Here is a 112456-nt window from a genome sequence, read left to right as displayed (position 1 = left end):
CGTCTGTGGAACCTTCCGGCCCGGGATGCCCGCATCGGCATCCTGTCCTTCAAGTCGAAGATGCACGCTATCGGCGACGAGGTGCTGGACGGCGTGCTGGAGGCCGTGGCCAGGGCCGAACGTGACCTGGATGGCCTGGTGATCTGGCATGAAGCGCCTTTCGCCGTGGGCGCCAACCTGGCCCAGGTGGCCGAGGCCTGCAAGGCCGGTCAGTTCAACATGCTAGAAAAGACCGTGGCCAAGTTCCAGCAGGCCTCCATGGCCCTCAAGCACGCCATGGTGCCCACGGTGGCGGCGGTACAGGGCATGGCCTTGGGGGGTGGTTGTGAGTTCGTCATGCACGCCAGCCACCGGGTGCTGGCCCTGGAGAGTTACGTGGGCCTGGTGGAGGCCGGCGTGGGGCTGATCCCGGCCGGCGGTGGCTGCAAGGAGTTTGCCCTTCAGGCGGCCAGCCTGGCCAGCCGGGCGGCGGGGGGCGACGTCTTCCCCTTCATCCAGAACATGTTCCAGACCATCGCAATGGCCAACGTCTCCAAGAGCGCCCTGCAGGCGGTGGAGCTGGGCTTTGCCAAGGCGTCGGACGACATCGTCTTCAATGCCCGCGAGCTCCTCCACGTGGCCCTGCATCGGGCTCGCGCCATCGCGGAGTCGGGCTATCAGCCGCCCCTGGTCCAGCGCGCCGTGACGGTGGCCGGGCGCAACGGCATCGCCACCTGCGAGATGATGCTGATCAACATGAAGGAGGGCGGATTCATCTCCGCCTGGGACTACCGCGTGGCCAGGGCTGCCGCCACCGCCTTGTGCGGCGGCGAGGTGGAGACCAATTCCCGGGTGTCCGAGCAGTGGATCCTCGACGTGGAGCGTGCCCAGTTCGTCGACCTGCTGAAGGCCGAGAAGACCCAGCAGCGCATCGTGCACATGCTCGAAACCGGCAAGCCCCTGCGCAACTGAACGGAGACAGATCAAGATGAGCAAACAGATTCAAGAAGCCTACATCGTCGCCGCCACGCGCACCCCGGTGGCCAAGCGCAATGGCATGTTCCGCAACGTGCGCCCCGATGACATGCTGGCCCACGTGCTGCGGGCGGTGGTGGACAAGGTGCCGGGGCTGGACGCCACCGACATCGCCGACGTGGTGGTCGGCTGCGCCATGCCCGAGGCGGAGCAGGGCATGAACGTGGCGCGCATCGGCGTACTGCTGGCCGGCCTGCCCAACACTGTGCCCGGCATCACCATCAACCGCTTCTGCTCGTCCGGCCTGCAGGCCGTGGCCGATGCGGCTGCGCGCATCCGCTTGGGCGAGGCCGAGGTGATGATCGCCGCTGGTACCGAGAGCATGACCGTGATGCCCCAGATCATGGGCAACAAGATTTCCCTCAACCCGGCGATTTTCGAAAAGGATGAGAACCTGGGCATCGCCTTCGGCATGGGCCTGACTGCCGAGAAGGTGGCCCAGCAGTGGCAGGTGAGCCGCGAGGAGCAGGACGCCTTCGCGGTGCAGTCCAATCAGCGTGCGGCAGCGGCGATTGCCGCCGGTGCCTTCCGTGACGAGATCAGCCCCTACACCGTGCGCACCCATGTGCCCGGTGAGGGGGGCGCAGTGCGCATCAGCGAACGGATCTGCGATACCGACGAAGGCCCGCGGGGTGATGCCACCCTGCAGAGCCTGGGCAAGCTCAAGCCCGTGTTTGCAGCGCGGGGGTCGGTGACTGCCGGCAACAGCTCGCAGATGTCCGATGGCGCTGGCGCGGTGCTGCTGATGTCCGAGGCGGCGGTGAAGCGCTACGGCGTGACGCCGATCGCCCGCTTCTGTAGCTACTCCGTGGCCGGTGTGCCGCCGGAGATCATGGGCATCGGCCCGGTGGAGGCTATCCCCCGGGCGCTCAGGGCGGCCGGCATCGGCCAGGAAGCCCTGGACTGGATCGAGCTCAACGAGGCTTTTGCCGCCCAGGCCATCGCAGTGATGAAGCAACTGGACCTCGATCCGGCGAAGATCAACCCCCAGGGCGGTGCCATCGCCCTGGGGCATCCCCTGGGTGCCACCGGCGTGATCCGTGCGGCGACGTTGATGAGCGCCTTTCAACGCACTTCGGCGCGCTATGGAATGATCTCCATGTGCATCGGCACCGGAATGGGCGCTGCGGGCGTCTTCGAGCGTCTCTGAACGGTTTCGTGTTCGCTCCGGCCCACCATGTGCCTGTGCATATGGTGGGCTTTTTTGCGTTCGGGGTCTTCCCGCCGGCCGGCCTTCGGGGTGAAATGGCGGGCCTGCTTTAAGCGTTTGAACTCAAAGGAACCACCCCATGACTTCCCCTGTATTGCTCGACGTCACCGATGGCGTCGCGACCCTGACCCTCAACCGCCCGGCGGCCCTTAACGCCTTGTCGGTGGAGATGATGCAAGCCCTCGCGGAGGCAACGGCCCGGCTAGCCCACCGGGATGACTTGCGGGTGGTGGTGCTCGGTGGTGCAGGTGATCACTTCATGGCCGGGGGAGATCTGAAGGATTTTGCCGCCCACCTCCACCTGTCGCCCGAGAGTCGTCTGGCCACCTTCCGGGCCATGATCGAGCAGTACATCAACCAGAGTGTCGAGGCGTTGCAGGAGCTGCCGGTACCTGTGATTGCGCGGGTTCAGGGGGCCTGTGCCGGTTTCGGGCTGTCCCTGGTGTTGGGTTGTGACATGGCGGTTGCTGCCGACAGTGCCTACTTCACCACGGCCTACTCCAGCATCGCCCTGTCCGGTGATGGCGGGGTGTCGTGGCTGTTGCCTAGGGTGCTCGGACGACGCAAGGCCTTCGAACTGCTGTTGCTGGCCGATCGCTTCGATGCCGCCGAGGCCCTGCGTCTGGGGGTGGTGAATCGGGTGACGGGAGTCGCCGAACTCGACGCGGCGGTGGCTGATCTGGTGGGGCGCATTGTGCGCGGGCCGGGCAGCTGCTATGGCGAGATCAAGCACCTGCTCAATGCCTCACCCGAGCAGTCGCTGGGCGCCCAGTTGCAGTTGGAGGCCGCAGCCTTTGCCCGATGTGCCGCCCGGCCGGACTTCGACGAGGGGATCAACGCCTTCCTGGGGAAGCGCAAAGCCCGCTTCAACGGCTGAGCCGGTAGGCCAGAAGGCCCAGCCATTCATGGCTGGCATACCAGCCGGCATAGGCGCTGTTCATTCCAGGCAGGGAGGGGATGGCACCTTCATCGGCTTTGCGGTTCAGAAGGTGGGCCGTGGGGGCGGGTACAACACTGAAGCCCGCCGCCTCGAAAGCTTCGACCGAGCGCCGCATGTGGGCTGCGTGGGTGACCAGCACGATGCGCCGATGCCCGCTGGGCAGCATGAGCGCGGCGCAGTATTCAGCGTTTTCCCGGGTGTCGCGGGAGCGGGATTCGACCCACCGCACGCTGATACCGAAGTCCTCTTCCAGGCTCACCTTCATCAACTCACCCTCGGCCGTGCCACCCTTCGGGGCGCCGCCCGTCACCATCACCGGCAGCTTGCTCTGACGGGCCAGGCGGGCACCGTAGCGGATGCGTTCGAGGCTAAGGGCATTCACCGTTTCACCGTCGAACTCCGGTGCGTAGCTCCGTCTGCCACCCGCCAGAATCACGATGGCGTCAGCCTCGGCAAGGGCTTCAGCATTCACGGGAGGGGCGCTCTCAAGGTCCGCCAACAGCAGATTGACGGTCGTGGGGGTGCATAGGGCCAGCGCAGCAAGGAGGCCCAGTGACGCCAGGATGCGCCCGGCCCGCGGGCGGTGGATGCTCAGGACGAGGCCCGCAGCGATGAGGATCAGCGGCCCCAGGGGAGGCAGAATCAGGCTGGCGAGGATCTTTTTGAGTATGAACATGACGAAAAGGCGCGGCCTGGCGGGGTGCCGCATTGTCGGTGGAGTGGCGCACGGCTATTATCGCAGCGTCAATTGAACGCCAGCCACCAGGGGAATCATCATCGTCAGCAAAGGTTTGAGTCACGCCGCAGCAACACGGTTGCCAGGGAGCTTGCGCAGTGATTGAAATGGGCGTGCACGAGGGGGTGTGGGCACTGGTTGCCGTACTCGTCCTCTACCTTGCAGTGATCCTCTTCCGGCTGGCCAGCCCGCGGAAGCCTGTCGACCCCGCCAAGAAGCCCGGGGCGCCAAACACCCTGTTGGTCGATGCGCCAGTCGCAGCCGTGCCTGAGCCCGCGCCAGCGTCGACTCCCAGCCCGGAGGACGAGGCCGTGTCGCGGGATCTCCTCAACGAACTCGAAATCCAGCAACTGCGCCGCGACGTGGCACAACTGCGCACCGAGAGCGACTTCCTGCGGCGTGAGCTGGCAGCCACTCGTCGTGATGTAGACGAATTGCGCGATGCCCAGCAAGCGTCCCAACAGGCTGCGCGGGAGCCGGTGCACTACACCCGCCCGGTATCGCCCCAGCATTCTGAAGCCATGTTGCTGGCGGGCAGAGGGATAGAGGCGGCACGGATTGCCGAGCACTGCGGTATTTCCGTGGCGGAGGCTGAACTGGTCTGTGCCCTGGCGCGGGCGGAGGAGGGCCGATGAGCGACGACACCAGGACACCCGAGCCGGAAGCCGGTGGTGAGGACGAAGCTCGCCGCCAACTGTGGATCCGCGCAGGGGTGGCGGGAGGCCTGATTTCCCTGCTGCTGGGCGGGCTGGCCTTGTTCGATCACCTGTCGCGGCCACCCCCGCCTGACGAGGTGACCCTGCCCACCCGACCTATTGCCCCTGCCCAGATCATGCCGGATACCGGGCGCGATGCGCCGCCCGACGTGGTTCGGGCCGGTGGTGATGCAGCCATGCCGGGTGACGCGCAGTCGACCCTGGCTCCAGAGGGCTCGGCCCCGCCGAGCCTGCCCGATAGTGAGGCTGCGCCCTCCGCCGACAAATCGGATCGACTGGTTGAAGCTACCCGGCCACTGGCGCGGCCGACCACTGCTGCCTCGGTACATGGGGAGGCCGCAGCACCCAGGGCGGGTGCCCGCGAGGCGGCCCCGGCCAAGCCGGCTGCCACGGCACAGACGCTGCCGATGACACCGGTCGCGCCCATGCCTGTGCCGGCTCCGCGCCCCTCCGGCCAGGCGGGCGCAGGAGTGCCGGCTGCGCCAGTGGCGGCGCCCGGCGTGCCGTCAGTCCGTCCTCCCGCGCTTGCGCCGGTGCCGCAGTCGGCGTCCCAGCTTGCCGCAGTGGCTGCTCCGGCAGCTGCGCAGAAGCCTGCGGCGGCTCCCCCCCAGGCGCCGGTGCCCGCCGAGACGGGCCGGGGTTATGTACTGCAGTTCGGGTTCTTCTCCAACGTTGCTTCGGCCGAAGAGCTCAAGGCACGGCTGGCCCAGGCCGGCGTTCCGTCACAGATCGAAACCCGATTGATCGTCGGGCCCTTTGCCGATCGCAAGGACGCCCTTGCGGCCCAGGTGCGCCTGCGCGAGAAGGGGGTCGATGTGGGCGTGCTGTTGCCGCTGGGGCGTTGATCCCCAGCGCAGTCTGAACTTCAGGCCGTCATGATGACCAGGGCGTGGCCGGTGCGGCAACGCAGGGCCAGCAGCGTCTGCTGGCCGCCCGGTGCAGCCGCCCAGATGGCGGCCTGGTCTCCCAGGTTGCGGGCGATTTCGTAGCCACGCTGCTTCAGCAGGGCCGGGTCAAGATGCTCGGCAACCAGGCGCAGCGTTTCCGGTTGTTGGGGGTGAGCCAGGACGAGGCGGAAGATTCCCATGACGATCTCCAGTTGGATTCGGCTGGGCTCCCAATCTAGCCTTGAAGTGTGACGGTTGTTGGTGGTTTTGGACGGCTCAGGAGGCCACGTCAGCCTCCGGCGAAATGACGCACGGAAGACGGAATTCCTGCAGGATGCGAGTGGCTTCATCCACATTCACCGGCCGTGAGAACAGGAAGCCCTGCATCTCGTCACAGCCCAGGATTTCCAGAGCGTTCATCTGCTCATCGCGCTCCACGCCCTCTGCGGCAAGGCGGATGTCAAACCCCCGGGCGATGCCGGCAATCGCGCTGACGATGGGGTGGTCTTCGTTGCTCTTGATGTCCTTGACGAAGCTCCGGTCGATCTTGAGGCGGGTCACTCCGCAGCGCTGGAGGTAGGCAAGGGATGAGTAGCCCGTGCCAAAATCGTTGATGGCGATGCCGATGCCGAGCTCCCGCAGGCTCTGCATGCGCACGGACACCTTGTCGCTGTCTTCGAGGAGTAGCCGCTCCGTGATCTCCAGCTCCAGGCTGTGGGCAGGTAGACCATGGCGGGTGAGCACGCGGGATACCGTGCTGTTCAGGTCGGTGTGGTCGAAGTCCCGGGACGACAGATTGGTGGATAGGCGCAGATCCGGATAACGGTGACGCCAGGACGAGAGCTGGGCACAGGCCGTGTCGAGGACCCAGCGAGTGATTTCATGGATGATCCCGGCTTCCTCGGCCATCTGGATGAAGCGTGACGGAGCGACCATGCCGTGCACCGGATGGCGCCAGCGCACCAGGGCTTCCATGCCGGTGATGCTGCTGCGCGACAGGCTGACCAGAGGCTGGTAATGCACCTCCAGCTCGTTGCGGGAAAGGGCCAGGCGCAACTCCTTTTCGAGGGAAGTACGTGCGTGGTAGTTGGCATGCATGTCGGGGGAGAAAAAGCCGCAGGCATTGCCGCCGTTGCCCTTGACCTGGTGCATGGCCACGCTGGCATGCTGGATCAGGTCTTCCGCGCTGTCGCCGTCTTCCGGGTGCAGGGCCACGCCCATGCTGATGGTGGCGGTGAATTCGCCATCGCCGATGCGGAACGGCGTGCGGAAGGCGTGCAGGATCTTCTCGCCAATGGCCTGGGCGTCGCCCCGGGAGCCGATGTCGGGGAGCAGAATCAGGAATTCATCGCTCCCGTGCCGGGTCAGGGTATCGCCCTTGCGCAGGCTCTGGCGCAGGCGAAGGGCCACGGCCCGCAGCAGGGCGTCACCTTCGCCGATACTGTAGGTGTCGTTGACCAGCTTGAAGCGGTCCATGTCGATGAACAGCACAGCGATATGGGTCTTGCGTCGCTTGGCTTGGGCAATGGAGAGGTTCAGCCGATCTCTGAACAAGTCGCGGTTGGGGAGCTGGGTGAGAGGGTCGTGATAGGTCTGGTAGCCGCCCGCGTGCTCGTCAGCCCGATAGCCGGGCAGGCTACGAGCTGCCCCGTAGGTGCCGGCGTAATGGACGGGGGCGCGGGAGTCGCTGCGGTTGTAGATCCCCATGGCGTTGAGGACGATGGTGACTGGGCCATGCTCGCCACTCTCGGATTCGCCAAAGGGATTGCGGGTAAGGCGCAGGGCAAGGTTGCTGGTGGCCCGCGGGCCGGTACGGCGCTCGTTGAACGAAAAACGGGCGCGTTCCAGGTCTTCGGGGTAAACGATTTCGGAGAAGTGCTTGCCGAGGAGGGCGCTGCGGGGGTGGCCGAGCAGGGATTCGATGCGCTGGTTCAGGTAGCTGAAGCGGCCGTCGGCATCGAGGGTGTAGATCAGGTCGAGGGAGCTCTCGACCAGGTAACGGTGCATCTGCTCGGAGGATTCCAGGCGCTGGCGGATCTGCCGCTTGTTGCGTTCCTGCTGGCGTTTGGCGAGCACGGTGCCGACCGATCGGCGTAGCTGCTCGGCACTGTAAGGCTTGAGGAGAAAATCGGCAGCGCCCCGGCGCAGGGCACCCACGGCGGCATCCAAGGACTGCTCGGCGCTGATCATGATCACCGACTCGCGCCGGTCGTGGCTCAGTAGCCAGTCCATCACGGCCAGGCCCGAAGCGTCCGGCAGGCGGAAATCGAGCACGATCAGATCGTAGGCGGCAGTATTGAGGCGCGCCAGCGCCCCAGCTACCGACCCGCACTCTTCAATCAGCCGATCGTCACTTTGAAGGAGCGCGGTGATGGAGCGTGCCAGGGACGGTTCATCGTCGATGACCAGGATTCGGACAAGAGCCTCGGCTGATGAGTGCCGGTTCCCCTTCGGTGGGAAGGGCTGCCCTTTCCAGGGGATGAACATGATGACTCCCTGACGTGGGTCTATTATTTTCCCTGCAATCATGCACCAAATCGTGCTCAGGCCGCCAGCGGCATGAAGATCTGGAAGACAGTGCCGGAGCCCAGTTGACTGCGGCACAGGATGGTTCCGCCGTTGCTCGTCACTAGCTCGCGCACCACCGGCAGACCTACGCCACCACCGGGTTTGGTGCTGTTGCGGGCTCCGCCGGCGAACAGGTTCTGGACCCGTTCCGGCGACATGCCCGGGCCGTTGTCCACCACCCGCACCTCAAGGCACGGACTGCCGTTGGCGTTGATGCCGGCCACCGCCGATACGGTGAGCTTGCCGCCCTCGGGGATCGCTTCGGCGGCGTTCTTGAAGAGGTTGAGAAGCACCTGCTTGAGGGCGTCCGGCGGAATTGCGGCGGCCGGAAGGTTGGGCGAGGTGCGCAGCTCGAAGTGGATGCCACGGCGGGCGAAAAGGGCTTCGCCGTACAGGGCCCGCAGGTCGTGGAGGATCTCGGCGACACCGCTGTGGGCCGGGCCTGTGGGGAGGATGCCGGTGAAGTCGCTGGTCTTGCGGATCAGGGCGCCAACCCGGTCGAGCTCGTCGCTGAGGAGGTTGAGCTGCTCCTTGAGCGTTGCGTCTTCCACCTTCTCATCAATGATGCCCAGATAGGTCTTGATGACAGTCAGGGGGTTGCTGGCTTCGTGGGCGATGCGCCGGGCATGGTCCACGTAGCGGCGCCCGATGTTCTCTTCGATCTCGTGGCGCATGCGCTCTTCGGCATTGCGCTCGGAGATGCGCACCGTGGCTGCTTCGGTGAGGAGCTGGCGCAGGGTGTGTTCGATCTCCTCACCCGCGTCCTCGGCACTGGGGCATGGAAACACCGCCACGCCGGATTCGAAGCTATTGCTCCAGGGCACACACAGCAGGCCGTCGCTCTCCAGCCATCGGGCGAGCTGCCAGTCGGCGGCGCAGCGGCCGGGGGGGCGTGGCGCGGCCTGAAAGCGGGTTTCAACGTTGTCGCGATAAGCCTCGGCAATGACGCTGTTCTGGTCGTTGGCGGCAATGTGGATCTGGCTCAGGCCGGGGTGGGCCGGATTGGCTGCGCCAGTGAGCTCGTCGCTATCCACCGGTTTGACGAACAGTACCGGCGCGTCGAAGCCCAGCAACAGCCGGGCAGCGAGGCTGAAATCAGTCCAGGCTGAACCGCCCTTGCTGAAGCTGCTGCGGGTGAAGGCGCCAAGGGCCGCTCTGGCAATGCCTGCATCGATCATCTCCGGCCCGTTACGCTCCGTACCCGTAGTGCTCCAGGGGCGGGAGAGCATGGTGGTCTCAACCGGAATGCCGAGAGCGCTGGCCCGATCCTGGACGGTGCGTGTCGTGTCGGCCAGAAGGCTGACCAGGATCGCGCCATCCAGCTGGGTCAGGCTGCAGGCGTTGTCCAGGCTGAGGGGGGCTTGGTTGCCCCGGTAGGCGGCCAACTCTTCGGCGGCGGCAGCAACGCGTACCAGGGGATGGGCACTCACCAGGCTGTTCGCATCGGCTTGATGCAGTGCGATGGCGTCGGCAACGCCGGCCGGCAGACCGCAGCGGGCGGCGAGACTGGACGAGATCTCGGCATGGTCCTGGCCGTAGCGTTCCCACTCGCTGGCGGTCAGGGTGCGCTCGTCGGGGGCCTCGGCCAGCAATGTGAGGTAGTCGTCGGCGTATTCGCTCAGCCACAGCAGCCCGATGTCGTGGAGCAGGCCAACGGCGTAGGCCTCCTCCGGCGCCGCATAGCCGGTCTCCCGGGCAATGTGGGCAGCCAGCTCAGCCACGAACTGGCTGTGCAGGGAGTGGTGGCGATGTGAGCCGATATTTGTCCGGCGCTGGGGCTGCTGCACGATGTGCCTCAGGGCCCAGGCCTGGAGAAGTCCAGCGTCGGTGTTTTCGACCCTCTGCGTAAGGGCTTCCAGCAGGGACGCGGATTCACTCTTCTGCAGGGGGCGTGTCTGCAGCAGCTCGAAGACCAGGACCGGGTCGAGCATGATGATCCGCGCTGCATCCTTCGACGCCGGTACCCCGGCGGAGAGAACCCGAAGGAGGGCGGTGGCGGTCTCGCGCAGGCCGGGCAGACGCAAAGTGGGAACCGCAGCGGGAATTCGCAATTTGGAGATTCGGGTGGTTTGCATGAAAGAAGCACATTTTTCGCAGATTTTGTGCTTTCGATTCTAACCGTGCCCCCCCTGTGCCCAACTGTGACATAAGTTTGCCGAAATCGGGCTGCGGAGGCCCGAACGTGACTCAGTTCGCGACCTTACGCAGGGTTTTCAAGGGGGCGACAAGCCCCCAGGCGGGGGCTTGTGGGGGAGGGGAGGTGTCAGCTGAACTGCAGGCTGTCGGCGAACGCCAGCGCTTCGAGGTGGGCGCGGTTGACCTGTTCGCAGGAAATGTGGAGATCGTCGGCAAGGGCCGCAAGGTTCTTGTCGTCGAAGCTCTCTAGGGCCCGGGCCAGCTTGAGGAAGGGGGCGTACACGCCGTCCCCGGTGAGCAGGGCGTCGGCGATGGGGGCCGGGAGGTGCATCTCTTCGAGGGCGGATTGCAGGCTGGCACCGAGCAGCAGATGCAGCATGGAGAAGGCGCCGGTGATGAACAGGTTGTCCAGTTCACCTTTCTCGAAGAAGGCCGCACCGATTTTTTCCATGAAGCGTCCGCGGGCGATGGCGGTTTGCATCAGGGCCGGGGCAGCGGGATCGCGACTGGCCGATACCAGCAACACGGAGAGCCATTTGTTGAGCTTTTCGTAGCCGAGAATCGTCACTGCATGGCGGAAGGACTGGATCTCGCACATCAGCCCAAAACCAGCGGAATTGATATATCTGAGCAGTTTGTAAGAAAGTGCCACATCCTGCTTCAGAACGGTTTCGATTTCCTTTACTTCGGCATTTCGGCGCACCAGGTTCATCAGCCGCACGATCTGAGCGTGGGAGGGGGCGAGCTTGCCATTACTGGTGACACCCCGAAGGAAGAACCACCCGGAGGCGCCGTCATAGCCCTGGACGATGGCGTTGCGGAAATCGGGTACGTCCGTCAGCCCCCAGGCCAGGGCCAGGCCCGGCGGGTCTGCGGGCAGGTTCTGGCGCTTGGCGTCGATGATGACGAAGCGCCAGGGCACGTTGGCGGGCAGCACGGTATCGGGCTGGTACCAGGTCAGGTTGAGGCTGATGCCGGCTGCCTGGAGCTGGGGGATCAGCGACAGGGTGAGGGGGTGGGCGATGGACTGGACGGGTATCTCGACCATGGCGTTGGTCGGGGCGATCCAGTTGAGCAGGTCTGGTGTGGGAACCAGTTTGTAGAGGCTGACGAAGACCGGGTGGGTGGACGGCCATACGTCGGCCAGGCTGTCCAGGGCATCCACCGCTTGGGAAACCGAGGCCGCATGCACGATCAGCCGGTTGGCGGTGATCTTGTGCTGTTTGTTGATGACCGGCTCGCGGGTGATCAGGACGGAGTTGCTCATGGGCGCAGGGTTCCGGTGCGGAGCTCAGGCGGCTCCGGCGTCGTTCGAGAAGCTGAAGGCGTCGGCAAAGAAGGCCTCGGGAGGCAGCCCGCAGCGCCCGGTGAGGTCGGCCCGGGCCGCGTCGATCATGGCGGGAGATCCACAGGCGTACACTTCGTGACCGGACAGGTCGGGCAGATCGGCCATCAGGGCATGATGGGCAAAGCCGATGCGGCCTGTCCATGCGTCACTGGCAGGGGCTGCCGAGAGCACCGGGACAAAGCGGAAACCCGGCAGACGGGCTTCCCAGTCACGGGCGATGTCGAACTGGTAAAGGCCTGCCACATCGCGGCTGCCCCAGTAGAGGCTCATGGGGCGATTCAGGCCGGTGGCAATGGCGTTTTCGACAATGCTCTTGATAGGCGCAAAACCGGTACCGCCCGCCAGCAGCACGACCGGCCGGGTGGAATCTTCGCGTAGGCGGAAGCTGCCCAGGGGGCCTTCGAAGCGCAGGATGTCCTTCTCTTTGAGCTTCTCGAAGACGTGGGTGGTGAAGCGCCCGCCCGGAACCAGGCGGATGTGCAGTTCGATGTGATCGGCGCCGGTTGGGGCGTTGGCGATGGAGAAGCTGCGGCGTTTGCCGTCGGCGAGAAGGAAGTCGATGTACTGACCGGCCACAAACTGGAACTTCTCGCTGGCGGGGAGCTTGACTTCGAGAACGATCACGTCGGCGCCGATGCGCGTCAGCTTCTGCACGCGACAGGGCAGCTTTTTGACCGGGATGTCGCCGGCGCGGCTGACCTGGCGGACTTCGACGACCAGATCGGAGCGCGGCGAGGCACAGCACAGCAGGGCCATGCCGGCATCACGGTCAGCGGCGGTGAGGGTCGAGTCGGAATAACGGCCCTGGTCTACCTGTCCGGACACGATCCGGCTCTTGCAGACGCCGCAGGCGCCGTCGCGGCAGCTGTAAGGGAGGAGCAGGCCAGCGGCAAGGGCAGAGGCAAGAACGGTTTCTTCACTGCCTGCTTCAAAATGGAGGCCGCTGGGTTGGAGGGTGACCTGGAACGACATGGTGGATGGCCGTGAGATAATCGAAGGATGAAACGTCGAAAAATGAAGCAGGTGCTGGTTGTAGGCAGTGGCGACGTGGCCCGCCGGATTATTCCCTGGCTGGTAGCGCGTTTTCGTGTGATTGCAGTGACGAGGCGGGCCGAAGAGCGCGCCCCGCTGCGTGCACTGGGCGCTACGCCCCTTGTTGCCGACCTCGATTTACCCGATTCCCTGCACCGCCTCGCCGGCATTGCCGACTACGTGCTGCACTGTGCGCCACCGCCCGCTCAGGGCGTGGATGATCCGCGTACCCGGCGCCTGCTGGCAGCCTTGGCGCGTCGCGGGAGTCTACCACGACGGATAAGTTACATAAGTACCACCGGTGTGTATGGCGACTGCGGCGGGGCCTGGCTGGACGAGACCCGGCCGCTGCGCCCGGACTCGGCCCGGGCCGGGCGGCGGGTGGCGGCGGAAGCGCGTCTGCGCGGCTTCGGCAAGCGTACCGGCTGCTGCGTCAGCATCCTGCGGGCGCCCGGGATCTACGATTCGGACACCCGCCTGCCGAGGGCTCGGTTGCTCAAGGGCGACCCGGTTCTGGTGGCCGAAGATGACGTGTTCACCAATCACATCCATGCCGATGATCTGGCCTGCCTGTCGGCCCTGGCCCTGTTTCGTGGCCGGTCCAACCGGGCCTACAACGCCACTGACGACAGCATGATCCGCATGGGGGATTACTTCGACCTGGTGGCCGATGCGTGCGGTCTGCCCCGGCCGCCGCGCCTGCCGCGGGCCGAGCTGGCGGGTCGTCTGTCGCCGATGACCCTGTCCTTCATGTCCGAGTCGCGGCGCCTGATGAACGGCCGCATCAAGCGGGAACTCCGTTTCCGGCTGCGCTATCCGACCGTGGCTGACGCCCTTGCGTCGAAGCCGACCCCTGCTATCTGAAACCTGAATCGAGTCCGACACCATGCTTTACCTCAGTATCAAGGCCCTGCACATCATTTTTGTCACCAGCTGGTTTGCCGGGCTGTTCTATCTGCCGCGCCTGTTCGTCAATCACGCCATGGTCACCGACGCCGCGACCCTGGAGCGCCTGGCCCTGATGGAGCACAAGCTGTACCGCTTCATGACACCCCTGGGTATCCTGGCCGTTGCGCTGGGTATGTGGCTGTGGTTCGGCTTTGGTCTGAGTGGTGGCTGGCTGCATGCCAAGACCGCACTGGTGACCTTCCTGATCGTTTATCACCTGTATTGCGGCCGCCTGCTGCGTGCCTTTGCCGAGGGGCGCAATACCCGCAGCCATGTCTGGTACCGTTTCTTCAACGAGGTGCCGGTGCTGGTGTTGTTTGTGGTGGTCTTCCTTGTCGTGCTGAAGCCCTTCTGATTCTTTAATCCGGACGTCTGCCTTGAATTTCTTTTCTCCCTGTCCCCGCGGCCTTGAGCCCATCCTTGCCGACGAGCTGAAGGCCCTCGGTGTCATCGACCCCAGGATCGTGCCCGGCGGCGTTCATTTTGCTGGTGACTGGTCTCTGTGCTATCGGGTCAACCTGGAAAGCCGCATCGCTACCCGCGTGCTGTGGCAGATCACCATGGGCCGCTACCGCAGCGAGGAGGACATTTACCGTATCGCTTATGCGCCCACCTGGGCTCGCTGGTTTACGCCCGATCAGACCATCCGCGTGTTCGTGGTGGCCCACAAGTCGCCCCTGCGCAGTCTGGAGTTTGCCACCCTGCGTATCAAGGATGCGGTCTGTGACCACTTCCGCACCGTCGCCGGGCGGCGGCCGGATGTGGACACCCAGTCGCCTGACATGCGCATCCACGCCTTCCTGTCGGCCGATACGGTCACGCTGTATCTGGACACCTCGGGGGATGCGCTTTACAAGCGTGGCTTCAAGCAGGCGGCGGTGGAAGCCCCTCTCAAGGAGAATCTTGCAGCCGGCATCCTGCGCCTCACAGGCTGGAAGCCAGGCGAGGAGGCCCTGTGCGACCCCATGTGCGGCAGCGGCACCTTCCTTATCGAAGCGGCCCAGATGGCCCTCGACGTGGCGCCGGGCCTGGGCCGCCACTTTGCCTTCGAGCGCTTCAAACAGTACGAAAGGGAGGTCTGGCAGCCCATCCGGCAGGCCGCCGAAGCACGCCGTCGGGCACCCCGCAAGCTGGCCATCTATGGCTCCGACATCCTGGAAGCCCAGCAGCGCAAGACCATCGTGAACCTGCGCAGCGCCGGTCTGGAGGGATGTGTGGAGGTGGGGCGCGGGGATCTGCTGGATCTGCAGGCGCCTGCCGCGTCCGGCGTGCTGATTGCCAACCCTCCCTACGGCGTGCGTCTGTCGGATACGGCAGAACTGGAAGCCTTCTACCCGAAACTCGGCGACGCCCTTAAAGCCCACTGGGCGGGCTGGCGCTGCTACTTCTTCAGCGGAGACCCGGCTCTGCCCAAAGGCGTCCGCCTCAAGGCCAGCAAGCGCACTCCGCTGTTCAACGGCGCCATCGAATGCCGCCTGTTCGAATACCAGATGGTCGCCGGCTCAGCCCGCAAACCCAAGCCATCGGACAATGAAGATCTGAACGATTGAGGGTGTCTGGAAAGTCAGCGGCGAGCCCTTTAAACAGGGCAAGCCGAATGGGGGCAGGAAGCGTAGCGAGCGGTCCAAGGTTGCGATGAGGCGCGCAGCCGTACTTGAGTACGGCGAGCACCGCAGTCGCGAGATTGGACCGCGCAGTAGCTTCATGCCCCATTCACACGATGTCGAGGTTCTGGATGCCGGAAAGCACGTCCTTGTCGCCCCGGCGGCTCTTGAGCTTGATCTGCAGGCGCAGGTCGTTCATGGAGTCGGCGTTGCGCAGGGCATCCTCGTAGGTGATCATGCCCTTCTCGTAGAGGTCGAAAAGACTCTGGTCGAAGGTTTGCATGCCGAGGTCCACTGAGCGCTTCATGACCTCCTTGATGCCCGGGATCTCGCCCTTGAAGATCAGGTCGGAGATCAGTGGCGAGTTGAGCATCACCTCGACGGCCGGTACCCGCCCTTTGCGGTCGCACATGGGCAGCAGGCGCTGGGAGATGAGGGCGCGCAGGTTGAGGGAGAGGTCCATCAGCAGCTGGTGGCGGCGCTCTTCGGGGAAGAAGTTGACGATCCGGTCGATGGCCTGGTTGGCGCTGTTGGCGTGCAGCGTGGCCAGGCACAGGTGGCCGGTTTCGGCGAAGGCGATGGCATAGTCCATGGTCTCCCGGTCGCGGATCTCACCCATCAGAATCACGTCGGGTGCCTGACGCAGGGTGTTCTTGAGCGCGGGCTCCCAGGAGTCGGTGTCGATGCCGACCTCCCGCTGGGTCACGATGCAGTTCTTGTGGGCGTGCACGAACTCGATCGGGTCTTCGATGGTAATGATGTGCCCAAAGGATTTCTCGTTGCGGTAATCGACCATCGCCGCCAGCGAGGTGGTCTTGCCGGTGCCCGTGCCGCCGACGAAGATCACCAGCCCGCGCTTGGACATGGTGATGTCCTTGAGTACAGGGGGCAGGCCGAGGGAGTCGAAGGTGGGGATCTTCTGGGGGATGGTCCGCAGTACCAGCCCGACCTGGCCCTGCTGGATGAAGGCGTTGGCTCGGAAGCGCCCGATGCCCGGCGGTGAGATGGCGAAGTTGCACTCCTTGGTGGCTTCGAACTCCTGGGCCTGGCGGTCGCTCATGATCACCCGGGCCAGCTCTGAGGTATGGGTGTGGGTGAGCTGCTGGTTGGACTGGGGAATGATTTTGCCGTCGATCTTGATGGCCGGCGGAAAATTGGTGGTGATGAAGAGGTCCGAGCCGTTCTTCTGCACCATGAGGCGCAGGAGGTCGTGCATGAACTTGAGTGCCTGATCACGTTCCATGGTGGGTTCCTGTTGCCGGGGCGGGCCGGCTGTCTGGTGGAGCGGTGGGGCTTCCCGAGGCTCAGGCGGGGAAGCTGTCCTTGTTCTGGGCGCGCAGGCGGGCTTCCGAGCCCGACACGATGTTGCGCCGGACCATGTCTGCCAGGCACTGGTCGAGGGTCTGCATGCCGATGTTCTGGCCGGTCTGGATGGCGGAGTACATCTGCGCCACCTTGTTTTCCCGGATCAGGTTGCGGATGGCGGGGGTGCCGATCATGATCTCGTGGGCGGCCACGCGGCCGGTGCCGTCCTTGGTCTTGAGCAGGGTTTGCGAAATCACCGCCCGCAGGGACTCGGACATCATTGCCCGAACCATGTCCTTTTCGTTGGCGGGGAAAACGTCCACGATACGGTCGATGGTCTTGGCGGCCGACGAGGTGTGCAGGGTGCCGAATACCAGGTGGCCGGTTTCGGCGGCGGTTAGGGCCAGGCGGATGGTTTCCAGGTCGCGCATTTCGCCCACCAGCACCACGTCCGGATCTTCCCGCAGGGCGGAGCGCAGGGCGGCGTTGAAGGACTGGGTGTCGCGGGACACTTCGCGCTGGTTGATCAGGCAGCGCTTGGATTCATGGACGAATTCGATAGGGTCTTCGATGGTCAGGATGTGGCCGTACTCGTTTTCATTCACGTAGTCGACCATCGCCGCGAGGGTGGTGGATTTGCCTGAGCCGGTGGGGCCGGTGACCAGCACGATGCCTCGGGGCTGGTTGGCGATCTCCTTGAATATCTTCGGACAGTTGAGTTCTTCGAGGGTCATGACCTTGGAGGGAATGACCCGGAACACGGCGGCCGCACCGCGGTTCTGGTTGAAGGCGTTCACCCGGAAGCGCGCCAGGTTGGGGATCTCGAAGGAAAAGTCGGTCTCCAGATATTCTTCGTACTGCTTGCGCTGGGCGTCATTCATGATGTCGTACACCATGCCATGGACGTCCTTGTGGGCGAGGGCGGGCAGGTTGATCCGGCGCACGTCGCCATGGACCCGGATCATGGGTGGCAGGCCAGCTGAAACGTGCAGGTCGGACGCCTTGTTCTTGACTGTAAAGGCCAGCAGTTCGGTGATATCCATCGTGGGGACTCGCGGCAGGGCAGGGATTGTCGGGCGGGAAGTCGGGCTCGGAGCCGATGCTATACTCAAGAGCCCCGACTGCCCAGAAATTGAGCTTTGCAAGATTATAAATCAGGCATATCCGCCCGCCTGCAAAACATCGCCGAGCGCATTGCGCAGGCTGCCATCGCCTCCGGCCGTGATCCCTCCGAAGTACGCCTGCTGGCGGTCAGCAAGACCTGGCCGGCCGAAAGCGTGCAGGCGGCTGCAAGCGCAGGCCAGCGGGCCTTTGGCGAAAGCTATGTGCAGGAGGCCATCGACAAGCTCGATGTGCTGGCAGGCCTGAGCCTTGAGTGGCACTTCATCGGCCCGCTGCAGAGCAACAAGACCCGCCCGGTGGCGAATGCCTTTGCGTGGGTGCACTCTGTCGATCGCCTTCGTATCGCCCAGCGTCTGTCCGAGCAGCGGGACGTGCATCTGCCGCCCCTGCAGGTGTGCATCCAGGTCAACGTGAGTGGCGAGGCCAGCAAGAGCGGTGTCGCCCCCGATGCCCTGCCTGAGCTGGCCCGGGCGGTGGCTGCCCTCCCGCGCCTGCAACTGCGCGGGCTGATGACCATCCCCGAAGCAACATCGGATGTAGGCTTGCAGCGGGCACGTTTTGCCACCCTGCGGCAGCTGAAGGACGGCCTGGTCGCCTCCGGGCTGCTCCTCGATACCCTCTCCATGGGCATGTCGGACGATCTCGAGGCCGCGGTGGCCGAAGGCACGACGATAGTCCGGGTGGGCACTGCGATCTTCGGCGCGCGGGCCTGACCCAACAAATTCACTCAACACTGGAACGAACCGATGAAAATCACCTTCCTGGGCGGCGGCAACATGGCAGCAGCCCTGATCGGCGGCCTGCTCAAGCAAGGCTTCAAGGCTGACGAACTGCAGGCCATCGAGCTCAGTGCCGAGGGCCGCAACAAGCTGGCGAGCAACTTCGGTGTGCGTGCCGTGGAAAGCCTGGACGAGCAGGCGCTGGCCTGCGACGTGCTGGTGCTGGCGGTCAAGCCCCAGCAACTCCGGGGTGCCGTTGCCCCCATCGCTGGCCGGCTGACGCGCCAGGTGGTGGTGAGCATTGCCGCCGGCCTGCGCCTGGTGGACATCGGCCGCTGGCTGGGGGGCTACGGCAACCTGGTGCGGGCCATGCCCAATACGCCGGCTCTGATCGGTGCCGGCATCACCGGCCTGTTTGCCAGCGCTGGGGTGGACGAGGCCGGCCGAGCTGCCGCCGAGCGTGTGCTGGCTGCAGTTGGGAGTACGGTGTGGGTTGCCGATGAAGCGCAGATCGACGGCGTGACTGCCATATCCGGGAGCGGGCCTGCCTACGTTTTCCATTTCATCGAATCCCTCCAGGCGGCGGGCGAGTCCATTGGTTTTGACGCCAGCACCGCCCGCAAGCTGGCCATCGACACGGTGCTGGGCGCGGCCCGCCTGGCGGCCGGCAGTGAGGAGTCGCCCGGCGTGCTGCGGGAGCGTGTCACCTCCAAGGGGGGGACGACTGCGGCGGCATTGGCGTCGTTTGCAGCGGACGGTTTTCCGGCCGTGGTCGAGCGGGCCGTGCGTGCCGCAGAGGCCCGGGGGCGGGAGCTGGGCGAGCAGCTCGGCCGCGACTGACGGGGGACGGACATGCTCGGTAGCCTTTTGCTGACGATCGTCGATACCCTGGGTGGTTTGCTGTCGGGCGTGTTGCTGGCCCGCTTCGTGATGCAGTGGCAGCGGATTTCCTTCCGTAACCCCATCGGTCAGTTCGTGGTGGCTACCACCGACTGGCTGGTGTTGCCGCTGCGGCGCTTCATTCCCGGGTTGGGTGGGCTGGATCTGGCCAGCCTGCTGCCGGCCTGGGTGGTACAGGTGCTGGTGGTGTTTGTGGCGCTCGGTGTGAAGGGGGTGATCGGTATCGCCGATCCCCTGAGCATGCTGGTGGTGATGTGGGGGGGGGGCCTTCTCGAGACGGTCAAGGTGGCGCTCTATTTGCTGATGGGCGTGGTCCTGATGTCGGCAGTGCTGTCGTGGGTCAATCCCCATGCACTCATGGCCGGTCTCATCAATGCGCTGGCCGAGCCCTTCTTGCGCCCGTTCCGGCGGGTCATCCCGCTGGTGGGTGGTGTGGACCTGACGCCGATTGCCCTGTTGCTGGTGCTGCAGGTGCTTCTGAGCGCGCTGGCCATGGGCAAGTACATGCTGATCGGTCTGGCCTGAGTCGGCCATGGTTTGGTTGAGCCGGGCGGCGGATGGCAGCGTAATGCTCACGCTGCACATCCAGCCGGGTGCGAAGAAGACCGAAATCGTCGGCCTTCACGGCGAGGCCCTCAAGATCAGGCTCGCCGCACCGCCGGTGGACGGAAAGGCCAATGCGGCGCTCATCGCCTACCTGGCCAGGGTTTGCGGTGTTTCCAGGAGCGACGTCGCCTTGGTGAGTGGCGAGAGCGCGCGGGCCAAGCGCGTCCGCATCACCGGCGTGGCGGACGAGGTGCTGGCGGCGTTGCTCCCGGACGGTGGCTGAGGCGGGATCCTGCCGGGGAGACTGGTTCGGAAGGGGGGCTGAGGGGCGGCAAACGCTGTTCCGGATGTCGGGATATTTTACAAATCTGCGAATAAATAATGTTTCTAGCTTCGCTTCAGATTTGTTTCTTTACACAATTTTTTGATTTTTAACGAATTTTTAATTCATGGCCATGCCCTGGCCCGAGATTTGCTCTGTTTGTGTATAAGTGTTGCGGATTTAGTCCTGGCATCACTGGTGTCGTCGTCCAACTTCAGATGCATTTTTTCCAGGGAGTCATCATGGTTCGTCTCAACAAGATCGCCGCCGCTTGCGCGATTGCCCTTGCTGCCGGCAGCGCTTCTGCTAGCGTCTTCACCTCCACCACCCCGACCGGTTTTGACGCCACCTCCGTGGGTGCCAGCACCGTCGGCGGTATCGTCGTCGAGGCCGTGGGCACCAACGGTGCCCGCGTCATCAGCCAGCTGGCTGCGTCTTCCCTGTACGTGGGCTTCTACGACAGCGGTACGCCCGTTGGCTACCGCGGCAACCCCGGCACCATTGGTGTTCAGACCGGTTTCAGCTCCAGCGTGCTGTCCGCCCTGGGGGGTGGTTTCCAGTCCTTTTCGATCCGTTTCACTCTGTACGACGGTGACACCGGTATCGGCAACTTCGATGACGGTGACAACAACCTGCTGGTGAACGGCCTCAATTTTGGTGACTGGACGGCGGTGAATACCCAGGAGACCACTTCCCTGGGCGCCCAGATTGGCTCCGGTACCAACAAGGGCTTCCGTGACAACCTGGTCGACACCGGCTGGTTCAGCTCCACTGATTCCGTCCTGCTGGCCGCCCTGTACGGTACCCTGGTGGCGACCCCGACCCTGACCTTCCAGGTTCAGGACGTGGACCCGTACGACAACTTCTACGACTTCACCCGTGGCATCGATAACAGCATCATCAACGTCGGCCAAGGCCCGGTCGTGACCCCGCCCACCGGTCAGGTCCCCGAGCCCGCCAGCATGGCGCTGCTGGGTATCGGCATGGCTGCCCTGGGCGCTGTCCGTCGCAAGGCTGCCAAGTAAGTACAGCCTGCTTCGGCAGACATAAAAAAACCTCGCTTCGGCGAGGTTTTTTTATTGGACGCTTGCCCGGGGACGTGAACGAAAACAGGAGGCCGAAGCCTCCTGTTTTGCTGCCCGGCCATGGTGCCCGGGCAGGGCTGTGTGCAAACGCTCAGTCCATCGCCTCGTACAGCGGCAGGGTCAGGAACTCGGGGTATTCCGGAGTCAGAGACATCTTGTCGAAGATCTCCGCGGCCTGATCGTAGCTGGCGGTGTCCTCGCCCTGGGCGGTGACGGTGGCCTTCACCTTGGCCAGTTCCTCGGCGATCATCGGGCGCACCATCTCGACGGTGACCTTGCGGCCGTCATCAAGGATGCCCTTCGGGCTGACCACCCACTGCCACACCTGGGAGCGGGAGATCTCGGCGGTGGCCGCGTCTTCCATCAGGTTGTGGATGGGCACGCAGCCGTTGCCGGCCAGCCAGGAGCCCAGGTAGTGAATGCCCACGTTGATGTTGTTGCGCAGGCCGGCTTCGGTGATCGGAGTGGTGGGGCGGAAGTCGAGCCACTGTTCGGGGCCGAACTTGCCTTCCACCTGCTTCTCCCATTGGTTGGGCTTGTCGCCGAGCACCTTCTGGAACTCTTCGGCGGCGATGGCGACGAGGCCCGGGTGAGCCACCCAGCCGCCGTCAAAGCCGTCGTTGGCGTCGCGGGTCTTGTCGTGACGAATGCCAGCCAGGGCCTTTTCGTTGGCTTCCGGATCGTTCTTGATCGGGATCAGGGCCGACATGCCGCCCATGGCGGGGGCGCCGCGCTTGTGGCAGGCCTGCACCAGGGCCAGGGCGTAGCCGCGCATGAAGGGCACTTCCATGGTGATGGCGCTGCGCTGGGCCAGGCAGAAGTCCGCATTCTTCTTGAACTTCTTGATGCAGGAGAAGATGTAGTCCCAGCGACCGGCGTTGAGGCCGGCGGAGTGGTTGCGCAGCTCAAACAGGATCTCTTCCATCTCAAAAGTGGCGAGGATGGTTTCGACCAGCACTGTGGCCTTGATGGTGCCCTGGGGCAGGCCGATGTGGTCCTGGGCCATCACGAAGATGTCGTTCCACAGGCGGGCCTCGAGGTGGCTTTCCATCTTCGGTAGGTAGTAGAACGGGCCGGCGCCACGGGCGATCTGCTCCTTGGCGTTGTGGAAGAAGACCAGGGCGAAGTCGAAGATGCCGCCGGAAACACGTTGGCCATCAACGGTGACGTGCTTCTCGTCCAGGTGCCAGCCACGGGGGCGGATCTGCAGGGTGGCGATCTTGTCGTTGAGCTTGTATTCCTTGCCCGCTTCGTTCTTGAACGACAGCTCGCGGCGGATGGCCTTGTAGATGTTGACCTGGCCCTGGATCTGGTTGTCCCACTTCGGGCTGTTGGAGTCCTCGAAGTCGGTCATGTAGGAATCAGCGCCGGAGTTGAAGGCGTTGATGATCATCTTGGCTTCGACCGGGCCCGTGATCTCGGTACGACGACGTTCGAGGGCCTTGGGCAGCGGGGCGATTTTCCAGTCGCCTTCGCGAATGGCCTTGGTTTCGGGCAGGAAGTCGAGCTTCTCGCCGGCATCGATGCGGGCCTGGCGCTCGACGCGGGCCTTCAGCAGTTCCTGGCGGCGGGGCTCGAAGGCGCGGTGCAGCTTGGCGACCAGTTCGAGGGCTTCCGGGGTGAGGATGGTTTCATAGCCCGGTTGAAGCGGGGCGTTGATCTGCAGGCCGGCGGGGAGGGTAAGGCTCATGGTGACTCCTGTATCGGAAGGTTGGAAAACAAAGGTTCAGGCGCGCTGGCGCGCCACAAAATCGACAACATCGGTGAGCAGGCTGCCCTGGACGGTGGGCGTCACGTCCAGGTGTTCCAGGGGCTGGCCGCTGCGGTTGATCCAGAAGGTCTGAAAACCATACCAGCTTGCGCCGGCGGCATCCCAGCCGTTGGAGGAAACGAAGAGGATACGCTCGGCGGGGCAGTTGAAGGCTGCGGGGGCCAGTGCGTAGGCGTCGGGGCTGGTCTTGTACTTGTGCACGGCATCCACCGACAGCACGTGGTCGAACAGGCCATGCATGCCGGCGCTCTTGATGGCGACTTCCAGCATCCCGGGCGTGCCGTTGGAGAGGATGGCAGTGGGGATGCCCGCTTGCTTGAGGGCCTTGAGGGCGCCCAGATTTTCGGGGAAGGGCGACAGGCAGGCGTACTGGTTCATCAGCTGGGTGCAGCGCACCGTGTCCAGTTCGAGACCCAGCCTGGCGGCGGCGAAGCGCAGACCGTCCCGGGTAATGTCCCAGAAGGGCTTGTAGCGCCCGGACAGGCTGCGGATGAAGCTGTACTCGATTTGCTTGCTGCGCCACAGGTCGGCCAGGGCGGCGCCTTTGCCGGGGTAGAGCTGCTCGGCCAGGAGACCGACGGAATAGACGTCGAAGAGCGTGCCGAAGGCATCGAATGCGACAGCCTGGATTCGTGGCGGATGAGCCATGCTCTGTGACCTTGTGCTTGAAATTAGGGGTTGTGGTTGGTTCCTCGGAGGTGCATCTGCCTGGCTCGTGGCCGGGTGGCACCTCTCGGGATCCTGTCTCCTCCACCTCAATGGGACGAAGTTTATTCAATGACTAAAGAAAAAAGAAGCCATAATAAAATCAAATGATTTTTTACTTTTAGTATCAAGTGAACAACTTTAAAGAAATTGAAGCCTTCGTCAGTGTGGCCACTCGCGGTAGCTTGTCTGCGGCGGCTCGGGCTGATGGCGTGACACCCGCCATGATGGGGCGACGTATCGATGCCCTGGAGGAGCGCCTGGGGGTGAAGTTGCTGGTGCGTACCACCCGCAAGCTCAGCCTGACCTTTGAAGGCAGTGCCTTCCTGGAGGATTGTCAGCGCATTCTCAACGACCTTGCCAACGCGGAGGCATCGGTCAGCCTGGGGGGCGTGAAGGCCAGCGGGCATATCAAGGTGTCTGCGCCTGCGGGGTTCGGGCGGCGGCATGTGGCGCCGCTGGTGCGTGACTTCCTGCGTGCCAACACCGAAGTGACGTGCAGCCTGGATTTGAGCGACCGCCTGGTGGATCTGGTTAACGAAGGGGTGGATTGCTCCATTCGCATCGGGGAGTTGAGCGACTCCAGCCTGGTGTCGGTACGCCTGGCCGACAACCGGCGTGTGGTGGTGGCGAGCCCCGCCTATCTGGTCCGTTGCGGCACGCCGGAGACGCCCGATGCGCTGGTGCAGCACGACTGTCTCTCCCTGGACCCGCAACGGGGCTGGGTGTTCGCCGACCCGGATGCGCCAGGCCAGACCCGCACGATCAAGGTCTCAGGACGCTTCGAGTGCAATGATGGAACGGTGCTGCACGAATGGGCGGTGGGCGGGATCGGGCTGGCCTGGCGCTCGATGTGGGAGGTCGAGAGGGATCTCGCTGCGGGAACGCTGGTGTCGGTGCTGGATGCCTTTGCGGCGCCACCGACAGGGATCTACGCGGTGTTTCCCCAGAATCGCCGCCTGCCCCTGCGGGTTCGTCTGCTGATCGATCACCTACGGAGCTGTTTCGGCCGGCCGGACTACTGGCGTGGCGGGGCGTGATGGCGTTACCGGTGTGGCGTTGAATCCTTGGCTTTCCGGGGAGCCGATCTCAAATTCCACATGAATCCGGCTGCTGACCCGGTGCCCGAGGATTTCCGCAGGGGCGAAGCGCCATCCCAAGATGGACCCAGCGTAGATTGAGGCTGCTTCGCACATCTGTGGCTCACAGATCGGATTCACCCGCATCACCCGGCCGTCCGGCCCGACGTCCACCTCTATCTTGAAGTTGCCGGATGGTGCGCCCGGGGTGGATGGCCAGTCCTCGGGCGAGATCTCGGTGGCAAGGGTCGGGAGCCGGCTGAGGGCCTCTATCGGAAACACCGGCAGCGGCAATTCGGTGGCTTCGGGGGAGGGGAGGGGGGCGGGTTCCGGCATCGCCGGGGGACTTGTGGGGGCGGGTGTGGGGACAGGTGCTATGGGCGCCGTGGCGGTGAGAGGGTGAGTTTCGGGCAATGGGGCCGGGAGGGGCGAAGCGGCTACTGGACGGCTGGTCCGGGCGAAGCGCACATCCAGCGGTGGCCGTGTCACGGCCTGTAGCCCACCCGGGCCCGGAGGCTGCGGCCAGCTGATCAACGCAGCCACATGCAGGGCGATGGACAGGCCGGTGGCGATCGGCAGCGAGAGAGGGGGGGCGGGTGTCATGGGGCGCGGGCGAGGCGGACAAGCGCGGCAGGGTTGCTCTGAAGGATAGGCTGGATGGTGCCGCTTGCCCCGTGCCGCTTGTCTGCACGGAAGCTCCGCCTGTCGCCGCCGGCTCGCATTTGACATGGGCTGGCGGGATTATTGAGCATCGAAGGAGGGAATTATGAGAGAAGCGCGGGGCTTTACGCTGTTGGAGTTGTTGATCGTGATGGTGATCATCGGAATCCTGGCATCCATCGCCATTCCGTCCTACATGGATCACGTCGCCCGCGGCAAGATCGCCCAGGGTGTCGAGGCGCTGGCCGAGGCGAAGGTGCGGATGGAGCAGGTATTCAATTCCCAGCGAACCTATAAGCCGGGTGGAAATTGTCCTGACATGAGCCCCTATTTCACGGATCTTCCCTTTACGGTGGCGCACACGCCGGCATGTACCGACACCACCTTCACCTTGAGGATTACCGGGGATTCCGCGAAAGGTATGAGTGGCTACTGGTATTCCATCAATGAAAGCGGCGAGAAGGCGTCTGTGACGCCGTCCTCCAGTGCCAATTGCTGGCTGATGAGCAAGAGTCAATCGTCGTGCTGAACACTCAACGTCCGGCCCAGCAGGGCTTCACTCTTCTCGAGTTGTTGGTCGTCCTGATCATCGGGGCCATCCTGCTGTCCATCGCGGTGCCGTCCATGACCTACATGATCCGCAATAATTCGGTGGGGGCCGCCGCCGAGGTGATCCAGAACGCCCTGAGGCAGGCCGAGGGTGAGGCGATCCGGCGTAATGGTGAGGTGGATTTCATTCTCACCGACGGTACGCCCAGCGTGGCCACGGTCGGTAGCCTGACAGCAAAGGCCGATGGTGATAACTGGGTCGTCCGGATGGCAGACAGCACTGCTGCCAACCGTTACGTGAATGGTATTTCGACCAGCCAGATGTCCAGCGATGTGGTCTATCAGGGGCCGGCCGGGGTGCGCTTCAATGGTTCGGGACGTGTTCTGGACCTGAGCAGTGCTCCGGTCGGCAGCAAGCAGGTCTTCAGGGTATCCAGAGCCAGTGCCACGGTGGCCTACTGCGTGTTCGTGACGCCCGGCGGGGCAGTCAAGATGTGCGATCCGTCGAAGGCCAGCGGTGACCCGAGGGCCTGTCAGCCCATGCTGTCTGCAACCGATTGTCCGGCTGCGTAAGGAATGAATGCCATGAAAGTTCGTGGAGAGCGCGGCTATGTACTGCTTGAGGCGCTGGTGGCCTTGCTGATCTTTTCGCTCGGCCTGCTCGGCATGATCGGTTTTCAGGCCGCATCCACGCGAATTGCAACAGATAGCCGCTTCCGCACCGAGGCCGCAATTCTTGCGGATGAGCTGATCTCCAAGATGGCGGTTGCCAAGCGGGTGTCGGTAGTGTCGGAATACACCTATGAGTCTACCGGTGGCGGTGGAGCTTCTGCCCATGCCTGGTTTACCAAGCGGGTGAAGGAGGCGAGCAAACTGCCAAATCCGTATGCCAAGGTGGAAATCGCCAATGGCAATGCGGTTGATACCTTTGTGGTCAAGGTTACGCTTGAGTGGGATCTGCCCGGGGCAAAAGCAATGGAGCACGGAAGCTATGTCACCGAAACAATGTTGTTCTGAAGCCATGCGGCGGCGCCAGCGGCAAGCGGGTCTGAGCATCGTCGAAATGATGGTCGGGATGGTTGTCGGGTTGGTTGCCAGCCTGGTGATCATGCAGAGCTTTTCGTCCAGCGAAACCTATCGGCGCAATCTCTCCGGAACGGGGGATGCGCTCCAGTCGGCTGCCATTGCTGCTCAGCGGTTAGACATGCTGATCCAGGAGGCGGGGTCCGGTCTGGCCCGGGGCGGGCAATGGGTGTGGGGGTGCAGGTTGCTGGTCACCCAGTCTGGCAATGCTGTGCTTCCCAGCCCCTCCGGCTACCCCAGTCCGTTCTCCTCTGTGCCTCAGACATTGCGGGCCGTGCCAGCAGCCATTGTCAATGGCGGGAGCGGGTCGGATGTGATAATTATGATGGCCGGAGATTCGGCGGCCGGTAATCAAGGAAAGGGGTTCTCGTCTGCTACTGGCGATTCATTGGTCGTGCAGTCCCCTACTATCGGAATGGGGCTAAAAAGCAGCGCACCTGCATCAAATTTTGATTTGATTCTGGCTGTGCCACATCTGCCTACAGATCCGGGCGACTGCCGTGTTGTCCAGGCTTCCAACACTATGGTTGCACCGACTGTTGTCAATGATGCGTCTCTTGGTCTTAAAGTCGTCACCTTCAATAAGCTTATCCCTTTAAATACTGCTACTTATGGAGCGGTTGATGCTTCGATTTACTCCGGGAAGAAGGGAGTGGCCTACCATCTTGGTCTGCGGGACAGCCCGAACTTCGCCATGCTGGGGGTCAACAGTGACAGCGAACTCGTTCAGTACGACCTGCTCAAGCGGATCGACCCACAGATCATCGGCGAGAACATCTTCCTGATCAAGGCGCGCTATGGCCTGGATAACGGTGTGGGGGGGGACATCAATGACAACGCTGTCGATGAGTGGGTTGCCCCTTCGGAGTCCGGGTGGACCTTTGCCGATCTGATGGACGGCAAGCGTGCAACCCAGCAGCGGATCGGCTACATCAAGGCACTTCGGATCGCGATGGTGGTGCGCTCCTCGCAGCCGATCACGACCCCCGCTCCCTTGACCAGCATCGAGCTTTTCCAGGATCTGGGTTCTACCCGGCGCTTCAGTCGGACGCTGAGCACCGAGGAGCAGCGCTACCAGTACCAGACCTACGAATGGGTGATTCCTCTGCGCAGCATGAGAACACCCCCGAACATCTGATTTTGCGTGTGGATCCCGAATGTCCTCGAAACTACGACATCTCTCTTCCCGACGGCAGCATGGCGTGGTTCTCGCCGTGGTGCTGGTGGTACTGGTCGTCATGATGCTGGGCTCGGTGTCTCTGCTGAATTCAGTTGATACCTCGGCCTTGCTGTCCGGCAACATCGGTTTCAAGCGCGATTCTATAAATAGTGCCGCAGGTGGGCTCAATAAAGCGTTTGAGACCATGAAGTTGGCAAATTTCCGGGGCTATCAGGATTCCGTCGTAGGCTGCCCTCCGCCTGCGAATACGGGGACGGCGTGTACCGCAGCCGGAGAGTGGGCCAAGCTCAACTTCTATCCCCGCATGCTGGAGTCCGACGAGAACGGCATCCCCTTGATCATCAAGAACAAAACCCAGTTTGATACGATGTTCAAGATCGCGCCGATCACCGTGAACAGTGTCAACGGAAAGGGGGGTAATGAAGTTCGCTTCCTAATTGAGCGCATGTGCGAGACCTATGGGCCGTCAAATAAAGTGACTTGTGTGCTTTCGAGCGACTTATGGGATTTCGGAGATGGATGGGAGGGTAAGCCGGGTTCAGTTGCCTCCCCACTTTACCGCGTTACCGTGCGCACCGACGGTGTGCGCAATAGCCAGACCTACGCCCAATGGACCGTGACGTTCCTGGAAGAGTGATACTGAAATGAGTTGGGGATATACCGACATGAACGCATCCAACCGTGTGACCGGGGTCTCTTTTCCCCACTGGAAGGTCCTTGCGGCCCGTTCTCTCGTCGTGGTGGCCGCGTGGAACGCAGCGCTACCAGGAGCGTATGCGGCAGATACGGCCTTGGCCGATGTGCCCATTTCTGCCAGCACAGAGGCGGTTCCGGCCAACGTGATGCTTGCGCTGTCCGTGGAGTTCCCTACTGCCCAGAGTCATGCGAACTTCAGTACCGGCGCCTACGGCGTTACCGCATTGGCTGCATCGTCAACCGCTGACCCTTATTTCGAGCCGACCCGAAAGTATCTGGGCTATTTCGATCCGACCCGCTGCTACGATTATTCGGGGTCGGAAACCAACGGCTACTTTTACCCCACGGCAAGCATCCAGGGCTCCAATTACACCTGCTCTGGCGAGTGGTCCGGCAATTACATGAACTGGGCCACCATGCACGTGATCGACCTGTTCCGCTGGGCCATGACCGGTGGTGCACGGGATCAGGACGAGCCTGCCGATTTCTCCGCGAGCACCCCGGTGGGGGTCACCATCCTGAAGAAGGCGTGGTCGAACGATCAGGGTTCAAAGTCCAACTTCCCTGACAAGTCTCTGGCTTCAGGGAACATCACGAAATACACCGCCTTGTCGACCAGTGGCTCCAATAATCTCATTGCCACTGTTTACAACAAGGGCATCAACGTAGAGTTCAGCTACAGCAATGGCAATTCGTCGGGCACCAAGTACAAGAGCTACCAGGTGCGGGTGCTGGTGTGCAGTGGCACGGACACGTCGAAGCACGAATACGCCGACCAGTTCTACTGTCAGAAGTATGAGAACGCCGACAAGACAAAGCGCGTCTACAAGCCGGTTGGCCTGATTCAGAAAAACCTCCAGAAAATGCGTTTCGGTGCCGTCGGTTACCATAACCTGAATGGCGACACCTATGGTTCGGACACGCTCCTGAAGGCATGGGATGGTGGCGTGCTCAAGGCTCAGATCCGTGACACGCGGGAGGAGGTGCTCGAGACCGGGGCCTTCCTGCAGGATCCGTTCCCGGCTGACAGGCAGGGGGATGGGGAGGTGAGCCGCACGGGCGCCATCAATTACCTGAACCTGTTCGGTTACAAGGCCAAGAGCTACAAGCGCTACGACAACGTCAGCGAAATGTACGCGGTGGCCCTGCGCTATCTGCTCGGGCCGTCCGGGATCGGGCATGTGCCGAGCTATTCGGCGATACCCAAAGGGGTCTCGACAGCGCAGCGGATCAATATCAAGGATGACTTTCCGGTCATCACCAACTGGATAGACCCCGTCTTGCCGGCTTCGCAAGGCGGTAGTTGCCAGAAGCAGTTCATCATCGGCATTGGGGATACGAACACCTGTGGTGACAACTGCGACAACAATCTTTCGGGTAGTGGCTACAGCATGGATTCGCTGGTGGCCGGCGAGAGACTGAATGGTGAGACTGTCAATGCATGGACCAGGAAGCTCAGCGGCTACAGCCTGACCTACGATTACATTGCCGGCATGGCCTACGCCGCCAATACCAAGCCGCTGCGCAGTGACTTTCCCGATGCCCGTATCAAGACTTTCTGGGTGGATGCCCTCGAGTATTCCACCATGGCCGGCAATAACCAGTACTTCAAGGCAGCGAAGTATGGTGGCTTTACCGATACCAACGGCAATGGCGTACCTGATAATGGTGAATGGAATGCCTTCGGTCAGACCTACAAGGGTACGGCCATTCCTGATACCTATTTCCCTGCTTCCGATCCTGATCGTCTGGTGTCCGGCCTCAATTCGGCTTTCAGCCAGATCAATTCCCTGATCGGCTCTGCTTCGGGTGTAGGTACGACTGGGTCGGTGATTTCCGATAGCCTGGCTTCTGACGGTTTCTTTCAAACGACATACAACTCCTTGTATTGGTCTGGCGATCTTAAGGGATTGAAGATCGATTCAATAAACGTTAGTACTGGGGTGATCACGACATCTCAGGCCTGGAGCGCTGCGTCAAAGCTGGATTCCCTGGTGAGTGGAAGCGGCTGGGATACTGCGCGCAAGGTCGTCACCCTGTCTCCCGACAGCACCGGTACGCTGAAGGGGGTTCCCTTCCGGCTGGCCAACCTCTCGGCCGCTCAGAAGGCAGCCCTCGGCTCCTCAACCGAGCAGGCCAAGGTGCTGAGCTATCTGCGCGGTGATGTCACCAACCAGTCGACCCTGACCCTGCGCAAGTCCTATCGTTACCGTGCCTCTGTTCTTGGCGATATCGTGGATTCCGGAGCCCTGTACGTCGGTCCTCCGAGCCAGTATTACTCCGATGCATACAACCCCGGCTATTCCACTTTCAAGACCAATAAGGCATCGCGCAAGCCTGTTGTTTATGTGGGGGCCAACGATGGCATGCTGCATGCTTTTGATGGGCAGCTAACGACGTCGGGGGGAGGAGAGCTTTTTGCGGTGATTCCCAACGCGACCTATCTTGGCCCTGATGCCAAGCCGGCCGAAAGTGGCCTCAGGGCGCTGACCGACAATGCCTACCTCCACCACTATTACGTCAACAGCACGCCCTTCTCCCGGGATGTGGACTTCAAGCGGGCAGGTGGCACCATCACGACCGATCCCGCCTCTTCCGATTGGCGGACCTTGCTGGTTTTCGGCCTTGGCAAGGGGGGGCGTAGCTATGTCGCCCTGGACATAACCGATACGCCCACTTCCTCCACCAGCGAGACCACCATCGCGAGCAAGGTGCTCTGGGAATTCACCCACGAAGACATGGGCTTCAGCTACGGGCGGCCCTTCATCGTGAAGACCCGGAAGTGGGGTTGGGTCGTTGTGATTGCTGCCGGTTACAACAATACCCTGGGAACTTCGAATACGAGTGTTCCTGGAAAAGGGGTGTTGTTCGTGCTTGATCCGAAGAGTGGCAGCCTTCTGCAAAAGGTCTATACCAATGAAGGGAGTGCCGCTAATCCTGCCGGTTTGGCTCATATGACAGGGTTTGTTACGGATTATTCGGATATGACAGTGGACTTTATTTATGCGGGAGATTTGCTTGGCAATGTATGGCGCTTTGACTTTACAAGTGCTTCCAATAGTGTGCCAAATGTGAGTACACCAATTCTCAAGTTGCGGGATTCTCAAGGCAATCCTCAGCCTGTTACTACAGAGCCTAGGGTCGACCCCGGTGCGGATCTAGTTCGTTACTTGTTCGTTGGGACCGGTAAGCTTTTACATACGAACGATAGGAGCAACACTCAGCAGCAGACCTTTTACTCACTTAGAGATGGAACCGTGTCCGACCCGTATTCCTCGGATTCAGGTGCAGCTAATCCGTTACCGAGCGGAGTGAGTTTCCCTGTTGAACGGAAAAATATGGTTCAAGTTACCAATTTGATCGATGGTGTTACACAAGATTCATCCAAGCCCATGGGGTGGTTTTATGACTTGACTGGATTGCGTGGTACGCTTGCTGAACAGGTTGTTCAACATCCTCAGGTGAATGAAGGTATTGTCTCGTGGGTAGGTACGCTGATGAATCAGGATAAATGCAATCCGGGGGGTGAGAGTGCTGCCTATGCTGTCAAGTACGGATCAGCTAAGAGTGCTTTTGCGACTATACAAAATGGGGTTCGGGTCCCAATAGCTTTCGTTACTTCCGCGTCGGGTATTGTTGGTTCCAAGCAGGTGCGCTACGGCTCGTCGATTCGCTTGCTTGGTTCCTATGGCAATGCAAGTGGCCCTAGTTTTGTGGGCAGCCAGATTGGCGGTTTCGGCGATCCGCGCGTCCTTAACTGGCGGATCATTGGCCAGTAAGCAAGAGTGGCCCTCCGGTCTAAAGACGGTTAGGGAAGCCGTGTTTCGGCAGTCTTGGATATCCTCTCGGAGCTTGCGTGGATAGAGCGGTAGCTGTATTATAGAGGGCTGTTGTTAGCCGCTGTAGCTCAGTCGGTAGAGCAGCGCATTCGTAATGCGAAGGTCACCAGTTCGATTCCGGTCAGCGGCACCAACAGAAACAAGCACTTAGGCCAACTCTTCGGGGTTGGCCTTTTTGTTTTTTGGCTTCGTGTAGCCACTGTGTAGCCAGTGGCGTCCAATCCTTGCCTGTCAGGCGATTCACGACACTACGGCGGCCAACAGAGAAAAGATGGCAGGGACCGCGAGCATCGCTATTAAAATCCATATGGCTATCCGCCCCGCTTGGGCCACCACCCTCTCCCCAGTAGTCATCTGAGGCTGGCGCGGCGCTGCACTCGCCACGATCTGGATGTTCGGTGATGTTCTAGCGAGCAGTTCCCGACCCACTGGCGATCCAACCGCAATCATCGTCATTGCAGCGCAGTGCGTGCAGGCGGTCGTTTTCTTTGAGTTGCGCCAGCTTGAATAGATCAGGCCGGGGACGATGCCACACAGCCACAGAACTAACTCGATTACATCGGAGCCTGGACGGATGCGCCGATACTCTCCGACCGATCCGCAAGATGAGCAGATCCAGTCGTTCGGCGAAACCTGCGTTGCCCGCAGTGCCTGATCGTCTGTGGTTGCTTTGAGCTTCACCACCTTTTCCCCTCGTTTAACTTGCAGTTAGCAACAGTTGCCGTGCGCTGTTGCGATGGTGTAAGCCCCCGAGGATTCGGACAGCTTCACAAGATTCCCATCGACACTAATCTGCGCGTAGATGGTACCTGTGCTTGCAGAGTTTTGAGCAGATAGGTAGAAGTGCTGGCCTTTGATCATGGGCATGGTCTTAGACCAGGGAAGCGTAACTGTCTGCTGCTCAGTACCGCCCTGATTGTTACTGTAGGTCAGGGACGCCTCAGTTGTCGCTATTCCAGTGACCGCGTACTCTACGTTATGTATAACTGCCTCTGTGTCGTTCGACTTCGTCTCTGTCCTAAGTACGCCATTGGCAATGCCGATAACCACAACTAGGCCGAGACCAATTTTAATCATCCCTGGCCCTTTCTTAACGTCGCTGCTTGATTTTTGGCTATGTGGATAATCCGTTGCGGAGAGCGCTGATAGTCGTTTGTCGTATTCGGCACGACGCTTATCATTTGATAAAACATCGTACGCTCCTCGTAGTTTGACAATGTTGTTATCTGCCTCGGGGTCTCCAGACTGCTTTAAGTTCTGCTGATAATCCAGTTTAGTTCTGTAAGCCTCCTCGATAGCGTCTGCAGTGGCGGATGGCTGAATGGCAAGTATGTCGTAGAGAGTCTTCTTCATTTCTCATGTCCTTTGTGCGCTGATTCCGGGGCGCGCTTGCAATGTTTGCCACTACGGTACCTCAATCACTCCTGCGTAAATTTGCCGGAGCTCAATGCGAACATCTGATCCGTGGTAGCTAAAGTCCCTATGCCAAAGCGCGGACTTTTCGATTGTCCAGCGCCTAACTAGCCCCTCGCAAAAGAGTTCGTCTCCTGAGTCTACAAAGCGGGAGCTAGGCTATAGCCAGAAAAACGAAAGGGGGCTTTTCTGTACTCATGCGCAGGGGGTATTTCCGCATTATCAGGCATGGCTAGAGGGCGTCGCAGTGAAGTGTTGCACTGTACAAAAATACACTATCAGAGGTTTGAGAATCCGAAAACTCTCGGCCGCTGGGGGTCTTTGCCTCCGCGTGTATGACCCGCCTTCAGGGGCCCCGGTGAGTCTGAATCTCTGCGGCGACTGCGCTAACTATGCGGTAACTGTGAGTCGCCGCACCTGACGCAGGCAGGGGCGGGGGGCGGCGCGACTCCCCCCATACCCCCCTAGTTGCCGCGCCGCGCGCACTGGGGTGCTGCGGCGACTGCGCTAAGTTGAGTCAGCGCATAGTCGCCGCAGTCCCTAGAACAGCCTAGACAGGTCGATGGCTGCTCGCCCAGCTGCCGAGACCTTCCAACTTTCCGTCTTGTGCCTGCTGCTGTTCCGCCCCTGCTCGCGCACCAGAAGGCCGGCACGTTCTGCGTCGCGCAAGATACCTCCTAGCTGATCCTTCTTAAGCCGCTTCGGGAAGCTGGGCTGCTGGTGTAATAACTTCCACGCGTTGTATGGGGAGTGGGTCGAGTACGATACGACCTCTCCACGGTCTTGATACTCGGCGAGCAGTGAAAGCACCGCGTCTCGATCATCTGTGCCGCTAGCCCATCGCCCGCCGCCCTCTGCCAGCGTCAGAACGCCACTGTCCGACCAGCACAGCCCAATCGGTTCCGCCCTCTTCCCGAAGTTGGACTTTTGGTGTTCTAGGATGAGAGCATTGTGCTCATCTGCCTTTAGGAATAGTCGGCTTCGGGCTGAGTTATGCCAGGCGGTACTTCCGGAGTAACCTTCCGATCCGCCCGATCTGGCAGTGGTCTTATCGATATGGACGAGTAGCAGGACAGCGCCCGCCTGTTCCCGCACGAGTTTGGCTAGGGAACGGATGAACCCTCTAACCTGACTGCGAGCATTCTCGTCGGCTGCATATACGTCGGACGCGTTGTCGATAATCAAAACGTCATATTTTGCGCCGATCACCTTCAGCTCCGCATACCCATTGGTTGGGACTCCCGCGCGCGTGCCGTTCGCGAGCATTTCCGCGTACAGAGTCGGATCGTCCTCAGTTGCATCCAGAACCGTGAGCCACCCATCCAGCTCGGACTCGCCGATAGCATACTGTTCGCAAATTTTCGCCAATCGCCACCGAACGATTCCGCCGTCGTCCTCACCGCTAACCACTAGCACCTTGGCGCGCTTCGTCACTTTACCCATGAAGGGCCGGCCCGTTGCCATACTCACTGCGGCAATCAAACCCAGCATTGTCTTTCCGGTGCCGCCGTGTGCACCGAGCAAGGTTACGACCTTGGCGGGGAGAAGATCCTCGATCCAGAACTCCGGTGCAGGTGGCGGTGCATCGGTCAGGCCGGCGAGGGAGACCAGCTTGAACCTTGCCGCAGGCTCGTTGCTACTCGCCGGTTGCATTACGCCAACGGCGCGTGGGTTGGTCCAGCCTGCTGCCTGCGCGCGCGAAAAAATGGCGGCGTACCCGGTAGACGTTGGGCGGAATCCCAGCCATTTACGCTCTGCCTGCTCGGGGTTGAAGCGTGGATCTACAGCGGACCAGTCGAACCACAATTGCTTTCCCTCACCGCACAATTGGGGATCGGCTAGAGCCTGCCCGCAGGCAATCCACGTTGCGTAGTCACTGGCAAGGGGGCTTAGGTGCTCCAGGGCGCTTTTGAGGTCGGCAAGGACGTCTGGCGCTAACGGTACGATGAAACCGTCCTGAGGGGATTTCAGCTGGCTTTCTGAGCCCTTGGGGGGATGGAACAACTCCGCATACATGGAGATGAACGGCCGAAGGTCGGCGGGAGGTTCATCCCGTACTACTTCGCCTGAAAAGCTGAAGTAGCGCTTGCCGCAGTAGGCCTCCACGCCCGCATGAGCGGTATTGGCGAACGACGGCCCGTAACCGATGCTATGCAGGCCGTCGCCGCCGATGGAGGTTTCAACATAACCTGGAAGGGTTTCAGCAAGCTCTGCGAGGTCAGGGCGGAGTGAGATGTGATCGAGATCGATCCCTTGCCAGCAGCCAGCCCCGTCTGGCCCCAGCGAAAAGCCGAGCCCGGCAAGGTCGGGGCGCGTGGGCTGCAGGCGCTGCAGTGCCTCCTGGGCTTCGGCGTAGGTCACAAGGCGCGCAACATCCTCGGGTCCGTCTAGTTCGCCCCGGCGGGGCGTTCCATCTGCATACACGGGCTTCTTGTCGGAGGCTCGGAGCAGCCAGCGGCGAGCAGCTTTCATGCTGGCAAGGGTAGAGGTGGCAGCGGTCGGGATAGGGGCGTTCATGCTTCGCCCTCCAGGATATACCCCGGATTGTCGAACCAGGGGCCGCAGTGGCTATTCCGATGACCATACGAGCTAGGCTGATCCGCCCCTCCGCCTCCGTGAAAATGTCGGCAGTGGCAGTAGGGACAGGTGTCAATGATGAGGTCCCATACACCGTCGCAGCCTCGAACCGCCCTCGCCGGCACTTGTGGCGCTGGGCCGGTGGTCTGAATCGGCCCATTCTGCCGGAGGTTTTCGTCGAGCTTGCTAAGTGCCGCAGGGGTGAATTGTTCGCCGCGGCGGGGGCGCTTGATCCCTGCCAGAGCGTCGTTCAGGCTGGGCTTGTTTTTCGTTTTGCTATCGGTAAAATGTCTCATGGCTTCGTTCCAAGAAGTTGAAGGTTGTTTCGACAAGAGCCCGGTTGCCGCCGGGCTTTTGCCATTCACAGGCAGGCCTCTTTGATTAGGGTATAAAGAGCGATACGGGTGCGCCGACCGCTGCTGGTCAGGGTGTGATCCCAGATCGTATCGATTCGGTGCCCCGCTTCTCGCGATTCGCAGATCCGCATAGCGCGGTGAGCAATGTCGAGTTCCATTCGTGCGTGGAACGTTGAGACTGACCCCTGCCGGAGCGCATCCAGCAGCCGAGTGGTTTGAGGGCGACTCACCTCTGCACCTGTACGGCAGGGAAGGCAAGGCGCCCGTTCCGGAGCTTCCGTGGGGTCACGCCGAAGTAGTCGCCGAACAGGCAGAGGCGTGTTCTAACCGTTGCTGGCTTGACTTGATTAAGGGCGGCAAAGTCTTTGCAGGAGAGTTCGTACCTCAGATCGGTGCTCATGGCATCCTCCAGTGCCTGGGCTGGGCAAATGCCCTGCGCATCAGGTTGAAGGATTGTATTTAGGCGTATAGATGGAAGTCACTATAGCCTGAGTTAACGGAGCAGCCCGACGCTGTGGGGTTGGTGCCAGAGCTTTAGGTCCTTCTAGTTCGTCCATGGGCTCCACGGCGACCCTGCCAATACCACCTGCTTAAAGAGCGTCCAAGTCGCCTGTGTTCGCTAGGCTTGCCAGTATCAGGCCACGACCCGCAAGCACATCTTTCCTTCGCCCGGTTGTTCGATGCCAGCCTGCTCCAGAATCCAGGCCTCGATTTTCACGTGCCACATGCGCAGAAGGTCCAGGGGGCGGCGGCGGTAGTGCTTCTCAGCGGTTGCGCTGGGCTTGTGGCCCATGATCTGCGCGACGATGCCGGCAGGCACCTCCACCCACTCGGCCAAGGTGCCAAAAGAGCGGCGCAGGCCGTGAATGGACAGGGGCGGTAGCCCAGCTGAAGCCAGTGCCTTGTTGTGGGCGTTACGCGGTTCCTGCAGGCGTCCGTCCTTGGCGGTAGGGCTCGAAAACACCCACTTATTCCTGCGCGGCAAGGAAGCCAGTAGGGCGGCAACGTAGGGGGTCAGCGGGATGGTGCGCTCGCCTTCGACCTTGTCCTTGATGGCGATGGATTTCCATTGGAAATCCACATCAGCCCACTGGATGCCGGCCACCTCCTCGCGGCGGGCACCGGTAAGCAGGGCCGTCTGCAGGTAAGCGGCGATCACCGGGTTGTGGATCTGTCGAACATGAGCGAACCATAGCGCCACCTGCTCGCGCTGCAGACAGTCGTCCTTGGCCGCTTTCTTTGGCTGCTGGTCCTTCAAGCCCTTGGTTTCGCAGATACCCTTGGCTGTTTGATTCTGGTACTCGGGGCGGTCGGCGCACCAGTTGAGGAAGGCACGAAGGCGGACGAAGGCGTTATTGGCCTGAGTAGGGCGCTTGGCGAGCTCGGGCTTGAACCACTCGCCAACCGTTTCGCTGTTGATTTTCGATAGCGGAAGGGCAAGAAGCGGAATCAAGGCGCCCGGCAGTGTGGTGTCGCCTTCACCTTGCTTGCGCCCCCGCGTTTTCGGCTTCCCGCCGGGGGCGGACAGGCGCTGATGATCGAGGAGGGTGCGAGGGCTCCACTTCACTTTTCGAGCCTCAAGGTAGGCGTCCCAAGCCTCCAAGGCAGGCAAGTGTCGCCGCCGATCCTCTTCACGCTTGGCTTCAAGGGCGGCGAGTTTATCCGCCTTTTCTTGGCGGGGATCAGTGCCTTGATCGACTAAGGTTTGAAGGCGGCGGGCTTCTGCTCGTGCGCTCTCTAGGCTCCAAGCCCTCACATCGCCAACCGTCACGCGGATCGTTCGGCGGTTCAGCTTGGCTTCAAACACAAACGATTTCGCCCCTGTGGTCGCGCGTACGGCAAGGCGGGGGGCGTCGGTGTCCCACAAGAATGCCTGCTTGGCGTTAGGCGGGCAGGAAAATCGGCTGATGCGTTCGAGCGTTAGGCGTTCGCGCTGCATGAAGAATGGCCCTCGGTTGGCTACATGGACCGCCCGTGTAGCCACTGTGTAGCCAAATTCTACCTATACAGATGAACGGAAATCAATGCCAAAATTTCGTAATTTACTGATTGATAAGTAAAATTTAGCTATGGCTAAGTAGAGGTGCATCCAGGTAAATACCATTACCTTCGATTTCGTAATGCGAAGGTCACCAGTTCGATTCCGGTCAGCGGCACCAACACAAAATAAATCAGCCTGTTACGCGAGAGCGTCACAGGCTGTTTTATTTTCTGGATACCCCGGACAGGCTCTCGTTTCATCCCCGCCGGTTTGCGTGCGGCTGGGGGGGCTTCGGCAGCCCGGGGGAGGGGGCTGCCGAGGGCTTGGTCGATCAGGCCGTCAGTTCGAGCAGCTTGCTGAAGGCTGTGGCGAACTGGGCGAGGCCTTCCTGCTGGAGGCGTTCGCCGAGTGCGTTCAGGTTGATGCCAAGGGCGCTCAGGGCGGCGATGTGGGCGCTGGCGGCGTCGATGTCGCTGGTCACCGTGTTGCCGCTGACCGTGCCGTGGTCCAGGAAGGCGGCGAGGGTGGCGTCGGGCAGGGTGTTGACGGTTTCCGCGCCGATCAGGGGTTCGACGTACATCAGGTCGGGGTAGGCCGGGTTCTTGGTGCCGGTGCTGGCCCACAGCATGCTCTGGGTGCGTGCCCCGCGGGCGGCGAGGGCGGCAAAGCCGGAGCCGTGGAAGCGGGCCAGGTAGTGCTGGTAGGCCTGGCGGGCGAGGGCCACGCCGGTCTTGCCGCGCAGGGCCAGGGCCGCATCGCTGCCATTTTCTTCGAGCAGTTTGTCCACCAGGGTCTCCCAGCGGGACAGGAACACGCTGGCGACTGAACGCACCTTGCTCACATCACCACCCCTGGCGGCCAGGGCTTCCAGGCCGCGCTGGTAGGCGCCGGCGACAGCGTCCACGTGGGCGAGGGAGAACATCAGGGTGACGTTGAGGCTGAGCCCTTCACCGGTGAGGGTTTCAATGGCCCGGATGCCGGCTGCGGTGGCGGGGATCTTGACCAGCAGGTTGTCCCGGGCGACGGCGGCACGCAGGCGGCGGGCGGCGGCAACGGTGCCGGCTTCGTCGTCGGCGAGGGCCGGCGAGACTTCCAGGCTGACGTAGCCGGCGTCGCCCTGGCTGGCGTCGAAGACGGGGCGGATGGTGTCGCAGGCGCGCTGGACGTCTTCAACGACCAGGCGCTCGTAGCGCTGCTCGGCGCTCAGGTTCTCGCTGCGCATGGCGTCCAGGGCCGGGCGGTAGTCCTGCCCCTCGGCGATGGCCTTGTGGAAGATCGCCGGGTTGGTGGTCACGCCGGCCACGCCCTGCTCGATGTGCCGGGCAAGGTGACCTTCATTGATCAGGGAGCGGGAGAGGTTGTCGAGCCAGATTTGCTGGCCGGCAGCGCGAGCGGCTTGGATCGGATTCATGGACGAAGAACCTGGGTGCGATGAGGTGTGGAATGAACCTGACATTCTGGCGGAATCGGCAGGGGGATGAAAGGAAGTTTGTCAGGGGGGCGGCCAGTGGATCTCGAACTGCCCCGGCTGGCCGGTGGGCCGCGCCGCGCCACCGGCAATGGATGGCAGGCGGTTGAGGAATTCGGGTTCTCCCTTGAGGGTGCCCTTGAAACTGGGTGTGCGGCTTGGTGCAGCTTCGCCGCTGCCGTTGGCGATCACGTCGCCGGCAAGGGTGTGCAGGGTGTAGCGGAAGCGTCCGTCCCGGGCGGTGAGCTGGATCTCGTAGTCCCCGAACCTGCGCCCCGGGAACAGGGCGGCACGGGCGCCGCGCCAGAGCAGGCGGGCTTCGCCGCTGCAGGTGCCCGAGAGAGAGCAGCGCCAGGTGGGCGCCTCGATGCTGAGGTCCCCCTGCCAGCCGGCCCGGGCAACCGGGTGGGGAATGGGCATGAGGGCGGCGTCGGCGGGAGCGTGGAGCGTCAGCCCCGTCACCTCCAGCCCGGCGGGGCCGGCCTCGATGCGTCCGATCGGGGTGCCGCTGCTTGAGAAGGCCCATGCCGCCGCAAGCCGGGTAAGGGCGCCGGTGTCGAAATCCCAGGCCAGGGGCAGCCAGGGCGACAGGCTGCGACCACTGGCGTCACGGCTGGCCAGGATGCCGTGACCTTGCCACAGGGTGCCTTCGGCCCGCTGCAGGCGCAGGCCTTCGCCGGTGAAGTGGGCCAGCAAGCCGTCCACCAGGCTGGCCGGGGCCTTGGCCACCAGAAAACCCAGGCCCAGGGCCAGCACGATCAGCAGCTTTTTCAGCATGGTCGTTCAGGGGGCTGCGGGGCTGGCCAGCACTGCGTCCACGCTGGCAAGGCTGCCCTGGCGCTGGATCTCCATGCGCAGCAAGCGCAGGCCCTGATCTTTCTGAAGGGCCGCGAGCCAGGCCACCAGCTCGTCAAAGCGGGCCTCGCCCTTGATGTGCAGCCCCTCACCGCCACCCTGTACGCCGATGGTCAGGCCGCGGCTCTTGGCCGATGCCTGGACCGCCGTGAGCAGGGCGGGGCCGTCCGGGCGGGCGGCTTGCGGTGCCGTGCGCAGGCGGCTGATCTCGGTGGCGGCTTCCTGGACCTGGTTCAGGCTGGCTTCGGCGCGGGGCAGCCGGCGTGCCAGGCGTTGCCCCTCGGCGCGGCTCCAGTCGAGGAGGCTGACCGCTGCGCCGATCGCCACGACGGTGGTGGCGATCAGGACCAGGCGCTGCTCCCGGGGGCTGATGGCCTGCCAGCGCTGCGCGAGCTGGGCGATGGGGCCGGCGGAGGCGGTCTTGGTGTCTTTCATTGCAGGTTCTCCTGGCGCAGCAGCAGGTGGGTGGCGCTGCCCTCCTGGCGCAGGTTGGCGAGCAGGCCGCGGCTGCTCAGCAGCCCGACCAGGGCTTCGGCGCGGGCGGCGGCGGGGCCGCTCAGGGTCAGATCGAGGCGGCCTTCCTCGAAGCGCAGGGCGGCGATGCCGTCGGTGGCGTCCGTCCCCAGGGCTTCGGCCGCCTGGGCCAGCAGGGCCAGGGCGTCGTCATCCCGGAGCAGGCCGTGGCGGGCCCGCTCGGCGTTGAGTTGCTGGCGCATCTGGGCGGCGGGGGCGACGACCGGTGCGTTGGGGAAGGCGCTGCGATAGACGCGCTCGATACGCGATTCGAAGCCGCCCAGCACATGCCGCTGCCACAGCACCTCACCCACATTGGTAGCCAGCCACAGGCCCAGCGCGGTGGTGCCGAGCAGGGCGGGGGCGCGCAAGCGGCCGATCCATGCTGCGCCGCGATCACCGCTGGCGAACTCGCCGTGCAGCAGGTTGGCGGCCTGGCGTTCGTTTCCCTGCCACCACAGGTAGGGTGCGGCGGGGTGCAGCTCAAGGCCGCTTTCGGCCTGTGCGGCGGCGAGGTCGAGGGTGGGGCTGCCCGGTGCCAGGTGCAGGTCGAGCCGGGCAGGGGCTGCGTTGGCAGCCCGGGCGCTGGCCGCCTGGGCGGCCAGCAGCGGAATCAGGATGTCCCGGTCGAGGGCCAGCCCGGCACCCGTGCCGGTGCGCAGGATGGCGCCCTCGGCGGACAGGCTGAGATGCCAGCCGGCCTCGTCGGCGGGAGCCGTTTGCAGTTCGGCCACCACCCGGCGCGGCATCCGGCCGATGGCGGCAAACTGGGCCATCAGATTGCGCAGGCGCTCCCGGGCGATGACCAGCACCCCGGCCAGGTCGCGTTCGCCGTCATCGGCTGGGCTGCGGTGGCTGAGGGTCAGGTGCTGGGTGTCCGGGTCTTTCAGCAGCCGGTCTTCGAGGGCGTAGCTCAGCAGGCGCGGCAGGTCGCGCCGGGCGCCGCGGGGCAGCAGCACGTTCAGCCACAGGCACTGGGCCCCGGTCAGCACTACGCTGCATTCGTCGGCCGCGGGCCAGTGGCGGGGGGCGGAGTGCCCTTCGGAGAGGGGCTGGCCGTCGGGCCCGAGGAGCGCCCAGGGGCATTCGGGGCGGGTCGGCCAGTGTTCGTCGATGGCAAGGAGGAGGCGGGTCATAGCAGTTTCTGCCAAACGATGGTGGACCATTTCTGGCCCGTGGGGCGATACAGGAGGACTTCCATGCGCACCATGGACACGCCGAAGCGGGCGCGGCCGGTGGCCAGGAAGTGACGGCTCTGGACGTCCAGGCTGGTGGTGTTGGCGGGCAGCTCCCTGTCCTTGAGCCAGGCATCCACGCTGGCCACGCTGGTAAACCAGGCCCGGTTGCGTTCGACGGCCATGATGCGGGCGGTGTCCAGGGGCAGGTCGGCAATGGCGGCCGCCAGCACCTCCGGCGGGGCCGTGTTGACGTTGATCATGCTGTCGCTGCCCGGCAGCGCGGCCACGAAGGGACTCAGGCGGGCCACCAGGGCAGGCGTGAAGCCGCGCACCTGGGCCAGCTCGCCAACGCTGGCCAGGGGCCCGTTGGCCGGGCTGCGGGGGGGCTGCTGGGTGCCGTACCAGGACGATTCGGCGCCGCCGGGCAGGGTCGGGGTGTCGTCCCGGTCGAGCCAGTCGGTCAGGGCGTTGGCGAGATCCATGGCTTCCGACTTGCCCACCCCGACCAGCTCCAGGAGACGCAGGAACTGGTCACGCTCCAGGGGATCCTGGCCATCGATCCGGACCAGCTTGTTGAGGTTGATGCGGCTGGACAGATCCTGCAGTTCGCCGCTGACTTCACCTTCTTCAACGGGGGTCGGCGGCACCTTGACGGCCCAGGCCTCGCCCAGGTGGTCCACATTGCTGCGGCTGGCGTCCTCGGCGAGCACGTTGCGCGCCCAGTCCACAGCACCGCGGGCCAGCTGGCGGGCCTGGGCCTGGTCGTGGCGGCCGATGACCTGATCCATGGCCACCCCCAGATCGCCAACGGCGGCAGCGGCGATGCCGGCGACGAGGGCCACCGTGAGCAGGGCGAGTATCACCGCGGCGCCCTTTTGGGGGCCGGCAGCGGCAGGCGGGCGCATGCGGCGGATGGCCATCAGTGCAGGGCGATCAGTCGCGTGAGGGTGCCCACGTCGGCCAGGTCGAGTTCGAGGATGATGGCGTCCGGCAGCAGGCTGCGGCGGTCGGCCGGGGGCCAGGCGTCGGTCCGTACGTTGTCGAGCAGGAAACGCCAGCGCACGCCGCGCACGCCGTCGAGCAGGGGATCGACGCTGGGCTGGCCGAGGGCTTCGCGGCCACTCCAGCGCAGCCATTCGAGGCGCCCATCCACCAGGCGGAAGCCGACCCGGCGCACGCCGCGGGCATCGTCGAGGCGCAGGAACTGGAGCTCCGGCCCGCCGCTGGCCGTGCGGCCGAGGATCATGCCCGGTGCGGCCAGGCTGGCGCCTTCGGTCGGCAGGCTGGTACTTGATGCGGCCGGGGAGACGACCTGCTGCAGATCGGTGTCGATGCGCTGCATGCTACGGCCGATGGCCCGCCAGCGCTCGAAACCGGCCTCCAGGTGGGTGCGGCTGGTGGCCACCTCGGCGAGCCCGCGGTAGGACAGCACGCCCAGCACCGCGAAGATGGCCAGGGCCACCATCAGCTCGATCAGGGTCAGGCCGCGCTGGGCGGCTGCCAGGCGTTTCATCGCAGGGGGCGGGCCACGTAGCCGGTGAGGCGGGCGATGGCGTGGGTGTCGGATTCGGGGGCGAAGACGCTCACGTCCACCCGGCGGAACAGGGGGTTGGCTGTGGTCTTGACCTCCTCGCGCCAGCGGTAGGTTCGCCCGGCTTGGTCGGCCGTACCCTCGTTGGTGCCGGCGCCGGGCCAGGCGCCGGTGGCGCGCAGCTCGGCCAGCCGGTTTTCGGCCACCCAGTCGCCGATCAGGCGCTCACGCAGCTCGGCGGCGCTCTGGGCGGTGACGCCCATGGCACGGAAAGCGGCGGTCAGGGCGATGGCCAGGATGGCCAGGGCAACCAGGGTTTCCAGCAGGGTGAATCCACGGGCGCGGCCGGGCCCCCGCCTCATGAGGCAGTCCGGCCCGGCATCTGCAGCCGTACTTCACCGTTGGCCCTGCCGGTGAGGCGGGCTTCGCCGCCGGGGGTGGTGACACGCAATTCGTATTCCGGTGCCTGGGTGCCGAACTGCAGACGGGTGGCGCTGGTGTCGCTGCTCCCTTCCAGGCGCAGGCCGCTCCAGCCCATGCCGGCCGGCAGGGCCTTTTCGGTGAACACCGGGGGGTCGTTGAGGGGGCGCCAGTTGTCGTCGGGGTCGAGGGCCGAGAAGCGGTAGCCGTCGGAGAGCAGCTCCAGGGCAATCGGCCGGCCGCGTACCACGGCCCGGTCGGCGGTGGCTTCGAGCACCAGGCGCAGGCGCTTGAGGGCCTGGTCGATGTCGCGGCCGCGCAGGCTGTCCAGGCCCACACTGAGCCCGGTGGCCATGATGCCCATGATCACCAGCACGACCATCACCTCGATGAGGGTGAAGCCGGTGCTGCGCCGCCGTCGGGGCGCGGTGTTCATGGGCTGGAGAAGCACTACAGGCTCCAGGAGCCGATGTCGGCGTCGAAGCCCTCGCCGCCGGTCACGCCGTCGGCGCCGAAGCTCATCACGTCCACCTCGCCCTTGAGGCCGGGCATGACGTACTGGTAGGGCTTGCCCCAGGGGTCGAGGGGCAGCTTGTCCAGGTAGGACTTCCAGTTCTCGGGCACCGGGGCGGTGGTCGGCTTGGTGACAAGGGCCTGCAGGCCCTGCTCGGCGCTGGGGTAGCGGCGGTTGTCGAGCTTGTAGAGTTTGAGGGCCTGCATGACGGCCGAGATGTCCTGGCGGGCGGCAACCACCCGGGCTTCGTCCGGGCGGCTCATTACCTTGGGTACCACCAGGGCAGCAAGCACGCCGAGGATGACGATCACGACCATCACTTCGATCAGGGTGAAGCCGCGGCTGCGGCGCAGAGGTGTGTGCATCGTGGGTTCCTTACTTCATCAGGGTGTTGATTTCGATGATGGGCTGCATCACGGCCATGACAATGAGCAGCACGAAACCGCCCATGGCCAGCAGCAGCACCGGCTCGAGCAGGGCGGTGAGGGTGGCGGTGCGGTTTTCCAGTTCGGCCTGCTGCAGGCGGGCGGCGCGGTCGAGGAGCTCGTCGATGCGGCCGGTGGCTTCGCCGTTGGCCAGCATGTGGATGAGCAGCGGCGGAAACTGGCGGCTGGCACCGAGAGCCTTCGACAGGGGCTGGCCTTCGCGTACGCGCTCGGTGGCCGCCCCTACGGCGTCGGCCAGGGGCAGGCGACTGATCACCTGGCGGCCTGCATCAAGGGCGGCCAGCAGGGGAACGCCGCTGCCGGCGAGGATCGACAAGGTGCTGGCAAAGCGGGTGGCGTCGAGGGTGCGCAGATGCCGCCCGAGCACCGGCAGGCCGAGCAGCCAGGCGTCCCAGCGGCGGCGCAGGCTGGTGTCGCGCAGCGCACTGCGGCCGGCGAGCAAGGCGCCGACGATGGCCAGCACCATCAGCCAGCCCCATTCGCGCAGGAGGGTACTCACCACGATCAGGCTGCGGGTGAGGAGCGGCAGGGCCTGCTTGCCCTGCTGGAAAACGGACACCACCTGGGGCACCACATAGGTCATCAGGCCGACGATGACCAGCAAGGCCACGCTGGCGACGATGGCTGGGTAGAGCAGGGCCTGAAGGGTCTTGGTGCGCAGGGCGTGGCTGCGGTCCAGGTAGTCGGCGAGCTGGTTCATGACCTTGGCCAGCTCGCCGGATTTCTCGCCCGCCGCCACGGAGGCCCGGTACAGGGTGGAAAAGGCCTGGGGGTAGCGATCCAGGGCGGCGCGCAGGCTGTAGCCAGCCAGGATCTCGGAGCGCACGCCGGCCAGCAGCTGGCGGGTGCCCTCGGTTTCGGCCTGCTCGATGAGCGCCGCCAGGGCCTGCTCGACGGTGAGGCCGGAGGCCAGCAGGGTGGCCCACTGGCGGGTCAGCAGGGTCAGGTCGGCATCCCGGAGCTTGCGCCGGAGCGTCTTGTTGCCAGCGGCTCCGTGGGCCACCGAGGCCACCTCAAGCGGGTAGAGACCGCGCTCCCGCAGCAGGCCACGGGCGGCCTTGCCGGTGTCGGCTTCGATGACGCCGGCGGCTTCTTTGCCAGCGGCGTCGAGGGCGCGGTAGCGGAAGGCGGTCATTCGCGGGTGACGCGGAGCAGTTCTTCAGCCGAGGTCTGCCCGCTGGCCAGCAGGCGCAGGCCATCGTCACGCAGGCTGCGAGTGCCATGGGCCAGGGCGTGGGTTCGTAGCTGGGCTTCGTCGGCGCCCGTGTGGATCAGGCGCTGGAAGGCCTCGTCGGCGATGATGAGTTCGTAGATGCCGCTGCGCCCGGCGTAGCCGGTGCGGGTGCATTCCGGACAGCCGGTGGCGTGCCACAGCTCTGCCGGGGTATCGGGCCCGAGCAGTTCGCGGTCGGCTGCGCTGCTGGGGCTGGCACTGCGGCATGCCGGGCACAGCTTGCGCACCAGGCGCTGGGCAAGCACGCCGCGCAGAGTAGAGGCGAGCAGGAAGGGCTCGACCCCCATGTCCACCAGCCGGGTGACGGCCGAGGCGGCGTCGTTGGTGTGCAGGGTGGCCAGCACCAGATGGCCGGTGAGGCTGGCCTGCACGGCGATCTGGGCTGTCTCCAGGTCACGGATCTCGCCGATCATGATCACATCCGGGTCCTGGCGCAGGATGGCGCGCAGGGCTTTGGCAAAGCTCAGCTCGATGCGCGGATTGACCTGGATCTGGCCCACGCCGGGCAGGTCGTACTCCACCGGGTCTTCAACGGTGACGATGTTGCGGCGCTTCGCATCCATGCCCTGGAGGGCGGCGTAGAGGGTGGTGCTCTTGCCGGAGCCGGTGGGGCCGGTGACGAGGAGGATGCCGTGGGGTTCCTTGAGCAGCCCGGCGAAGGGCTTCACGGTGTCGGCAGCCATGCCCAGGCTGTCCAGGCTGCGCTGGCCGTTGCCCTTGTCGAGCAGGCGCAGCACGATGCGTTCGCCGTGGGTGGTGGGCAGGGTGGATACGCGCACGTCCACCTGGCGGCCGGCCAGACGCAGGGCGATGCGGCCATCCTGAGGCAGGCGCTTTTCGGCGATGTCCAGGCTGGCCATGATCTTGATACGCGAGGCCATGGCGGCGTGGAGCGCCCGGTGAGGCTGGGCTATGTCCACCAGCACGCCGTCGCGGCGGAAGCGCACCACCGAGTGGCGTTCATAGGGCTCGATGTGGATGTCGCTGGCCTGCTGACGCACCGCCTGGGTGAGCAGGGCGTTGATCATGCGGATGATGGGGGCGTCGTCCTGGGTGTCGAGGAGGTCCTCGACGGCCGGGAGTTCGGTCATCAGTTGGGTCAGGTCCACTTCCTGGCCCACATCGGCCACCACCTCGGCGGCGTTGTCCTCGGCGCCGGAGTAGGCCTCGGCCAGGCGCGCCTCGAAGGCGGCGCGGCCGACGCTTTCGATCTGCAGGGGCAGGCCCAGGCTGCGCCGCACCTCGGCCAGGGCCGTCAGGTCGGCGCCCTCGCGCATCAGCACCTCGGCGTGTTCGCTGCCCAGGCTGGCAACGAGCACACCGTGGGCCTTGGCGAAGGCGTAGGGCAGGGCGGGGGCGCTCATGGGGTGTAGGTGGGCGTGGCCTGCTGCTGTGCTGGCTGCACGTCGGGGCGAGGCAGGGGCTGGGTTTCCGGCGGGCGATTGTAGGGCACGGCCGGCGGCGGGCTGCCCGGCGGCGGGAGCTCGGGCGGGTTGGGTTCGCCACGCATCAGCGCCTCGGCCCGGTCGTTGGCACGCTGCTGACCGATCACGTAGTTGTACCGATCAGCAGAGATGCCCTGGATGCTGGCCGCGTCGCGCAGGATGACGGGGCGCAGGAAGACAATCAGGTTGGTCTTGCCGCGCTTGCGCGAGTCGTAGCGGAAAAACTGGCCGAGATAGGGTAGATCGCCCAGGAGCGGCACTTTCTCCTGGCCGCCGCTGTAGGTGTCTTCCACCAGACCGCCCAGGGCGATCATGCCGCCATCATCAACCAGTACGGTGGATTCGATGGAGCGCTTGGTGGTGGTGGGGCCGGTGGTGCTGGTGGCGGTGGAGTCGATCACCGAGGAGGCTTCCTGGTAGATCTGCAGACGCACCGTGCCACCTTCGGAGATTTGGGGCTTGACCTTGAGGGTCAGGCCGACGTCACGGCGCTCGACGGTGGTGAAGGGGTTGGCGGTGGCGGTGTTGCCGGTGGTGGCGTAGGTGCCGGTGACGAAGGGCACGTTGCGGCCGACGACGATCTTGGCTTCTTCGTTGTCCAGAGTGACGAGATTCGGCGTGGACAGGATGTTGGCCTTGGTGTCCGACTCAAGGAAGCGGGCCAGCATGTTGAGGTTGGCGATCTCGCGCCCACCGACGGTAATGGTGCCATTACCCAGCAGCAGGTTGAGACCGTTGCCGGGGAGGGTGGTGGCGCTGCTGGAGGCCAGGCTGGTAGCGAGGCTGAGGATGTTGTTGCCGCCGCTGTTGAAGGTGGTGCCGCCGAAGACCGCGGTAGAGCCCAGTTTGCCAGCCTGCCACTGGATGCCGATCTCGGCGGCCCTTTCGGTGCTGACTTCGGTGATCAGGGCTTCCACATAGACCTGGGCGCGGCGTCGATCAAGCTGGTCGATGACCTTGCGCAGGTTGTTGTAGATGGCGTCCGGGGCGGTGATGATCAGCGCATTGCTCATCGGGTCGGCCTGGACAATGCCGTTGCCGGTTGCGCCTGCGCCGCCTGTGGTCGTGCTGGAGTTACTGAAGGACGGGGTGCTGCCGACGCCGGAGCCCGTGCTGGTGTTACTGCCACTGGTGCTGCTGCTTGAACTGGGGGCAAAACTGCCGGTGGAGCTGTTGTTGCCGGTGCCGCCCTGGCCGGCGTTGCCGGCCTCACCGGAGAGCACCGCGCGCAGGGTCTGGGCCACCTTGGTGGCTTCGGCATTCTTCAAATACACCACATGGATGTTGCCGGCCGCGCCGGGCTGGTCCAGGTTGGCCACCAACTGCCGTACGGCGTTGAGTTTGGAGGGGTTCTCCGAGCGCACCAGCAGGCTGTTGGTGCGCGGGTCGCCGATCACCGAGACGCGTTGGCTGGCGTCACCACCAATGCCGGGGGTGCCACCGACGCTGCCGCTGCCGGTGTCGTTGAGCAGGCGGTTCACTGTCTGGGCTAGATCAAGCGCCGAGGCATGCTTGAGGCTGATGACCCGCATGTCGCCCTGGGGAACATCGATGGACTCGATGATGCGGGCAATGCGGCCGATGTTCTCGGCGTAGTCGGTGACCACCAGGGAGTTGTTGCCCGGGTAGGCTGTGACGGTGTTGTTGGGGGATACCAGTGGGCGGATCACCGGCACCAGCTGGGAGGCCGACTCATGGTGCAGGGTGAACACTTGGGTGGTGAGGCGGTCACCCCCGCCGGCGCCCTGGCCTTTGCCCACCGGCACGGCGTGCAGCTTGGCATCGGCTTCGGGAACGATCTTTGTCACGCCCTGGCCTTCGATCGCGGCATAGCCCTGCAGGCGCAGAGCCGAAAGCAGGATGGAGTAGCTCAGGCTGCGTGGCACCGGGCGGGCGGTGACGATGTTGAGAGTGCCCTTGACCCGCGGGTCCACCACGAAGTTGCGCCCGGAGATCCGGGATATTGCCTGGATCACCGCGCCGATCTCGGCATTCACGAAGTTGAGGGACACCGTTTCCCCCGTGCCGGCCTCGTTGGCCAGGGCCGGTGCGGCCGGCAGGGCGAGAGGCAGGGCGACGGTGGTGGCGAGACAGGCGGCGAGGAGCCGGCGGGCGAACCCCGGGTTGCAGCGGGCGTGTTTCATTGGCTGGGGACGGGTTGGACCTGAAAGCCGGCGGGAAGGCCGATGGGCGCGGGGCGTGGGCCCGAGTCCGGTGCTTCGGTATTGTTTTCGGTGATGGGGGGGGCTTGCAGCTGGGGCAACTGGGCAATGCCGGCTGGCCCGGGGCCGTTACCGGGTGGGGTGCCAAGGCTGCCCCGATCGGTGAGCATGACGGTCTGGGTGCTGCTGCCGGTGGTGATCTGGATGCTGTCGGCCAGAACCTTGGCAAGACGTACGCCGGGGTGGAACTCCTGGCCCTCGACGACACCCTGCTGGGGGCCGCCGTCAATGCTCAGCACGGCCCAGCCCGGGCGGCCACCGCTGCCCGTCACTATGGCCTGCAGGGCATAGCGGCCGGACGCGGCTATGGCCGGGCCTGCGGTGCTGGTGCCAGTGGCGGTGTTGCCCATCAGGTGCCGGCTGGCAATGGCCTGGGCGGCGAGCTGCGGGTCACTGGGGCTGGCCACCGGCAGGGCCGGGGCGCGGGGTGCGCTGAAACGCCAGAACAGATCGGCTCCGACCCAGGCTGTGACCGACAGGGCCACCGCCCAGGCAAGCACGGGGCCGATGCGCATGGCGGACTGCCAGCTGAGGCGGGTTGGGTCGAGACGGTGGGAAAGCTTCATCGGGCGCGCAACACAAAAGACCGTCAATCTTATCCGGCCTGTGTTACGGGCGAAAGCACTGAGTTGTCGCAGGGGAGGGGTGGGCCGCAGCGCGGGCAGCGGCCCGGAGGGCTCAGGCGCTCATGCCGACGACAAGGGAGGCGCTGTAACCGTTGGTGGGCGTACCGCTGATGGAGGCCATCTGCAACTCGGTGCCATCGCTGAAAACGTTGTCGGTGGCGAAGCTGATGCCAGCCAGGTTGGCGGCGCTGCTGGCATAGCCCGAAGTGGCGTAGACCTCACTGCAGGTGGCAGTGGGAAAGGCGATCTGGGATGTCCTGAGCTTGTTGCCGGAGCCGGTGGCGCTGGCCAGGGTGGGGTAGATCTCGAAGTGCATGTGGGGCATGCGGCCGGCGTAGCAGCCGGGAAAGATGGTGAGGAAGGTGGCCTTGCCGTTGCTGTCGGTCACCTGCACGCCACGCAGGAAGTTCTCGCCGGTGACGCCAGTGCTGTACATGGAGTAGAGGCCGTCGCGGGTGCAGTGCCACAGGTAGATGGCGTAGCCGGACAGGTTGGCGCAGCTGGAGGCGGTGTTGACCAGTTGCAGGGTGAGGGTGAGGGGAATGCCGGCGGCGACACCGCTGGCGCCGGCCACGCTGCTGCGGATGTCGCTGCGCACGATGCCCGACAGGCTCAGGGCGTTGGCGATGCCATTGCTGTTGTAGTTGGAGCCATCTCCCGGGTAGGGGCCGGCGGTTTCTTCGGGAATGATGCTGCAGCTGGAGACGGTGCTGCTGTTGTCACTCGAACCGGTGGAACTGCCCACGCCGCCGATGCTGATCTCGGCACCGCCACCACAGGCGGCAAGTGGGGTGGCGGCACCCGCCATCAGCCAGCGCAGCATCCGGCGGCGGTCGGCGGCGGTGCGCAGGAGGGTGTCCAGATCGGTGGCGAGGGCGGGGCGATGGGCGGGCATTGGGGGCTCCGGGGCTGGGTTGCGGGTTGGAGCCGAGTATAGGCAGGGGCGACGTTAAGGCCCGTTGCCCGGGCGTTAAGGGATGTAAAGGGCCGGCGCTTGGGCCGGGCCCCAGCCCAGGGTGTCGATGACCCGGGCGAAGTCGCCGTCCACAGGGGCGTGCAGGTCGAGGGGGCGCCCATCCACGGGGTGAAGCAGCTGCATCCGGGTGCAGGCCAGCAGCATGCGATGGCTGCCGAACAGTTCCTGAAACAGGCGGTTGTGGCGGCCCTTGCCGAAGGTGGCGTCGCCGATGATGGGGTGGGCCAGGTGCTTGAGGTGGCGGCGGAGCTGATGGCGCCGGCCGGTGAGGGGGTTCAGCTCGACCAGGGCATAGCGGCTGGTGGGGTAGCGATCGACGGCGTGGGGCAGCTCGCAAGTGGCCAGCCGGCGGTAGTCGGTGACGGCGGCCTGGGCCTCGTCGGTGCTGCGGCGGTCCACCCACTCGGCGTCGTCGCGGCGGCGGGTCAGGGGGTGGTCGATGCGGCCGGCTTCGGGCGGGTGGCCCCGCACCACGGCCAGGTAGGTCTTGGTGACTTCCTGGCGCTCGAACTGCCCGCCCAGGGCGCGGGCGGTGTCCTTGTCGAGGGCAAACACCAGCACGCCCGAGGTGCCCCGGTCGAGGCGGTGGGCGGGGTGCACATGGCGCCCCAGCTGGTCGCGCAGCAGCTGGACGGCAAAACGGGTTTCGTGGCGATCAAGCTCGCTGCGGTGCACGAGCAGCCCGGAGGGCTTGTGGATGACGACCATGTGGTCGTCCTGATAGAGGATGGGGAGCATGGCCGGGAGGATAACCGGCTTGCCGGTGCCGGGTGGCGCTTCCGTGGCATTGTGCACATGAACAAAATCAGGGTGACTGGGTCATACTCGCCCTATGCAAGTTACTCAGCCTATGACTCCGGACCACGTGATGGGGTGCATTCATGCCGCCCTCCCTCCCTCCCGCCATCAGCAGAAGAATCTGCCGGGCCTGGCCAGACGGCTGTCTGCCCTCATCCACGCCGACCACCTCCCCGACCGGATGGATGCCTGGCTGGCCCTCAATGCCTGGTTGTCGGGGGGCAAGCTGTGGGACGACGTGTATATCGACTCCGCCGACGTCCATGGTTCGGCGACTCAGCGGTTTGCCGTGCTGATGGATGTGCTGGCCGCCAACCCGCCCCTGGCGGCCGCATTGCGCCGGGCCTTGCGGGCCATCCTCGACGAAACCGAGGGGGCGAACCTTTTCGGAGAGGTCGGGATCCCCAGTGACAGGGGCTTCCTGTCGGAACTGGGGGACCGCACGACTTCCAAGCTCATTCCGTCACCCCGGGACGATCATGATCTCGGGCATCTGATGAGCCGCAGCTACCCCAATCGGCGCGACCTGACCCTGATCCGCGGGCTGCAGCCGTCCACCCTGCAGCGGGCGGTGGACCTGTTCTTTCCCAAAGATGAGCCGGAGATGACCGCAGCGCTGGAGCGAGCGATGGCAGACGGCTTCCGCCTGCTGCTGGCCCGCGTCCAGGGGCAGGGGCTGTCCCTCAAGCTGCGGGCGCGCAGCCAGCCGGGGCCTGTCGCCCGCTCGCCTTTCAAGCGTCTGGCCCAAAGTGGTGAGAATCTTGTGTGTGCGTGGGAGCAGGGGCGCATTTCAGGGGCTCTGCTGGAGATCTGGGGGGGCGATGTGGTGGCTTGCCGGGAGGAGATGCAGATGATCTCCACACGCCTGGAGTCCGAAGGTATCAGTGTTGATATTGTTTATGGTCTGGATGTGCTCGACCGCTGCCTGGGGCGTATGGAGGCCATCGTGGCGGTCATGAGCACCGGTCGTGAGGCCCCCGGGCCGGTGCTGGCCCTGCTCCGGCAGTTGGCATATGCGGCCCACGACAGCGCCAGCCTGCGCCACCTGGTGCGCAGCAACCTGCGACGCCTGCAGCGGCGGATTGTTGATCGGGCTGGGGAGACCGGCGAACACTATATTGCTGACAACCCGGGGGAGTACCGGCACATCTGGGTTGCCGCCGCAGGCGGCGGCCTGCTGACGGTGGGCACCGCGGCCATGAAAATGGCCATTGCCGGTGCCGGCCTGGCTTTGTTCATGGAGGGGCTCGCTTCGGGTGTCAATTATGCAGTGAGCTTCCTCCTTCTCCAGGCCTTCGGCCTCATGCTGGCTACCAAGCAGCCGGCGATGACCGCGGCCGCCTTCGCGGCCATCATCCGGGACCGCAAAGGGGCCGAGCGCCTCGACGTGATCGTCGATTACGCGGCCTGCATCTGCCACTCCCAGCTGGCTGCGACCATCGCCAATGTGGTGGTGGTGGCCAGTGGTGCCTACGCTTTCGATGCCACCTGGCAGTGGGTTACGGGGCATTCTTTCCTCAGCTACGCCGAAGCTACCTATGTGTTCCACGCCCTGAGCCCGGTGGATAGCGGAACCGTTTTTTATGCCGCGCTGACCGGCTGCGTCCTGTATGCGGCGGCGCTTATCGGCGGCTGGGTAGACAACTGGGCGGTGTATCACCGGCTGCCCCAGGCCATCGCCGAGCATCGGCTGGGTAACCGTTTCGGCCGCCTGCGCATGATCCGGCTGGCGGGGGTTGTGTCCCGCAACATGTCGGGCTGGGCTACCAACGTGTCTCTGGGGCTGATGCTGGGCATGATGCCGGTGCTCGGCAAGTTCTTCGGTCTGCCTCTGGATGTGCGTCACGTCACCCTCAACTCGGGCATCTTGAGCCTCGCCACCTCGGCCCTGGAGGTGGAATGGGTGGGCACGGGCCTGCTGTCCCTGGCCATTCTCGGGGTGGCGGTGATGTTCGTGCTCAATCTCGGGGTCAGCTTTGCCCTATCCCTGTGGACTGCAGTGCGTGCCTACAACCTCTCCCGGGACGATCTGCGCGAGCTTCGGCGGCGCTTGTGGCTCCGGCTGCGCACGCGTCCGCGGGATTTCCTCATGCCGCCGCGCCGTCTGGGCGCAGCTACCGCCTCCACTCACTAGCCGACGAGGTTTGGGCGGACTCAAGCTTGGGCCCCGGGCGCCGTTAATCCAGCACAACACCGACACCTCCCCGCGCCTTGCAGGGAGATGTCGCGTGAGCCTGACGTCCCCGAGTCCTGCTGCGGCCCGCGCCGCATGAGAGTTCAGCATGAACGCGCCAGACCGAAACCTGCACGTGAAAGCACCCGGCGTGAGCGAGCTCGCGCGTATCGTCCGGGTCAATGAAGAGATCAAGGCCATCGTATCCACGGCCTTCCGCATCAATCTGATGGCGCTTAACGCGATCTTCCTGGCCAAACGGGCGGGCAACGCGGCTCTTGGCTTCGGGGTGCTCTCCAATGAGTTGCGACGCTTTGCCCAGGAGCTGACCCGGCACATGGCGACTTTGCGGGACATGACCTCCGGTTCGGTGGGTAGCGTGACCGGCGTGGTTCAGCAGCAGCGCACATCGGCAATTCTGGCCGAAGCCATTCGCCTTAGTGGTGACGGCGTGCCGGGCGTGCGGGAGGCACGGCGGCGTGGTGCGACACGGTTGGCCGAGCAGCAGGCCTGCCTGCGATCCCTGGACCTGCGCCTGCGTTCGGCGGTGGAGGAGACTCAGCAGCTTGTGGAGCTGGGAGGCGTGCTGGCCCGTTCGGCCAAGATTGAGGCCGCCTATGGCGGCACCTTCAGCCCGGCGTTGATGCAGGTTTCGACAGATTTTGCGGAAGTGATCGCCCAGATCAAGCGGTCGCTGGAAGTGCTCGGCAAGGAACGCCTCGTAAAGGACTAGGAAACAATGAAGCAGGCCCACTGCATCTACCAGGAAGACGATCACCGCTGGTTTGCCATCGCCCGCGATGCGTCCAAGCCCGGCTACATCATTGATACCAACGAATACGTTGTGGTGAATGGCGACGAAGCCCTGCTGTGTGATCCGGGCGGCATCGAGATATTTCCTGCGGTGTTCTCGGCGCTTTCGGCCGAGTGCGATCCGACCCGCCTGGCCGGCATCTTCTCCTCTCACCAGGATCCGGACATCATCTCGTCCTTGGCCTTGTGGCTGGAGTTCAAGCCCGATCTCAAGTGTTACACCAGCTGGCTTTGGCAGTCCTTCCTGCCCCACTTTGGAGGCCAGGACAGCACCTTCATCCCCATTCCGGATCCGGGCATGACCATCCGTCTGGGTGGATTGGAGCTGCAGGCCATTCCGGCCCACTACCTGCACTCGTCGGGCAACTTCCACCTCTACGACCCGAAGGCCAAGATCCTGTTCTCCGGGGACGTGGGCGCGGCCCTGCTGCCGGCGGATCACAACGGCTTGTTCGTCGAGGACTTCTCCCGTCATATCCGTCATGCCGAAGCTTTCCACAAGCGCTGGATGGGCTCCGACCGGGCCAAGCGCGACTGGTGCGAGCGGGTCTCCCGCATGGAGATCGACATGCTGGTGCCCCAGCACGGGGCGATCTACCAGGGGGGCGACGTGCAGCGCTTCATCAACTGGTTTGCTGCACTGGAAGTCGGCGTGCTACGGGGATAAAGTCGAGGGCCCGCGATGGCGGGCCCGGCGTGACGATGGGCGTGTCGCCGGAACACTCTATCCGAGGCGACATGTATCTGGCTCTCAAGCACTTCCACATCACCTGCGTGGTTCTCAGTATCGCCGGCTTCACCCTGCGGGGCTGGTGGTCGATCACCGGGTCAGCCTTGCTGCGGGCCCGACTGACCCGCGTCGCGCCTCATATCGTCGATTCCTGCCTGTTGGCCAGCGCCATTGCTCTGGCCTGGATGGCGGGTTTTGTCCCGTTCGTGGATGGCTGGCTGACGGCCAAGATCTTCGGTCTGCTGGCCTACATCGGCCTCGGCGCCATCGCCCTCAGGCCCGCCAGGCCGCGCCGCCAGCGCGTGCTGGCCCTTGTCGGCGCGCTGGCGGTGTACGCTTACATCGTTTCGGTGGCCATCACCAAGAACCCGCTCGGCTGGCTGGCCCTGGCCTGAGATTCAGGCCGTGTGGTGATTGAGGATGCGCTTGAGCCCCGGCGTGTCCAGGATGCGGATGTGCTTCTGCTGAACCGCCACCAGGCCTTCTTCCTGGAAGCGTGAGAAGGCCCGGGAGACGGTCTCGAGCTTGAGCCCGAGGTAAGAACCGATTTCGTCCCGGGTCATGCGCAGGTGGAATTCGGAAGGCGAAAAACCCCGGACCGTGAAGCGCTGGGACATGTTGAGCAGGAACGCGGCGAGGCGTTCTTCGGCCCGCATCGAGCCGAGCAGCATCATGACTCCGTGGTCACGGACGATCTCGCGGCTCATGATCTTGTGGAACTGGTGCTGGAGGCTCTCCACCTGCCGCGACAGCTCTTCAAGACGTCCGAAAGGGATAACGCAGACTTCGCTGTCTTCCAGTGCAATCGCGTTGCACGAGTGCTCTTCGGAGCTGATGCCGTCGAGGCCCAGCACTTCGCCGGTCATCTGGAAGCCGGTGACCTGGTCGCGACCATCCTCGAGGATCACGTCGGTCTTGAAGGAGCCTGCCCGGATAGCGTAAATGGCTTCGAAGGGATCGCCTGAACGGTAAAGATGCTGCTGCCGCTTGATTTTGCGGCGGCTGCCGACGAGCTCGTCGAGCTGGTTGACTTCTCCCGGGTCAAGCCCGAAAGGAAGGCACAGTTCCCGCAGGTTGCACTGGGAGCAGGCCGTCTTGATCTCCACCACCGTCACCGGTACTACCGATTTCATCTGCACGCGCAATCACCTGAACTTTGTGGTTAAACCAAGGTTTTGGAGCCCTTTGATCCACATCAATACGATTTTTGGACGATTCTGCGATTGTTTCGTGCAACCAACAGAAGTCTCTCCATGAACACTACACAAAAAGATCTGATCTTCGATCCGGACCTCATCCGCAAGTTCGATGTGAATGGACCGCGTTACACGTCCTATCCCACTGCGGACCGTTTTGTCGAGGCTTTCAACTCCGAGGCGCTGGGGCATTGGCTCGGCAAGCGCACCATCGGCGGGATCGGCAAACCGCTTTCATTATACTTCCACATCCCCTTCTGCAATACGATCTGCTACTACTGCGCCTGCAACAAGATCATCACGAAGGACCACGGGCGCTCAGCCAAATATCTGGCCTACCTCGAGAAGGAGGTCGATCTTCAGGTTGCTAGCCTTGAAGGCCCGCGGGAGGTTCTGCAACTGCATCTGGGAGGTGGTACGCCCACCTTCCTCTCCCACGATGAGTTGCGCCAGCTGATGGGCATCGTCAGGAAGCACTTCACTCTGGTGCCGGATGGCGAGTACTCCATCGAGGTTGACCCCCGCAAGGTGGATGAGCCCACCGTGGCACTGCTGGCCGAGCTGGGCTTCAATCGCATGAGTGTAGGCATCCAGGATTTCAACCCGGATGTTCAGAAGGCGGTTAACCGGGTGCAGAGCGAGGAAGAAACCCGCCTGGTGATTGACGCCGCGCGCGCCCATGGTTTCAAGTCCATCAGCGTGGACCTGATCTACGGATTGCCCAAGCAGAACGTGATCAGCTTCAACCGCACCCTTGAGCAGATCCTGAGTCTGTCGCCCGACCGCCTGTCGATATACAACTACGCGCACCTGCCCAGCCTGTTCAAGCCCCAGCGGCGCATCATGGATGCCCAGCTGCCGTCCGGCGAGACCAAGCTGCAGATCCTGCAGCTGGCGATCCGCCGCCTGACCGAGGCAGGTTACGTGTATATCGGCATGGACCACTTCGCCAAGCCAACCGACGAACTCACCACTGCCCAGCGCCAGGGGCGGCTGCATCGCAACTTCCAGGGCTACTCCACCTACGCGGAGTGCGATCTGCTGGCTTTCGGCGTGTCGGCCATCGGCAAGGTCGGCCCCACCTACGCCCAGAACGTCAAGACCCTCGACGAGTACTACGACATCCTCGATACCGGCCGCCTGCCGGTGCTGAGGGGCATCGAGCTGACCCCGGACGACCTGCTGCGGCGTGCCATCATCCAGGCCCTGATGTGCCACTTCGAGCTCTCCATCGAATCCATCGAGATTGCCCACTTGATCGATTTCAAACGGTATTTTTCCGCCGAGCTGGCTGATCTTCGGGAGATGGAGAAGGGTGGGCTGCTGAAGATCGACGATCAGTGGATCTCGGTGCTGCCGGCCGGCCGCATGTTGGTACGGGCCATCGCCATGGTCTTCGACCGCTACCTGCGTTCGGACCGTGAGCGCACCCGATACTCCAAGGTGATCTGAGCAAACCGGCCCGGTTTGTACCGGGCTAGAATGCCAACGCAAGTGCGATTTCCTGCGCCCCGTGCTTCCGCGGGGCGCTTTGCTTCTAGGTCTGGAACATGCCCGAAACCGGCTATCTCGCAGTCTTTCTGATCGGCCTCCTGGGAGGTACTCATTGTGTCGGTATGTGCGGCGGCATCGTGAGTGCCCTGACGGTGAACACCGTGCGCATGCCCGGTGAGTCCCGCCGTGAGTGGCCATTGCACCTTGCCTACAACATCGGCCGCATCTCAAGTTACACCCTGGCGGGAGCTGCAATGGGGGCCATTGGGACGGTGGGCATGCTCTTCAACGACATCCTGCCCATCCAGTTAGGCCTGTATGTGGCAGCCAACCTGATGCTCATTGCCCTCGGGCTCTATCTCACGGGCTTCACCCGCGCTTTGTCGGGAGTAGAGCAGCTGGGCCATCGTCTGTGGGCCCGCATCCAGCCCCTGACCCGGCGTTTTCTGCCAGCGCGCACCGTGGCCCAGGCCCTGCCGCTTGGCTTGCTGTGGGGCTTCCTGCCATGTGGCCTGGTTTATAGCGTGCTGGCCACGGCTCTGGTTACCGGCGCCGCCGAGCGGGGGGCCATGCTGATGCTGGCCTTTGGCCTGGGAACGCTGCCGAATCTGCTGTTGGCCGGTCTGCTGCTTAAGCGCCTGAAGGATCTGGTGCGGAACCGCGCGGTGCGGACGGGGTCTGGATTGGTGGTGCTGGCATTCGGGGTGTATGGCCTGGTGACAGCGCCGACCCTTGGCAGCAACCTGTGGAACGGGGTTGTCTGCCACTTCTGATACAGGCAGGGAGCAGTACCGTGAGCCAGGACGTGAGTTGCGATTTTTCCGTGAGTGGCATGACCTGTGCGGCCTGTGCTGCGCGTCTCGAAAAGGTTCTGAACCGTCTGCCCGGCGTTGAGGCGAGCGTGAACTTTGCCGCGGAAACAGCGCGGGTGCGCTATGCGCCTGGTGCGGTCGAAACGGCAGCGATTGTTGCTGCGGTGGCCAGGGCCGGCTTCACCGCAACCCCCGTTGCCGTTCGCGACCGCGAGGCCGACAAGGCCCGCAAGGCAGACGAGGTGGCCGCCGAACTGCGCCTGTTCTGGCTGTCAGCCGGGCTCAGCTTTCCCTTCCTGGTCCAGATGGTCGGCATGTTCGGTGCCGACATGGCGGGCAGCCACCATGCGGATCTGCTGCCCCGCTGGCTTCAGTGCCTGCTGGCCACGCCGGTCCAGTTCTGGATCGGCCGGCGTTTCTACACCGGCGCGTGGGCCTCCCTGCGCGGCGGTGGGGCCAACATGGATGTGCTGGTGGCCCTGGGCACTAGCGTGGCGTACTTCTTCAGTCTGGCGGTAGTCGTACTTGGTCGCCACGACCTGCACGTGTATTTCGAGGCCTCGGCCAGCATCATCACCCTGGTGCTCCTCGGCAAGTTGCTGGAGGCCCGGGCCCGGGCACGCACCTCGGCGGCCATCGAGGCCTTGCTGCGCCTGCAGCCGCCGACGGCTTGGGTCGAGCGAGCAGGGCAACTGGTCGAAGTGCCGGTGGAGCAGGTGATGGTGGGCACTGTCTTCGTGCTGCGTCCAGGGGATGCTGTTCCGGTTGATGGCCTGGTGCTGGAGGGTGAGTCGTCGGCCGATGAGGCCATGCTCACCGGCGAGAGTGTGCCGGTGGCCAAAGTGGTGGGTGATCAGGTCTTTGCCGCCACACTGAACGGCGACGGTGTGCTGCGTTGCCGGGCGAGCGGCGTGGGTGCCGAAACCCTGCTGGCGGGCATCGTGCGCCTCGTTGAGCAGGCGCAGGGCGGCAAGCCGGCCGTGCAGCGTCTGGCCGATCAGGTGGCTGCCGTCTTTGTGCCGACCGTGGTGCTCATTGCTCTTGTCACCTTTCTGGGTTGGTGGTGGTTCGGTGGCGAGGTGGCGCCGGCGCTGGTCAATGCAGTTGCCGTGCTGGTGATCGCCTGCCCCTGCGCCCTGGGTCTGGCTACGCCGACGGCAGTGATGGTGGGGACGGGGCAGGGGGCTCGCGCCGGCATTCTCGTCAAGAACGCCGAGGCGTTGGAACTGGCTGAGAGAATCAAGGTGCTGGTGGTGGACAAGACCGGCACCCTCACCGAAGGCCGGCCTGCCGTTCTCGACGTACGGATGGTCCCTGGGGCAGCCCGCGACGACCTGCTGGCTCTGGCGGCGGGGCTGGAGCAGACCAGTCACCATCCTCTGGCCCGGGCCGTGGTGACGGCTGCTCAGGAAGCCGGCCTGTCCTTGAGTCTGCCCGAGGCCGTCCAGGCGGTCAGCGGCAAGGGCATTACCGGGCAGGTGGCGGGGCAGCGGGTGATGGTCGGCTCTCCAGATTTTCTGGCCGCTCAGGGCACGCCCCTGCCGGCGGATGTGCTTGAGCCCTTGCTCGCCGCTGCGCTGACGCCGGTGGGGGTACTTGCCGATGGCAAGGTGCTGGGGGCCCTGGGGCTCGCCGACCCTCTGCGCGCCAGCTCCAGGGCGGCGGTCGCACGCCTGCAAGGCCTCGGGGTGAGGGTGGTGATGCTGACCGGCGATCATCCTGCTGTGGCCGCGCGGATCGCGGCGGAGGCGGGAATAACCGAGTTTCGCGCCCAGGTCATGCCTGAGGGCAAGGCCGAGGCCGTTGCGGCACTGCGTGGCGAAGGGTTGGTCGGGATGGTGGGGGACGGGATCAACGATGCGCCTGCGCTGGCGGCTGCAGATGTGTCCTTCGCCATCGGGGCGGGTTCCGATGTGGCCATCGAAGCCGCCGACCTGACGCTGGTCCGCAATGATCTGGCCGGAGTTGCCGATGCAATCTCCCTGTCCCGGGCGACCCTTGGCAAGATCCGCCAGAATCTGTTCTTTGCCTTTATCTACAACATTCTCGGTATCCCCGCGGCGGCCTTCGGGCTGCTCAACCCGGTGATCGCCGGTGCGGCGATGGCCATGAGTTCGGTGTCGGTGGTGAGCAACTCCCTGCTGCTCAAACGCTGGCGCCCGGGAAAATCAGACTGAAAGGAAACATCATGGAAGAAGTGCTGATCAAGGTGGCCGGCATGAGCTGCCAGGGCTGCGTGAAGAACCTGACCGGGGCTCTGTCGGCAACGCCGGGTGTGGGCAGTGTGGCGGTTTCGCTGGAGCAGGGCGAGGCACGGGTCGGCTATGACCCGGCCCGGGTTTCGGCCAACGCTCTGCGCACCGTGGTGGAAGACTGCGGTTTTGACGCAGCCTGAGCTGATTTCCGCCATAAGGGTTTATCCGATGGGCGCACGGCTCACATATAATGCTGCGCTGTCTTACATCTAATAACGGGAGGTAGTGATATGGGTTTCGATCAGGTCAAGGCCGGCAAGGACGTTCCGAACGACATCAACGTGATCATCGAGATCTCCGCTCAGGGCGATCCGATCAAGTTCGAAGTGGACAAGGATAGCGGCGCGATCTTTGTTGACCGTTTCATGGGTACGTCCATGCGTTACCCGATCAACTACGGCTATGTGCCCCACACCATCGCCGGCGATGGCGATCCGGTGGATGTGCTGGTCGTCACTCCCTTCCCGCTGGCTCCGGGCGTGGTCATCCGCTGCCGCCCCGTCGGCGTGCTGAAGATGGAAGATGACGGCGGCGTCGACGCCAAGGTCGTGGCCGTTCCTGTCTCCAAGCTGACCCCGCTGTATGACAAGGTCCAGACCACCGACGATCTGCCCGAACTGCTGATGAAGCAGACCGTGCACTTCTTCGAGCACTACAAGGATCTGGAACCCGGCAAGTGGGTCAAGATTCTGGGCTGGGGCACCGTCGAAGAGGCCAAGCAGGAAATCCTGAACGGTATCGCTGCTGCAGCCAAGTAAGTTGGCGCTTCCGTTGCAAGCGAAGGCCCGCTGCATGCGGGCCTTTTTACTTTCAGGCTGCCAGCCCGGCGGCGTGGCCCGAGGCCCAGGCCCACTGGAAGTTGTACCCGCCCAGATGGCCGGTGACATCCATTACCTCTCCGACAAAGTACAGGCCGGGCACGTCGCGGGTCTCCATGGTCTTTGACGACAGGGTGCGTGTATCCACCCCCCCCAGGGTAACCTCCGCCTTGGCGTAGCCGAGGGTGCCGTTGGGTGTGATTGCCCAGCCTGAGAGGGCGGCGGCGATGGCATCCAGCTCCCGGGCGTTGAACTGGTGGGTGGGCTTGTTCCAGCCCCGCTGGTCGCACCAGGCCTGGGCGAAGCGCTTGGGCAGGCGTTCGGTAAGCAGGTTGGCCAGCAGGCTCTTGCTGCGGGCGCGCTCCCCCAGCCAGTCGCGGACGTTCTCGGCAGGAAAGAGATTGACCGTGACCTGGCTGCCACCGTCGGCCTCCCCGTAGTCCCGCGCCTGCCAGTAGGACGAGGCCTGCAGGATCACTGGCCCCGACAGGCCGCGGTGGGTGAACAGCAGGTTCTCACGGAAGCGCCCGGCACCACATTCGGCGACCGCATCGAAGGCCATGCCTGATAGCTCCTTGTAGATGGCGAGCTCCTCGGGCGGCAGGGTCAGGGGCACCAGGGCCGGCTTGGGGGGAATGATGGCGAGCCCGAACTGCTCGGCGATCTTGTAGCCCAAGGGAGTGGCGCCGATCTTGGGGATGGACAGGCCGCCAGTGGCGACCACCAGGCTGGCGCAGGTGAGTTGTCCGTGGCTGGTCTCGAGAACGAAGCGTGCGTCCGGCGTGCTGCCGGGGGCGACCGACTGGAGCGTGCAGGGCATGGCCCAGCTCACCTGGCCGTCTTCGCATTCGGCGCGCAGCATGTCGATGATGTCCTGGGCCGAGTCGTCGCAAAAGAGCTGGCCATGCTCACGTTCGTGCCAGGCAATGCCGTGATGGTCCACCAGCCCGATGAAGTGCGCCGGGGTGTAGCGGGCCAGGGCCGAGCGACAGAACTGGGGGTTGCGGGACAGGTAGTTGGCTATACCCACGTCAAGATTGGTGAAATTGCACCGCCCTCCGCCGGAGATGCGGATCTTTTCGGCAAGCTTGTTGGCGTGGTCCAGGATCAGCACCCGACGTCCGCGCTTGCCAGCCCCAGCGGCACACATCATGCCCGCAGCTCCGGCGCCGATCACGATCACGTCGTAGTGGGAAATTCTGTAGGGGTTGTTCATGGCGGTAGGGTGGAGGGCGCGGGGACGGGCCCGGAGGATAGACCGCGGCTTGCGTTCCGGCAAACACCGCGCAGAACATCATTTTCAGCACAGTCTTCCCCTGCTAGGCTTCCGGGATGCAGGAATGCTCGCCCCCGCGACTGGCGCGGAGAAATAGGGATACGACGAGATGGGACAGAAAGTGCGCGTAGCCGGTCGATCGGCCAAGTGGGCACTGTGGGGTGCAGGTGTTTTTGCGGTGATTGGTGTTGCAGGCTTTCTGATTGCGCCGCCCTTGGTCAAGTCAGTGGCCCAAAGCACCTTGTCCGATCTGCTGCACCGGCCGGTGAGCATCGAGGGGGTTTCCATCAATCCCTACGCCCTGTCGGCCGAGGTTCGCGGCTTTCGCATGCAGGAGCGGAACGGTGATGCGACAGCGCTCAGCTTCACGTCGCTTTACGTCAACCTTGGGCTGGAGTCTCTGTTCCGGGGCGGGGTGGTGGTTGAGGAGCTGAAGCTCGTCGAGCCGGTGGTCAGCGTGGTTCGCCTGGAAGGCCGGCGCTTTAACTGGTCGGATGTGATCGACGAGATCCTCAGCAAGCCGGACGATGGAGCTTCCAGCCATTTTGCCGTCAACAACATCCGTATCGAAAAGGGACGAATCGATTTTGACGACAGGCCAGAAGGCAGCAAGCATGCCTTGACCGAGCTGGCGCTCGGCCTGCCCTTTGTCTCCAACATGCCGTCCCACGTCACCACCGTTGTCGAACCCCTGCTGGCTCTGAAGGTGGATGAGGCGCCCTTCGAATTGCGTGGCAAGGCCCTGCCGTTTTCTCCCAACCGCGAATCGCTGGTCAATCTGCGCATTGACCGTTTCGACCTGACCCGCTACGTGGATTACATTCCTGGCGAGAAGACTTTCCGCCTGCCCGGTGCGCTTTTTTCCTCCGATCTGGAGCTGCGCTTCACCCAGCCCCCCGGCGGTACGCCTGATCTGAGCGTGAAGGGCACGCTGGGCCTGGATGGGGTGGAGGTCCAGCACGCGGATGGCGGCCCCGCCATCAAGCTGAAAGCGGTGCGTGTGGAGGTCGACAAGTTTGCTCCCCTGGGCGGTGAGCTGGCCCTCGGCAGCGTGTCCATCGACAAGCCAGAAGTCAGCGTGAGCCGCAGCCGGGATGGCCAGCTGAGTCTGCTCGCCCTGGTGCCGAAGCTGGGCTCCGGGCCCAGCCTGCCCGACCAGCAGGGCGCTCCCGCGCCACAGGCCCCGCCCAAGCCCAAGCCATTTGTCCTGTCCCTGGCCGAGTTCAGGCTCGCCGACGGGCGTGTCCATGTCACCGATGATCTGCCCGCCGGCCCCTACCACAAGACCCTGCAGGATCTGCACGTCTCGCTGCGTCAGCTGCGCCTGCCGGGCAGTGAGCCGGCGGCCCTGGATTTCGGTTTTGCCACCGAGTCGGCGGAGACCTTCGAGCACAAGGGCAGCCTCGCCATCGAGCCGTTGAAGGCGAGTGGCGCGCTGCTCGTCTCCGGCATCGATGTGCCGGCCCTGAAACCCTATCTTGACGCTGTGTTGAAGCAGACCGAGCTGCTGTCGGGCAAGGTCGATGCCCGGCTGACCTACGAAGTGTCCCTGGCCGGGGGTGAGCCCAGGATGGGGCTGAAGGCCGAGTCTATGAAGCTCAACGACCTTGGGGTACGCCTCAAGAGCGAAAAGCAGCCTCTGGCCCGCGTCGGCCTGTTGGAGCTGCGGGATGCGGACGTCGACCTGGCTGGCCGCAAGGTGACGGTTGGCGAGGTCGTGGGCAGGGCGACGCGGCTCGGTCTCGTGCGGGGCAAGGACGGGATGTTGAACATTCAGCACCTTGCCGGTGAGAGCGCTTCCGGCGGTAAGGCAATGGCGGCGAAGCGGAGGCCGGCGGCAGCGGCGGGCGGCGGAGGCGCCCCGGCCAAAGACTGGCAGGTGGATGTCAAACGTGTAGCCCTTGATGATTGGGGCGTTAGGCTGGAAGACCAGACCCTGGCCCCGGCTGTGGTGCTCAATGTCGAGCCCCTGAGTCTGAAGGTGGAGGGTTTGTCCACGGCAAAGGGGGGCAAGGCAAAGCTGAACCTCCAGGCTGCGGTGAACAAGCGTGGTCAGATTGGTGTTGCAGGCACCTTGGGGCTGGCGCCTCTGGCCGGCAGCCTGGATCTGGATCTGAAGGCCGTGGATCTTGCCATGCTCCAGCCCTATGTGACCGAGCGGGTCAAGATTGCGATCACCCGTGGCAATGTGACTTCTCGGGGGCGGCTGGCCTTCGAGTTGTCGGCGGCGGGGGGGGTGAAGGGGGGCTTCAAGGGTGCCCTCACGATCGGCAACTTCGCCTCGGTGGACAAGCTCAATGCAGCGGATTTCCTGAAGTGGAAGTCGCTGTATTTCGGCGGCATGGATATCCGTCTCTCGCCCCTGGCGGTGAGCATCGACGAGATCGCCCTGAGTGATTTCTACACGCGCCTGATCCTGGACGCCCAGGGTGGGCTGAACATTCGCGAGATCACCGCCCAGCAGGCCGCCGAGAAGAAGGAGGTGGCAGAGCTGAAAGCCGCGACCGAGGCCACCGCACCAGCCCAGTCGCTGCCGCTCATCCTGATCAAGCGCATCAGTCTGCAAGGGGGCAACATCGCCTACAGCGACCGCTTCATCCGCCCCAACTACGATGCCAACCTGACGGGTATGGGCGGGCAGCTCAGGGGGCTCTCGTCCGATCCGGGCACCATCGCCGAGCTGGATCTGCGAGGCAGGGTGGATGACGCTGCGCCGGTGGAAGTGGTGGGCAAGCTTAACCCCTTCCGCCAGGACAAGGCCCTTGATATCCACGCTTCGGTGAAGGGTTTCGAACTCTCCGGGGTTTCCACTTATGCGGCCAAGTATGTGGGTTATGGCATTGAGAAGGGCAAGCTGTCCGCTGAACTCAATTACAAGGTGGAGGATCGCAAGCTCACCGCGACGAATGAGATCTTCCTGGATCAGCTCACCTTCGGCGAGCATGTGGACAGTCCGAATGCGCTCAAGCTGCCCGTGCTTCTGGCGGTGTCCCTGCTAAAAAACAGTCGAGGGGAGATCGACCTCAAGCTGCCGGTGGGCGGGTCTCTGGATGACCCCGAGTTCAGCGTTGGTGGCCTTGTTTTCAAAGTGATCGTCAATCTGATTGGGAAGGCCATTACCTCACCATTCGCCCTGCTTGGTTCGATGTTCGGTGGCGATAGCGAGGAGTTGGCGTGGGTGGATTTCGACCCCGGGTTCGCCCGGCTGCCGGAATCGGCAGAGGCCAAGCTGAAGGCCATCTCGCGTGCCATGACAGAGAAGCCTGGCCTCAAGCTCGACATTGCCGGGCGGGTGGACACGCTGAATGATCCGGATGGGTTTAAGCGGGCCTTGTTGCTCGGTAGGGTTGAAGCCCTGAAGGTAAAGGAAATGGCGAAGAAGGGAGAAGCGGTGGAGGAAGGCGGGCGGGTGTCGATTACCCCAGCCGAGTACCCCGTGCTGCTTGGCAGGGTCTATGCCACCGAGAAGTTCCCCAAGCCCCGCAATATGATTGGCCTGGCCAAGGAGCTGCCCGTTGCGGAGATGGAAAAGCTGATCCTTGCCAGCATCCCGGTCGGTGACGACGAGCTGCGCCTGCTCGCCCAGCAGCGGGCTCAGGTGGTCAAGAGCTGGTTGGTGGAGCAGGGCAAGGTGCCGGCCGAGCGTGTCTTCCTCCTCGCCCCGCGCAGTGGCGATGACGGAAAGCAGCCCAAGGCCCGGGGCAGCCGGGTCGATTTTTCCCTGCGCTGATTATCAGGAGCCGCACATGAGAGTGGAGAAACTCGATGCCGCTGCACGCCAGGCGGCGCTGGCTACGCTTGCGGGCTGGCAGGCACACCCTGATCGGGATGCCATCCGCAAGATCTATCGCTTCGCCGACTTCAACACGGCCTTTGGCTGGATGAGCCGCGTTGCCCTGATGGCCGAAAAGCTCGACCATCATCCGGAATGGTTCAACGTGTATGGGCGGGTCGAGGTCGTCCTGAGTACCCATGATGCCGGTGGTCTAAGCGCCCTCGACATCCAGCTTGCCGGCTTCATGGATGCCGCTGCCGCCCTATGTGGCAGTGCGGCATGATTGTCTTTGCCGAGGGTGCTAACCTTCGGTCACCGGATCTGTAGTTTTCAGCGATTTCGGCGTTCATGGTGTCTGGGCCGGCAAGAAGAGTCCAGACAGCCCAAGGGAGAATACAGCTGATAAATATGGCATTTGACTGGAGTGGAGCCCTGAAGCGATCGCGCGGGCGCGCCGAATCGTCGGGGGAGAAGCAGGCGGAAGACCGGCGCACCTGGAAGCGTTTTCCCTATGGTGATCGGATCTACCGTTACGGGGGGACGGCGCTCCAGAGCAATTGGTCCCGCTTGCATCGCGGCGACCGGGAGCCCTATCCCTCACTCGACAGCCTGGATGCGTTGTTGCAGGCCAATCCGGCTCTGGCACGCAGTGTGGCTGCGCCGGAGGTCGTCATTCCGTTGCTGGAAGACGCTTGGCGGGCCTATCACGCCGGCGATTTTGCCGATGCGGTGGATCACGGGCTGGCTGCCGGGCCAGTGGGGCTGGTTGTCTCGGCTCGTGCCGCAGCGGTCTATGCCTCACATCTCGAAGAGAGCGAGGCTCGGCGCGTGGTCATTCTGCGTGATGTGGTGGAGTCCTGTTCTGCACTGGTGCAACTGGCACCCAACTGGGCCAGCGCATGGTATGTGCACGGACTGGCGCTCGGGCGATTCAGCCAGAACATCTCGGTGGTTCGCGCGCTGGCTCAGGGGCTGGGCGGAAAGGTTCGGGAAAGCCTGCAGAAGGCAATCGATCTCGAGCCCGGGTATGCGGATGCCCATGTCGGGCTCGGGGTGTATCACGCCGAGGTCATCGACAAGGTGGGGGCGATGATGGCGGCCTTTACCTACGGTGCGCGCCGGGAGGCGGTTACCGAGCATTTCGAGGCCGCCCGGGCCCTGCATCCCCAGTCGCCGGTGGTGCTGGCCGAGTATGCGCGGTCTACGGCACTGGCCTTTGGCAACTTGTACCAAGGGCGGGCCCATCAGATCTTTGCTGAGGCGGCGACCCGTCAGCCCGCCGACGCATTGGAGCGGCTCGATGTGGAGTGGGCCCTCGGCGAGACCGGATAGGCCCTGTCAGCTAGACCTTGGCGCGTACCAGACGCGCCTTTTCGCGAGCCCAGTCACGTTCCTTTTCGGTCTCGCGCTTGTCGAACTGCTTTTTACCCTTGGCCAGGCCCACGGTGGCCTTCACCCGCCCCTTGGTGTAGTGCAGGTCGAGGGGGACCAGCGCGTAGCCCGCGCGCTCAACCTTGCCGATCAGCTTGGCAATCTCTTCTGCATGGAGCAGCAGCTTGCGGGTGCGGGTCGGATCGGGGTGGATGTGGGTTGAGGCTGATTCCAGCGGCGTGATGTGCATGCCCACGATGACGATCTCGGCGCCACGGATTACCACGTAGCTTTCCTTGATGTTGGCGCGCCCAGCGCGAATGGCTTTGACCTCCCATCCCTCCAGTACGAGGCCGGCTTCGTACTTGTCCTCGATGAAGTAATCGTGGAAGGCCTTGCGGTTGTCGATGATGCTCATTGGCGTAGGCTTGAACGGACGCGTAAAATCGCGCATTTTAACAGCTCGGTAGTCCGCCCGCGCCCCGATGGCAGCCGTCAAGAAAATTGTCCTGATCGAGTTCACGCCGGCCCAGATGTTCGATCTGGTGGATCGTTGTGAGGATTACCCCAAGTTTCTGCCCTGGTGCGGCGGGAGCGAGGTGCATGCCCGCGACGAAAAAGTCACCAAGGCCACGCTTCACATCAACTACCACGGCATCAAATCCCACTTCAGTACCGAGAACGACAAGGACTACCCCAGGCACATGCACATCCGCCTGACCGATGGGCCCTTCACCCACCTGGACGGTAGCTGGGATTTCACCCCCCTGGGTGACGCTGCCTGCAAGGTCGAATTCAACCTGCATTACGAGTTCTCCAGCCGTCTCATCGAGAAGGCGGTCGGTCCAGTGTTCAGCCACATTGCCAACACCTTTGTCGATTCCTTCGTCAAGCGTGCCGGGCAGATCTACACCAGGAGCTGAAATGAGCGATTCGATCAACGTGGATGTCTGCTACGCCCTACGCGATCGCCAGGAAATCGTGCATCTGCGCCTGCCTGAGGGCTGTACGGTGCAACGGGCCATCGAGGCGTCGGGCCTGCTCCAGAAGCACCCAGAGATCGATCTCGTCAAGAGCAACAAGCTCGGTATCTTCGCCAAGCTGGTTAAGCCTGATGCCGTGCTGCGGGACAAGGACCGGGTCGAGATCTACCGGCCGCTGATCGCCGACCCGAAAGAGGTGCGGCGCAAGCGCGCTGAAGAGGGAAAGGTGATGAAGAAGGGGGGGGGGCCAGCGGAAGACGCTGCCTGAAGCCCGGCAGTCGCGTCGGGCGGCCTTAGTTGCAGTTCTTTTCCAGGGTGGCGCGGGTGTGGTCCGCTTCGGCGGCGCGTTCTTCGTCACTCATCATGATGACTTCACCGGCATCGTTGTAACGGCCCATGCGCTGCCCGTTGCTCACCCCGGCCAGGTATCTCCGCAGGTCGGCGCATTCCTTCTGCTTGCGCTCGTTCTCGATCTGATCCTTGCGAGCCTTCTCTTCGGCTTCGGCGGCTTCGGCCCGGCGCTTGCGGAAGGCCTGCTCCTTCTCGGCGTAGGTCTCGCCGACTATGGGGCGGGGAAGGCCCGGAGCGCTTTGGGCAGCAGGGGCCGTCGGCGCCAGGGGCGCCTGACGGATTGTGCGCGTCTTGTTGCCTTCGGCAGGGGGCGTGTCGGAGTAGTGAACACGGCCGCTGGCATCCTTCCAGCTGTAAATGCTCTGTGCAGCAGCCGAGGTAGCCGCGCAAAGCAGCAGCATGGAAAGCAGTTTGTGGAACATTGGGGACTCCGTCAGGACAAAGCTTTTGCCGGTAAGCGGCAAGCTACGTATAATACGGATTTGATTCAAGGGATTAAAGCTATGCGAGTGATTCAGAAGGCGCTGACGTTTGATGACGTCCTTCTTGTCCCCGCCCATTCGAGCGTTCTCCCGCGCGACGTCAGCCTCCAGACGAAACTCACGCGCAACATTACCCTGAATATTCCGCTGGTGTCCGCAGCCATGGACACCGTCACCGAAGCGCGTCTTGCCATTGCTCTCGCCCAGGAAGGCGGGATCGGTATCGTTCATAAGAACCTTACCGCGCATCAGCAGGCCGCCGAAGTGGCCAAGGTAAAGCGCTTCGAATCGGGCATCCTCAAGGATCCGATCACCATTCCGCCGACCATGACGGTCCGCGAAGTGCTGACCCTGACCCGCAGCCACAAGATCTCCGGCCTGCCGGTGGTCGATAATGGCAAGGTCATCGGCATCGTCACCAACCGCGACACACGTTTCGAGACCAATCTCGACCAGCCCGTGTCCGCCATCATGACGCCCCAGGCGCGCCTCGTGACCGTCAAGGAAGGCACCAGCCTCGACGACGCCCGTGCCCTGATGCACAAGCACCGCCTCGAACGCGTGCTGGTCCTGAATGATGCTGGCGAACTGGCCGGTCTCATCACCGTCAAGGACATGATGAAGTCCACCGAGCACCCGCTCGCCGCCAAGGATGGCCACGGCCGCCTGCGAGTGGGGGCCGCCATCGGCGTGGGTGCTGGCACCGAAGAGCGCGCCGAGCTGCTGGCCGAAGCCGGGGTGGACGTGATCGTCGTCGATACCGCCCACGGTCACTCCCAAGGCGTGCTCGACCGGGTCAATTGGGTCAAGAAGAACTTTCCGCAGGTCGAGGTCATCGGCGGCAACATCGCCACTGCCGCTGCTGCATTGGCGCTGGTCGAAGCCGGCGCCGATGGCGTCAAGGTGGGTATCGGCCCAGGTTCGATCTGCACCACCCGCATCGTCGCCGGTGTCGGCGTGCCCCAGATCACCGCGGTTGACAACGTCGCCACGGCGCTGGCCGGTTCGGGCGTTCCGCTGATCGCCGACGGTGGCATCCGCTACTCCGGTGACATCTCCAAGGCCATCGCCGCAGGGGCCAACGTGGTCATGCTGGGCGGCCTGTTTGCCGGCACCGAAGAGGCGCCGGGCGAGACCGTGCTGTTTCAAGGCCGCTCCTACAAGTCCTACCGGGGCATGGGTTCCCTGGGTGCGATGCAGCAGGGTGCGGCTGATCGCTACTTCCAGGAGAACGACGGCAACGTGGACAAGCTGGTGCCGGAAGGCATCGAAGGCCGGGTGCCCTACAAGGGCGCGGTGACGGCGGTGATCCATCAACTGATGGGCGGCCTGCGTGCCTCCATGGGCTATGTGGGCTGTGCCACCATCGACGAAATGCGCTCCCGCGCCGAGTTCGTCGAGATCACCTCCGCCGGCATCCGTGAATCCCACGTCCACGACGTGCAGATCACCAAGGAAGCGCCGAACTACCACGTGGATTGAGGCTTCCTGGTCTCGTGGCAGGCAAAGGGTAGCCCGAGGGCTGCCCTTTGTGCTTTCTGGCGCCCTTCGCCAGTTGTTGGCGAAGGGCATCATGTTGGGGAATGCAGCGTTTTGCTGAACCTATTGCCTTGGGCACACTCCACATCACCATGCTGACCCGAACCTCCCAAGACTCCACCTCCGCTGCCGCGGCCCTTGCGCCGGTGGTCGAGGTAAGCGGCCTCTCCCGCGCCGTTGCCGCCGATGACGGCAACACCCTGCATATCCTCGACGACGTGTCCTTTCGCATCCTGGCGGGTGAGGCAGTGGCCATTGTCGGTGCCTCCGGCTCAGGCAAGTCCACGCTGCTCGGCCTTCTGGCTGGGCTGGATGAACCCAGTGGCGGTAGCGTGACGATCCGTGGCCAGAACCTGTTTGCCCTTGATGAAGACGGACGGGCTGCCCTGCGTGGTGCCTGCGTCGGCTTCGTCTTCCAGTCCTTCCAGCTGCTTCCGGCGCTGACCGCGCTCGAGAACGTGATGTTGCCTCTGGAGTTGGCCGGCCGCGGCGATGCACGCAAGGAGGCCGAATTGTGGCTCGGTAGGGTCGGGCTGGGCGCGCGCCTGGGGCACTACCCGCGCCAGCTGTCGGGTGGCGAGCAGCAACGCGTGGCCGTGGCTCGGGCCTTCGCGCCCCAGCCGGCCCTGGTGCTGGCCGATGAACCCACCGGCAATTTGGACGTGGCCACTGGCGATGCGGTGATCGAATTGATGTTCTCCCTCAACGCAGAAGCCGGCACGACGTTGGTGCTTGTTACCCATGACAACGCCCTGGCTGCCCGCTGCGGCCGGACGCTGCGTCTGGCCGGAGGGCGCCTGGTGGAAGGGTGAAAGCAGGGAAGGGCATGACGGCAGCCCCGTCAAGAGTATGCCGATGCCTTGAGCCGGGGAGGTCGAGTGAATTCGACCTCGGACTTCAATCAAGGATCTGCCCGGGTCTCAGCCCATCAGCAGCGAGCCTTCCTTTAGCCCGTAGCGCTTGAGGATGCTTCGGGCCGTGCCGACGCCGCTGCGTATGGCGGCTTCGATGGTGGCCGGGTAGGGGGAGTCTACGTAGTCCCCGGCCAGCCAGATGCCGGGCTCTGGCGTGGTGGCTGCGGGCCGCTGCAGGCCCGGCGTGCATGCAAAGGTGGCGCGCTTTTCGGTGATGGTCTTTGACCACCTGAGCGCCGGCAGGGGGCCGAGGGCCTGCTGCAGTTCGGCCACCAGCGCCATTTCAAGCGCTTCGCGGCTGATCTCCTGATGCGCCCCCCGGGCGCTGATCACCACTCCCACCAAGCCTTCCGGGCCGCCCAGGGCTGCCCGGTCGAAGGCCCACTGCCCATAGCCGCCGTCCAGACCGATCATCGGCTCGGGAAACTTCACCGGCCCTTCAAAGGCCAGCCAGCTGGTGACGATGGGCTCATGGCGCAGGGCGTCGATGCAGGCTACCACTGGCGCCATGGCCGGCAGGCCTGCCACCAGCGGGGCGACGTGATAGGGCGCGGTGGCGATGATGACCTGGTCGTAGCGGGTGGACCAGGGGTCACCGTCCAGCCGGTAGCCGCCCTCGTGGGCCTCAATGGCCTTGATGGGTTCGGCGCTTCGGACCTGATGGCCGCGCATGGCCAGCCAGCGCGACGCCGGCACCGGAAACAGCTCGGAGAGATCGACCCGCGGAATCAGCAGGTCGGAGGCCGAGGCTGCGGCTGCCAGGCTGTCTTTCAGAACGTTGGCGAAGACCTGGGCCGATGCCTGATCCACCGGGGTGTTGAGGGCTGCCACGCACAGGGGCGCCCAGATCAGGCGGGTGAGGGTGTCGGTCTGGCCGCTCTCGGCCAGCAGCTCGGACACCGGCTGGTCAGGCTCGACCCGGTAGGCCTGGCGCTTGAGCTGGCTCATCAGGCGGGCCATGGCGCGTTTGTCGGCCCAGCTCAGGCCCTTGGCCCGCAGCAGGCCGAGGGCCAGGTGAAGCGGGGCGGGCAGGGCGGCGGCGCGCAGTTCGCACAGGCCGGGATAGACCAAGGCCAGGCGCCGGGTTTCCAGCACGTTGGGGCGTACGCCCACCAGGCGCAGCATGCGCAGGGTTTCTTCGTAGGCGCCCAGCAGGATGTGCTGGCCGTTGTCAAGACCGTAGTCGAGCTTCTCGACCACCCGGGCGCGGCCGCCCAGGGTACGGGAGGATTCAAACAGGCTGACCCGGGCTCCGCCCCGGGCGAGGGTGACGGCGGCGGCGAAGCCGGCGTAGCCGCCGCCGATGACGGCCACCTGAGGGCTTGTGCTCATCCCTTGAACCAGGTGGTGCCGGCCAGCCAGATCTTGCGCAGCGGGGTGAGGGAGGTACGCCGGTCGAGTACCAGGAAGCCGTCGGCCTCGATTTCGTCGAGCAGGCTGCGGTAGATGGAGGCCATGATCAGACCCGGGCGCTGGGCCTTGCGGTCTTCGGCGGGCAGCTGGGCAAAGGCCTGGTCATAGAACTGGCGCGCCCGCTGAGCCTGAAACTGCATCAGCTCCCGGAAGGCGTCGGAATGCTGACCGTCGAGGATCTGCCGCGCCGGCACGTTGAAGCGCTGCAGCTCGTCGATGGGCAGGTAGATGCGGCCGCGCCGGGCGTCCTCGCCCACATCGCGGATGATGTTGGTGAGCTGGAAGGCCAGGCCCAGGTCGTGGGCGTATTTGAGGGTTTGGCGGTTGGTGTAGCCGAAGATCTCGGCCGACAGCAGGCCCACCACGCTGGCCACCCGGTAGCAGTAGAGGTGCAGGGCCTTCCAGTCCAGATAGCGGGTCTGCTGCAGGTCCATCTGCATGCCGTCGATGATCTCCAGCAACTGCTCCCGGGGCAGGTTGAAGCGCTTGCCCACGTCCTTGAGGGCCTGGCCCACCGGGTGCTGGGGCTCGCCGTCGAAGATTTGCGCCACTTGGTGGCGCCACCAGTCGAGCTTGGTCTGGGCGATCTGCATGTCGTGGCATTCATCGACCACGTCGTCCACCTCGCGGCAGAAAGCGTACAGGGCCGTGATGGCCTGGCGCCTCTCAGGCGGCAGGAACATGAAGCTGTAGTAGAAGCTGGAGCCGCTGCTGGCAGCTTTTTCCTGGCAGTAGGCGTGGGGGTCGCTCATGGGGGTCACCGGGTGGCGGCGCGCCAGGCAAGGCGCAGCCAGTCTGTCTTGCCAAGCTTCGGCCGGCGTGCGAAGACGTCATAGCCGTTGGCTTCGATCCTGTCGAGTATGGCGAGTCCGCCCTGCACCACCAGGCGCAGCTCCCAGCCGATGCGCCCGGGCAGGCGCCGGGCGAGGGGGGCGCCCGCGTGCATCATCTGGCGGGCACGCTGGATCTGGAAGTCCATCAGGGCGGAGAAGTTGTGGGTCACCTGGCCGCTGGCGATGCAAGCTTCGGTAACGCCGAAGCGCTCCATGTCGGCCAGGGGCAGGTAGATGCGTTGCTTTTGCCAATCCACGGCCACGTCCTGCCAGAAGTTGATAAGTTGCAGGCTGGTGCAGATGCGGTCGGACATGGCCAGGTTGTCGGGGGTGTCGGCCTTGTACAGGCACAGCATCAGCCGGCCCACCGGGTTGGCGGAGCGGCGGCAGTAGTCGCAGAGCTCGGCAAAATCGGCGTAGCGGGTCTTGCCCACGTCCTGGCTGAAGGCGTCGAGTAGATCGCGGAACAGGCCGGCCGGCAGCTTGAAAGCGCGCATGTTGCGCCCCAGGCGCTCGAAGATCGGCACCAGGGTGGGGTCGTCGAAAGGGCGCTGCTGCTCGATGGCCAGCAGGGCCCGGCGGTAGTCGTTGAGGCGCGCCAGGCGCATCACCGGCAGGGCATCACCCTCATCGGCGACGTCGTCGGCGCTGCGGGCGAAGGCGTAGATGGCCTCGACCGGCTCGCGCAGGTGCGCGGGCAGCAGAAAGGAGGCAACCGGGAAGTTCTCGTAGTGGTCGACGGGCATGGGCGCGCGGAGTATACCCTGCGCACGTAACGGAACCGACCGTTCCCGCCACCCTCTGATACGCCATGCTCGAAATCGAAAAGCTGTCTCGCCATTTCAATGGCCGCGCTGTGCTCCGGGAGGTGTCCCTGCAGCTTCAACCCGGCGAATACGTGGCCATCGTCGGGGAGTCGGGGGTGGGCAAGTCCACCCTGCTCAATCTGGTGGCCGGCCTGGACAGGCCCGATGGCGGCCGTCTGTGCCTGGACGGGGAAGAGTATGGCCGTCGTGACGAGGATGCCCTGACCCGCTTGCGCCGGGACAAGCTGGGCTTCGTGTTCCAGGCCTTCCACGTATTACCCCACCTGACGGTCGGCCAGAATGTGGCCCTGCCTTTGTGGTTGCAAGGGCAGGATGCGGCCGCAGCGGCAGTGCCGGCCCGGCAACTGCTCGACGCCGTGGGCCTGGCGGAGCGGGTCGACAGCTGGCCGCGGGAGCTCTCGGGTGGCGAGATGCAGCGCGTCGCCATCGCCCGGGCGCTGGTGCATCGGCCGCGTCTGGTGCTGGCCGACGAGCCTACCGGCAACCTGGACCCGGCCAACGGCGACAAGGTGTTGCGCCTGCTCGCCACGCGCATCCGCGAGGCGGGCGCCATCGGCATCCTGGTCACCCACTCCCTTGAAGCAGCGGCTACCTCCGACCGGGTGCTGCGCCTGACGCCGGAAGGCCTGTGCGGATGAGGCTGGCACCGGTCTTTCTCGGTTCGTTGGTTCGGCGCCGTATGGCCACTCTGTTTTCCCTTGCCGCCATCGTACTGGGCGTGGCCTTGGGCATGGCCGTGCAGGCGGTGCATGAGGCCGCCCTGAGCGAGTTCGGCCGCGGCTTGCGCACTTTGGCTGGGCAGGCCGATCTGCAGGTGCTCGGCCCGCGTGGAGGTTTCGATGAAGCGCTTTACCCGATGCTGGCCGCAGCGCCAGAGGTGGCCGACGCCAGCCCGGTGGTGGAGATCGACGCTCGCCTGGCCGGGCGGGAGGAGAGTCTGAACATTCAGGGGGTGGATCTGTTCTCCCTGGCCCGGGTCACACCCCGGCTTTTGCCCAGGGCGGCGGACGAGGGCGAGCGCGAGGGTGAGCGCTTTGGGGCCCTGGCCGACGACGCCCTGTTCCTCTCCGAGGGTGCGCGCAAGGCGCTGGGCGTCAAGGCGGGGGAGGTGCTGCAACTCCAGGCTGGTGCTGACCGGCTGGCCCTGCGGGTGGTCGGCGATCTGCCCGGGCTGGATGACGGTCGCCGCCTGGCGGTGATGGATATCGCTGGCGCCCAGTGGCACTTCGGGCGCCTGGGGCGCCTGAGCCGCATCGACCTGCGCCTGCGCGATGGCGTGGCGCCCGACGCCGCCCGCGCCGCTCTCCAGGCCCGGCTGCCGGCCGGCGTGGTGGTGACGCAGCCTAAGTCAGCCGAAGATGAGGCCGCCAATCTGTCCAGAGCCTATCGGGTCAATCTGACCCTGCTGGCCGCCATCGCCCTGCTCACCGGGGGCTTCCTGGTGTTCTCGGCCCAGGCCCTGTCGGTGGTGCGGCGGCGTACCGAGTTTGCCTTTTTGCGCGCAGTGGGCCTGGCCCGGCGCACCCTGTTCGGCTGGCTGCTGGCCGAGGGGGCGGTGGTTGGGCTGTTGGGGGGCGTGCTTGGCGTGGCCCTGGGGCATGCCTTGGCCTGGGGGGCGCTGGCGCTGCTGGGCGGCGATCTGGGGGCCGGCTATTTTTCGGGCCTCAGCCCGCAGTTGCAGTTTCAGCCAGGGGTTAGCGCGCTGTATGTGGTGTTGGGGGGGCTCGCCGGTCTGGCAGGTGCCTGGATGCCGGCACGGGAGGCGGCCACCGTGTCGCCGGCTCGGGCCTTGAAGGCTGGGGATGAGGCCAGTATAGGCGGTGGGGTCGGCCATCCGAGCCTCGGGCTGAGCGTGTTGGCGGCGAGCCTGCCGGCCTGCCTGATTCCGCCATGGGAAGGTCTGCCGCTCGGGGGCTACCTGGCCGTGGCCTGCCTGCTGGCGGGCGGCGTGTTGTTGCTGCCGGTACTGGCTGCCAGTCTGGCGCGCCTGCTGCCGAGCGGTGGCCCGGTGTCTGCGCGCCTGGCCGCCGCCCGCCTGTCGGCCGCGCCCGGGCACGCGGTGGTGGCCGCCGCCGGGGTGCTGACCAGCGTGGCCCTGGCAGTGGCCATGGCCATCATGGTGGCCTCCTTCCGAGACTCGGTGGACCAGTGGCTGGGCCAGATCCTCCCCGCCGATCTCTACGTGCGTGCCGGCCGGGCCAGCGGTAGCGGGCATCTGGACGAAGCCCTGCAGGCCCGCATTGCCGCGCTGCCCGGCGTGGATCGGGTGGATTTCATCCGCCACGACACGCTGCGCCTTACCCCGGGCCAGCCGCCGGTGGCCATGATCGCCCGCCCGGTGGCGGCCGATGGCAGCGATCTGCCCCTGGTGGCGGGAGCCAGTGCAGCGGGCACGCTGCCGCGCATCTGGATATCCGAAGCGTTGCAGGATATCCAGCGCTGGAATCCGGGCCAGCAGGTGAGCCTGCCCTTGGCCGGCCGCAGCATTCCGGTGGTGGTGGCTGGTGTATGGCGTGATTACGCGCGCCAGACCGGTGCTGTGATGATCGATCTGGATGATTACCGGCGGCTCACCGGGGACAGGCTGGCCAACGATGGAGCCGTGCATCTGGTCCCCGGTGCCCGGGCGGACGATGTTGCCGATGCGCTGGCCAGCCTTGCCGGCCCCGGCGCGCTGGAGATCGCCCGGCCCGGGGAGATCCGGGCCATCAGCCTGCGCATCTTCGACCGTACCTTCGCCGTCACCTACTTGCTCGAAGCCGTGGCGGTGGCCATCGGCCTCGCCGGCGTGGCGGCCAGCTTCGCCGCCCTGGCCGCAGCGCGGCGGCGGGAGTTCGGCATGCTCCGCCACCTGGGCCTGACCCGTCGCCAGATCGGCGCCATGCTGGCCCGGGAAGGTGCCCTCGCCGCAGGTGTGGGCGTGCTCGGTGGCATGCTGGTTGGCGGGGCCATCGGCCTGGTGCTGATTGAGGTGGTCAATCGCCAGAGCTTTCACTGGAGCATGGACCTGCACGTGCCCTGGCTGTCCCTGCTGCTCTTCGGCACCGGGCTGGTGGCCCTGGCCGCCGTGGCGGCCGTGCTGGCCGGCCGACAGGCCATGGGGCAGAGCGCCGTGCTGGCTGTGCGGGAGGACTGGTGATGCAGCGTCGCCGCTTTCTGCTCGCCCTGGCAGGCATGGCTGCCGTACCCGGCAGCGCCACCGGGTTTGCTCCCGTGCTGCCGGGGCGCCGCCTGGCCTTCCCGGCCGATCATGGCGCCCATCCGGATTTCCGCACCGAATGGTGGTACGCCACCGGCTGGCTGAAGCAGCCCGACGGCAGCCCACTCGGCTTTCAGGTCACCTTCTTCCGGGTACGCACCGGCCTGGGTGAAGGCAACCCCAGCGCCTTCGCCCCACGCCAATTGATCCTCGCCCATGCTGCGATCGCCGACCCACGCCTTGGCCGCTTGCGCCACGACGAACGCTCGGCCCGCGTCGGCCCGGGCCACGCCGGCTTCGACACCGGCACCACCCGCGTCTGGCTGGGCGACTGGCGCTTCGAGCTTGGCCCCAAGGGCTATCACGCCCGCGTCCAGGGCGCAGATTTTGCCTATCAGCTCGACCTGCGACCCGACGGCCCGCCGCTGCTGCAAGGGCAGGCCGGCTTCAGCCGCAAGGCCGCTGACCCCCGCCACGCAAGCTATTACTACAGCCGCCCCCAGCTAAGGGTGAGCGGCCAGTTGTCCCTGAACGGAGTCGCCCGGCCGGTCACCGGCCTGGCCTGGCTGGATCACGAATGGTCGAGTGAACTGCTGCCCGAAGGTGCTCAGGGCTGGGACTGGATCGGCCTCAACCTGGACGACGGCAGCGGACTGATGGCCTTCCGCCTGCGCGACATCGCCGGCAAGGCCCTGTGGTCCGCCGCCACCATCCGCCCCGCCGGCCAGATCGGGCAGGTACTGCCACCCGAGGCCGTGCACTTCACCCCTCTGCGCCAATGGCACTCGCCCCGCTCGGGCATCGACTGGCCTGTGGCCTGGCGGGTGCAGGTGGGCGGGCGTCAGCTGGAACTGCTGCCACTGATCGATGACCAGGAACTGGACAGCCGACGCTCCACCGGCGCGATCTACTGGGAAGGAGCGGTGCGGGCACTGGAAGGCGGGCGCGAGGTGGGGCGGGGGTATCTGGAGATGACGGGGTATGGGAAGAGGATTCGGGTGGGGTAGGGCGGAGGTGCGATTGCTGCCCGGGCGTCTCAAGCATGAGATAAATGTCATGGACATAATCTGTTTGCTTGTTTATGCTTTTTGGTTTTACTCGAATCCGTGAGGGAATAATGAAAACCAAGAGAGTTGCCTTGCTGTCAGCTGTTGTCGTTGTTGCACTTACATCAGGCTGTGCTTCGTATAGAACCAGTTCAAATATCACCGCGGACGCTCCGGCTGCTCTGCCGGCTGGCACGAAGGTATTGATCTCCGAGGGGTCACTTTCTGGACGAAAGTACAAGGAGGTGGGGCAGATCGAAGTGAGCGTCAGGAAGCTCACGGTGTTCCATGCGGATCCGACCAAGGAACAGGCGAATGAGGCCCTGTCTGAGAAGGCGCGCTCAATCGGTGCAGACGCGGTAGTCAATACCCGATACAAGAGCGGCATCGGTTTCACGACCTGGGGTTACCTTGATGCTAGTGGCATGGGCGTTAAGCTCGCAGATTGATTGCCGGGTCGGGCATGCTGTGGGGTGCTCCGTTACATGCCGTTTTTGATCACCGGCCAGCCGGTCGGATGGACGCCGAAACCATCCAGGAGCTGCGATGGATCTGAAGCCCATCCGAACCGGGGCCGAGCACGCGGAGGTGTTGGCCGACATCATGAACCGGACCCGCCCTCTGTCCGTGGCGATGATCCGTCGGCTGTGTGCCGACCTGAGATTGCCTGCCGACGTGCCGATGCAACCCTACGCTCTGCGAGATTCCAGCGCCGCCTGAATCACCGCCTCAATAATGGAACCGCAACTGTGCGATCAGCAGATCATCCCCCTCGACGCGGTACACCATGCGATGCTCATCCGTGATACGGCGTGACCAGAAGCCTGATAGCGCATGTTTCAAGGCCTCCGGTTTGCCAATGCCGTAGTAGGGGGCGTGCTGTGTTTCGCGGATCAGTTTGTTGATCCGTTCGGTCATGCGCCGGTCCTGTCTTTGCCAGTAGAGATAGTCTTCCCACGCCTCGTCGGCAAAGATCAACTTCACTCTGCAAGTTCCCGTTCGCTGCCTTTACCTGCTCCCAGTTGTGCGGTTGCGGAGAGAAGGCGCTGGGCGTTGGCGGGGGTGCGCAGGAGGTAGGCGGTTTCCTCGAGTGCTTTGTAGTCCTCGAGGGAGAGCATGACGACGGACTGTTCACCGTTGCGAGTAATGATCAGGGCTTCGTGGTTGTCGCAAACCCGATCCATGGTACGGGCGAGATTTGCGCGAACGGCGGTGTAGGTGATTGCGTCCATGGTGATCTCCGAGTATGTACGTTTTAATGTACATATGAGGCGTTCGCTTGTCCAGCCGGCGTGTTTGAAGATAAAGGGCGCATCCGGCGCTGGCGGCAGCCTTGGTGCTCAAAACATCAGCTTGCACCCCCGCCCGACAATGCTGATATCCACAAAGCTCGACCCCGTGTGCCGGGTGGGGGAGAAGTCCACCGTGTAGCCGCCCACGTCGAAGTTCTTGAGCCCGTCGAGGGCCTGGACGAGTTTGGGGCGGGTGGGGGTGGGGCCGGCGCGGCGGATGGCTTCGAGGACGATGCGGGTGGTGACGTAGGCTTCCAGGTGGAAGATGCTCGGCCGGGTGCCGGGTTCGGCGAATTTGCTCATGTCTTCGTGGAAGCGCCGGACTACCGGAATGGCGCTGTTGCCGGGGTTGGGCATGACCTGGGCGACGACGATACCGCGGGCGGCCTCCTCGCCGGCCACCTGGCACAGGGTTTCGGCGTTGCCATACGACAAGGTGGCGAGCTGGGCAGGCAGGCCGTTACTGCCGTTCCGGTAAGCCTTGAGGAACTCGGCGGCCAGCTGGGCGGGGATCACCATGTAAATGATGTCGGGTTTGGCGGAGGTCAGGGTTTTGAGCGCGGCGGGAAGGTCGGCCTTGCCCTCCAAGGGCAGGGCCACCCGGGCAACGATCTGCTGGGATTTGCCGCGGAACAGGGATTCGAGGGTGGCCAGGCCCGCGGTGCCGAAGGGGACGTCGGCATAGACCACCGCGACGCGCTGCTGGCCGGTGGTGGTGGCGTGTTCGGCGAGCTTGCGGTATTGCTCCAGGTCACCGGCCCGCACGTGATAGACGTAGGGATTGACGGGGCTGCGCAGGGGTTCGGCGCCGGGGATCACGCCGATGACCGGAAATCTCTGGGTTTCGGGAAACTGCTCGGCGAGCAGGCGTGTCATGGTCGAAGAACCGACGGTCATCAGCGCGGCGAGGGCATCGGAGGCGGCGGCTTCGCGGAAGCGGGCGAGGGCGGTGTCGGCCTTGTATTCGTCATCCAGGTTGCGCAACACCAGCTGCTTGCCGTGGATGCCGCCGGCGGCGTTGGCGGCCTTCAGGGCTACACGGATGCCGGCATTGTATTCGGTGGCTTCCCGGGTGACGGGGCCACTGAGGGGAGCGATGTGGGCGAGGGCGATCTCGCCGGCGGCGGGGGTGGCCTGGGCAAAGGCCAGGCAAGCGCCTAGCATGCCTGCACGGAGCAGGGTGCCGTGGGTTCTTGTCATTTTTCGTCTCCTCGGGGCCTGGCACTCGGGCCGGACGGGTGAAGGCGGAGCGGGGCTGGAGAATGCCCCTGTCGTTGTCGGAAAGCTCCGCATCATACTTTGGTGGAGGACATTTGCGTATGTGGCCCGCCGAGCCGGCGCAGGGCCCGTGTGCATTCGCGGGTTCGACTTGAAAGCCCCGATTCCTCCCCCATGTAGGCTTCAGACCAAAATCCGGAGGCTCCATGCGCTACGACAAGTTCACCACCAAGTTTCAGCAAGCCCTCAGCGAAGCCCAAAGTCTCGCCGTGGGTAACGATCAACAGTTCATCGAACCCCAGCACCTGCTGCTGGCCCTGCTTGCCCAGGACGACGGCAGCACCGCGTCCCTGCTGCAGCGGGCCGGTGCCAATGTGGGCGGTCTGAAGGCAGCCCTGATCAAGGCCCTTGAGCGTTTGCCCAAGGTGCAAGGCCATGGCGGTGATGTGTCTGTCGGGCGTGATCTGGGCAATCTGCTCAACCTTACCGACAAGGCCGCCCAGCAGCGTGGTGACGAGTTCATCGCCAGCGAGATGTTCTTGCTGGCCCTGGCCGACGACAAGGGCGAGAGCGGCCGCCTGCTGAAGGAAAACGGCCTGACCAAGAAGGCGCTGGAGCAGGCCATCGACGCCGTGCGCGGTGGCCAGAACGTGGGCAGCGCCGACGCCGAGAGCCAGCGCGAAGCCCTCAAGAAGTTCTGCGTGGATCTCACCGAGCGGGCCCGCCAGGGCAAGCTCGACCCGGTGATCGGCCGCGACGACGAGATCCGCCGCGCCATCCAGATCCTGCAGCGCCGCACCAAGAACAACCCGGTGCTGATCGGCGAGCCCGGCGTGGGCAAGACCGCCATCGTCGAAGGCCTGGCCCAGCGCATCGTCAATGAGGAAGTGCCCGAGACCCTGAAGGGCAAGCGCGTGCTGGTGCTCGACATGGCCGGGCTGCTGGCCGGGGCCAAGTACCGGGGCGAGTTCGAGGAGCGCCTGAAGGCGGTGCTGGGCGACATCGCCAAGGACGAAGGCCGCATCATCCTGTTTATCGACGAGATCCACACCATGGTGGGCGCGGGCAAGGCCGAGGGCGCCATCGACGCCGGCAACATGCTCAAGCCGGCCCTGGCTCGGGGCGAGCTGCACTGCATCGGCGCCACCACCTTGGACGAGTACCGCAAGTACATCGAGAAGGACGCCGCCCTGGAGCGCCGCTTCCAGAAGGTGCTGGTGGATGAGCCGACGGTGGAGTCCACCATCGCCATCCTGCGCGGCCTGAAGGAGCGCTACGAGCTGCACCATGGCGTCGAGATCACCGACCCGGCCATCGTCGCCGCTGCCGAGCTGTCCAACCGCTACATCACCGACCGCTTCCTGCCCGACAAGGCCATCGACCTGATCGACGAGGCGGCGGCGCGCATCAAGATGGAGATCGACTCCAAGCCGGAGGTGATGGACAAGCTCGAACGGCGCCGCATCCAGCTGGAGATCGAACAGCTGGCTGTGAAGAAGGAGAAGGACGAAGCCTCCCTCAAGCGCCTCGGCCTGATCGAGGAGGAGATCACCCGCATCAAGAAGGAATACTCCGACCTGGAGGAAATCTGGAAGGCCGAGAAGTCGGCGGTGCAGGGTTCCGCCCACATCAAGGAAGAGATCGACCGCATCAAGGCCGACATTGCCCGGCTGCAGCGGGAAGGCAAGCTCGAGAAGGTGGCCGAGCTGCAGTACGGCCAACTGCCCCAGCTCGAAGCCCAGCTCAAGAAGGCCGAGGCCAGCGGCGAGGCCAAGCCGGCCAACAAGCTGTTGCGCACCGAAGTGGGTGCCGAGGAGATCGCCGAGGTGGTGTCCCGGGCCACCGGCATCCCCGTGTCGAAGATGATGCAGGGCGAGCGCGACAAGCTGCTCCGCATGGAAGCCCACCTGCACAACCGGGTGATCGGCCAGGATGAGGCCGTGCGCCTGGTGTCGGACGCCATCCGCCGCTCCCGCGCCGGCCTGTCGGACGAGAACCGGCCCTATGGCTCCTTCCTGTTCCTCGGCCCAACGGGTGTGGGCAAGACAGAGCTGTGCAAGACCCTGGCCGAGTTCATGTTCGATGCCGAGGATCACCTGATCCGTATCGATATGAGCGAGTTCATGGAGAAGCATTCGGTGGCGCGTCTGATCGGGGCGCCCCCGGGCTACGTGGGCTATGAGGAGGGCGGCTATCTCACCGAACAGGTGCGCCGCAAGCCTTATAGCGTGATCCTCTTCGACGAGGTGGAGAAAGCCCACCCGGACGTTTTCAACGTCTTGCTTCAGGTGCTCGACGACGGCCGCATGACGGATGGTCAGGGGCGCACGGTGGACTTCAAGAACACCGTGATCGTGATGACCAGCAACCTGGGCAGCCAGATGATCCAGCAGATGTCCGGCGATGATTACCAGATCATCAAGCTGGCGGTGATGGGTGAGGTGAAGACCTACTTCCGACCCGAGTTCATCAACCGCATCGACGAGGTGGTGGTCTTCCACGCCCTCGACGAGAAGAACATCGCCTCCATCGCCCGCATCCAGCTGGGCTACCTGGAGAAGCGCCTGGCCAAGCTCGACATGCACCTGGACGCCAGCGATGCGGCCCTGACCGAACTGGCCCGCGCCGGCTTCGACCCGGTCTTCGGCGCCCGCCCGCTCAAGCGTGCCATCCAGGAGCACATCGAAAACCCGCTCGCCAAGCGCATTCTGGAAGGGCAGTTCGCGGCCAAGGATACGATCAGGGTGGATTGCGAGAACGGCAAGATCATTTTCACCAAGGCCTGATCGTCGGTGTTTGAATACGGAGCCGCCCGGTGTGCCCGGGCGGCTCCGTGGCGCTCGGGTGCGGCGGCGTGGCGGCAAGATTGCCGGGTGACATGCCCAGGCAATAGAATGCGGCTATTGAAACGCGCCATCAGATCCCCCAGTGTCGAACGAATCGCATCACGCTGCACCCGGGCCCACGAAGCGTGCGCTGGTCGTCGTTTACACACAGACGGGCCAGCTGTCCGCCATTGCCGGGCGCCTGATTGAACCCCTGCTGGCCGAGCCCGGTATTGCTTTGCGGGTGGTGCAGCTCCGTCCGCAAGTGGCGTTTCCGTTTCCATGGCCGTTCTTCCGCTTTCTCGACGCCTTTCCCGAATCGGCATTGATGCGGCCCGGCGAGATCGCGCCCCTGGATCTCCCCGCCGACGAGTCCTACGACCTGGTCATCCTGTTTTACCAGGTGTGGTTTCTCGCCCCCAGTCAGCCGGTGGCCGCCTTTCTCCTCGGCGACGAGGGCGCGCGCCTGCTGCGCAACAAGCCGGTGGTCACGGTGGTGGCCTGTCGCAACATGTGGATGATGGCCCACGACCGGGTCCGGGCGCGGCTGGCGGAGATTGGCGCCCGGCACCTGGACAACGTAGTGCTCACCGACCGTGCCCCCACCCTCGCCACCCTGCTCACCACGCCCTTGTGGCTGCTCACCGGGCGTCGCAAGCCGGTGCCCGGACTGCCGCCTGCCGGCGTGGCCGAGGACGACATCCGGCGCAGCGTCCGCTTTGGTCGGGCACTGCGAGACGCCCTGCTGGATGACCGCGAGCAGGGGACGGCGCCGCTGCTGGCCGGGCTTGGCGCCGTAGAGGCACGCCCCGAGCTGCTCGTCAGCGAAAGGGCCGGCAGCCGCAGTTTCCGTGTCTGGGGTACGCTGCTGCACCGGGCCGGCCGGCCCGGCGCCTGGCAGCGCCTGCCCTTGCTGGCCTTGTACCTGATATTTTTGGTAGCCATCATTCTTACGGTGGTCCCGGTTTCTCTTGCCCTACAGGCATTTTTGCGCCCCTTCCTGCGTCGCCGTCTCGACGCGGTGAAGGCATCCTACGAGCAGCCCTCGGGCTCCGGCCTCGAACGCCTTGCCCACTATGATTTCTGACGTCTTCATCACCGGATCTGCCGCCTACCTGCCCCTGGAGCCGGTACCCAATGAGGGTATCGAGTCCATCCTTGGCATGGTCGGCGGCAAGCCCTCCCGGGCGCGGCGCATCGTGCTGCGCAACAACGGCATCAAGACCCGCCATTACGCCCTCGACCCGGTCACCCGCGAGCCGGTGATGACCCACGCCCGGCTCACCGCAGAGGCCATCCGCGCCCTCGGCGATGTGGGCCCGGTGGATTGCCTGGCCACGGGCACCTCCCATGCCGACCAGCTCCTCCCCGGACACGGGGTGATGGTCCATGGCGAGCTGGGCTGGCCCCAGCTGGAAGTGGTGTCCCTGGCGGGCATCTGCCTGTCGGGCACCGCTGCCCTCAAGTACGCGGCCATGAGCGTGGCCTCGCGCAGTGCCAGGCGCGCCATCGCCACGGGTTCCGAGCTGGTCTCGCCGGTCATGCGGGCAAGCCATTTCGAGGCCGAGAGCGAACACCTGGCGCGGGAGCTGGAAGCGCGCCCCGAGATTGCCTTCGACAAGGAGTTCCTGCGCTGGATGCTGTCCGACGGGGCCGGGGCCCTGCTGCTGGAGCCGACGCCCCGGCCGGGGCAGGTCTCCCTCCGGGTGTGCTGGATCGAGCTGTTCTCCAACGCCCACCGGCTGCCCGCCTGCATGTACGCCGGCGCCGAGAAGGAGTCCGACGGCGGCCTGCGCGGGTGGGTGCGCTTCCCGGTGACCGACTGGGCCTCCCGCTCCATCTTCTCGCTCAAACAGGATGTCCGGCTCCTCAACGAACACGTCGCCCCGGTCACCCTCACCGATCCCATCCACGCCCTCCAGGCCCGCCATGGCCTCCGCCCCGAGGACGTGGACTGGTTCCTGCCCCACATCTCGTCCCTGTATTTCGCCCCCGTCCTCGAACGCACCCTGGCGGACATCGGCTTCCCCATCCCCACGTTCCGGTGGTTTACCAACCTGGTGGACAAGGGCAACACGGGTTCCGCGTCGCCTTACATCATGCTCGACGAGCTGATGCGCTCCGGGCGCATCCGCCCGGGCCAGAAGATCCTGCTCTACGTGCCGGAAAGCGGGCGCTTCTCCAGCGGTTTCGTGTTTCTGGAGGCGGTCTGATGGATGTTCAGGATGTGCCCCAGGATGGCAACGCCACCCTCGGCGGCCATCGCAAGGCCGTGTATGCGCGGGGGGCGGGTGGAGCGATCGTTGCGGTGGAGTCCGCCGGCTGGGAGGCCGAAGAGATCGTCACCCTCCAGGCCGTGGATGTCTTCGATGCCTACGCCAAGGCGGCCCGGGCCCGGGTGGTGGCCGGCCAGTCATCGCCCCTGGAATACTGGATGTACGCCCGCCGCATGGACATCGCCACCTTCGCCCAGAGCTGCGGGGTGTGGCGCTGGCGCATCCGCCGCCATTTCCGCCCGGCCGTATTCGCCCGGCTGTCACCAGAACTGCTGAGCCGCTACGCCGCCGCCTTGGGCGTTTCTCCGGAAACACTGCGGGCCCTGCCATGAGCGCGGATTTCCAGCATCGCCACGCCGCCCATTGTGAAAGCGGCACGGTTGCCAATCTCCTCAACCACCATGGGCTCCCCATCGGCGAACCCATGGCTTTTGGTCTAGGCGGCGGCCTGAGCTTCGCTTATCTGCCCTTCGTACGCATCCAGGAGATGCCGCTGATCGCCTACCGGGTACCGCCCCGGGCGATCATCCGGGGGGTGCGCAAGTCCCTGGGCGTGCATTTCCGGATCGAACGCTTTTCCAGCATGGCCGCTGGTGAGGCGCGCCTGGATGCATTGCTCGACCAGGGGCAGGTGGTGGGCCTGCAGACTTCAGTCTACTGGCTGCCCTATTTTCCCGAAGACATGCGCTTTCACTTCAACGCCCACAACCTGGTGGTCTACGGGCGGGAAGGGGACGAATACCTGATCAGCGACCCGGTGGGGGAGCACCCGGTGCGCTGCCACCGGGACGACCTCAACCGCGCCCGCTTTGCCAAGGGCATGCTGGCCCCCAAAGGCACCTTGTACTTTCCTACCGCGGTGCCCGGGCGCGACATCCCGCCCAAGGCAATCCGCCAGGCCATCCATCGGGTTGCCTGGAGCATGCTGGCGCCGCTGCCCATCTTCGGTGCGGGCGGCATTCGCGGGCTGGCCCGCGGCCTGGGCAGGATGGATCGCGGCAAGCCGGACAGCCTGCGCCTGGTGGGCCACATCGTGCGCATGCAGGAGGAGATCGGCACCGGTGGTGCCGGCTTCCGCTTTCTCTACGCGGCCTTCCTGCAGGAGGCCGCCCGGCCGGCGGAGCGCCCGGCCCTCGGCGAGTTTGCCGAACGCCTGATGGACATTGGTGATGGCTGGCGGGCCTTTGCTTTGGCGGCCGCACGCATGGTGAAAGGGCGAGACCCCTTTGATCCGCCGGCCCTGGCCGAGCACCTTTTCGCCCTGGCGGCAGCCGAGAAGGGCTTCTTTACCGAGCTCAAGGCCGCGGTGTCCTGATGTTGCAGGTCCGCGGGCTCCACTATCGCTATCCGGCAGCGACGACGCCGGCCCTCGTGGATTTCAGCCTGGAAGCCCGGCGTGGTGAGATCCTTGGCCTCCTCGGGCCCAACGGGGCCGGCAAGTCCACCCTGGTAGCCCATCTGGCCGGGCTGCTCCAGCCTGCGGCAGGGCAGATCGAGTTTGACGGTGAAGCCCTTGATGACCTTCGCCGACGTGCGCCCGGCTGCATCGCCATCGCGCCTCAAGACTTTGCCTTCTATCCCATGCTGAGCGTGGCCGAAAACCTGCGCTGCTTCGCTGCCGCCAGCCGCCTGTCCGGTACCGCGGCCAGGCAGGCCATCGCCCGGGCTCTCGCCGCCACCCGTCTCGAAGACTTTGTCGCCACTCGCGTCGAGCACCTCTCCGGCGGGCTCAAGCGCCGGCTCAACCTGGCTATTGCCTTGCTGCCGACCCCTGGGCTGCTGGTGCTCGACGAGCCGACGGTGGGCGTCGATCCCCAGTCCCGGGCCTTTCTGCTGGAGACCGTGCGTAGCCTGGCTGCCTCCGGCATGGGGGTGATCTACACCAGCCATTACATGGAAGAGATCGAAGCTGTCGCCGATCGGGTGGTGATCGTCGATCGAGGACGCGTGCTCCGCCAGGGCAGCCTGACGGAACTTCTGGCTCAGGCCCGGGGGCAGGTCGAACTGCAGCTTGAAGCGCCCCTCGACGCCGACGCGCTGGCGGCCCTGGCCGGCGAGATCGAGGGCCAGTTGGAGGTGGCCGGCGTTCACCTGAAGCTTGATCTCGCCGCTACCGCCTCGCCAGTGGCGGCGCTGGCCCGCATTGAGGCGCGGGGAGGGCGCATCCGCGAAGCCCGCTTCGGGCGTTACAGCCTTGAGCGCCTGTTCATGAACTTGACCGATACCCGGCTGCGGGATCAATGATGCTGCTCGCCCTGATCCGCAAGGAGCTCCTCGCCCTGCTGCGTGATCCCCATGCCCTGGCGGCTCTATTCCTGATGCCGGCGGCCTTCATCGTGATCATGTCCCTGGCCCTGCAGAACCTGTACGCGCCCCCCCTGCGGCAGCTCCCCTACGCCATCGACAGCGCCACGGAGAGCCCCGCGGCCCGGCGCATCAGCGCCACCTGGGCCAAAGCCCACGGCACCGCCAGGCCCCTGCCGGCCACCCCCGGCGCGGTGGACGAGGCTCTGCGCCAAGGGCGCCTGGCCTACGTGCTGACCCTGGACGCCGGCCTGGCCGATGCCTTGAGCGACCTTGATCCGCCTCGCGCCCCGGTGGTGCATCTGCGGGTCGAGCCGGGCCTCGACCAGGGGGCTTTCCGCACCCTGCAGGCCGAGCTTGCCAGCGCCGTGGGCGAGCTGCGGGCGGCCCTGCTGCAGGCCAGCTTCACGGGCGAGAGCCCCCGGGGCAGCCAGTCCATCCTGCCCTTCATGGCAGTAGAGCAGTTGGGCAGCACCCAGCGCCCGGTCAGCGCGGTGCAGCAGAACGTGCCAGCCTGGCTGGTTTTCGGCATGTTCTTCGTGGTCACGGCCATCAGCAGCCTCTTCGTGCAGGAGCAGCACAGCGGCGCCCTGGCCCGGCTGGCGGCGCTGGGTGTGCCCGCACGTATCCAGATCCTCGCCAAGGCCTTGCCCTACGTGGGCATCAACGCCATCCAGGCGGCCCTGATGCTGACGGTGGGCGCTGCCCTGATGCCGCTGCTGGGCGGCGAGGCCTTGTCCCTGGCCGGCATCCACTGGCTGGCGCTGCTCATGATGCTGGCCGCCACCAGCCTTGCCGCCATCGGTTTTGCCCTGCTGCTCGCCTGCCTGGTCCGGACCCACGCCCAGGCCAACACCCTCGGCCCCCTGTGCAATCTGCTGATGGCGGCCCTGGGTGGCATCATGGTGCCCACCTTCGTCATGCCCGGCGCCATGCAGCAGCTGGCTCGCCTGTCACCCATGAACTGGGGGCTGGAGGGCCTGCTCACCGTGCTGCTGCGCCAGGGTGATGTGGCCGAGGCAGCGCCCTGGGCCTTGCGTCTGGCCGTCTTCGGCATCCTCGGGCTGGCCCTGGCGAGCCGGCTCTTTTCCCGCAGAATCACGCCCTGAACACACCATGAACACCCCTGACCCCGCTTTCATTCAGGCCCTCAAGCAGCTGATCCTGGAGGCTGCCGACAAGACCGAGCCCGCCGGAGGCCTGGGCGACGACGAGATCCTCTTCGGCCCGGACTCGCGCCTCCAGCTTGATTCCCTCGATGCCCTGCAGGTCTCCATGGCCATCCAGAAGCGCTACGGTGTGCGCATGCCCGACAGCAAGGAGACCCGCCGTGCCCTGGCCTCCCTGGCCACCCTCGCTGCGCACCTGACCGAACGTCTGTCGTGAGCCATGCCGGCACTTATCTGCAGGGGCGCGGGCTGGCCTGCGCCCTGGGGCTGGATCTGCCCCGTGCGCTGCTCAGCCTGGCCGCCGGCGGCGTGCGCCCCGTGCCTGTGCAGCTTGCCCCTGATGCCCGCTTCCCGGCCTTTTCCATCCCCGATATCGACCCCGACTGGCACGCCCGCGCGCGCCGGCTGGTGCGTGCCGCGGTGGCGGAGTGCGGCCCGGTAGACCGCAGCGCGCCGATCTTCCTGGCGTCCTCGTCCCTCAACGTGGGGGCGCTTGAAAATGGCTCGCCCTTCCTGCCCGACTGCCAGCAATTCGCCGAGGAGGTGGCTGGGTGGCTGGACTGGCAGGGGCCGGTGTTCTGGGTGTCCACCGCGTGCACTTCATCGGTCGTGGCCCTGCTCAGCGCCCATCGCCTGATCGGCGCAGGGGACGCCGATTCGGCCCTGGTGCTGGGGCTGGAGCTGGCCAACCGCTTCAGTAGCGCCGGCTTTGGCGCCTTGCAGCTCCTTGATCCGCTGGTGCCTCGCCCCCTGGCGGCAGATCGTTCGGGCCTGGTGCTCGGTGAGGCCGTTGCCGCCCTTGCCCTCGGGCGCACGGCGGCCCGATGGCGGTTGCGCGGCGGCGCCAACCGGGTCGATGGCAGCAACCCGGCCGGGGCCTCGCGCCACACCGTCGAGCGCATGGCCCGCGCCGCCCTGGCCGACAGCGGCATCGGCGCAGACGACGTGGATCTGATCAAGCTCCAGGCTGCCGGCAGCCCCCACAATGATGCCGAAGAGATCGCCGGGCTAAAGGCCGTTTTTGCCCGCCTGCCGGGGCTGAACACCCTCAAGGCGAACATCGGTCACACCCTGGGCGCCTCGGGTGCGGCCGAGCTGGCCCTGCTCACGGCCTGCATCGATGCCGGGCGCTGGCCCGATTTGCCTGCCTGCCCGCCTGATCCTGAGCTGGCCGTGGGCCTTGCGCCCGAATGCCCACCGCAGCTGCGTTTCATCCTTGCCCAGATCCTCGGCTTCGGTGGTGGCCATGCCGCCCTGGTGCTCGAAGACACCCACGGGAGCCCATCATGAAAATCTGGCGCATCGCCGGCCGGCACTTTGCCGATCCGCCCCCGGCCGACTGGCGCCAGCGCCTCGCCACCCGCCTGGGCGAGCGCCCGCGGCGGGTGGGGGCGTGGGTCGAGCTGGCGCTTTTCGGTGCCCTCCAGTGCCTGGATGACGCCGATGAAACCCGCCTTCCCGATGCGGCTCTGCTCAGCCTGTCCACCCTTCACGGCCCGGACATCGCCCTGCGGGCAGCCCTGGCCGAGGCCCGTGACGGCCTGCCCCTGCCCATCGGTTTTCTCACCAGCCAGCCCGGCCAGGTGCTGCCGGCCCTGGCCCGTTACCTGGACTGGCATGGGGAGGGGCGCTGCCTTTCCAGCCGTGCGCCCGCCCCGGCGTTGCAACTGGCCTGCGTGGAGGCCGGCCCGGCGGGTCTGCTGGCCGGCTGGGTGGACGAGGACGAAGCGGGCCGCAGCCTGTGGCTGCGCCTGCTGCCCGAGCCCGGCCCGGCCCCGACCCTTGCCTGTGGCGCGTTCGAGACCCTGGCCGACCCGGCCGTCACCCATCTGGCCCTGTCCGGTGCGCAGCTGCACCTGGCCCGTTCAACTCTGGAGAGCGTCCATGGCTGACGACTTCATCAGCCCCGAATACATTCTCAGCATCGGCACCGGTTTCAGTGCCGCCAAGACCCTGCTCAGCGCGGTGGAGCTGGACGTGTTTACCGCCCTGGCACGCCAGCCCGGCAGTGCCGCCGACCTGGAGCAGCGCCTGGGCCTGCACCCCCGCGCCAGCCGCGACTTCCTGGACACCCTGGTGGCCCTGGGTTTCCTGGAGCGCCAGGACGGCATCTACACCAACACCCCGCCGGCGGCCCGCTATCTCGACCGGGAGAGCGAGTCCTGCATCGCGGCGCTGCTGGAGATGGTCAACCAGCGCCTCTACCATTACTGGGCCGGCCTCACCGATGCTCTCAGGACCGGCTTGCCCCAGAACGAGCTGAAGAACGGCGGCGAAACCCTGTTCTCGGCCCTCGCCGCCGATCCGCTGCGCCACCGCCAGTTCCTGAGCGCCATGACGGCCCTGTCGCGGGGGGCCAACCAGGCCATCGCGCGCAAGTTTCCATGGGGCAAGTACGCCAGTTTTGTCGACCTCGGCACTGCTCAGGGTGATCTGGCCGCCCAGGTGGCCATCGTCCATCCCCACCTGCGCGGCTCCGGCTTCGACCTGCCCACGGTGGCCACCATCTTTGCCGATCACACCGCCCGTCTCGGGGTGGCGGACCGGGTCGGGTTCATGGCCGGAGACTTCTTCCGCGATGCCCTGCCCGCCGCCCAGGTGATCGTGATGGGGCATATCCTGCATGACTGGGATCTGCAGGAGAAGCGCTTCCTGATCGACAAGGCCTACGCGGCCCTGCCGCCCGGCGGCGCCCTGATCGTCTATGAAGCCATGATCGACGACGCCCGTGAGAGCAACGTCCAGGGATTGCTGATGAGCCTCACCATGCTGATCGAGACCCGGGGCGGCTTCGACTACACAGCGGCAGACTGCATCGGCTGGATGACGGAAGCCGGCTTCCAGGGCTGTTACCGGGAGAGGCTGACGGGAGCGGACGCCATGGTGGTGGGCTTCAAGGGGCAGGCTGCTCCCTGATTGTGAATAGCTTTTTAACTTTTCCTTTTCGCATCCCGCGGAGCACACCCGATTAAGCCGGTATACTCGCAAGGTTTGATTTCAACCTTGACCTAGAAAGGATTTTTCCTATGCAAGAAGACGACGACAACCAGAACCTCGTACTGGGCATCCTGTTCGGCATCATCGCCCTGGTGATCGGCCTGGTGATCGGCCTGACCGTTTATGTCACCGGCCAGACCAACACCAAGGCGGCTTCGGTTGCCGAAGTTGCCGAAGTGCCCGAAATCGCCGAAGTGGGCGATGCTCTGGCTAAGCTCTACTTCGACTCTGGCATGGCTGAGCTGCCCGCCAATGCTGCTGAGGAAGTGGCCAAGGTCGTCGCCAAGCTGCAGGAAGATCCCAGCAAGATCGTGCTGATCTCCGGTTACCACGACGAAACCGGTGGCGCCGCGGTCAATGCCGAAGTGGCCAAGGCCCGCGCCGTGGCCCTCAAGGATGCCCTGATCGCTGCCGGTGTGCCGGCCGACAAGGTGGCCATGCGCAAGCCCGCCGTGACCCTGGGTGGCACCGACGCCGCTGAAGCCCGTCGCGTGGAAGTGCGCGTGCAGTAAGCGGAACGCCGCCCACTGTCAGAAAAGCCGGGCTTGCCCGGCTTTTTGCATTGTGGAGCGGCAGATTGATGTGGGCTGCTACCATCGCCCCCATGAGTCTCTACCAGACCCTCGCCGATGACACCGCCCGGCTGATCGCCGAGGGCGTGCTGCGCCCCGGCGACCGGCTGCCCTCGGTGCGGCAGACCTGCCGTATCCACGGCATTGCCCCGGTGACCGTCACCCAGGCCTATCACCTGCTGGAGAGCCGGGGGCTGATCGAGGCACGCCCCAAGTCGGGTTATTTTGTCCGCGCCCGCCTGGGGCAACGCCTGCCTGAACCGGAGATGAGCCGCCCGGTGGGGCATTCCACGGCGCTGGAGGTGAGCGACTTCATTTTCGAGATTCTCGACAGCGTCAAGGATCTGGCGGTGGTGCCGCTCGGCTCAAGTTTCCCGAGCCCGCGGCTGTTCCCCCTGGACAAGCTGGGGCGCTTCCTGGCTGCGGCGGCACGCCACCTGGATCCCCTGTCCACCATCACCGATCTGCCGCCGGGCAATGACGAACTGCGTCGGCAGTTGTCCCTGCGTTACCTGGCCCATGGGGCACGGGTGTCGCCCCAGGAGATCGTGACTACCTCCGGCGCCATGGAGGGGCTCAACCTGTGCCTGCAGGCAGTCACCCGTCCGGGCGACCTGATCGCCATCGAGTCCCCGACCTTCTATGCAGGCCTGCAGGCCAGCGAGCGCCTGGGGCTGAAGGTCATCGAGATCCCCAGCCATCCCCGGGAAGGGGTCAATCTGGCGGCCCTGGAGGATGCTCTGCGCCATCATCCGGTGAAGGCCTGCTTGCTGATGCTCAACTTCGCCAACCCCACCGGCAGCCGGGTGCCGGATGGGCGCCGACAGGCGCTGATCGAGCTGCTCGACCGGCACGAGGTGCCCCTGATCGAGGACGACGTCTACGCCGAGCTGTATTTTGGCGCCGAGCCACCCCTGTGCAGCAAGGCCGTGGACCCCCATGGCCGGGTAATGCACGTGTCGTCCTTCTCCAAGTGCTTGGCCCCGGGCTATCGCATCGGCTGGGTGGCGGCGGGGCGCTATGCGGGCCTGATTCAGCGCCAGAAGCTGTCCACCAGCCTGGCCACCACGGTGCCGGTGCAGATTGCTCTGGCCGAATACCTCAAGCACGGGGCCTATGAGAACCACTTGCGCCACCTGCGTCGCAGCCTGGCTGCCCAGGAGGCAGCCCTGGTCGAGGCGGTGGAGGCGCACTTCCCCGCAGGCACGCGCCTGGCCCGGCCCGAAGGGGGCTACTTCCTGTGGGTCGAGCTGCCCCGGCGGGTGGATGCGCTGGCGCTGCACCGCCAGGCCCTGGCCCAAGGCATCAGCCTTGCGCCGGGGCCGATCTTTTCGGCCAAGCGGGAGTTCGGTCACTGCATCCGTCTCAACTTCGGCCACCCCATCGACGACCGGGCCAGGGACGCGGTTAGGGTCCTCGGCCAGCTGCTTGCTGAGCAGGGGGAGATGGATCTGTGTCTATAAAAAACGATACAGGCTGAATCTGTTTCCATTTTTGTCCGGGTGATTTACTTCTGTCCCAGGAGGAAAGCCCGAATGAACAAGCCAGTCAGCAAGGTCCGCGAAGCCAAGCTCGAGTTGTATCGCAAGAAAGGAAAGATCCACGCCCGCGAAGTGAAGGGGCGCTTCAACACGCTCCGCTGGGGCATGGTGTGGTTCACCCAGATCATCTTTTACGGGGCCTGCTGGCTCCAGTGGGATGGACGCCAGGCCCTGTGGTTCGACATCCCCCACGAGAAGTTCTACCTCTTCGGTCTGGTGCTGTGGCCCCAGGATGCCCTGTTGCTGGCCATCGCCCTGATCCTGGCCGCCACCGGCCTGTTTCTGGTCACGGCCCTGGCGGGGCGGCTGTTCTGCGGTTTTGCCTGCCCGCAGACGGTCTACACGTCCATCTTCATGTGGATCGAGACCCGGGTGGAGGGCGACCACCTGGCCCGCCTGCGGCTGGACCAGGCGCCTATGGGGCTGCGCAAGCTGGGCCTGAGGGCATCCAAGCACGGCCTGTGGCTGCTGGTGGCGGCGTGGACGGGGATCACCTTCGTTGGTTACTTCACTCCCATCCGCGAGCTGCTGCCGGCCGTGGCAGGCTGGAGCGTCGGGCCCTGGGAGGGCTTCTGGGTGGTGTTCTACGCCTTGTTCACCTATCTCCAGGCCGGCTTTGCCCGGGAGGCCGTGTGCCAGCACATGTGCCCCTACTCCCGCTTCCAGGGGGTCATGTTTGACGCCACCACCCGCACGGTGAGCTACGACGCCGGCAGGGGTGAGCCTCGCAAGGGCAAGGGCGGCGGGGACTGCGTGGATTGCGGCATCTGTGTGCAGGTGTGCCCCACAGGGATCGACATTCGCGATGGCCTCCAGTACCAGTGCATCAACTGCGGCCTGTGCGCGGATGCCTGTGACGAGGTGATGACCCGCGTGGCCAAGCCCCACGGTCTGATCCGCTTTGCCTCCGAGCAGGAACTGGCCGGTCAGCCCAGGCGCGGCACACGCCCCCGCCTGGCGGTATATGGCGGGCTGATCGGCGTGTTCCTGGCTTTGGGGGGCTGGACGGCGACGCAGCGCTCGCTGTTGCTGGTGGATGTACTGCGTGACCGGGGCAGCTTGGCCCGGGAGGCGAGCGACGGTCGCATCGAGAATGCCTACACCCTCAAGCTCGTCAATCTGGCCGAAATGCCCCGGGACTTCGAAGTGGAGGTGAGCGGCCTGCCCGGCATCGAGTTGGTAGGGGCCCGCCGTTTTGCCGGTGATCCCGGCAGCATCCGTGCCGTGCAGGTCACGGTGGCGGTGCCCGCGGATGCGGGCCCGCCGGGCGCCAGGCCGATCAGTTTCCAGGTGCGGGCCAGCGACGACCCGGCAACCCGGGTCACCGAAAAGAGCACCTTCGTCCTTCCCTGATCCACCTCAATTGCCGAGACCACCATGTACCGATACAAGCAAGCCGACCAGCGTCTGGTGGAAGACCGGGTCGCCCAGTTTCGCGACCAGATGACCCGCTTTCTGGACGGGCGCCTCGGGGAGGACGAGTTCCGCCCCCTGCGCCTGCAGAACGGCCTCTACGTGCAGCGCCACGCGCCCATGCTGCGGGTGGCGATACCCTATGGCACCCTGGCGGCCTACCAGCTGCGCAAGCTGGCCGACATCGCCCGCCGTTTCGACCGGGGCTACGGCCACTTCACCACTCGCTGCAACATCCAGTTCAACTGGGTGCGCCTGGAGGAGGCGCCGGACATCCTCGCCGAACTGGCCGCAGTGCAGATGCATGCCATCCAGACCTCCGGCAACTGCATCCGCAACATCACCACTGACCCCTTTGCCGGGGTGGCCGCCGACGAGCTGTTCGACCCGCGGCCCTACTGCGAGATCGTGCGCCAGTGGTCCACCCTGGCGCCGGAGTTCCTGTTCCTGCCGCGCAAGTTCAAGATCGCCTTTGCGGGCGGCGTGGAGGACGACCGGGCCGCGGTGCGCTTTCATGACATCGGCGCCCTTGCCCGGGTGGCTGATGACGGGCGGGTCGGCTTCGAGATTTTTGTCGGTGGAGGGCTGGGGCGCACCCCGATGGTCGGCAGGACGATTCGGGATTTCCTGCCCCGGGAAGAGCTGCTCAACTATTTCGAGGCCATCCTGCGGGTCTATAACCGCCATGGCCGGCGTGACAACAAGTACAAGGCGCGCATCAAGATCCTGGTGAAAGACCTCACCCTGGAAGGCTTCACCCGGGAGGTGGAGGACGAATGGGCATGGACCCGGGGCGGCCCGGGATGCATCAGCGATGCAACCTTCCGGGAAATGGAGGCCTTCTTCGCCCGGCACGACTACGCGCCTGCCCCCGCCGACGATCCGGGCTACCTCGCTGCGTTGGACGGCGAGCGGGCTTTTGCCCGCTGGGTGGAGCGCAATGTTTCACCCCACCGGGAGCCGGGCTATGCGGTGGTGACCCTGTCCCTGAAGAAGACCGGCGTGCCCCCCGGCGATGCCACCGCCGAGCAGATGGACGGGGTGGCCGAGCTGGCGGAGCGCTTCAGCGCTGGCGAGATCCGCGTCAGCCACGAGCAGAACCTGGTGCTGCCCCACGTGGCCCGCCGGGATCTGCCGGCTTTATGGCAGGGGGTGCGTGCCCTGGGGTTGGCGACGCCCAACATAGGCCTGCTGACTGATCTGGTGTGCTGCCCCGGTGGGGACTTCTGTTCCTTGGCCAATGCCCGCTCCATCCCGGTGGCGGCGGCCATCCAGCAGCGCTTCGATGATCTGGACTACCTGTTCGACCTGGGCCCCCTGGAGCTCAACATGTCGGGCTGCGTGAATGCCTGCGGCCATCATCACATCGGCCATATCGGCATCCTCGGCGTGGATAAGAACAACGAGGAGTGGTACCAGGTGACCCTGGGCGGGCGGGAAGGCCGCCATGCTGCACTGGGTCGGGTGATCGGCCCGTCCTTTGCCGCAGGGCAAATCCCGGACGTGATTGCGGATTTGCTCAAGGTATACGTTGGTGCGCGTCACGAGGGGGAGATCTTCATCGATACCGTGGAGCGGGTCGGGCTGGACGCCTTCAAGGCGCGGGTTTACGGAGGGGCAGCATGAGCGCACTGATCCGAGACGGGAAAGTTATTGACGAGAATTGGCAGTGGATCGAAGGAGACGTACCCCGGGTGGTCGAACGGCTGGAGGCGGGGGAGTTGCTCATGCTTCCGCTGGGAGTGTGGCTCGCCCAGCGGCCTCGCCTCGATCCGCTGTGTGCGGGCGTGTGGTTGGGGCCGGATGACGCGCTTGAGGCCCTGCTGCCCTGGCTGGCGGATGTGCCCCTGGTGGCCATCCACTTTCCGCTGTTCACCGATGGGCGGGGCTATTCCCTGGCCCATCTGCTGCGCCGTCGCCACGGCTACACCGGCGAGTTGCGGGCGATAGGGGATGTGCTGGTGGATCAGCTTGCCTTGATGGCCCAGTGCGGTTTCAACAGCTTCAGCCTGCGCGCCGACCAGCCGCCGGCGGCAGCCCTGGCTGCCCTGGTCGGCGGCCTTCGCTCACCCTGGCCTGGTTCTGCCGTGCCCTGATTTGCAGCAATATGGTGAGCCTGCGTTGTAACACCTGTTCACAGTCTGAACATGGTGCATTGCGGCATCAGCGGCTTGCTGCAGTCTGTGGCAGTTGGCACGGCCCTTGCGCATATTTAGGACGCGCTTCCCCTGCCGGAGGCGTTTTCCGAGCGAGGTAAGCATGGTGGATGGGCTGGCGTTGTGGAAGCAGTTGTTGCAGGTGCAGGAGCCCTGGGTCGTCCAGGCTTGCCGTGCGGATGAATTCAATCGCTGCATGGCCGTGTGGATCGGCGTGGAAGCGCCGCGCAGCTGGTTCGGCCTGGGCCGCCCGCGGGTGGTCGAAGGAAGCACCGAGGTTAGCTGGCGGCACACCGGCTTTGGTGGCTGGCGGGTCCAGGTGCATGTGCGGGTCCCGGTGGGAAGTGAGATGCCGCGCCACCCCTGGGCCGGCGAGGCCGGCATGCCCTTCACCCGGGCTCTCGACCAGCAGATCCTGTCCTTGCTCAATGAAGGGGTGGGCATGAACGGCGTGTGCTCTATCCTTGACCTGCCGATGACCGAGGTGTGGCGCTATCGCTACGCCCTTGATCGGGGCGGGCACGTGGTGACTGGGGCCGAGTCGGCGCCGCTGGCGGGTTCCGACCCGGCGGCGCCCCCTGCAGCCACCACCAGCCGGGTGCCGGGCTTGGACGACCCGGTGTGGCAGCGCCTGATGGACGGCACTCAGCCCCTGGATGTGCGGGTGCTGGGCTTGCAGTTGCTGCTGTCCCGCACCCGCAGTCAGGTGGCCCTGATTGCTGACGATGAGGTGCGCAGGATGAAGCTGCGCGACCTTCACCGCTATTTCGTCAAGAACGAACGCATGCTGGCCTATGAGCTGCGCCAACTGCTGCCGGAGGCTGCATGAACACATTGCAGAACGACCTGGTGGGTCTGGATGCGGCAGCTGCGCTGATCCGGGCTGGCCACTTCCTGATGATCGCCGGAGATGAGGCTCTGCTGCGTCGCCTGCCTGCCGGCAACTGGATTGGCGGCACGATCCCCTACTTCATGGGCAGCGACGGGGGGCAGGTGAGCCGGGAGCGGCTTTTCGTCACCCACATTCCGGCGGATGCCGGTGCGCCGGAGATCCGCAGCTACGACATCACCAGTATCGACCACGTGTGTGCTGACGGTCCGTCCAACGGCTTCAGTCTGATCATCATTCCGGCCTTCTCGGCGATCCACTCGCTGTATGCCCGCAAGGCACCGGGGTTTGAGGACATGTTCATCAAACCGGTGGTGGGCTGGGTGGCAGGCTGCCATGTGGACGACATCGGCCAGGTGGCCCCTTTGGTGGTCAGCGGCCCCGGGCTGGATTTCGAGGCGGAGCGGGCGGTGGTGATGCATGTGCCCTTGTTGCCCGAGCACTATGCCCACGTTCGCATCGCCAATGCCATGCGTCAGGGCGGGGGCGAAGTACTGCGCTTTCCGGAGACAGGCTTTTCTGCCGGCCGCTGCACGGTGGATGGCGTGGATACCACCCTGGCTTCCTACCTGGAAGCGCGCCAGGCCGATCTACGCCTGCCCCTGGTGGCGGACTATGGTGGAGCATCGGTAAATGTGTCGATCAAGGGGGTGGACCGGGCGGCCGGGAGGGTGGACTTCTACGCTCCGGTGTTTGACGATGTGGCCTACCGCCTGGCCGCGCCGGTGGACTTTTCCGCCGACCCCGAGGCCGGCGGAGAAACGGCCCTGTGGTCGTGCAACTGCATCCTCAACTACCTGTACTGTGGGTTGGAGGGGCGGCGCGCCCCCCCGGGCGGGCCGATGACCTTTGGCGAGATCGCCTACCTGCTCCTCAACCAGACCCAGGTTTTTCTGGAAATCGAAACGCTTTAGGGATGTGCTGAAAGATGGGCAGGGTGGGCGGGGCGGAATGTGAAATTCATCGCATTATTGCCTCGATGCCGGTGTGCCATGCGGGTTTAGCACGGCCAACGGCGAGTCCGTCACGGTGGTGTGGCATGGGGGAGGGCATGATGCGGGCTCTGATTCCACCCGCCCCGTGATCCATGACCGCTTCCCGTTTCCCTTCTTTCTGCCGCTGCGCTCTTGTCGCCCTGCTGGCCTTGCTGGCCGCTGGTGTCCAGGCCGCCGGGCGGGATGTCGGGCCGTCGGAGGCTCCCGAGTGGAGTGATGAGCCGCCGGCCCTGGCACGCCTGCTGGAAAGCGGCTACCAGGCCGAGGCCGGCCGCCAGCCCGGTGTAGCTGCAGCCCACTATTGCGCTGCAGCTCGGGATGGCAGCGTCGAAGGCCAGTACCGCTTGGGGCGCCTGTACCTGCTGGGGCAGGGTGTTCCCCGGGACAGCCAGGTTGGCACGACGCTGCTGTCGATTGCGGCCCAGCGTGGTCATGAGAAGGCTCAGAGCCTCGTCAGCCCCCTTGCTGCGGCCGAGAAGTTGCCTGATTGCCTCATCACCGGCAGGGCGCCGGAGGTGCTGGTGGCTGCGGACAGTGGCGAGGCAGTGCCCCACGAGGTGGTGGAACGCTTTGTTCGGGCGTTGCCGGCCGACAAACGCCGTCATGCCCAGATGGTCCAGAGGCTGGCACCGCGCTTCAGCGTGGACCCGCGCCTGGCCCTGGCCATCGTGCGTACTGAATCCAATTTTGATGCATCGGCACGCTCCCCCAAGAACGCCCTCGGCCTGATGCAGCTAATCCCTGACACCGCCGAGCGCTTCGGCGTTCGTGACGCCCTCGACCCTGAGCAGAACATTCGCGGTGGCCTCGCTTACCTGCGCTGGCTGCTCCAGCATTTCAAGGGCGACGTGGCCCTGGCGGCAGCGGCCTACAACGCGGGCGAGGGCAATGTGGCCCGCTACAAGGGGGTACCTCCCTTTGCTGAGACTCAGGAGTACGTGCGCCGTGTGCTGGCCTTCTATCGGGCGCCGCGGCACCCCGAAACCATGCGGGGCTGAACGGCGCTTCACGCCACCTACCGGTTTCCTGTACTTTCTCTCCGTTTCCATAACAACAGAGGACGGAGAGCATGCACCATCATCAGCAGTTCTATATCGGCGGTCAGTGGGTCGACCCTGCCGGAGGCAATCGGCTTGACGTGATCAACCCCGCCACCGAGGCGGTCATCGGCAGCATTGCCCTGGGGGGGACGGATGACGTGACACGTGCCGTGGCGGCCGCAAAGGCAGCCTTTCCGGCCTTTTCCGCCACGACCCGAGAGGCACGCCTCGATCTGCTCCAGCGCGTCTGCGCGGCCTACAAAGCGCGGTACGAAGACATGGCCCACGCTATCTCCGCCGAGATGGGGGCACCGTTCAAGCATCTGGCCGGTAGTGCCCAGTCGGGCTCGGGCCTGGCCCACTTCAAGGCGGCAGCCGCCGCGCTGGCGGAGTTCTCCTTTGAACACAGTCGTGGTGCCACGCGCATCCTGCGCGAGCCCATTGGCGTGTGTGCGCTGATCACCCCGTGGAACTGGCCGGCCAACCAGATGGCCTGCAAGGTGGCGCCGGCCCTGGCTGCCGGGTGCACCATGGTCCTCAAGCCCTCCGAACTGGCGCCTCTGTCGGCAATCATCCTGGCCGAGATCCTCCACGAAGCCGGGGTGCCAGCAGGGGTGTTCAACCTCGTTAATGGTGACGGTCCTGGTGTGGGTGCGCCTCTGTGTTCTCACCCGGACGTGGACATGGTCTCCTTCACCGGCTCCACCCGGGCTGGCAAGTTGGTGATGAAGGGCGCCGCCGATACCATCAAGAAGGTGGCTCTGGAGTTGGGCGGGAAGTCTGCCAACATCTTGCTCGACGATGCCGACTTCCCCCGGGCGGTGAAGCAGGGCGTGCTCACCCTGATGACCAACAGTGGTCAGAACTGCAACGCGCCTTCGCGCATGCTGGTGCCCGAGTCGCGTCTCGCCGAGGTGGAAGAGATTGCTGCGGCGACCTTGGCCCGGGTTGTGGTCGGAGATCCGGCTGCGGACAGCACGACGATGGGGCCGTTGGCTAACCGGGCCCAGTTCGAGCGGGTTCAGGCCTTGATCAGCACGGGTGTTGCAGAAGGTGCGAAGTGTGTGGCCGGTGGCCCCGGACGACCGGATGGTGTGGAGAAGGGCTTTTTCACCCGGCCGACGATCTTCAGTGGCGTGACCCCGGGCATGACCATCGCGCGGGAGGAAATCTTCGGGCCTGTCCTGTCCATCCTTACTTACAAGGATGAAGATGATGCCATCCGCATTGCCAATGACACGGTGTATGGCCTGTCGGGCTACGTCTCCTCGTCAGACCTGGGGAGGGCACGCGCAGTGGCCCGCCGCCTGCGTACCGGTAACGTGCATCTCAACGGCGCGCCCATTGATCTTGCCGGGCCTTTCGGTGGCTACAAGCAGTCGGGCCTGGGGCGGGAGTGGGGAGCTTTCGGAATCGAGGAGTTCCTTGAAGTGAAAGCAATCCTGGGCTTCGGCGATGATTGAGGCCTGGCATCCGAGCAAGGGACACCACCTGATAGGCGCGAAGATCTGAAACAACAAAGCCCCTGATCTCAGGGGCTTTGTGCACCAGCGCGTGGCCAGGTGAAGCTGCTTGATGGTGCGGGGCAAGGGACTCGAACCCTCACGCCTTGCGGCGCTGGAACCTAAATCCAGTGCGTCTACCAATTCCGCCAACCCCGCATCCAGCGGCGCGCATTGTAAAGGCTGTCCGTCGCCAGGGCTAGCCTTTTGTTCCGGCTTGATCGCGGAGTTCCCTCGCTGGCTAAGGTGGCCGTGAACGACACTGCCCGGGCTGCACACAGGGGAAAACCACTGTGTGCAGCCCGGGCAGTGGCGACAGAGCCGTGTGCGAGCGGAATCAGCCGCGGCGCATGGCGTCGAAGAACTCGCCGTTGTTCTTGGTCGCCTTGATCTTGTCGAGCAGGAACTCCATCGCATCGATGTCATCCATGCCGTACAGCAGCTTGCGCAGCACCCAGACCTTCTGCAGCACGTCGGACTTGAGCAGCAGCTCTTCGCGACGGGTGCCCGAGCGGTTGACGTTGATGGCGGGGTAAACCCGCTTCTCAGCCATGCGCCGGTCCAGATGGATTTCCATATTGCCGGTGCCCTTGAACTCTTCGTAAATCACGTCGTCCATGCGGCTGCCGGTGTCGATCAGGGCGGTGGCGATAATGGTCAGGGAGCCGCCTTCCTCGATGTTCCGGGCGGCGCCGAAGAAGCGCTTCGGCTTTTGCAGGGCATTGGCGTCCACACCACCGGTGAGTACCTTGCCAGAGGCCGGTACCACAGTGTTGTAGGCTCGCGCCAGGCGGGTCAGGGAGTCGAGGAGGATGACCACGTCGCGCTTGTGCTCGACCAGGCGCTTGGCCTTCTCGATGACCATCTCGGCAACCTGCACGTGACGGATGGCAGGCTCGTCGAAAGTGGAGGCAACCACCTCGCCCTTCACGGAGCGCTGCATTTCGGTCACTTCTTCGGGCCGTTCGTCGATCAGCAGCACGATCACTACTACATCGGGGTGATTCGAGGTGATCGAGTGGGCGATGTGCTGCAGCATCACCGTCTTGCCGCTCTTCGGCGGGGCTACTAGCAGGCCACGCTGGCCCTTGCCGATGGGGGAGATCATATCCACCACGCGGGAGGTGATGTTCTCCTCGGCCCGGATGTCCCGTTCCAGTTTGAGGCACTGGTTGGGGTGGAGCGGGGTGAGGTTTTCGAAGAGGATCTTGTGTTTGGAGGCTTCAGGCGGCTCGAAGTTGACTTTGTCTACCTTGACCAGGGCAAAGTAACGCTCGCCGTCCTTGGGGGTCCGGATCTCGCCCTCCACGGTGTCGCCGGTATGCAGGTTGAACCTGCGGATCTGGCTGGGCGACACGTAAATGTCGTCGGTGCCTGCGAGATAAGAGGTGTCGGGGGAGCGCAGGAAGCCAAAGCCGTCCGGCAGAACCTCCATGACCCCATCACCGTAAATCGGCTCGCCTTTCTTGGCGCGGTTTTTGAGCAGCGCGAAGACCAGTTCCTGCTTGCGCAGGCGGTTGGCGCCTTCGATGTCGTTGGCAATGGCCATTTCAAGCAATTGGCCGACGTGGAGAGACTTGAGCTCCGAGAGGTGCATGGCAGGCAGCGGTGGGAGAGATTGAGACGGGTATGGGAGAGGTATGGGAACAGCAGGGATACGGCAAGTACGCGGAAAGACGGCAGCAGATGTGCGCGAACTGTGTAGCGGCGCCGGGCTTGCCGGGTGGTTTGCCCCGAGGGCGCCGCTAAGTAACGACTATTTAGGGGAGACTATGCTGATTACAGGTGGCTGTCAATGAAGGCCGCAAGTTGCGACTTGGACAGTGCGCCGACCTTGGTGGCCTCAATGTTGCCACCCTTGAACAGCATCAGGGTCGGAATGCCACGGATGCCGTACTTTGCAGGCGTTTCCTGATTTTCATCAATGTTCAGCTTGGCAACCTTGAGCTTGCCGGCGTATTCCTTCGAAACTTCATCGAGGATGGGGGCAATCATCTTGCACGGACCACACCACTCAGCCCAGTAATCTACCAGCACGGGGCTGGTGGACTGCAGAACCTCCGCTTCGAAGTTCGCATCGGTGACGTAATGGATATGTTCGCTCATGATTCCTCGCTTCAGGGGATTTTATAGATGTCGCCGCGGGTGGGGAGCATGTTCCGGGTAGTCGGAACCCCGCAACTCAAGCGACAAGACGATAGATAGCGGGATGCTAGCGAATAATCACCGGCAAGAAAAGCGCTTTTCTCGCCAGTGACCTTGACATGTGGTAACGGTGGCACACTTGGAACATTTCTGGACAGGGGCTGTCTCGCCTTTGGGGCGCTGGTGTCGTGTGCCCTCTGGAATCTGCCCAATGGGGTATATTGCGGCCCCTCTATACTTCACCTGCTTTGTCGATGCCCGGGCGGGCAGCGGCAATTCAAACCACAGGAGCGCGCCCGATGACTTACGTCGTTACTGAGAACTGCATCCGCTGCAAGTACACCGACTGCGTGGACGTGTGTCCGGTCGATTGCTTTCGCGAAGGCCCCAATTTTCTGGTGATCGACCCCGATGAGTGCATTGATTGCACCCTCTGCGTGGCGGAGTGCCCGGCCGAAGCGATTTTTGCCGAAGACGACGTTCCGGCCGGGCAGCAGGCCTTCATTGCCTTGAACGCAGAGCTGGCGGCCAAGTGGGTGCCGATCGTCGAGCGCAAGGATCCGCCGGCCGATGCCGACGACTGGCGCGGTGTGGCTGACAAGCTCAAGCACCTGGAGCGCTGATTCCCGTTCGCCGCAGCGCCGTCCGGCATCTGGGGCTGGCCTGATGCCTGAAGGTCGCAGTATTGGATATTTGTCGGCCTCTCGGTATGACAGCCCGGAGAATACGAATCTGTAGCGCTGGAGTAGGGGTAAATCCTGATTTTTCGGGGCTTTGCGCCCTTGCCTCCAATCGAATACCATCGCAGCCAGGACAGATTCCGGCGGATATGCGCCTCGACAAGGAAAACAAAATGCTGGTCAGTGAAATTCTCGCAATCAAGGGCAAGGTGCTGTTTACGGTTTCCTCCAACAAGACGCTTGCCGAGGCGGTTGCGGTGATGACGGAGCAGGATGTCGGTTCCCTGGTGGTTTTCGATAAGGGGCGCATGGCTGGTTTGCTGACCTTTCGCGAGGTGCTGGTGGCGGCCCAGAAGGCGGGCGCTGAATGGCAGACCCTGTCGGTCGTCGATGCCATGCTGAAGGACCCTGTGGTTGCCGCGCCCAACATGGAGATGGATGAATTGCGCCGCCAGATGGTCGAACATCACCAGCGCTACCTCCCGGTCATGGAGGACACCATGCTGATGGGGGTCGTGTCCTTCCATGACGTGGCCAAGGCCGTGTTGGAAGAGCAGAGCTTCGAGAATCGCATGCTCAAGAATTACATCCGCAACTGGCCTGCCGAGGATCAAGCCTGATTCGCGACGGCTCTGGAGTTTTACGGTAGCAAGCAGGGTGTTCCGCTAAGGGGGCGGATACCCTGACAAAAAGGCGCTCGAACGCCGGTCGAAAAGTATGTTGGAAGCCGTCACCTGTTCGGTGCCGGACCGCCTGGGGAGGGCGGGTCCCCGGTCTGATCTCCGTCTTGTGAGACGGGGGCAGGCCGGTCAGGCCTTGAACCAACTACATAGGAGACAGCAGCATGAAAAAAATATGGCTTGAGAGCTATCCCCCTGGTGTTCCGGCAGAGATAGACACGAACCAGTTTGCATCCCTGGGTGATCTGTTCGACAAGAGTGTCGCAAGGTTTGCCGGACACACGGCCTATATCAATATGGGCAAGTCGATCACGTATGCGGAACTCGACCTGCTTTCACGTCAGTTCGCGGGCTACCTCCAAGGTGAGCTGAGGTTGGCGAAAGGTGCCCGGGTGGCGCTGATGATGCCCAATTGCCTGCAGTACCCGATTGCGATGTTCGCCGTGTTGCGGGCGGGATTCACCGTGGTGAATGTGAATCCTCTGTACACCGCCCGGGAGCTTGAGCACCAGCTTCGCGATGCCGGCTGCGAGGCTATCGTTATCATGGAGAACTTCGCCCATACCCTTGATGAGGTGATGGCGCGTACCTCGGTGCGTCACGTTGTCGTCACCGGGCTTGGTGACATGCTTGGTTTTCCGAAGTCCCTGCTGGTCAATCTGGTGGTGCGCCATGTCAAGAAGATGGTGCCGGCCTGGAATCTGCCGGGGCATGTGGGCTTTCGCGATGCCCTCAGCCGCGGATCGGCCCATGGACTCACAGCGGTGAGCATGACCCACGACGATCTCGCCTACCTGCAATACACCGGGGGCACGACGGGGGTGGCCAAGGGGGCAATGCTGACCCACGGCAATATTGTTGCCAACCTCCAGCAGGCCCATGCCTGGATCAGTTCCTACGTGAGGGAAGGGGAGGAGGTGATCATCACGGCGCTGCCGCTCTACCACATCTTTTCGCTTACCGCGAACTGCCTCACGTTTTTCAAGATCGGCGCGACTAATGTGCTGATCACCAATCCCCGGGACATCCCGGCCTTTGTCACCGAGCTGGGCAAGTATCCATTTACGGTGATTACCGGCGTGAACACGCTGTTCAATGCCCTGCTCAACAACCCGGAATTCGAAAAGCTCGATTTCACCACCCTCAGGGTTGCTCTCGGTGGCGGGATGGCGGTGCAGCAGGCTGTTGCGGACCGCTGGAAGAAAGTGACCGGCAGGCCTCTGGCGGAGGCCTACGGCCTTACCGAGACCTCTCCTGCCGTATGCATCAACCCTCTTGATCTGCCCGAGTTCAACCACTCCATCGGTCTTCCCATCTCGTCGACCGACATCAGTCTGCGGGACGACGACGGATACGAGGTTTCAAGGGGGATCCCCGGGGAGCTGTGCGTGAAGGGGCCCCAGGTGATGAAGGGCTACTACAACCGGCCGGAAGAAACGGCTCGGGCCTTTACCCATGACGGCTACCTGCGTACCGGGGATATGGCGACCATTGATGATGATGGCTTCGTCCGCATCGTCGATCGCAAGAAAGACATGATCCTGGTGTCGGGATTTAACGTCTATCCGAATGAGGTGGAGGACATCGTGGCGGCGCACCCCGGGGTGATGGAGGTGGCGGCGTTGGGGGTGCCCGACGAGCATTCCGGTGAGGCGGTGAAGGTCTTCGTGGTGCGCAAGGATCCTGCGTTGACGGCAGAGGCGCTCATTGCCCATTGCCGGGCGGGGCTGACCGGCTACAAGGTGCCGCGTTTCGTTGAGTTTCGCGACGAGTTGCCGAAGAGCAATGTGGGCAAGATCCTGCGTCGTGTCCTGCGTGATGCGTCGCACACTGCGGAGCATGTCTGAGCTCCGTCGGAAAAATAGCACTTGTGTTTTTGGACTGTTGTGCGAATAATTCGAAGCTAGTCTTGTAGATGACCCCATGACCCTTTTCGCATTCGCCCTGCCTGTCGACGTCGTTGCTGTAGTACGCGTAGTAAGCGTAGGTGAGCGCGCGTCGTAAGGGTCCTCAGGTAGTCGATAAAGAATTTCAGACCCCCGCCGGCGCGCAACCGGCGGGGGTTTTGTCTTTTTGTTTTACCCCAGGCCCGGAAAGCGTTTCGGCTTCCAAGCCCCTAGGAGAAATCGATGATGCAAATGACTGGAGCAGACCTGATCGTGAAGCTGCTCGAACGGCAGGGAATCAGCACGATCGCCGGCGTGCCCGGCGGTGCGGCCCTGCCGATGTATGATGCCCTGTCCAAGAGCGAGCAGATCCACCACGTCCTGTGCCGGCATGAACAAGGCGCTGGCTTTATCGCCCAGGGCATGGCGCGTGTCTCGGGTCGTCCCGAGGTGTGTCTGGCCTCCAGCGGCCCAGGCGCCACCAATCTGATCACGGCCATCGCTGACGCCAAGCTCGATTCCATTCCGATGATTGCGCTGACTGGCCAGGTGCCCCTGTCGATGATCGGCACCGACGCCTTCCAGGAAGTCGATACCTACGGCCTGACCATCCCCATCACCAAGCATAATTTCCTGGTCCGTTCGGCCAAGGAGCTGCTGACGGCCGTTCCGGCTGCGTTCCGCATTGCCATGTCCGATCGCCCGGGGCCGGTGCTGATCGATGTGCCGAAGGACGTGCAGAACCAGATGGTGAGCTTCGAGGAATACCCCGATGTGGTGGTTCCCGATACGGCGCCGAGTTTTGACATCGCCGCGATCGAGGAAGCCGCGAAGATGATCGAGGCTGCCGAGCGCCCCGTGCTCTACCTTGGCGGTGGCGTGATCCATTCGGGGGCTGCCCACATGGCCGTGACCCTGGCCGAGCAGGCGTCCCTGCCGACCACGATGACCCTGATGGCCCTTGGCGCCATGCCCATGGATCATCCTCTGTCCCTGGGCATGCTGGGGATGCACGGTGCCCGCTATACCAACTACGTGCTGGAAGAGGCTGATCTGCTGATCTGTGTGGGCGCCCGTTTCGACGACCGCGCCATCGGCAAGACCGCCGAGTTCTGCCCGAATGCCAAGATCATCCATATCGACATTGACCGCTCCGAGCTGCACAAGGTCAAGAACGCCCATGTGGCCATCGCCGGCGACGTGGGCCAGGTGCTGTCCGAGCTGCTTCCGCGCGTCAAGCCCCAGTTGCGCAAGCGCTGGCTGTCCCATGTCGAGAGCCTCAAGGGCCGCTTCCCGCTGGCCATGCCGGGCATCGACAATCCC

The 112456-nt window shown here is 64.5% G+C and carries 108 protein-coding genes and 2 tRNA genes (1 of these 110 cut by a window edge); 66 read left to right on the top strand and 44 right to left on the bottom strand.

The genetic code is table 11. The annotated features are described in order from the left end of the window. The 3 genes from PHI64_RS00545 to PHI64_RS00535 form a co-directional block, all read left to right on the top strand. Window positions 1–951, top strand: the end of a protein-coding gene (locus tag PHI64_RS00545) for a 3-hydroxyacyl-CoA dehydrogenase/enoyl-CoA hydratase family protein (RefSeq protein WP_299876941.1). The gene continues 1434 nt to the left of window position 1, outside the view; 951 of the gene's 2385 nt are visible here — the last part of the coding sequence; its start codon lies off the left edge, out of view; it ends in the stop codon at window positions 949–951. 16 nt (window positions 952–967) lie between these two features. Beyond that, entirely contained in the window at window positions 968–2164 is a 1197-nt protein-coding gene (locus PHI64_RS00540) for an acetyl-CoA C-acyltransferase (RefSeq protein WP_299876938.1), read from the top strand. A 139-nt stretch (window positions 2165–2303) separates the two neighbouring features. Next, window positions 2304–3101, top strand: a complete 798-nt coding sequence (locus tag PHI64_RS00535) for an enoyl-CoA hydratase-related protein (RefSeq protein ID WP_299876935.1) — start codon at window positions 2304–2306, stop codon at window positions 3099–3101. On the opposite strand, the gene PHI64_RS00530 is transcribed toward PHI64_RS00535, so the two are convergent. Then, a complete protein-coding gene (locus PHI64_RS00530) occupies window positions 3091–3840 on the bottom strand; it encodes a YdcF family protein (protein ID WP_299876932.1) in 750 nt (249 codons plus the stop codon). The genes PHI64_RS00535 and PHI64_RS00530 overlap by 11 nt on opposite strands. A 167-nt stretch (window positions 3841–4007) precedes the next feature. Between PHI64_RS00530 and PHI64_RS00525 the strand changes: the two genes are divergently transcribed. Further along, window positions 4008–4535: a DUF2802 domain-containing protein gene (locus PHI64_RS00525; protein WP_299876929.1), complete on the top strand. Its 528-nt coding sequence runs from the start codon at window positions 4008–4010 to the stop codon at window positions 4533–4535. Beyond that, the gene (locus PHI64_RS00520) at window positions 4532–5461 is read left to right on the top strand and encodes an SPOR domain-containing protein (protein WP_299876926.1); all 930 of its coding nucleotides are present in this window, start codon (window positions 4532–4534) and stop codon (window positions 5459–5461) included. Before PHI64_RS00525 ends, PHI64_RS00520 begins: the two co-directional genes overlap by 4 nt. Before the next feature lie 20 nt (window positions 5462–5481). Here the strand turns inward: PHI64_RS00520 and PHI64_RS00515 are convergent, their stop codons facing one another. The 5 genes from PHI64_RS00515 to PHI64_RS00495 form a co-directional block, all read right to left on the bottom strand. Beyond that, a complete protein-coding gene (locus PHI64_RS00515) occupies window positions 5482–5703 on the bottom strand; it encodes a hypothetical protein (RefSeq protein WP_299876923.1) in 222 nt (73 codons plus the stop codon). A gap of 76 nt (window positions 5704–5779) precedes the next feature. Beyond that, complete coding sequence (locus tag PHI64_RS00510; protein WP_299876921.1) at window positions 5780–7990, bottom strand: EAL domain-containing protein; 2211 nt, start codon at window positions 7988–7990, stop codon at window positions 5780–5782. A 56-nt stretch (window positions 7991–8046) separates the two neighbouring features. Next, the gene (locus tag PHI64_RS00505) at window positions 8047–10146 is read right to left on the bottom strand and encodes an ATP-binding protein (RefSeq protein WP_299876918.1); all 2100 of its coding nucleotides are present in this window, start codon (window positions 10144–10146) and stop codon (window positions 8047–8049) included. Window positions 10147–10334: 188 nt separating this feature from the next. After that, window positions 10335–11474 carry an EAL and HDOD domain-containing protein gene (locus PHI64_RS00500; RefSeq protein ID WP_299876915.1) on the bottom strand — a complete coding sequence of 380 codons (1140 nt, stop codon included), beginning with the start codon at window positions 11472–11474 and terminating at the stop codon, window positions 10335–10337. A gap of 24 nt (window positions 11475–11498) precedes the next feature. Next, window positions 11499–12527: a CDP-6-deoxy-delta-3,4-glucoseen reductase gene (locus PHI64_RS00495; protein WP_299876912.1), complete on the bottom strand. Its 1029-nt coding sequence runs from the start codon at window positions 12525–12527 to the stop codon at window positions 11499–11501. A 42-nt stretch (window positions 12528–12569) separates the two neighbouring features. Here PHI64_RS00495 and PHI64_RS00490 point away from each other — a divergent pair, with 42 nt between their 5' ends. The 3 genes from PHI64_RS00490 to PHI64_RS00480 are packed head-to-tail and all read left to right on the top strand — an operon-like array spanning window position 12570 to window position 15085. Next, window positions 12570–13451, top strand: a complete 882-nt coding sequence (locus PHI64_RS00490; protein ID WP_299877305.1) for an NAD-dependent epimerase/dehydratase family protein — start codon at window positions 12570–12572, stop codon at window positions 13449–13451. 22 nt (window positions 13452–13473) lie between these two features. Beyond that, window positions 13474–13890, top strand: coding sequence for a CopD family protein (locus tag PHI64_RS00485; RefSeq protein WP_299876909.1), 417 nt, complete (start codon window positions 13474–13476; stop codon window positions 13888–13890). 22 nt (window positions 13891–13912) lie between these two features. Next, window positions 13913–15085, top strand: a complete 1173-nt coding sequence (locus tag PHI64_RS00480) for a THUMP domain-containing protein (RefSeq protein WP_299876906.1) — start codon at window positions 13913–13915, stop codon at window positions 15083–15085. A 163-nt stretch (window positions 15086–15248) separates the two neighbouring features. Here the strand turns inward: PHI64_RS00480 and PHI64_RS00475 are convergent, their stop codons facing one another. Both PHI64_RS00475 and PHI64_RS00470 read right to left on the bottom strand, forming a co-directional pair. Next, window positions 15249–16382 carry a PilT/PilU family type 4a pilus ATPase gene (locus PHI64_RS00475; protein WP_299876903.1) on the bottom strand — a complete coding sequence of 378 codons (1134 nt, stop codon included), beginning with the start codon at window positions 16380–16382 and terminating at the stop codon, window positions 15249–15251. A 61-nt stretch (window positions 16383–16443) separates the two neighbouring features. After that, window positions 16444–17487 carry a type IV pilus twitching motility protein PilT gene (locus tag PHI64_RS00470; RefSeq protein ID WP_299876900.1) on the bottom strand — a complete coding sequence of 348 codons (1044 nt, stop codon included), beginning with the start codon at window positions 17485–17487 and terminating at the stop codon, window positions 16444–16446. 96 nt (window positions 17488–17583) lie between these two features. On the opposite strand from PHI64_RS00470, the gene PHI64_RS00465 reads away from it, so the two are divergent. From PHI64_RS00465 to PHI64_RS00445, 5 genes are all read left to right on the top strand, one after another. Next, the gene (locus tag PHI64_RS00465) at window positions 17584–18279 is read left to right on the top strand and encodes a YggS family pyridoxal phosphate-dependent enzyme (protein ID WP_299876897.1); all 696 of its coding nucleotides are present in this window, start codon (window positions 17584–17586) and stop codon (window positions 18277–18279) included. Window positions 18280–18312: 33 nt separating this feature from the next. Continuing rightward, window positions 18313–19125 carry a pyrroline-5-carboxylate reductase gene (proC, locus tag PHI64_RS00460; RefSeq protein ID WP_299876894.1) on the top strand — a complete coding sequence of 271 codons (813 nt, stop codon included), beginning with the start codon at window positions 18313–18315 and terminating at the stop codon, window positions 19123–19125. A 12-nt stretch (window positions 19126–19137) separates the two neighbouring features. Then, on the top strand, window positions 19138–19710 hold the full coding sequence (locus PHI64_RS00455) for a YggT family protein (protein WP_299876891.1): 573 nt from the start codon (window positions 19138–19140) through the stop codon (window positions 19708–19710). 7 nt (window positions 19711–19717) lie between these two features. After that, window positions 19718–20014, top strand: coding sequence for a DUF167 family protein (locus PHI64_RS00450; RefSeq protein WP_299876888.1), 297 nt, complete (start codon window positions 19718–19720; stop codon window positions 20012–20014). A 281-nt stretch (window positions 20015–20295) separates the two neighbouring features. After that, window positions 20296–21078: a PEP-CTERM sorting domain-containing protein gene (locus PHI64_RS00445; protein WP_299876885.1), complete on the top strand. Its 783-nt coding sequence runs from the start codon at window positions 20296–20298 to the stop codon at window positions 21076–21078. A gap of 151 nt (window positions 21079–21229) precedes the next feature. On the opposite strand, the gene aceB is transcribed toward PHI64_RS00445, so the two are convergent. Then, entirely contained in the window at window positions 21230–22828 is a 1599-nt protein-coding gene (gene aceB, locus PHI64_RS00440) for a malate synthase A (RefSeq protein ID WP_299876882.1), read from the bottom strand. Between the two features lie 36 nt (window positions 22829–22864). After that, window positions 22865–23557 carry a haloacid dehalogenase type II gene (locus PHI64_RS00435; protein WP_299876879.1) on the bottom strand — a complete coding sequence of 231 codons (693 nt, stop codon included), beginning with the start codon at window positions 23555–23557 and terminating at the stop codon, window positions 22865–22867. 188 nt (window positions 23558–23745) lie between these two features. Here PHI64_RS00435 and PHI64_RS00430 point away from each other — a divergent pair, with 188 nt between their 5' ends. The 8 genes from PHI64_RS00430 to PHI64_RS00395 all read left to right on the top strand — a co-directional run bounded on the left by PHI64_RS00430 (window position 23746) and on the right by PHI64_RS00395 (window position 32833). After that, window positions 23746–24654, top strand: a complete 909-nt coding sequence (locus tag PHI64_RS00430) for a LysR family transcriptional regulator (protein WP_299876876.1) — start codon at window positions 23746–23748, stop codon at window positions 24652–24654. A gap of 805 nt (window positions 24655–25459) precedes the next feature. Next, complete coding sequence (locus tag PHI64_RS00425) at window positions 25460–25882, top strand: type IV pilin protein (RefSeq protein ID WP_299876873.1); 423 nt, start codon at window positions 25460–25462, stop codon at window positions 25880–25882. Further along, a complete protein-coding gene (locus PHI64_RS00420; RefSeq protein WP_299876870.1) occupies window positions 25876–26475 on the top strand; it encodes a GspH/FimT family pseudopilin in 600 nt (199 codons plus the stop codon). The genes PHI64_RS00425 and PHI64_RS00420 overlap by 7 nt, the downstream gene beginning before the upstream one ends. Window positions 26476–26487: 12 nt before the next feature. Then, window positions 26488–26919, top strand: coding sequence for a hypothetical protein (locus tag PHI64_RS00415; RefSeq protein WP_299876867.1), 432 nt, complete (start codon window positions 26488–26490; stop codon window positions 26917–26919). After that, the gene (locus PHI64_RS00410; RefSeq protein WP_299876864.1) at window positions 26894–28123 is read left to right on the top strand and encodes a hypothetical protein; all 1230 of its coding nucleotides are present in this window, start codon (window positions 26894–26896) and stop codon (window positions 28121–28123) included. The genes PHI64_RS00415 and PHI64_RS00410 overlap by 26 nt, the downstream gene beginning before the upstream one ends. 19 nt (window positions 28124–28142) lie before the next feature. Continuing rightward, window positions 28143–28802: a hypothetical protein gene (locus PHI64_RS00405; protein ID WP_299876861.1), complete on the top strand. Its 660-nt coding sequence runs from the start codon at window positions 28143–28145 to the stop codon at window positions 28800–28802. Window positions 28803–28830: 28 nt separating this feature from the next. Next, entirely contained in the window at window positions 28831–32640 is a 3810-nt protein-coding gene (locus tag PHI64_RS00400; protein ID WP_299876858.1) for a PilC/PilY family type IV pilus protein, read from the top strand. Window positions 32641–32757: 117 nt separating this feature from the next. Next, window positions 32758–32833: transfer RNA gene (locus PHI64_RS00395), tRNA-Thr, on the top strand. A gap of 107 nt (window positions 32834–32940) precedes the next feature. Here PHI64_RS00395 and PHI64_RS00390 read toward each other — a convergent pair. The 21 genes from PHI64_RS00390 to PHI64_RS00295 all read right to left on the bottom strand — a co-directional run bounded on the left by PHI64_RS00390 (window position 32941) and on the right by PHI64_RS00295 (window position 53193). Beyond that, window positions 32941–33381 carry a hypothetical protein gene (locus PHI64_RS00390; RefSeq protein WP_299876855.1) on the bottom strand — a complete coding sequence of 147 codons (441 nt, stop codon included), beginning with the start codon at window positions 33379–33381 and terminating at the stop codon, window positions 32941–32943. A gap of 27 nt (window positions 33382–33408) precedes the next feature. Continuing rightward, on the bottom strand, window positions 33409–34053 hold the full coding sequence (locus tag PHI64_RS00385) for a J domain-containing protein (RefSeq protein ID WP_299876853.1): 645 nt from the start codon (window positions 34051–34053) through the stop codon (window positions 33409–33411). 600 nt (window positions 34054–34653) lie between these two features. Then, a complete protein-coding gene (locus PHI64_RS00380; protein ID WP_299876850.1) occupies window positions 34654–36630 on the bottom strand; it encodes an AAA family ATPase in 1977 nt (658 codons plus the stop codon). A gap of 421 nt (window positions 36631–37051) precedes the next feature. After that, a complete protein-coding gene (locus tag PHI64_RS23545) occupies window positions 37052–37276 on the bottom strand; it encodes a helix-turn-helix domain-containing protein (RefSeq protein ID WP_366945104.1) in 225 nt (74 codons plus the stop codon). After that, window positions 37273–37446 carry a hypothetical protein gene (locus PHI64_RS00375; RefSeq protein ID WP_299876847.1) on the bottom strand — a complete coding sequence of 58 codons (174 nt, stop codon included), beginning with the start codon at window positions 37444–37446 and terminating at the stop codon, window positions 37273–37275. The genes PHI64_RS23545 and PHI64_RS00375 overlap by 4 nt, the downstream gene beginning before the upstream one ends. Before the next feature lie 234 nt (window positions 37447–37680). Further along, the gene (locus tag PHI64_RS00370) at window positions 37681–38985 is read right to left on the bottom strand and encodes a site-specific integrase (RefSeq protein ID WP_299876844.1); all 1305 of its coding nucleotides are present in this window, start codon (window positions 38983–38985) and stop codon (window positions 37681–37683) included. 373 nt (window positions 38986–39358) lie between these two features. Next, a complete protein-coding gene (gene tal, locus PHI64_RS00365) occupies window positions 39359–40438 on the bottom strand; it encodes a transaldolase (RefSeq protein ID WP_299876841.1) in 1080 nt (359 codons plus the stop codon). Window positions 40439–40519: 81 nt separating this feature from the next. Beyond that, window positions 40520–41272 (bottom strand): type II secretion system protein N, encoded by a 753-nt coding sequence (gene gspN, locus PHI64_RS00360; protein ID WP_299876838.1) that lies wholly within the window; start codon window positions 41270–41272, stop codon window positions 40520–40522. Window positions 41273–41278: 6 nt separating this feature from the next. After that, window positions 41279–41785, bottom strand: coding sequence for a type II secretion system protein GspM (gene gspM, locus PHI64_RS00355; protein WP_299876836.1), 507 nt, complete (start codon window positions 41783–41785; stop codon window positions 41279–41281). Then, on the bottom strand, window positions 41782–42999 hold the full coding sequence (gspL, locus tag PHI64_RS00350) for a type II secretion system protein GspL (protein WP_299876833.1): 1218 nt from the start codon (window positions 42997–42999) through the stop codon (window positions 41782–41784). The genes gspM and gspL overlap by 4 nt, the downstream gene beginning before the upstream one ends. After that, window positions 42996–43961, bottom strand: a complete 966-nt coding sequence (gene gspK, locus PHI64_RS00345; RefSeq protein WP_299876830.1) for a type II secretion system minor pseudopilin GspK — start codon at window positions 43959–43961, stop codon at window positions 42996–42998. Before gspK ends, gspL begins: the two co-directional genes overlap by 4 nt. Beyond that, complete coding sequence (gspJ, locus tag PHI64_RS00340) at window positions 43961–44554, bottom strand: type II secretion system minor pseudopilin GspJ (protein ID WP_299876827.1); 594 nt, start codon at window positions 44552–44554, stop codon at window positions 43961–43963. The genes gspK and gspJ overlap by 1 nt, the downstream gene beginning before the upstream one ends. Next, window positions 44551–44934 (bottom strand): type II secretion system minor pseudopilin GspI, encoded by a 384-nt coding sequence (gene gspI / locus PHI64_RS00335; RefSeq protein ID WP_299876825.1) that lies wholly within the window; start codon window positions 44932–44934, stop codon window positions 44551–44553. The genes gspJ and gspI overlap by 4 nt, the downstream gene beginning before the upstream one ends. Next, window positions 44931–45443, bottom strand: coding sequence for a GspH/FimT family pseudopilin (locus PHI64_RS00330; protein WP_299876822.1), 513 nt, complete (start codon window positions 45441–45443; stop codon window positions 44931–44933). The genes gspI and PHI64_RS00330 overlap by 4 nt, the downstream gene beginning before the upstream one ends. After that, the gene (gene gspG, locus PHI64_RS00325; RefSeq protein WP_299876819.1) at window positions 45443–45871 is read right to left on the bottom strand and encodes a type II secretion system major pseudopilin GspG; all 429 of its coding nucleotides are present in this window, start codon (window positions 45869–45871) and stop codon (window positions 45443–45445) included. The genes PHI64_RS00330 and gspG overlap by 1 nt, the downstream gene beginning before the upstream one ends. 10 nt (window positions 45872–45881) lie before the next feature. Beyond that, window positions 45882–47087, bottom strand: a complete 1206-nt coding sequence (gspF, locus tag PHI64_RS00320; RefSeq protein ID WP_299876816.1) for a type II secretion system inner membrane protein GspF — start codon at window positions 47085–47087, stop codon at window positions 45882–45884. Further along, the gene (gene gspE / locus PHI64_RS00315; RefSeq protein WP_299876813.1) at window positions 47084–48550 is read right to left on the bottom strand and encodes a type II secretion system ATPase GspE; all 1467 of its coding nucleotides are present in this window, start codon (window positions 48548–48550) and stop codon (window positions 47084–47086) included. Before gspE ends, gspF begins: the two co-directional genes overlap by 4 nt. After that, on the bottom strand, window positions 48547–50775 hold the full coding sequence (gene gspD, locus PHI64_RS00310; RefSeq protein ID WP_299876811.1) for a type II secretion system secretin GspD: 2229 nt from the start codon (window positions 50773–50775) through the stop codon (window positions 48547–48549). Before gspD ends, gspE begins: the two co-directional genes overlap by 4 nt. Beyond that, window positions 50772–51419 (bottom strand): type II secretion system protein N, encoded by a 648-nt coding sequence (locus tag PHI64_RS00305; protein WP_299876808.1) that lies wholly within the window; start codon window positions 51417–51419, stop codon window positions 50772–50774. Before PHI64_RS00305 ends, gspD begins: the two co-directional genes overlap by 4 nt. A 112-nt stretch (window positions 51420–51531) precedes the next feature. Then, window positions 51532–52374 (bottom strand): intradiol ring-cleavage dioxygenase, encoded by an 843-nt coding sequence (locus PHI64_RS00300; RefSeq protein WP_299876803.1) that lies wholly within the window; start codon window positions 52372–52374, stop codon window positions 51532–51534. A 75-nt stretch (window positions 52375–52449) separates the two neighbouring features. Further along, a complete protein-coding gene (locus tag PHI64_RS00295; protein ID WP_299877303.1) occupies window positions 52450–53193 on the bottom strand; it encodes a tRNA pseudouridine(65) synthase TruC in 744 nt (247 codons plus the stop codon). A gap of 130 nt (window positions 53194–53323) precedes the next feature. Between PHI64_RS00295 and PHI64_RS00290 the strand changes: the two genes are divergently transcribed. From PHI64_RS00290 to PHI64_RS00275, 4 genes are all read left to right on the top strand, one after another. Continuing rightward, window positions 53324–55387, top strand: coding sequence for a hypothetical protein (locus PHI64_RS00290; protein WP_299876800.1), 2064 nt, complete (start codon window positions 53324–53326; stop codon window positions 55385–55387). Between the two features lie 148 nt (window positions 55388–55535). Then, window positions 55536–56159 (top strand): chemotaxis protein, encoded by a 624-nt coding sequence (locus PHI64_RS00285; protein WP_299876797.1) that lies wholly within the window; start codon window positions 55536–55538, stop codon window positions 56157–56159. A 6-nt stretch (window positions 56160–56165) separates the two neighbouring features. After that, window positions 56166–56906, top strand: coding sequence for an MBL fold metallo-hydrolase (locus PHI64_RS00280; protein ID WP_299876794.1), 741 nt, complete (start codon window positions 56166–56168; stop codon window positions 56904–56906). Between the two features lie 71 nt (window positions 56907–56977). After that, a complete protein-coding gene (locus PHI64_RS00275; protein ID WP_299876791.1) occupies window positions 56978–57364 on the top strand; it encodes a SirB2 family protein in 387 nt (128 codons plus the stop codon). A gap of 3 nt (window positions 57365–57367) precedes the next feature. On the opposite strand, the gene fnr is transcribed toward PHI64_RS00275, so the two are convergent. Further along, window positions 57368–58102, bottom strand: a complete 735-nt coding sequence (gene fnr / locus PHI64_RS00270; protein ID WP_299877299.1) for a fumarate/nitrate reduction transcriptional regulator Fnr — start codon at window positions 58100–58102, stop codon at window positions 57368–57370. Window positions 58103–58222: 120 nt separating this feature from the next. Here fnr and hemN point away from each other — a divergent pair, with 120 nt between their 5' ends. The 5 genes from hemN to ppa all read left to right on the top strand — a co-directional run bounded on the left by hemN (window position 58223) and on the right by ppa (window position 63484). Beyond that, window positions 58223–59617 (top strand): oxygen-independent coproporphyrinogen III oxidase, encoded by a 1395-nt coding sequence (gene hemN / locus PHI64_RS00265; protein WP_299876788.1) that lies wholly within the window; start codon window positions 58223–58225, stop codon window positions 59615–59617. A gap of 98 nt (window positions 59618–59715) precedes the next feature. Continuing rightward, entirely contained in the window at window positions 59716–60432 is a 717-nt protein-coding gene (locus PHI64_RS00260) for a sulfite exporter TauE/SafE family protein (RefSeq protein ID WP_299876785.1), read from the top strand. A gap of 20 nt (window positions 60433–60452) precedes the next feature. Then, window positions 60453–62648 carry a cation-translocating P-type ATPase gene (locus PHI64_RS00255; RefSeq protein WP_299876782.1) on the top strand — a complete coding sequence of 732 codons (2196 nt, stop codon included), beginning with the start codon at window positions 60453–60455 and terminating at the stop codon, window positions 62646–62648. Between the two features lie 11 nt (window positions 62649–62659). Continuing rightward, window positions 62660–62866: a heavy metal-associated domain-containing protein gene (locus PHI64_RS00250; RefSeq protein ID WP_299876779.1), complete on the top strand. Its 207-nt coding sequence runs from the start codon at window positions 62660–62662 to the stop codon at window positions 62864–62866. A gap of 90 nt (window positions 62867–62956) precedes the next feature. Next, window positions 62957–63484, top strand: a complete 528-nt coding sequence (gene ppa, locus PHI64_RS00245) for an inorganic diphosphatase (protein WP_296563386.1) — start codon at window positions 62957–62959, stop codon at window positions 63482–63484. Between the two features lie 52 nt (window positions 63485–63536). On the opposite strand, the gene PHI64_RS00240 is transcribed toward ppa, so the two are convergent. Beyond that, a complete protein-coding gene (locus tag PHI64_RS00240) occupies window positions 63537–64760 on the bottom strand; it encodes an NAD(P)/FAD-dependent oxidoreductase (RefSeq protein ID WP_299876776.1) in 1224 nt (407 codons plus the stop codon). 169 nt (window positions 64761–64929) lie between these two features. Here PHI64_RS00240 and PHI64_RS00235 point away from each other — a divergent pair, with 169 nt between their 5' ends. The 3 genes from PHI64_RS00235 (at window position 64930) to PHI64_RS00225 (ending at window position 69927) form a co-directional block, all read left to right on the top strand. Continuing rightward, window positions 64930–68550 (top strand): DUF748 domain-containing protein, encoded by a 3621-nt coding sequence (locus PHI64_RS00235; protein ID WP_299876773.1) that lies wholly within the window; start codon window positions 64930–64932, stop codon window positions 68548–68550. 16 nt (window positions 68551–68566) lie between these two features. After that, window positions 68567–68878 carry a 4a-hydroxytetrahydrobiopterin dehydratase gene (locus tag PHI64_RS00230; RefSeq protein ID WP_299876771.1) on the top strand — a complete coding sequence of 104 codons (312 nt, stop codon included), beginning with the start codon at window positions 68567–68569 and terminating at the stop codon, window positions 68876–68878. A gap of 125 nt (window positions 68879–69003) precedes the next feature. Next, window positions 69004–69927: a hypothetical protein gene (locus PHI64_RS00225; protein WP_299876768.1), complete on the top strand. Its 924-nt coding sequence runs from the start codon at window positions 69004–69006 to the stop codon at window positions 69925–69927. 10 nt (window positions 69928–69937) lie between these two features. Here PHI64_RS00225 and smpB read toward each other — a convergent pair whose 3' ends face one another. After that, a complete protein-coding gene (gene smpB, locus PHI64_RS00220) occupies window positions 69938–70384 on the bottom strand; it encodes an SsrA-binding protein SmpB (RefSeq protein ID WP_299877295.1) in 447 nt (148 codons plus the stop codon). 67 nt (window positions 70385–70451) lie between these two features. On the opposite strand from smpB, the gene PHI64_RS00215 reads away from it, so the two are divergent. Next, the gene (locus tag PHI64_RS00215; protein ID WP_299876766.1) at window positions 70452–70889 is read left to right on the top strand and encodes a type II toxin-antitoxin system RatA family toxin; all 438 of its coding nucleotides are present in this window, start codon (window positions 70452–70454) and stop codon (window positions 70887–70889) included. Between the two features lies 1 nt (window position 70890). Further along, complete coding sequence (locus tag PHI64_RS00210) at window positions 70891–71217, top strand: RnfH family protein (RefSeq protein WP_299876763.1); 327 nt, start codon at window positions 70891–70893, stop codon at window positions 71215–71217. A 25-nt stretch (window positions 71218–71242) separates the two neighbouring features. Here the strand turns inward: PHI64_RS00210 and PHI64_RS00205 are convergent, their stop codons facing one another. Next, entirely contained in the window at window positions 71243–71722 is a 480-nt protein-coding gene (locus tag PHI64_RS00205; protein WP_299876760.1) for a DUF4124 domain-containing protein, read from the bottom strand. Between the two features lie 81 nt (window positions 71723–71803). On the opposite strand from PHI64_RS00205, the gene guaB reads away from it, so the two are divergent. Both guaB and PHI64_RS00195 read left to right on the top strand, forming a co-directional pair. After that, a complete protein-coding gene (guaB, locus tag PHI64_RS00200) occupies window positions 71804–73264 on the top strand; it encodes an IMP dehydrogenase (RefSeq protein ID WP_299876757.1) in 1461 nt (486 codons plus the stop codon). A gap of 149 nt (window positions 73265–73413) precedes the next feature. After that, complete coding sequence (locus PHI64_RS00195; protein WP_299876754.1) at window positions 73414–74133, top strand: ABC transporter ATP-binding protein; 720 nt, start codon at window positions 73414–73416, stop codon at window positions 74131–74133. 108 nt (window positions 74134–74241) lie between these two features. Here the strand turns inward: PHI64_RS00195 and hpnE are convergent, their stop codons facing one another. From hpnE to hpnC, 3 genes are read right to left on the bottom strand one after another with little or no spacing between them, the layout of a single operon-like run. Next, entirely contained in the window at window positions 74242–75567 is a 1326-nt protein-coding gene (gene hpnE, locus PHI64_RS00190; RefSeq protein ID WP_299876751.1) for a hydroxysqualene dehydroxylase HpnE, read from the bottom strand. Continuing rightward, window positions 75564–76400 (bottom strand): presqualene diphosphate synthase HpnD, encoded by an 837-nt coding sequence (gene hpnD, locus PHI64_RS00185; protein ID WP_299876748.1) that lies wholly within the window; start codon window positions 76398–76400, stop codon window positions 75564–75566. The genes hpnE and hpnD overlap by 4 nt, the downstream gene beginning before the upstream one ends. Before the next feature lie 5 nt (window positions 76401–76405). Further along, window positions 76406–77227 (bottom strand): squalene synthase HpnC, encoded by an 822-nt coding sequence (gene hpnC / locus PHI64_RS00180; protein WP_299876745.1) that lies wholly within the window; start codon window positions 77225–77227, stop codon window positions 76406–76408. A 65-nt stretch (window positions 77228–77292) separates the two neighbouring features. On the opposite strand from hpnC, the gene PHI64_RS00175 reads away from it, so the two are divergent. The 5 genes from PHI64_RS00175 to PHI64_RS00155 all read left to right on the top strand — a co-directional run bounded on the left by PHI64_RS00175 (window position 77293) and on the right by PHI64_RS00155 (window position 82273). Continuing rightward, window positions 77293–77946, top strand: coding sequence for an ABC transporter ATP-binding protein (locus PHI64_RS00175; RefSeq protein ID WP_299876742.1), 654 nt, complete (start codon window positions 77293–77295; stop codon window positions 77944–77946). Between the two features lie 41 nt (window positions 77947–77987). Then, complete coding sequence (locus PHI64_RS00170) at window positions 77988–80447, top strand: ABC transporter permease (protein ID WP_299876739.1); 2460 nt, start codon at window positions 77988–77990, stop codon at window positions 80445–80447. After that, window positions 80447–81514 carry a lipocalin-like domain-containing protein gene (locus tag PHI64_RS00165; RefSeq protein ID WP_299876736.1) on the top strand — a complete coding sequence of 356 codons (1068 nt, stop codon included), beginning with the start codon at window positions 80447–80449 and terminating at the stop codon, window positions 81512–81514. The genes PHI64_RS00170 and PHI64_RS00165 overlap by 1 nt, the downstream gene beginning before the upstream one ends. A gap of 110 nt (window positions 81515–81624) precedes the next feature. After that, entirely contained in the window at window positions 81625–82002 is a 378-nt protein-coding gene (locus tag PHI64_RS00160) for a hypothetical protein (protein WP_299876733.1), read from the top strand. A 97-nt stretch (window positions 82003–82099) separates the two neighbouring features. Next, the gene (locus PHI64_RS00155; RefSeq protein ID WP_299876731.1) at window positions 82100–82273 is read left to right on the top strand and encodes a hypothetical protein; all 174 of its coding nucleotides are present in this window, start codon (window positions 82100–82102) and stop codon (window positions 82271–82273) included. Window positions 82274–82282: 9 nt separating this feature from the next. Here PHI64_RS00155 and PHI64_RS00150 read toward each other — a convergent pair whose 3' ends face one another. The 3 genes from PHI64_RS00150 to PHI64_RS00140 all read right to left on the bottom strand — a co-directional run bounded on the left by PHI64_RS00150 (window position 82283) and on the right by PHI64_RS00140 (window position 84045). Next, complete coding sequence (locus PHI64_RS00150; protein WP_299876728.1) at window positions 82283–82537, bottom strand: Txe/YoeB family addiction module toxin; 255 nt, start codon at window positions 82535–82537, stop codon at window positions 82283–82285. Next, window positions 82534–82785, bottom strand: coding sequence for a type II toxin-antitoxin system Phd/YefM family antitoxin (locus PHI64_RS00145; protein WP_299876726.1), 252 nt, complete (start codon window positions 82783–82785; stop codon window positions 82534–82536). The genes PHI64_RS00150 and PHI64_RS00145 overlap by 4 nt, the downstream gene beginning before the upstream one ends. A gap of 108 nt (window positions 82786–82893) precedes the next feature. After that, a complete protein-coding gene (locus tag PHI64_RS00140) occupies window positions 82894–84045 on the bottom strand; it encodes an ABC transporter substrate-binding protein (RefSeq protein WP_299876724.1) in 1152 nt (383 codons plus the stop codon). A 224-nt stretch (window positions 84046–84269) separates the two neighbouring features. On the opposite strand from PHI64_RS00140, the gene clpB reads away from it, so the two are divergent. From clpB to PHI64_RS00040, 20 genes are all read left to right on the top strand, one after another. Beyond that, window positions 84270–86849 carry an ATP-dependent chaperone ClpB gene (gene clpB, locus PHI64_RS00135; protein ID WP_299876721.1) on the top strand — a complete coding sequence of 860 codons (2580 nt, stop codon included), beginning with the start codon at window positions 84270–84272 and terminating at the stop codon, window positions 86847–86849. 142 nt (window positions 86850–86991) lie between these two features. Further along, the gene (locus tag PHI64_RS00130; protein WP_299876718.1) at window positions 86992–87975 is read left to right on the top strand and encodes a dialkylrecorsinol condensing enzyme; all 984 of its coding nucleotides are present in this window, start codon (window positions 86992–86994) and stop codon (window positions 87973–87975) included. Beyond that, entirely contained in the window at window positions 87965–89101 is a 1137-nt protein-coding gene (locus PHI64_RS00125) for a beta-ketoacyl-ACP synthase III (protein WP_299876715.1), read from the top strand. The genes PHI64_RS00130 and PHI64_RS00125 overlap by 11 nt, the downstream gene beginning before the upstream one ends. Beyond that, a complete protein-coding gene (locus tag PHI64_RS00120; protein WP_299876712.1) occupies window positions 89101–89496 on the top strand; it encodes a hypothetical protein in 396 nt (131 codons plus the stop codon). The genes PHI64_RS00125 and PHI64_RS00120 overlap by 1 nt, the downstream gene beginning before the upstream one ends. Further along, window positions 89493–90479 carry a BtrH N-terminal domain-containing protein gene (locus tag PHI64_RS00115; protein WP_299876709.1) on the top strand — a complete coding sequence of 329 codons (987 nt, stop codon included), beginning with the start codon at window positions 89493–89495 and terminating at the stop codon, window positions 90477–90479. The genes PHI64_RS00120 and PHI64_RS00115 overlap by 4 nt, the downstream gene beginning before the upstream one ends. Further along, the gene (locus tag PHI64_RS00110) at window positions 90479–91408 is read left to right on the top strand and encodes an ABC transporter ATP-binding protein (RefSeq protein ID WP_299876706.1); all 930 of its coding nucleotides are present in this window, start codon (window positions 90479–90481) and stop codon (window positions 91406–91408) included. Before PHI64_RS00115 ends, PHI64_RS00110 begins: the two co-directional genes overlap by 1 nt. Then, the gene (locus tag PHI64_RS00105) at window positions 91405–92577 is read left to right on the top strand and encodes an ABC transporter permease (RefSeq protein ID WP_299876702.1); all 1173 of its coding nucleotides are present in this window, start codon (window positions 91405–91407) and stop codon (window positions 92575–92577) included. Before PHI64_RS00110 ends, PHI64_RS00105 begins: the two co-directional genes overlap by 4 nt. A gap of 7 nt (window positions 92578–92584) precedes the next feature. Beyond that, window positions 92585–92854, top strand: coding sequence for a phosphopantetheine-binding protein (locus PHI64_RS00100; RefSeq protein ID WP_299876698.1), 270 nt, complete (start codon window positions 92585–92587; stop codon window positions 92852–92854). After that, window positions 92851–93927, top strand: coding sequence for a beta-ketoacyl synthase N-terminal-like domain-containing protein (locus PHI64_RS00095; protein ID WP_299876695.1), 1077 nt, complete (start codon window positions 92851–92853; stop codon window positions 93925–93927). The genes PHI64_RS00100 and PHI64_RS00095 overlap by 4 nt, the downstream gene beginning before the upstream one ends. Then, on the top strand, window positions 93924–94529 hold the full coding sequence (locus PHI64_RS00090) for a hypothetical protein (protein ID WP_299876692.1): 606 nt from the start codon (window positions 93924–93926) through the stop codon (window positions 94527–94529). The genes PHI64_RS00095 and PHI64_RS00090 overlap by 4 nt, the downstream gene beginning before the upstream one ends. Next, window positions 94522–95553 (top strand): methyltransferase, encoded by a 1032-nt coding sequence (locus PHI64_RS00085; protein ID WP_299876689.1) that lies wholly within the window; start codon window positions 94522–94524, stop codon window positions 95551–95553. Before PHI64_RS00090 ends, PHI64_RS00085 begins: the two co-directional genes overlap by 8 nt. Before the next feature lie 110 nt (window positions 95554–95663). Further along, window positions 95664–96146 (top strand): OmpA family protein, encoded by a 483-nt coding sequence (locus PHI64_RS00080; RefSeq protein WP_299876686.1) that lies wholly within the window; start codon window positions 95664–95666, stop codon window positions 96144–96146. A 92-nt stretch (window positions 96147–96238) separates the two neighbouring features. Continuing rightward, window positions 96239–97669: a PLP-dependent aminotransferase family protein gene (locus PHI64_RS00075; RefSeq protein WP_299877290.1), complete on the top strand. Its 1431-nt coding sequence runs from the start codon at window positions 96239–96241 to the stop codon at window positions 97667–97669. A gap of 72 nt (window positions 97670–97741) precedes the next feature. Next, window positions 97742–99100, top strand: a complete 1359-nt coding sequence (gene ccoG, locus PHI64_RS00070; RefSeq protein WP_299876683.1) for a cytochrome c oxidase accessory protein CcoG — start codon at window positions 97742–97744, stop codon at window positions 99098–99100. A 24-nt stretch (window positions 99101–99124) separates the two neighbouring features. Further along, window positions 99125–100786 (top strand): nitrite/sulfite reductase, encoded by a 1662-nt coding sequence (locus tag PHI64_RS00065; RefSeq protein WP_299876678.1) that lies wholly within the window; start codon window positions 99125–99127, stop codon window positions 100784–100786. Next, window positions 100783–101256, top strand: coding sequence for a DUF934 domain-containing protein (locus tag PHI64_RS00060; RefSeq protein ID WP_299876675.1), 474 nt, complete (start codon window positions 100783–100785; stop codon window positions 101254–101256). The genes PHI64_RS00065 and PHI64_RS00060 overlap by 4 nt, the downstream gene beginning before the upstream one ends. Window positions 101257–101419: 163 nt before the next feature. After that, entirely contained in the window at window positions 101420–102145 is a 726-nt protein-coding gene (locus PHI64_RS00055) for a hypothetical protein (protein WP_299876672.1), read from the top strand. Then, a complete protein-coding gene (locus PHI64_RS00050; protein ID WP_299876670.1) occupies window positions 102142–103119 on the top strand; it encodes a hypothetical protein in 978 nt (325 codons plus the stop codon). The genes PHI64_RS00055 and PHI64_RS00050 overlap by 4 nt, the downstream gene beginning before the upstream one ends. Before the next feature lie 173 nt (window positions 103120–103292). Continuing rightward, entirely contained in the window at window positions 103293–104198 is a 906-nt protein-coding gene (locus tag PHI64_RS00045; protein ID WP_299876667.1) for a lytic transglycosylase domain-containing protein, read from the top strand. A gap of 71 nt (window positions 104199–104269) precedes the next feature. Further along, a complete protein-coding gene (locus tag PHI64_RS00040; protein ID WP_299876664.1) occupies window positions 104270–105703 on the top strand; it encodes an aldehyde dehydrogenase family protein in 1434 nt (477 codons plus the stop codon). Window positions 105704–105816: 113 nt separating this feature from the next. On the opposite strand, the gene PHI64_RS00035 is transcribed toward PHI64_RS00040, so the two are convergent. The 3 genes from PHI64_RS00035 to trxA all read right to left on the bottom strand — a co-directional run bounded on the left by PHI64_RS00035 (window position 105817) and on the right by trxA (window position 107848). Next, a tRNA-Leu gene (locus tag PHI64_RS00035) sits at window positions 105817–105901 on the bottom strand. Between the two features lie 178 nt (window positions 105902–106079). Next, on the bottom strand, window positions 106080–107339 hold the full coding sequence (rho, locus tag PHI64_RS00030) for a transcription termination factor Rho (protein ID WP_296563536.1): 1260 nt from the start codon (window positions 107337–107339) through the stop codon (window positions 106080–106082). A gap of 182 nt (window positions 107340–107521) precedes the next feature. After that, on the bottom strand, window positions 107522–107848 hold the full coding sequence (gene trxA, locus PHI64_RS00025) for a thioredoxin TrxA (protein ID WP_296563546.1): 327 nt from the start codon (window positions 107846–107848) through the stop codon (window positions 107522–107524). 338 nt (window positions 107849–108186) lie between these two features. Between trxA and fdxA the strand changes: the two genes are divergently transcribed. The 4 genes from fdxA to PHI64_RS00005 all read left to right on the top strand — a co-directional run. Further along, window positions 108187–108510, top strand: coding sequence for a ferredoxin FdxA (fdxA, locus tag PHI64_RS00020; protein ID WP_299876657.1), 324 nt, complete (start codon window positions 108187–108189; stop codon window positions 108508–108510). 230 nt (window positions 108511–108740) lie between these two features. Next, window positions 108741–109187, top strand: coding sequence for a CBS domain-containing protein (locus PHI64_RS00015; protein ID WP_299876654.1), 447 nt, complete (start codon window positions 108741–108743; stop codon window positions 109185–109187). Between the two features lie 224 nt (window positions 109188–109411). Beyond that, on the top strand, window positions 109412–111094 hold the full coding sequence (locus PHI64_RS00010; protein ID WP_299876651.1) for a long-chain-fatty-acid--CoA ligase: 1683 nt from the start codon (window positions 109412–109414) through the stop codon (window positions 111092–111094). 282 nt (window positions 111095–111376) lie between these two features. Further along, on the top strand, window positions 111377–112456 hold a 1080-nt coding region (locus PHI64_RS00005; RefSeq protein ID WP_299876649.1), incomplete at its 3' end, for a thiamine pyrophosphate-binding protein.

This window comes from Zoogloea sp. (assembly GCF_028689785.1).
Classification (GTDB): domain Bacteria; phylum Pseudomonadota; class Gammaproteobacteria; order Burkholderiales; family Rhodocyclaceae; genus Zoogloea.
The sequence above is the reverse complement of the archived record's forward strand: the minus strand, read 5'-3'. Positions and strand labels throughout refer to the sequence as shown.

Bases quoted from the DNA above. Each gene is read 5' to 3' on its own strand.
- PHI64_RS00540 (WP_299876938.1), top strand. From the start codon at position 968: ATGAGCAAACAGATTCAAGAAGCCTACATCGTCGCCGCCACGCGCACC.
- PHI64_RS00535 (WP_299876935.1), top strand. From the start codon at position 2,304: ATGACTTCCCCTGTATTGCTCGACGTCACCGATGGCGTCGCGACCCTG.
- PHI64_RS00530 (WP_299876932.1), bottom strand. From the start codon at position 3,840: ATGTTCATACTCAAAAAGATCCTCGCCAGCCTGATTCTGCCTCCCCTG.
- PHI64_RS00525 (WP_299876929.1), top strand. From the start codon at position 4,008: ATGGGCGTGCACGAGGGGGTGTGGGCACTGGTTGCCGTACTCGTCCTC.
- PHI64_RS00520 (WP_299876926.1), top strand. From the start codon at position 4,532: ATGAGCGACGACACCAGGACACCCGAGCCGGAAGCCGGTGGTGAGGAC.
- PHI64_RS00515 (WP_299876923.1), bottom strand. From the start codon at position 5,703: ATGGGAATCTTCCGCCTCGTCCTGGCTCACCCCCAACAACCGGAAACG.
- PHI64_RS00510 (WP_299876921.1), bottom strand. From the start codon at position 7,990: ATGTTCATCCCCTGGAAAGGGCAGCCCTTCCCACCGAAGGGGAACCGG.
- PHI64_RS00505 (WP_299876918.1), bottom strand. From the start codon at position 10,146: ATGCAAACCACCCGAATCTCCAAATTGCGAATTCCCGCTGCGGTTCCC.
- PHI64_RS00500 (WP_299876915.1), bottom strand. From the start codon at position 11,474: ATGAGCAACTCCGTCCTGATCACCCGCGAGCCGGTCATCAACAAACAG.
- PHI64_RS00495 (WP_299876912.1), bottom strand. From the start codon at position 12,527: ATGTCGTTCCAGGTCACCCTCCAACCCAGCGGCCTCCATTTTGAAGCA.
- PHI64_RS00490 (WP_299877305.1), top strand. From the start codon at position 12,570: ATGAAGCAGGTGCTGGTTGTAGGCAGTGGCGACGTGGCCCGCCGGATT.
- PHI64_RS00485 (WP_299876909.1), top strand. From the start codon at position 13,474: ATGCTTTACCTCAGTATCAAGGCCCTGCACATCATTTTTGTCACCAGC.
- PHI64_RS00475 (WP_299876903.1), bottom strand. From the start codon at position 16,382: ATGGAACGTGATCAGGCACTCAAGTTCATGCACGACCTCCTGCGCCTC.
- PHI64_RS00470 (WP_299876900.1), bottom strand. From the start codon at position 17,487: ATGGATATCACCGAACTGCTGGCCTTTACAGTCAAGAACAAGGCGTCC.
- proC (WP_299876894.1), top strand. From the start codon at position 18,313: ATGAAAATCACCTTCCTGGGCGGCGGCAACATGGCAGCAGCCCTGATC.
- PHI64_RS00455 (WP_299876891.1), top strand. From the start codon at position 19,138: ATGCTCGGTAGCCTTTTGCTGACGATCGTCGATACCCTGGGTGGTTTG.
- PHI64_RS00450 (WP_299876888.1), top strand. From the start codon at position 19,718: ATGGTTTGGTTGAGCCGGGCGGCGGATGGCAGCGTAATGCTCACGCTG.
- PHI64_RS00445 (WP_299876885.1), top strand. From the start codon at position 20,296: ATGGTTCGTCTCAACAAGATCGCCGCCGCTTGCGCGATTGCCCTTGCT.
- aceB (WP_299876882.1), bottom strand. From the start codon at position 22,828: ATGAGCCTTACCCTCCCCGCCGGCCTGCAGATCAACGCCCCGCTTCAA.
- PHI64_RS00435 (WP_299876879.1), bottom strand. From the start codon at position 23,557: ATGGCTCATCCGCCACGAATCCAGGCTGTCGCATTCGATGCCTTCGGC.
- PHI64_RS00425 (WP_299876873.1), top strand. From the start codon at position 25,460: ATGAGAGAAGCGCGGGGCTTTACGCTGTTGGAGTTGTTGATCGTGATG.
- PHI64_RS00415 (WP_299876867.1), top strand. From the start codon at position 26,488: ATGAAAGTTCGTGGAGAGCGCGGCTATGTACTGCTTGAGGCGCTGGTG.
- PHI64_RS00410 (WP_299876864.1), top strand. From the start codon at position 26,894: ATGTCACCGAAACAATGTTGTTCTGAAGCCATGCGGCGGCGCCAGCGG.
- PHI64_RS00405 (WP_299876861.1), top strand. From the start codon at position 28,143: ATGTCCTCGAAACTACGACATCTCTCTTCCCGACGGCAGCATGGCGTG.
- PHI64_RS00400 (WP_299876858.1), top strand. From the start codon at position 28,831: ATGAACGCATCCAACCGTGTGACCGGGGTCTCTTTTCCCCACTGGAAG.
- PHI64_RS00385 (WP_299876853.1), bottom strand. From the start codon at position 34,053: ATGAAGAAGACTCTCTACGACATACTTGCCATTCAGCCATCCGCCACT.
- PHI64_RS00380 (WP_299876850.1), bottom strand. From the start codon at position 36,630: ATGAACGCCCCTATCCCGACCGCTGCCACCTCTACCCTTGCCAGCATG.
- PHI64_RS00375 (WP_299876847.1), bottom strand. From the start codon at position 37,446: ATGAGCACCGATCTGAGGTACGAACTCTCCTGCAAAGACTTTGCCGCC.
- PHI64_RS00370 (WP_299876844.1), bottom strand. From the start codon at position 38,985: ATGCAGCGCGAACGCCTAACGCTCGAACGCATCAGCCGATTTTCCTGC.
- tal (WP_299876841.1), bottom strand. From the start codon at position 40,438: ATGAATCCGATCCAAGCCGCTCGCGCTGCCGGCCAGCAAATCTGGCTC.
- gspN (WP_299876838.1), bottom strand. From the start codon at position 41,272: ATGCTGAAAAAGCTGCTGATCGTGCTGGCCCTGGGCCTGGGTTTTCTG.
- gspM (WP_299876836.1), bottom strand. From the start codon at position 41,785: ATGAAAGACACCAAGACCGCCTCCGCCGGCCCCATCGCCCAGCTCGCG.
- gspL (WP_299876833.1), bottom strand. From the start codon at position 42,999: ATGACCCGCCTCCTCCTTGCCATCGACGAACACTGGCCGACCCGCCCC.
- gspK (WP_299876830.1), bottom strand. From the start codon at position 43,961: ATGGCCATCCGCCGCATGCGCCCGCCTGCCGCTGCCGGCCCCCAAAAG.
- gspJ (WP_299876827.1), bottom strand. From the start codon at position 44,554: ATGAAACGCCTGGCAGCCGCCCAGCGCGGCCTGACCCTGATCGAGCTG.
- gspI (WP_299876825.1), bottom strand. From the start codon at position 44,934: ATGAGGCGGGGGCCCGGCCGCGCCCGTGGATTCACCCTGCTGGAAACC.
- gspG (WP_299876819.1), bottom strand. From the start codon at position 45,871: ATGCACACACCTCTGCGCCGCAGCCGCGGCTTCACCCTGATCGAAGTG.
- gspF (WP_299876816.1), bottom strand. From the start codon at position 47,087: ATGACCGCCTTCCGCTACCGCGCCCTCGACGCCGCTGGCAAAGAAGCC.
- gspE (WP_299876813.1), bottom strand. From the start codon at position 48,550: ATGAGCGCCCCCGCCCTGCCCTACGCCTTCGCCAAGGCCCACGGTGTG.
- gspD (WP_299876811.1), bottom strand. From the start codon at position 50,775: ATGAAACACGCCCGCTGCAACCCGGGGTTCGCCCGCCGGCTCCTCGCC.
- PHI64_RS00305 (WP_299876808.1), bottom strand. From the start codon at position 51,419: ATGAAGCTTTCCCACCGTCTCGACCCAACCCGCCTCAGCTGGCAGTCC.
- PHI64_RS00300 (WP_299876803.1), bottom strand. From the start codon at position 52,374: ATGCCCGCCCATCGCCCCGCCCTCGCCACCGATCTGGACACCCTCCTG.
- PHI64_RS00295 (WP_299877303.1), bottom strand. From the start codon at position 53,193: ATGCTCCCCATCCTCTATCAGGACGACCACATGGTCGTCATCCACAAG.
- PHI64_RS00290 (WP_299876800.1), top strand. From the start codon at position 53,324: ATGGGGTGCATTCATGCCGCCCTCCCTCCCTCCCGCCATCAGCAGAAG.
- PHI64_RS00285 (WP_299876797.1), top strand. From the start codon at position 55,536: ATGAACGCGCCAGACCGAAACCTGCACGTGAAAGCACCCGGCGTGAGC.
- PHI64_RS00280 (WP_299876794.1), top strand. From the start codon at position 56,166: ATGAAGCAGGCCCACTGCATCTACCAGGAAGACGATCACCGCTGGTTT.
- PHI64_RS00275 (WP_299876791.1), top strand. From the start codon at position 56,978: ATGTATCTGGCTCTCAAGCACTTCCACATCACCTGCGTGGTTCTCAGT.
- fnr (WP_299877299.1), bottom strand. From the start codon at position 58,102: ATGAAATCGGTAGTACCGGTGACGGTGGTGGAGATCAAGACGGCCTGC.
- hemN (WP_299876788.1), top strand. From the start codon at position 58,223: ATGAACACTACACAAAAAGATCTGATCTTCGATCCGGACCTCATCCGC.
- PHI64_RS00260 (WP_299876785.1), top strand. From the start codon at position 59,716: ATGCCCGAAACCGGCTATCTCGCAGTCTTTCTGATCGGCCTCCTGGGA.
- PHI64_RS00250 (WP_299876779.1), top strand. From the start codon at position 62,660: ATGGAAGAAGTGCTGATCAAGGTGGCCGGCATGAGCTGCCAGGGCTGC.
- ppa (WP_296563386.1), top strand. From the start codon at position 62,957: ATGGGTTTCGATCAGGTCAAGGCCGGCAAGGACGTTCCGAACGACATC.
- PHI64_RS00240 (WP_299876776.1), bottom strand. From the start codon at position 64,760: ATGAACAACCCCTACAGAATTTCCCACTACGACGTGATCGTGATCGGC.
- PHI64_RS00235 (WP_299876773.1), top strand. From the start codon at position 64,930: ATGGGACAGAAAGTGCGCGTAGCCGGTCGATCGGCCAAGTGGGCACTG.
- PHI64_RS00230 (WP_299876771.1), top strand. From the start codon at position 68,567: ATGAGAGTGGAGAAACTCGATGCCGCTGCACGCCAGGCGGCGCTGGCT.
- PHI64_RS00225 (WP_299876768.1), top strand. From the start codon at position 69,004: ATGGCATTTGACTGGAGTGGAGCCCTGAAGCGATCGCGCGGGCGCGCC.
- smpB (WP_299877295.1), bottom strand. From the start codon at position 70,384: ATGAGCATCATCGACAACCGCAAGGCCTTCCACGATTACTTCATCGAG.
- PHI64_RS00215 (WP_299876766.1), top strand. From the start codon at position 70,452: ATGGCAGCCGTCAAGAAAATTGTCCTGATCGAGTTCACGCCGGCCCAG.
- PHI64_RS00210 (WP_299876763.1), top strand. From the start codon at position 70,891: ATGAGCGATTCGATCAACGTGGATGTCTGCTACGCCCTACGCGATCGC.
- PHI64_RS00205 (WP_299876760.1), bottom strand. From the start codon at position 71,722: ATGTTCCACAAACTGCTTTCCATGCTGCTGCTTTGCGCGGCTACCTCG.
- guaB (WP_299876757.1), top strand. From the start codon at position 71,804: ATGCGAGTGATTCAGAAGGCGCTGACGTTTGATGACGTCCTTCTTGTC.
- PHI64_RS00195 (WP_299876754.1), top strand. From the start codon at position 73,414: ATGCTGACCCGAACCTCCCAAGACTCCACCTCCGCTGCCGCGGCCCTT.
- hpnE (WP_299876751.1), bottom strand. From the start codon at position 75,567: ATGAGCACAAGCCCTCAGGTGGCCGTCATCGGCGGCGGCTACGCCGGC.
- hpnD (WP_299876748.1), bottom strand. From the start codon at position 76,400: ATGAGCGACCCCCACGCCTACTGCCAGGAAAAAGCTGCCAGCAGCGGC.
- hpnC (WP_299876745.1), bottom strand. From the start codon at position 77,227: ATGCCCGTCGACCACTACGAGAACTTCCCGGTTGCCTCCTTTCTGCTG.
- PHI64_RS00175 (WP_299876742.1), top strand. From the start codon at position 77,293: ATGCTCGAAATCGAAAAGCTGTCTCGCCATTTCAATGGCCGCGCTGTG.
- PHI64_RS00170 (WP_299876739.1), top strand. From the start codon at position 77,988: ATGGCCACTCTGTTTTCCCTTGCCGCCATCGTACTGGGCGTGGCCTTG.
- PHI64_RS00165 (WP_299876736.1), top strand. From the start codon at position 80,447: ATGCAGCGTCGCCGCTTTCTGCTCGCCCTGGCAGGCATGGCTGCCGTA.
- PHI64_RS00160 (WP_299876733.1), top strand. From the start codon at position 81,625: ATGAAAACCAAGAGAGTTGCCTTGCTGTCAGCTGTTGTCGTTGTTGCA.
- PHI64_RS00155 (WP_299876731.1), top strand. From the start codon at position 82,100: ATGGATCTGAAGCCCATCCGAACCGGGGCCGAGCACGCGGAGGTGTTG.
- PHI64_RS00145 (WP_299876726.1), bottom strand. From the start codon at position 82,785: ATGGACGCAATCACCTACACCGCCGTTCGCGCAAATCTCGCCCGTACC.
- PHI64_RS00140 (WP_299876724.1), bottom strand. From the start codon at position 84,045: ATGACAAGAACCCACGGCACCCTGCTCCGTGCAGGCATGCTAGGCGCT.
- clpB (WP_299876721.1), top strand. From the start codon at position 84,270: ATGCGCTACGACAAGTTCACCACCAAGTTTCAGCAAGCCCTCAGCGAA.
- PHI64_RS00125 (WP_299876715.1), top strand. From the start codon at position 87,965: ATGATTTCTGACGTCTTCATCACCGGATCTGCCGCCTACCTGCCCCTG.
- PHI64_RS00120 (WP_299876712.1), top strand. From the start codon at position 89,101: ATGGATGTTCAGGATGTGCCCCAGGATGGCAACGCCACCCTCGGCGGC.
- PHI64_RS00115 (WP_299876709.1), top strand. From the start codon at position 89,493: ATGAGCGCGGATTTCCAGCATCGCCACGCCGCCCATTGTGAAAGCGGC.
- PHI64_RS00110 (WP_299876706.1), top strand. From the start codon at position 90,479: ATGTTGCAGGTCCGCGGGCTCCACTATCGCTATCCGGCAGCGACGACG.
- PHI64_RS00105 (WP_299876702.1), top strand. From the start codon at position 91,405: ATGATGCTGCTCGCCCTGATCCGCAAGGAGCTCCTCGCCCTGCTGCGT.
- PHI64_RS00100 (WP_299876698.1), top strand. From the start codon at position 92,585: ATGAACACCCCTGACCCCGCTTTCATTCAGGCCCTCAAGCAGCTGATC.
- PHI64_RS00090 (WP_299876692.1), top strand. From the start codon at position 93,924: ATGAAAATCTGGCGCATCGCCGGCCGGCACTTTGCCGATCCGCCCCCG.
- PHI64_RS00085 (WP_299876689.1), top strand. From the start codon at position 94,522: ATGGCTGACGACTTCATCAGCCCCGAATACATTCTCAGCATCGGCACC.
- PHI64_RS00080 (WP_299876686.1), top strand. From the start codon at position 95,664: ATGCAAGAAGACGACGACAACCAGAACCTCGTACTGGGCATCCTGTTC.
- PHI64_RS00075 (WP_299877290.1), top strand. From the start codon at position 96,239: ATGAGTCTCTACCAGACCCTCGCCGATGACACCGCCCGGCTGATCGCC.
- ccoG (WP_299876683.1), top strand. From the start codon at position 97,742: ATGAACAAGCCAGTCAGCAAGGTCCGCGAAGCCAAGCTCGAGTTGTAT.
- PHI64_RS00065 (WP_299876678.1), top strand. From the start codon at position 99,125: ATGTACCGATACAAGCAAGCCGACCAGCGTCTGGTGGAAGACCGGGTC.
- PHI64_RS00060 (WP_299876675.1), top strand. From the start codon at position 100,783: ATGAGCGCACTGATCCGAGACGGGAAAGTTATTGACGAGAATTGGCAG.
- PHI64_RS00055 (WP_299876672.1), top strand. From the start codon at position 101,420: ATGGTGGATGGGCTGGCGTTGTGGAAGCAGTTGTTGCAGGTGCAGGAG.
- PHI64_RS00050 (WP_299876670.1), top strand. From the start codon at position 102,142: ATGAACACATTGCAGAACGACCTGGTGGGTCTGGATGCGGCAGCTGCG.
- PHI64_RS00045 (WP_299876667.1), top strand. From the start codon at position 103,293: ATGACCGCTTCCCGTTTCCCTTCTTTCTGCCGCTGCGCTCTTGTCGCC.
- PHI64_RS00040 (WP_299876664.1), top strand. From the start codon at position 104,270: ATGCACCATCATCAGCAGTTCTATATCGGCGGTCAGTGGGTCGACCCT.
- rho (WP_296563536.1), bottom strand. From the start codon at position 107,339: ATGCACCTCTCGGAGCTCAAGTCTCTCCACGTCGGCCAATTGCTTGAA.
- trxA (WP_296563546.1), bottom strand. From the start codon at position 107,848: ATGAGCGAACATATCCATTACGTCACCGATGCGAACTTCGAAGCGGAG.
- fdxA (WP_299876657.1), top strand. From the start codon at position 108,187: ATGACTTACGTCGTTACTGAGAACTGCATCCGCTGCAAGTACACCGAC.
- PHI64_RS00015 (WP_299876654.1), top strand. From the start codon at position 108,741: ATGCTGGTCAGTGAAATTCTCGCAATCAAGGGCAAGGTGCTGTTTACG.
- PHI64_RS00010 (WP_299876651.1), top strand. From the start codon at position 109,412: ATGAAAAAAATATGGCTTGAGAGCTATCCCCCTGGTGTTCCGGCAGAG.